The 115,343-nt window shown below is 35.9% G+C and carries 101 protein-coding genes, 10 tRNA genes, 10 rRNA genes, 1 other RNA gene and 1 riboswitch (2 of these 123 running past the window's edge); of the genes, 107 read left to right on the top strand and 15 right to left on the bottom strand.

What is annotated here, in order from left to right:
- The 8 genes from MHH94_RS14030 to MHH94_RS13995 form a co-directional block, all read left to right on the top strand.
- Positions 1-390 carry the 3' portion of a nucleobase:cation symporter-2 family protein gene (locus tag MHH94_RS14030; protein ID WP_048540250.1) on the top strand. The gene continues 879 nt to the left of window position 1, outside the view, so the window shows 390 of its 1,269 coding nt (coding positions 880-1,269); its start codon lies off the left edge, out of view; it ends in the stop codon at positions 388-390.
- A 34-nt stretch (positions 391-424) separates the two neighbouring features.
- Positions 425-1,894 (top strand): IMP dehydrogenase, encoded by a 1,470-nt coding sequence (gene guaB / locus MHH94_RS14025; RefSeq protein WP_049320817.1) that lies wholly within the window; start codon positions 425-427, stop codon positions 1,892-1,894.
- Between the two features lie 19 nt (positions 1,895-1,913).
- Positions 1,914-3,458, top strand: coding sequence for a glutamine-hydrolyzing GMP synthase (gene guaA, locus MHH94_RS14020; protein WP_037589419.1), 1,545 nt, complete (start codon positions 1,914-1,916; stop codon positions 3,456-3,458).
- A gap of 121 nt (positions 3,459-3,579) precedes the next feature.
- Positions 3,580-3,900: an antibiotic biosynthesis monooxygenase family protein gene (locus MHH94_RS14015; RefSeq protein WP_078354869.1), complete on the top strand. Its 321-nt coding sequence runs from the start codon at positions 3,580-3,582 to the stop codon at positions 3,898-3,900.
- 188 nt (positions 3,901-4,088) lie between these two features.
- Positions 4,089-4,871 carry a hypothetical protein gene (locus MHH94_RS14010; RefSeq protein ID WP_048540255.1) on the top strand — a complete coding sequence of 261 codons (783 nt, stop codon included), beginning with the start codon at positions 4,089-4,091 and terminating at the stop codon, positions 4,869-4,871.
- A gap of 207 nt (positions 4,872-5,078) precedes the next feature.
- On the top strand, positions 5,079-5,657 hold the full coding sequence (gene isaB / locus MHH94_RS14005; protein ID WP_078354870.1) for an immunodominant staphylococcal antigen IsaB family protein: 579 nt from the start codon (positions 5,079-5,081) through the stop codon (positions 5,655-5,657).
- 138 nt (positions 5,658-5,795) lie between these two features.
- Entirely contained in the window at positions 5,796-6,374 is a 579-nt protein-coding gene (locus MHH94_RS14000; RefSeq protein WP_340841500.1) for an ArsR/SmtB family transcription factor, read from the top strand.
- Entirely contained in the window at positions 6,374-7,645 is a 1,272-nt protein-coding gene (locus MHH94_RS13995) for an MFS transporter (protein WP_058590760.1), read from the top strand. The genes MHH94_RS14000 and MHH94_RS13995 overlap by 1 nt, the downstream gene beginning before the upstream one ends.
- A gap of 1 nt (position 7,646) precedes the next feature.
- Here the strand turns inward: MHH94_RS13995 and MHH94_RS13990 are convergent, their stop codons facing one another.
- A complete protein-coding gene (locus MHH94_RS13990) occupies positions 7,647-8,228 on the bottom strand; it encodes an alpha/beta hydrolase (protein ID WP_078354872.1) in 582 nt (193 codons plus the stop codon).
- 36 nt (positions 8,229-8,264) lie between these two features.
- On the opposite strand from MHH94_RS13990, the gene MHH94_RS13985 reads away from it, so the two are divergent.
- Together MHH94_RS13985 and MHH94_RS13980 are read left to right on the top strand one after the other, a co-directional pair.
- The gene (locus MHH94_RS13985; RefSeq protein ID WP_058590761.1) at positions 8,265-9,227 is read left to right on the top strand and encodes a VOC family protein; all 963 of its coding nucleotides are present in this window, start codon (positions 8,265-8,267) and stop codon (positions 9,225-9,227) included.
- A gap of 106 nt (positions 9,228-9,333) precedes the next feature.
- Positions 9,334-9,696, top strand: coding sequence for a hypothetical protein (locus MHH94_RS13980; RefSeq protein ID WP_078354873.1), 363 nt, complete (start codon positions 9,334-9,336; stop codon positions 9,694-9,696).
- A 324-nt stretch (positions 9,697-10,020) separates the two neighbouring features.
- Here the strand turns inward: MHH94_RS13980 and MHH94_RS13975 are convergent, their stop codons facing one another.
- Positions 10,021-10,365, bottom strand: a complete 345-nt coding sequence (locus MHH94_RS13975) for a nuclear transport factor 2 family protein (protein ID WP_078354874.1) — start codon at positions 10,363-10,365, stop codon at positions 10,021-10,023.
- Between the two features lie 142 nt (positions 10,366-10,507).
- Here MHH94_RS13975 and MHH94_RS13970 point away from each other — a divergent pair, with 142 nt between their 5' ends.
- A complete protein-coding gene (locus tag MHH94_RS13970; RefSeq protein ID WP_058590764.1) occupies positions 10,508-10,690 on the top strand; it encodes a hypothetical protein in 183 nt (60 codons plus the stop codon).
- Between the two features lie 183 nt (positions 10,691-10,873).
- Positions 10,874-11,446 (top strand): helix-turn-helix domain-containing protein, encoded by a 573-nt coding sequence (locus MHH94_RS13965; protein WP_048540271.1) that lies wholly within the window; start codon positions 10,874-10,876, stop codon positions 11,444-11,446.
- 53 nt (positions 11,447-11,499) lie between these two features.
- Here MHH94_RS13965 and MHH94_RS13960 read toward each other — a convergent pair whose 3' ends face one another.
- Complete coding sequence (locus MHH94_RS13960) at positions 11,500-11,976, bottom strand: SRPBCC domain-containing protein (protein WP_252572237.1); 477 nt, start codon at positions 11,974-11,976, stop codon at positions 11,500-11,502.
- Positions 11,977-12,146: 170 nt separating this feature from the next.
- Here MHH94_RS13960 and MHH94_RS13955 point away from each other — a divergent pair, with 170 nt between their 5' ends.
- Genes MHH94_RS13955 through MHH94_RS13945 form a run of 3 tightly spaced genes read left to right on the top strand, consistent with a single transcriptional unit; the run spans position 12,147 to position 13,811 of the window.
- Entirely contained in the window at positions 12,147-12,470 is a 324-nt protein-coding gene (locus MHH94_RS13955) for a PadR family transcriptional regulator (RefSeq protein ID WP_025906145.1), read from the top strand.
- On the top strand, positions 12,463-13,023 hold the full coding sequence (locus tag MHH94_RS13950; RefSeq protein ID WP_048540275.1) for a DUF1700 domain-containing protein: 561 nt from the start codon (positions 12,463-12,465) through the stop codon (positions 13,021-13,023). The genes MHH94_RS13955 and MHH94_RS13950 overlap by 8 nt, the downstream gene beginning before the upstream one ends.
- Complete coding sequence (locus MHH94_RS13945; protein ID WP_078354876.1) at positions 13,020-13,811, top strand: DUF4097 family beta strand repeat-containing protein; 792 nt, start codon at positions 13,020-13,022, stop codon at positions 13,809-13,811. Before MHH94_RS13950 ends, MHH94_RS13945 begins: the two co-directional genes overlap by 4 nt.
- Positions 13,812-13,861: 50 nt before the next feature.
- Here MHH94_RS13945 and MHH94_RS13940 read toward each other — a convergent pair whose 3' ends face one another.
- Positions 13,862-14,197: a helix-turn-helix domain-containing protein gene (locus MHH94_RS13940; protein ID WP_048540278.1), complete on the bottom strand. Its 336-nt coding sequence runs from the start codon at positions 14,195-14,197 to the stop codon at positions 13,862-13,864.
- Between the two features lie 138 nt (positions 14,198-14,335).
- A riboswitch (guanidine-I (ykkC/yxkD leader) is annotated at positions 14,336-14,435 on the top strand.
- Between the two features lie 47 nt (positions 14,436-14,482).
- Here MHH94_RS13940 and MHH94_RS13935 point away from each other — a divergent pair.
- Positions 14,483-14,806: a DMT family transporter gene (locus MHH94_RS13935; RefSeq protein WP_025906137.1), complete on the top strand. Its 324-nt coding sequence runs from the start codon at positions 14,483-14,485 to the stop codon at positions 14,804-14,806.
- Between the two features lies 1 nt (position 14,807).
- Positions 14,808-15,122, top strand: a complete 315-nt coding sequence (locus MHH94_RS13930; protein ID WP_037589390.1) for a DMT family transporter — start codon at positions 14,808-14,810, stop codon at positions 15,120-15,122.
- A 12-nt stretch (positions 15,123-15,134) separates the two neighbouring features.
- Here the strand turns inward: MHH94_RS13930 and MHH94_RS13925 are convergent, their stop codons facing one another.
- Entirely contained in the window at positions 15,135-15,587 is a 453-nt protein-coding gene (locus MHH94_RS13925) for a GNAT family N-acetyltransferase (RefSeq protein WP_058590767.1), read from the bottom strand.
- 85 nt (positions 15,588-15,672) lie between these two features.
- On the opposite strand from MHH94_RS13925, the gene MHH94_RS13920 reads away from it, so the two are divergent.
- The 3 genes from MHH94_RS13920 to MHH94_RS13910 all read left to right on the top strand — a co-directional run bounded on the left by MHH94_RS13920 (position 15,673) and on the right by MHH94_RS13910 (position 19,098).
- Positions 15,673-16,569: a TIGR01777 family oxidoreductase gene (locus MHH94_RS13920; protein ID WP_058590768.1), complete on the top strand. Its 897-nt coding sequence runs from the start codon at positions 15,673-15,675 to the stop codon at positions 16,567-16,569.
- Between the two features lie 136 nt (positions 16,570-16,705).
- On the top strand, positions 16,706-17,911 hold the full coding sequence (gene rocD / locus MHH94_RS13915; RefSeq protein ID WP_107609174.1) for an ornithine--oxo-acid transaminase: 1,206 nt from the start codon (positions 16,706-16,708) through the stop codon (positions 17,909-17,911).
- A gap of 116 nt (positions 17,912-18,027) precedes the next feature.
- The gene (locus MHH94_RS13910) at positions 18,028-19,098 is read left to right on the top strand and encodes an NAD/NADP octopine/nopaline dehydrogenase family protein (RefSeq protein WP_058590770.1); all 1,071 of its coding nucleotides are present in this window, start codon (positions 18,028-18,030) and stop codon (positions 19,096-19,098) included.
- Positions 19,099-19,142: 44 nt separating this feature from the next.
- On the opposite strand, the gene MHH94_RS13905 is transcribed toward MHH94_RS13910, so the two are convergent.
- Positions 19,143-20,303, bottom strand: coding sequence for an MFS transporter (locus MHH94_RS13905; protein ID WP_107616733.1), 1,161 nt, complete (start codon positions 20,301-20,303; stop codon positions 19,143-19,145).
- Between the two features lie 128 nt (positions 20,304-20,431).
- Here MHH94_RS13905 and MHH94_RS13900 point away from each other — a divergent pair, with 128 nt between their 5' ends.
- Both MHH94_RS13900 and MHH94_RS13895 read left to right on the top strand, forming a co-directional pair.
- A complete protein-coding gene (locus MHH94_RS13900) occupies positions 20,432-21,190 on the top strand; it encodes a nucleotidyltransferase domain-containing protein (RefSeq protein ID WP_107603258.1) in 759 nt (252 codons plus the stop codon).
- Positions 21,191-21,312: 122 nt separating this feature from the next.
- Positions 21,313-22,242 carry a VOC family protein gene (locus MHH94_RS13895; RefSeq protein ID WP_106417476.1) on the top strand — a complete coding sequence of 310 codons (930 nt, stop codon included), beginning with the start codon at positions 21,313-21,315 and terminating at the stop codon, positions 22,240-22,242.
- Positions 22,243-22,386: 144 nt separating this feature from the next.
- Here the strand turns inward: MHH94_RS13895 and MHH94_RS13890 are convergent, their stop codons facing one another.
- The 4 genes from MHH94_RS13890 to gltC form a co-directional block, all read right to left on the bottom strand.
- Positions 22,387-23,145 (bottom strand): YibE/F family protein, encoded by a 759-nt coding sequence (locus MHH94_RS13890; protein WP_084756623.1) that lies wholly within the window; start codon positions 23,143-23,145, stop codon positions 22,387-22,389.
- Positions 23,145-24,260 carry a YibE/F family protein gene (locus tag MHH94_RS13885; protein ID WP_058590778.1) on the bottom strand — a complete coding sequence of 372 codons (1,116 nt, stop codon included), beginning with the start codon at positions 24,258-24,260 and terminating at the stop codon, positions 23,145-23,147. The genes MHH94_RS13890 and MHH94_RS13885 overlap by 1 nt, the downstream gene beginning before the upstream one ends.
- A 69-nt stretch (positions 24,261-24,329) precedes the next feature.
- Positions 24,330-24,941, bottom strand: coding sequence for a DNA-3-methyladenine glycosylase (locus tag MHH94_RS13880; RefSeq protein WP_078354883.1), 612 nt, complete (start codon positions 24,939-24,941; stop codon positions 24,330-24,332).
- A 16-nt stretch (positions 24,942-24,957) separates the two neighbouring features.
- Positions 24,958-25,845, bottom strand: a complete 888-nt coding sequence (gene gltC / locus MHH94_RS13875) for a glutamate biosynthesis transcriptional regulator GltC (protein ID WP_267748907.1) — start codon at positions 25,843-25,845, stop codon at positions 24,958-24,960.
- A 142-nt stretch (positions 25,846-25,987) separates the two neighbouring features.
- Here gltC and gltB point away from each other — a divergent pair, with 142 nt between their 5' ends.
- The 6 genes from gltB (at position 25,988) to MHH94_RS13845 (ending at position 35,570) form a co-directional block, all read left to right on the top strand.
- Positions 25,988-30,481 carry a glutamate synthase large subunit gene (gltB, locus tag MHH94_RS13870; RefSeq protein WP_340841480.1) on the top strand — a complete coding sequence of 1,498 codons (4,494 nt, stop codon included), beginning with the start codon at positions 25,988-25,990 and terminating at the stop codon, positions 30,479-30,481.
- A gap of 15 nt (positions 30,482-30,496) precedes the next feature.
- Complete coding sequence (locus tag MHH94_RS13865) at positions 30,497-31,954, top strand: glutamate synthase subunit beta (protein WP_058590782.1); 1,458 nt, start codon at positions 30,497-30,499, stop codon at positions 31,952-31,954.
- A gap of 60 nt (positions 31,955-32,014) precedes the next feature.
- Positions 32,015-32,107: transfer RNA gene (locus MHH94_RS13860), tRNA-Ser, on the top strand.
- A 521-nt stretch (positions 32,108-32,628) separates the two neighbouring features.
- Positions 32,629-33,552, top strand: coding sequence for a S66 peptidase family protein (locus MHH94_RS13855; RefSeq protein WP_267749023.1), 924 nt, complete (start codon positions 32,629-32,631; stop codon positions 33,550-33,552).
- Between the two features lie 12 nt (positions 33,553-33,564).
- Positions 33,565-34,665 (top strand): dipeptide epimerase, encoded by a 1,101-nt coding sequence (locus tag MHH94_RS13850; protein ID WP_340841477.1) that lies wholly within the window; start codon positions 33,565-33,567, stop codon positions 34,663-34,665.
- Entirely contained in the window at positions 34,662-35,570 is a 909-nt protein-coding gene (locus tag MHH94_RS13845) for a C40 family peptidase (protein WP_267749142.1), read from the top strand. Before MHH94_RS13850 ends, MHH94_RS13845 begins: the two co-directional genes overlap by 4 nt.
- On the opposite strand, the gene MHH94_RS13840 is transcribed toward MHH94_RS13845, so the two are convergent.
- Positions 35,559-36,305 carry a serine hydrolase gene (locus MHH94_RS13840; protein WP_267749143.1) on the bottom strand — a complete coding sequence of 249 codons (747 nt, stop codon included), beginning with the start codon at positions 36,303-36,305 and terminating at the stop codon, positions 35,559-35,561. The two genes, MHH94_RS13845 and MHH94_RS13840, sit on opposite strands and share 12 nt — an antisense overlap.
- 119 nt (positions 36,306-36,424) lie before the next feature.
- Between MHH94_RS13840 and treP the strand changes: the two genes are divergently transcribed.
- From treP to rrf (MHH94_RS13780), 12 genes are all read left to right on the top strand, one after another.
- Positions 36,425-37,861: a PTS system trehalose-specific EIIBC component gene (gene treP, locus MHH94_RS13835; protein WP_084756631.1), complete on the top strand. Its 1,437-nt coding sequence runs from the start codon at positions 36,425-36,427 to the stop codon at positions 37,859-37,861.
- Positions 37,862-37,886: 25 nt separating this feature from the next.
- Positions 37,887-39,530, top strand: a complete 1,644-nt coding sequence (treC, locus tag MHH94_RS13830) for an alpha,alpha-phosphotrehalase (protein ID WP_058590788.1) — start codon at positions 37,887-37,889, stop codon at positions 39,528-39,530.
- 28 nt (positions 39,531-39,558) lie between these two features.
- Positions 39,559-40,287 (top strand): trehalose operon repressor, encoded by a 729-nt coding sequence (gene treR, locus MHH94_RS13825; RefSeq protein WP_107616735.1) that lies wholly within the window; start codon positions 39,559-39,561, stop codon positions 40,285-40,287.
- A gap of 54 nt (positions 40,288-40,341) precedes the next feature.
- An RNA gene (gene ffs / locus MHH94_RS13820) (signal recognition particle sRNA large type) lies at positions 40,342-40,610 on the top strand.
- 91 nt (positions 40,611-40,701) lie between these two features.
- Positions 40,702-41,238 carry a GNAT family N-acetyltransferase gene (locus MHH94_RS13815; protein ID WP_075578196.1) on the top strand — a complete coding sequence of 179 codons (537 nt, stop codon included), beginning with the start codon at positions 40,702-40,704 and terminating at the stop codon, positions 41,236-41,238.
- A 69-nt stretch (positions 41,239-41,307) separates the two neighbouring features.
- The gene (dnaX, locus tag MHH94_RS13810; RefSeq protein WP_107616736.1) at positions 41,308-42,999 is read left to right on the top strand and encodes a DNA polymerase III subunit gamma/tau; all 1,692 of its coding nucleotides are present in this window, start codon (positions 41,308-41,310) and stop codon (positions 42,997-42,999) included.
- A 91-nt stretch (positions 43,000-43,090) separates the two neighbouring features.
- Complete coding sequence (locus MHH94_RS13805; RefSeq protein ID WP_048540322.1) at positions 43,091-43,411, top strand: YbaB/EbfC family nucleoid-associated protein; 321 nt, start codon at positions 43,091-43,093, stop codon at positions 43,409-43,411.
- A 2-nt stretch (positions 43,412-43,413) separates the two neighbouring features.
- The gene (gene recR, locus MHH94_RS13800) at positions 43,414-44,010 is read left to right on the top strand and encodes a recombination mediator RecR (RefSeq protein ID WP_025906091.1); all 597 of its coding nucleotides are present in this window, start codon (positions 43,414-43,416) and stop codon (positions 44,008-44,010) included.
- Positions 44,011-44,091: 81 nt separating this feature from the next.
- On the top strand, positions 44,092-44,940 hold the full coding sequence (locus MHH94_RS13795; RefSeq protein ID WP_107616737.1) for a patatin-like phospholipase family protein: 849 nt from the start codon (positions 44,092-44,094) through the stop codon (positions 44,938-44,940).
- Positions 44,941-45,240: 300 nt separating this feature from the next.
- A 16S ribosomal RNA gene (locus tag MHH94_RS13790) occupies positions 45,241-46,793 on the top strand.
- Between the two features lie 249 nt (positions 46,794-47,042).
- Positions 47,043-49,969 (top strand): 23S ribosomal RNA (locus MHH94_RS13785).
- 84 nt (positions 49,970-50,053) lie between these two features.
- Positions 50,054-50,168 (top strand): 5S ribosomal RNA (rrf, locus tag MHH94_RS13780).
- Together the 16S, 23S and 5S rRNA genes form the textbook arrangement of a ribosomal RNA operon.
- 67 nt (positions 50,169-50,235) lie before the next feature.
- On the opposite strand, the gene MHH94_RS13775 is transcribed toward rrf (MHH94_RS13780), so the two are convergent.
- Complete coding sequence (locus tag MHH94_RS13775; RefSeq protein WP_267749358.1) at positions 50,236-50,601, bottom strand: GNAT family N-acetyltransferase; 366 nt, start codon at positions 50,599-50,601, stop codon at positions 50,236-50,238.
- A 107-nt stretch (positions 50,602-50,708) separates the two neighbouring features.
- Here MHH94_RS13775 and MHH94_RS13770 point away from each other — a divergent pair, with 107 nt between their 5' ends.
- From MHH94_RS13770 to rsmI, 9 genes are read left to right on the top strand one after another with little or no spacing between them, the layout of a single operon-like run.
- Positions 50,709-52,055: an aminotransferase class I/II-fold pyridoxal phosphate-dependent enzyme gene (locus MHH94_RS13770; protein WP_232182010.1), complete on the top strand. Its 1,347-nt coding sequence runs from the start codon at positions 50,709-50,711 to the stop codon at positions 52,053-52,055.
- Between the two features lies 1 nt (position 52,056).
- Positions 52,057-52,677: a dTMP kinase gene (gene tmk / locus MHH94_RS13765; protein WP_084756753.1), complete on the top strand. Its 621-nt coding sequence runs from the start codon at positions 52,057-52,059 to the stop codon at positions 52,675-52,677.
- 33 nt (positions 52,678-52,710) lie between these two features.
- Positions 52,711-53,040, top strand: a complete 330-nt coding sequence (locus tag MHH94_RS13760; protein ID WP_025905587.1) for a cyclic-di-AMP receptor — start codon at positions 52,711-52,713, stop codon at positions 53,038-53,040.
- Between the two features lie 52 nt (positions 53,041-53,092).
- A complete protein-coding gene (locus MHH94_RS13755) occupies positions 53,093-54,019 on the top strand; it encodes a DNA polymerase III subunit delta' (RefSeq protein WP_058592450.1) in 927 nt (308 codons plus the stop codon).
- A 4-nt stretch (positions 54,020-54,023) separates the two neighbouring features.
- A complete protein-coding gene (locus MHH94_RS13750; RefSeq protein WP_025905585.1) occupies positions 54,024-54,830 on the top strand; it encodes a PSP1 domain-containing protein in 807 nt (268 codons plus the stop codon).
- 14 nt (positions 54,831-54,844) lie between these two features.
- Entirely contained in the window at positions 54,845-55,177 is a 333-nt protein-coding gene (gene yabA / locus MHH94_RS13745; RefSeq protein ID WP_025905584.1) for a DNA replication initiation control protein YabA, read from the top strand.
- A 50-nt stretch (positions 55,178-55,227) separates the two neighbouring features.
- Positions 55,228-55,956 (top strand): tRNA1(Val) (adenine(37)-N6)-methyltransferase, encoded by a 729-nt coding sequence (locus MHH94_RS13740; RefSeq protein ID WP_075578483.1) that lies wholly within the window; start codon positions 55,228-55,230, stop codon positions 55,954-55,956.
- Positions 55,949-56,197, top strand: coding sequence for a GIY-YIG nuclease family protein (locus MHH94_RS13735; RefSeq protein WP_025905582.1), 249 nt, complete (start codon positions 55,949-55,951; stop codon positions 56,195-56,197). Before MHH94_RS13740 ends, MHH94_RS13735 begins: the two co-directional genes overlap by 8 nt.
- Before the next feature lies 1 nt (position 56,198).
- The gene (gene rsmI / locus MHH94_RS13730; RefSeq protein ID WP_048541937.1) at positions 56,199-57,041 is read left to right on the top strand and encodes a 16S rRNA (cytidine(1402)-2'-O)-methyltransferase; all 843 of its coding nucleotides are present in this window, start codon (positions 56,199-56,201) and stop codon (positions 57,039-57,041) included.
- A 65-nt stretch (positions 57,042-57,106) separates the two neighbouring features.
- Here the strand turns inward: rsmI and MHH94_RS13725 are convergent, their stop codons facing one another.
- Positions 57,107-57,382 carry an AbrB/MazE/SpoVT family DNA-binding domain-containing protein gene (locus tag MHH94_RS13725; RefSeq protein ID WP_025905580.1) on the bottom strand — a complete coding sequence of 92 codons (276 nt, stop codon included), beginning with the start codon at positions 57,380-57,382 and terminating at the stop codon, positions 57,107-57,109.
- A gap of 232 nt (positions 57,383-57,614) precedes the next feature.
- Between MHH94_RS13725 and metG the strand changes: the two genes are divergently transcribed.
- The 45 genes from metG (at position 57,615) to MHH94_RS13500 (ending at position 99,161) form a co-directional block, all read left to right on the top strand.
- Positions 57,615-59,615, top strand: coding sequence for a methionine--tRNA ligase (metG, locus tag MHH94_RS13720; RefSeq protein WP_025905579.1), 2,001 nt, complete (start codon positions 57,615-57,617; stop codon positions 59,613-59,615).
- A gap of 21 nt (positions 59,616-59,636) precedes the next feature.
- On the top strand, positions 59,637-60,401 hold the full coding sequence (locus MHH94_RS13715) for a TatD family hydrolase (RefSeq protein ID WP_025905578.1): 765 nt from the start codon (positions 59,637-59,639) through the stop codon (positions 60,399-60,401).
- 54 nt (positions 60,402-60,455) lie between these two features.
- A complete protein-coding gene (gene rnmV / locus MHH94_RS13710) occupies positions 60,456-60,998 on the top strand; it encodes a ribonuclease M5 (protein WP_037590321.1) in 543 nt (180 codons plus the stop codon).
- A gap of 4 nt (positions 60,999-61,002) precedes the next feature.
- Positions 61,003-61,893, top strand: a complete 891-nt coding sequence (gene rsmA / locus MHH94_RS13705) for a 16S rRNA (adenine(1518)-N(6)/adenine(1519)-N(6))-dimethyltransferase RsmA (RefSeq protein WP_048541943.1) — start codon at positions 61,003-61,005, stop codon at positions 61,891-61,893.
- A gap of 99 nt (positions 61,894-61,992) precedes the next feature.
- Positions 61,993-62,256: a biofilm formation stimulator Veg gene (gene veg, locus MHH94_RS13700; protein WP_025905575.1), complete on the top strand. Its 264-nt coding sequence runs from the start codon at positions 61,993-61,995 to the stop codon at positions 62,254-62,256.
- Between the two features lie 148 nt (positions 62,257-62,404).
- Complete coding sequence (ispE, locus tag MHH94_RS13695) at positions 62,405-63,253, top strand: 4-(cytidine 5'-diphospho)-2-C-methyl-D-erythritol kinase (protein WP_058592442.1); 849 nt, start codon at positions 62,405-62,407, stop codon at positions 63,251-63,253.
- 69 nt (positions 63,254-63,322) lie between these two features.
- Entirely contained in the window at positions 63,323-64,147 is an 825-nt protein-coding gene (gene purR, locus MHH94_RS13690) for a pur operon repressor (protein ID WP_025905573.1), read from the top strand.
- 16 nt (positions 64,148-64,163) lie between these two features.
- Positions 64,164-64,541: a RidA family protein gene (locus tag MHH94_RS13685; RefSeq protein ID WP_058592441.1), complete on the top strand. Its 378-nt coding sequence runs from the start codon at positions 64,164-64,166 to the stop codon at positions 64,539-64,541.
- Positions 64,542-64,597: 56 nt separating this feature from the next.
- Positions 64,598-64,930, top strand: a complete 333-nt coding sequence (gene spoVG / locus MHH94_RS13680) for a septation regulator SpoVG (RefSeq protein ID WP_037590328.1) — start codon at positions 64,598-64,600, stop codon at positions 64,928-64,930.
- Positions 64,931-65,122: 192 nt separating this feature from the next.
- Positions 65,123-66,481, top strand: coding sequence for a bifunctional UDP-N-acetylglucosamine diphosphorylase/glucosamine-1-phosphate N-acetyltransferase GlmU (gene glmU / locus MHH94_RS13675; protein WP_048541950.1), 1,359 nt, complete (start codon positions 65,123-65,125; stop codon positions 66,479-66,481).
- 46 nt (positions 66,482-66,527) lie between these two features.
- Complete coding sequence (locus MHH94_RS13670) at positions 66,528-67,490, top strand: ribose-phosphate diphosphokinase (RefSeq protein ID WP_048541971.1); 963 nt, start codon at positions 66,528-66,530, stop codon at positions 67,488-67,490.
- Between the two features lie 130 nt (positions 67,491-67,620).
- Positions 67,621-68,265, top strand: a complete 645-nt coding sequence (locus MHH94_RS13665) for a 50S ribosomal protein L25/general stress protein Ctc (protein ID WP_048541952.1) — start codon at positions 67,621-67,623, stop codon at positions 68,263-68,265.
- Between the two features lie 119 nt (positions 68,266-68,384).
- On the top strand, positions 68,385-68,957 hold the full coding sequence (gene pth, locus MHH94_RS13660) for an aminoacyl-tRNA hydrolase (protein ID WP_048541954.1): 573 nt from the start codon (positions 68,385-68,387) through the stop codon (positions 68,955-68,957).
- Positions 68,954-72,463, top strand: coding sequence for a transcription-repair coupling factor (gene mfd, locus MHH94_RS13655; protein ID WP_058592440.1), 3,510 nt, complete (start codon positions 68,954-68,956; stop codon positions 72,461-72,463). Before pth ends, mfd begins: the two co-directional genes overlap by 4 nt.
- Positions 72,450-73,958 carry a polysaccharide biosynthesis protein gene (locus MHH94_RS13650; RefSeq protein WP_107609041.1) on the top strand — a complete coding sequence of 503 codons (1,509 nt, stop codon included), beginning with the start codon at positions 72,450-72,452 and terminating at the stop codon, positions 73,956-73,958. The genes mfd and MHH94_RS13650 overlap by 14 nt, the downstream gene beginning before the upstream one ends.
- Before the next feature lie 7 nt (positions 73,959-73,965).
- A complete protein-coding gene (locus MHH94_RS13645; protein ID WP_048541959.1) occupies positions 73,966-75,132 on the top strand; it encodes a MazG nucleotide pyrophosphohydrolase domain-containing protein in 1,167 nt (388 codons plus the stop codon).
- On the top strand, positions 75,129-75,395 hold the full coding sequence (locus tag MHH94_RS13640) for an RNA-binding S4 domain-containing protein (RefSeq protein WP_037590337.1): 267 nt from the start codon (positions 75,129-75,131) through the stop codon (positions 75,393-75,395). The genes MHH94_RS13645 and MHH94_RS13640 overlap by 4 nt, the downstream gene beginning before the upstream one ends.
- Positions 75,396-75,411: 16 nt before the next feature.
- Positions 75,412-75,795, top strand: coding sequence for an FtsB family cell division protein (locus MHH94_RS13635; protein ID WP_025905562.1), 384 nt, complete (start codon positions 75,412-75,414; stop codon positions 75,793-75,795).
- An 83-nt stretch (positions 75,796-75,878) separates the two neighbouring features.
- Positions 75,879-76,262 carry a S1 domain-containing RNA-binding protein gene (locus MHH94_RS13630; RefSeq protein WP_025905561.1) on the top strand — a complete coding sequence of 128 codons (384 nt, stop codon included), beginning with the start codon at positions 75,879-75,881 and terminating at the stop codon, positions 76,260-76,262.
- Positions 76,263-76,350: 88 nt separating this feature from the next.
- Complete coding sequence (tilS, locus tag MHH94_RS13625) at positions 76,351-77,631, top strand: tRNA lysidine(34) synthetase TilS (RefSeq protein ID WP_107609042.1); 1,281 nt, start codon at positions 76,351-76,353, stop codon at positions 77,629-77,631.
- The gene (gene hpt / locus MHH94_RS13620; RefSeq protein WP_107609043.1) at positions 77,615-78,151 is read left to right on the top strand and encodes a hypoxanthine phosphoribosyltransferase; all 537 of its coding nucleotides are present in this window, start codon (positions 77,615-77,617) and stop codon (positions 78,149-78,151) included. The genes tilS and hpt overlap by 17 nt, the downstream gene beginning before the upstream one ends.
- A gap of 92 nt (positions 78,152-78,243) precedes the next feature.
- Positions 78,244-80,352, top strand: a complete 2,109-nt coding sequence (gene ftsH, locus MHH94_RS13615; RefSeq protein ID WP_058592438.1) for an ATP-dependent zinc metalloprotease FtsH — start codon at positions 78,244-78,246, stop codon at positions 80,350-80,352.
- 65 nt (positions 80,353-80,417) lie between these two features.
- The gene (hslO, locus tag MHH94_RS13610) at positions 80,418-81,296 is read left to right on the top strand and encodes an Hsp33 family molecular chaperone HslO (RefSeq protein ID WP_058592437.1); all 879 of its coding nucleotides are present in this window, start codon (positions 80,418-80,420) and stop codon (positions 81,294-81,296) included.
- A gap of 96 nt (positions 81,297-81,392) precedes the next feature.
- Positions 81,393-82,322, top strand: coding sequence for a cysteine synthase A (cysK, locus tag MHH94_RS13605; protein ID WP_058592436.1), 930 nt, complete (start codon positions 81,393-81,395; stop codon positions 82,320-82,322).
- A gap of 129 nt (positions 82,323-82,451) precedes the next feature.
- A complete protein-coding gene (gene folP, locus MHH94_RS13600) occupies positions 82,452-83,243 on the top strand; it encodes a dihydropteroate synthase (protein ID WP_103354220.1) in 792 nt (263 codons plus the stop codon).
- Positions 83,236-83,595: a dihydroneopterin aldolase gene (gene folB, locus MHH94_RS13595; RefSeq protein WP_048541967.1), complete on the top strand. Its 360-nt coding sequence runs from the start codon at positions 83,236-83,238 to the stop codon at positions 83,593-83,595. Before folP ends, folB begins: the two co-directional genes overlap by 8 nt.
- A complete protein-coding gene (gene folK, locus MHH94_RS13590; protein ID WP_078354772.1) occupies positions 83,596-84,084 on the top strand; it encodes a 2-amino-4-hydroxy-6-hydroxymethyldihydropteridine diphosphokinase in 489 nt (162 codons plus the stop codon). It abuts the gene before it with no gap.
- Between the two features lie 56 nt (positions 84,085-84,140).
- Positions 84,141-85,628, top strand: a complete 1,488-nt coding sequence (lysS, locus tag MHH94_RS13585) for a lysine--tRNA ligase (RefSeq protein ID WP_025905552.1) — start codon at positions 84,141-84,143, stop codon at positions 85,626-85,628.
- A gap of 283 nt (positions 85,629-85,911) precedes the next feature.
- Positions 85,912-86,026, top strand: a 5S ribosomal RNA gene (gene rrf / locus MHH94_RS13580).
- Positions 86,027-86,039: 13 nt separating this feature from the next.
- Positions 86,040-86,115, top strand: a tRNA-Val gene (locus MHH94_RS13575).
- A 5-nt stretch (positions 86,116-86,120) separates the two neighbouring features.
- A tRNA-Thr gene (locus MHH94_RS13570) sits at positions 86,121-86,196 on the top strand.
- 7 nt (positions 86,197-86,203) lie between these two features.
- Positions 86,204-86,279: transfer RNA gene (locus MHH94_RS13565), tRNA-Lys, on the top strand.
- 34 nt (positions 86,280-86,313) lie between these two features.
- Positions 86,314-86,388, top strand: a tRNA-Gly gene (locus MHH94_RS13560).
- Positions 86,389-86,403: 15 nt separating this feature from the next.
- A tRNA-Leu gene (locus MHH94_RS13555) sits at positions 86,404-86,492 on the top strand.
- Positions 86,493-86,503: 11 nt separating this feature from the next.
- Positions 86,504-86,580 (top strand) — tRNA-Arg (locus tag MHH94_RS13550).
- A gap of 10 nt (positions 86,581-86,590) precedes the next feature.
- Positions 86,591-86,664: transfer RNA gene (locus MHH94_RS13545), tRNA-Pro, on the top strand.
- Between the two features lie 17 nt (positions 86,665-86,681).
- Positions 86,682-86,757: transfer RNA gene (locus MHH94_RS13540), tRNA-Ala, on the top strand.
- A 134-nt stretch (positions 86,758-86,891) separates the two neighbouring features.
- Positions 86,892-88,444, top strand: a 16S ribosomal RNA gene (locus MHH94_RS13535).
- Between the two features lie 369 nt (positions 88,445-88,813).
- Positions 88,814-91,740, top strand: a 23S ribosomal RNA gene (locus MHH94_RS13530).
- An 84-nt stretch (positions 91,741-91,824) separates the two neighbouring features.
- Positions 91,825-91,939: ribosomal RNA gene (gene rrf / locus MHH94_RS13525) — 5S ribosomal RNA — on the top strand.
- 232 nt (positions 91,940-92,171) lie between these two features.
- A 16S ribosomal RNA gene (locus MHH94_RS13520) occupies positions 92,172-93,724 on the top strand.
- 91 nt (positions 93,725-93,815) lie between these two features.
- Positions 93,816-93,892: transfer RNA gene (locus MHH94_RS13515), tRNA-Ile, on the top strand.
- Positions 93,893-94,064: 172 nt separating this feature from the next.
- Positions 94,065-96,991: ribosomal RNA gene (locus MHH94_RS13510) — 23S ribosomal RNA — on the top strand.
- 84 nt (positions 96,992-97,075) lie between these two features.
- A 5S ribosomal RNA gene (gene rrf / locus MHH94_RS13505) occupies positions 97,076-97,190 on the top strand.
- Positions 97,191-97,277: 87 nt separating this feature from the next.
- The gene (locus tag MHH94_RS13500; protein ID WP_106417389.1) at positions 97,278-99,161 is read left to right on the top strand and encodes an FUSC family protein; all 1,884 of its coding nucleotides are present in this window, start codon (positions 97,278-97,280) and stop codon (positions 99,159-99,161) included.
- A gap of 26 nt (positions 99,162-99,187) precedes the next feature.
- On the opposite strand, the gene pdxR is transcribed toward MHH94_RS13500, so the two are convergent.
- Entirely contained in the window at positions 99,188-100,576 is a 1,389-nt protein-coding gene (gene pdxR / locus MHH94_RS13495) for a MocR-like pyridoxine biosynthesis transcription factor PdxR (protein WP_325958033.1), read from the bottom strand.
- Positions 100,577-100,686: 110 nt separating this feature from the next.
- Here pdxR and pdxS point away from each other — a divergent pair, with 110 nt between their 5' ends.
- Both pdxS and pdxT read left to right on the top strand, forming a co-directional pair.
- Positions 100,687-101,574, top strand: a complete 888-nt coding sequence (gene pdxS, locus MHH94_RS13490) for a pyridoxal 5'-phosphate synthase lyase subunit PdxS (RefSeq protein WP_058590885.1) — start codon at positions 100,687-100,689, stop codon at positions 101,572-101,574.
- Between the two features lies 1 nt (position 101,575).
- A complete protein-coding gene (pdxT, locus tag MHH94_RS13485; protein WP_048541331.1) occupies positions 101,576-102,151 on the top strand; it encodes a pyridoxal 5'-phosphate synthase glutaminase subunit PdxT in 576 nt (191 codons plus the stop codon).
- Between the two features lie 55 nt (positions 102,152-102,206).
- On the opposite strand, the gene MHH94_RS13480 is transcribed toward pdxT, so the two are convergent.
- Positions 102,207-103,427: a NupC/NupG family nucleoside CNT transporter gene (locus MHH94_RS13480; RefSeq protein WP_025904840.1), complete on the bottom strand. Its 1,221-nt coding sequence runs from the start codon at positions 103,425-103,427 to the stop codon at positions 102,207-102,209.
- A gap of 175 nt (positions 103,428-103,602) precedes the next feature.
- Here MHH94_RS13480 and MHH94_RS13475 point away from each other — a divergent pair, with 175 nt between their 5' ends.
- The 11 genes from MHH94_RS13475 to cysS form a co-directional block, all read left to right on the top strand.
- The gene (locus MHH94_RS13475; protein WP_025904841.1) at positions 103,603-104,064 is read left to right on the top strand and encodes a CtsR family transcriptional regulator; all 462 of its coding nucleotides are present in this window, start codon (positions 103,603-103,605) and stop codon (positions 104,062-104,064) included.
- A 14-nt stretch (positions 104,065-104,078) separates the two neighbouring features.
- The gene (locus MHH94_RS13470; RefSeq protein ID WP_058590884.1) at positions 104,079-104,615 is read left to right on the top strand and encodes a UvrB/UvrC motif-containing protein; all 537 of its coding nucleotides are present in this window, start codon (positions 104,079-104,081) and stop codon (positions 104,613-104,615) included.
- Positions 104,616-105,623, top strand: a complete 1,008-nt coding sequence (locus MHH94_RS13465; RefSeq protein ID WP_058590883.1) for a protein arginine kinase — start codon at positions 104,616-104,618, stop codon at positions 105,621-105,623. It abuts the gene before it with no gap.
- Positions 105,624-105,639: 16 nt separating this feature from the next.
- Entirely contained in the window at positions 105,640-108,102 is a 2,463-nt protein-coding gene (locus MHH94_RS13460) for an ATP-dependent Clp protease ATP-binding subunit (RefSeq protein WP_058590882.1), read from the top strand.
- Between the two features lie 155 nt (positions 108,103-108,257).
- Positions 108,258-109,628: a DNA repair protein RadA gene (gene radA, locus MHH94_RS13455; protein ID WP_025904845.1), complete on the top strand. Its 1,371-nt coding sequence runs from the start codon at positions 108,258-108,260 to the stop codon at positions 109,626-109,628.
- 22 nt (positions 109,629-109,650) lie between these two features.
- Positions 109,651-110,709 carry a PIN/TRAM domain-containing protein gene (locus MHH94_RS13450; protein WP_078355007.1) on the top strand — a complete coding sequence of 353 codons (1,059 nt, stop codon included), beginning with the start codon at positions 109,651-109,653 and terminating at the stop codon, positions 110,707-110,709.
- A gap of 1 nt (position 110,710) precedes the next feature.
- Entirely contained in the window at positions 110,711-111,397 is a 687-nt protein-coding gene (ispD, locus tag MHH94_RS13445; protein ID WP_058590881.1) for a 2-C-methyl-D-erythritol 4-phosphate cytidylyltransferase, read from the top strand.
- Positions 111,390-111,869: a 2-C-methyl-D-erythritol 2,4-cyclodiphosphate synthase gene (gene ispF, locus MHH94_RS13440; protein WP_048541339.1), complete on the top strand. Its 480-nt coding sequence runs from the start codon at positions 111,390-111,392 to the stop codon at positions 111,867-111,869. Before ispD ends, ispF begins: the two co-directional genes overlap by 8 nt.
- Positions 111,870-111,884: 15 nt before the next feature.
- A complete protein-coding gene (gltX, locus tag MHH94_RS13435) occupies positions 111,885-113,339 on the top strand; it encodes a glutamate--tRNA ligase (RefSeq protein WP_048541341.1) in 1,455 nt (484 codons plus the stop codon).
- Between the two features lie 254 nt (positions 113,340-113,593).
- Positions 113,594-114,235, top strand: coding sequence for a serine O-acetyltransferase (cysE, locus tag MHH94_RS13430; RefSeq protein ID WP_025904850.1), 642 nt, complete (start codon positions 113,594-113,596; stop codon positions 114,233-114,235).
- Positions 114,219-115,343, top strand: the 5' portion of a protein-coding gene (gene cysS, locus MHH94_RS13425; RefSeq protein ID WP_232157366.1) for a cysteine--tRNA ligase. It continues 279 nt past the right edge of the window; 1,125 of the gene's 1,404 nt are visible here — the first part of the coding sequence; it begins with the start codon at positions 114,219-114,221; its stop codon lies off the right edge, out of view. The genes cysE and cysS overlap by 17 nt, the downstream gene beginning before the upstream one ends.

Here is a 115,343-nt window from a genome sequence, read left to right as displayed (position 1 = left end):
TCTGGAGCTAAAAAGAATCAAATCATGTATATGATGGTTGCGTTATTAATCGTTTGTGGCTCCATACCTAAACTCGGTGCATTAGCAAGTATGATTCCATTTCCAGTTCTAGGTGGTGCGATGATTGCGATGTTTGGAATGGTTATGGCATACGGTGTGAAAATGCTTGGTGGCATAGATTTTAACAAACAAAACAATTTACTCGTTATTGCCGTATCGGTCGGAATTGGTGCAGGAATTACAGCAGTACCTCAAGCACTTGAAACATTTGGAGAAAATTATGCATGGTTAACACAAAATGGTATCGTATTAGGTACTTTCTCAGCTATTATATTAAATTTATGTTTTAATGGATTAAACAATCAACAAAACAGTGAAAATGTGAAATAATAAATATGAAAATAAATTAATGGAGGTTATATACATGTGGGAAAACAAATTTCAAAAAGAAGGCTTAACGTTCGATGATGTATTATTAGTACCAGCAAAATCAGAGGTATTACCAAGTGATGTCGACTTAAGTGTATCTCTTTCAAAAAATATTAAGTTAAATATTCCAATCATTTCAGCTGGTATGGATACTGTTACTGAAGCTAAAATGGCGATTGCTATGGCAAGACAAGGTGGCTTAGGTGTAATTCATAAGAACATGTCTATAGAACATCAAGCAGATGAAGTACAAAAAGTTAAACGTTCTGAAAATGGCGTTATTACGAACCCATTCTTCTTAACACCTGAAGAGCAAGTGTATGCAGCAGAAGCATTGATGAGTAAATACCGTATTTCTGGTGTTCCAATCGTTAATAACGAAGAAGATATGGAACTTATCGGTATTATTACAAACCGTGACTTAAGATTTATCGAGAACTTCTCAATTAAAATTTCTGATGTTATGACTAAAGAAGATTTAGTAACAGCGCCAGTTGGTACAACGTTAGAACAAGCAGAAGAAATTTTACAAAAATATAAAATCGAAAAACTTCCATTAATTTCTGAAGAGGGTAAACTTAAAGGATTAATTACAATTAAAGATATTGAAAAAGTAATCGAATTCCCATATGCAGCAAAAGACAGTGAAGGACGTCTACTTGTTGCAGCAGCATTAGGTATCGCTAAAGATACACCAATTCGTGCTCAAAAATTAGTAGAAGCGGGAGCAGATGCACTTGTTATTGATACTGCACATGGTCACTCTAAAGGTGTCTTAGAAGTCGTTAAACATATTAGTGAATCATATCCAGAAGTTACAATTATCGCAGGTAACGTTGCAACTGGTGAAGGTACTAAAGCATTGTTTGAAGCGGGAGCAGACGTGGTTAAAGTTGGTATTGGACCAGGTTCAATCTGTACAACACGTGTCGTTGCAGGTGTAGGTGTACCTCAAATTACAGCTATTTATGATTGTGCAACGGAAGCGCGTAACTATGGTAAAGCAATTATTGCTGACGGTGGTATTAAATTCTCAGGTGATATCGCGAAAGCTTTAGCAGCAGGCGGAAATGCAGTTATGTTAGGTAGCTTACTTGCTGGTACAGAAGAAAGCCCTGGACAAACAGAAATCTTCCAAGGTCGTCAATACAAAGTTTATCGTGGTATGGGATCACTTGGTGCGATGGAACAAGGTTCTAAAGACCGTTACTTCCAAGAAGATACTGCAGCTAAGAAATTTGTACCAGAAGGTATTGAAGGTAGAATTGACTTTAAAGGCCCATTACAAGATACAATTTATCAATTAATTGGCGGTATTAAGAGCGGTATGGGTTATACAGGATCAGCTAACCTAGAACAATTAAGAGAAGAAGCTCAGTTTATTAGAATGACTGGCGCAGGCCTTAAAGAATCACATCCACATGATGTTCAAATTACTAAAGAAGCACCAAACTACTCATTTTAATTAAAGGAGAACTACAATTATGGAAATGGCTTTTGAACAAGAGTTAATTCTTGTATTGGATTTTGGTAGTCAATATAATCAATTGATTACACGTCGTATAAGAGAAATGGGCGTATACAGTGAGTTACACGACCATGAAATCTCTATCGAAGAAATTAAAAAAATGAATCCTAAAGGTATTATACTTTCAGGTGGACCAAATTCAGTATACGAAGAAGGATCATTCACAGTTGATCCTGAAATCTTTGAACTAGGTATTCCTGTTTTAGGTATTTGTTACGGTATGCAATTAATGACTAAATTATTAGGTGGTTCTGTAGAAAGAGCTAACGAACGTGAATACGGTAAAGCAACATTAAACGTTAAATCTGATGACGAGTTATTTTTCAGCTTACCTAATAGTCAAACAGTTTGGATGAGTCACAGTGACAAAGTAATCGATATTCCTGAGAACTTTGAAATCATTGCAGACAGCCCAAGTTGTCAAAATGCAGCAATTGAAGATAAATCAAGAAAATTATACGGTGTACAATTCCATCCAGAAGTAAGACATACTGAATACGGAAATGACTTATTAAGAAACTTCATTCGTCGTGTTTGTGAATGTACAGGAAACTGGACAATGGAAAACTTTGTTGAAATCGAAGTAGAAAAAATAAGAGAACAAGTTGGCGATCGTAAAGTATTATGTGCGATGAGTGGTGGCGTTGATTCATCAGTTGTAGCAGTATTACTTCATAAAGCAATTGGCGATCAATTAACTTGTATCTTCGTAGACCATGGATTGCTTAGAAAAGGTGAAGGCGACATGGTAATGGAGAACTTTGGTGAAGGATTCAATATGAACATCATTAGAGTAGATGCCAAAGATCGTTTCATGAGTAAATTAGCTGGCGTTTCAGATCCTGAGAAAAAACGTAAAATTATCGGTAATGAATTTGTATATGTATTTGATGACGAAGCATCAAAATTAGAAGGTGTAGATTTCCTTGCACAAGGTACGCTATATACAGATATTATTGAGTCAGGTACAAAGACTGCACAAACGATTAAATCACACCATAACGTAGGTGGATTACCAGAAGACATGCAGTTCCAATTAATCGAACCAATTAATACACTATTTAAAGACGAAGTACGAGCACTAGGAATCGAATTAGGCATACCAGAACATTTAGTATGGCGCCAACCATTCCCAGGCCCAGGTTTAGGAATTCGTGTATTAGGTGAAATTACTGAAGAAAAATTAGAAATCGTAAGAGAATCAGACGCAATTTTAAGAGAAGTCGTGCGTGAAGAAGGTCTAGAAAGAGACATTTGGCAATACTTCACAGTATTACCGGATATCCGTTCAGTAGGTGTTATGGGAGACTACCGTACATATGACTACACAGTCGGCGTACGTGCAGTAACATCAATAGACGGCATGACAAGTGACTTCGCAAGAATTGACTGGGAAGTCTTACAAAAAGTATCAAGCCGTATCGTAAACGAAGTAGACCACGTAAACAGAGTTGTCTATGACATTACATCTAAGCCCCCAAGCACAATAGAGTGGGAGTAAGATAATTAACCCCCCTTTAGCCTTAACGGTTAGAGGGGGGTTATATTTTCATAAAGCGTTTCATATGTTTGTAATTTTTATTTTTGATATATTGGAATATATAGACAAGGAGGCGTTATGAATGTTCGTTGCACAAGCAATTTTTTCTACTAAAGATGAGGCATCTAAGGCTATATTAGATAATAAAGTTAGTCATGCTAAACAAGATTTTGAAGGTTTTGAGGGCTTTATTGATGCTCAAGTTTGGAAGTCTGAAACGGGAAGTAAGTTAGAATATGCAATTGTTTCTAAATGGAATGGTAAGAAAGATTTTCAAGCTTGGATTTCTAGACCTTCTCATGTTGAAGAGCATAAAAACATGAGTAAAGAAAAGAAAGAAAACGAAGAAGCGAAAGTTTCGAAAATCGAAAAGCAAATTAAAAAATACGAACTTGTAGATTAATAAGTAAGTTATTTTAAGGAGCTTATAAAATAAAAATCACGAGTGATTTTAGGTGGATATTCATCTTTAGTCACTCGTGATTTTTTGTAGAAGTCATACTTATAACTGTAAATTTTTGTATAATATAAGAGAACTTAAGTATAAAAATAAATTCCTAAGTTATGAATTGAAACGCTTATTAGGAGGGATTGGCGATTAAAAGGTTAATCGTATTATTTTGTATATTCATCGTAGTTGTGGTCAGTGTGATGTTGTTTATATCAAATGAAAGAGATAATGATCGTGATGTTCGGAATTTTACTTCTAAAAATGGAACGGAAGGTGAATATTTAATTTATCCTGTTAAGGACGCTAAGGGGATATTAGTGTGGTTACATGGTGATGGTGCTTATGAGTTTCATCATCCTGATTCAGAAGTCTATTTAGCTGGGAAAGATGGCATCCGTCAAGTTGCTAAAGAAAAAGGGTTAACTTTAGTTGTACCGAAGTCTGTTAACGATGAAGAACAATGGTGGAAGAATGGAGAAGCAAATGTGCAATATTTAGTTGAATTGATTTCTTCTTTACCAAATCATGAAAAATTATGGATAGGCAGCTTTTCAGGTGGTGCAGAAACAACAGCATATTGGATGTTAGATAAATTACCAGAACTAAATGTTCAATCTGGCGGCGCTATAATGTTTGGTGGAGGAGGCTCTCCAAAGAAAGAAGGGATTGCCACTCATATAGAAAAGTCACAACATGTTAAAGGATCATTTCCATTAACATGGATTGTTGGAGAAAATGATCACGTAGGTGGAAAAACTGAAGATGACCCATTTGATGCTTTCGCTACAAGTAAAGAAGGTGAAGCATTCTATGCTCAAGAAGGGTGGGTAACAAAGAGGGTTGTCTTAAAACATTATAGTCACATATTGGCGAATGGAGAAGTCGGACTGTATGGGAAATATTTAAGAGAATATATTGATTGAAAATTACTAATTTATATTATCATTTGAAATTATATATGTATGTTGTATCATGAAGGTGAATAATTACACTCAATAATTTTTAATATAAATTTGAAGTGGGTGATAATTAAAAAGCTAGGATTTGGAGATTGTCATAGTTGCGTTGATTGAATGTTTAAACGAGAAGTTATCGCAAGTAAGTACTCAAAATTTAAGGAGTGATTGATTATGCGTAAAGTAAGTAAAGTACTTTCAGCAACGGTCGTCTTATCAACACTTGTAGTAGGGTCTTCAGCGGTGTCTATAACAGGTAGTAGTTCAGATGTTCAAGCAGCAGAAAAATTTCAAGAATGGGGTCATGGTGAAGGTGGAAGCGGTGTTAGTACAGAAAGTACTGCAGATACACAATCGCAAATACCGTGGTATAACTATGAAGGCTATACAACATATGATCCGACATTTACATTAGATTATAATTTTGTTCGTGCAATGAAATATGATAATTTTACGCTCAATGGCTATAAAGCAAATCCAAAAGCTAACCAAAACCATGCTTATACAGTAGATTCTTATGGTTCTCAAATAGATTTTAATGAGAAAGATCAAGTTATCCAAATGGAATTCAATACAAAACCACACGCAGTCACTAAAGCACAATTTAAAAAAGCGCACGCATCAAATGATAGTACAGCAGAAGGAAAATTTGAAGATGGTGGTACATTCATACCTTATAATACAAATAACGGCGCTTATAAAGCCTACTTTGATAAAGATGGTTATTTAACACATATCCGTATTGGTCAATAGTGTATGAAGATGTGACTGATTATATATAAAGAATAGACAATCCTCTAAACTTTTGGTTTAGAGGATTGTTTTAATTAAATTGATTTATTTTTATTAATCGGTTAAAATAAATTAACCATAAATAGAAGGAGAGATTTCATGCAACCAAATCGATTTGAAATAAATACATTTGAGAAACTGAAGTGTATATCTGATCAATTACGAATGAAAATATCTATGCTATTGATAGAACGAGAAATGACTGCAACGGAAATTGGGAAACATTTGAATATTCCAAAGGCTAAGATATTTTACCATTTGAAAGAACTTGAGAGATATGGAATGGTAAAAATCAATCGTACAGAGGTTAAAGGAAGTAATGTTTACAAATATTATGTAGCAACTCATAACGGATTTAAAGTGAATCCACAGCTATTAAATGAATATCGAGATGAAGTGTCAGATTCAACAAAAGATATGGTAACTTCACAGATTAATCGAACGATTGATGTGTTAAATCAATATGGTTTAATCATGGATGATGAACAGTTAATATCAAAGACTGTACAAGCGAAGTGGTCTCAGAATCAGTTCGATACATTTAAGCAAAAACTTGATGCATTAATTGATGAAGTAGATCAACAATCCAATGATGAAGATAAATCATATTATTATTTGAATATAATTGGATTTGAAATGAGAGATAAAGTCTTTAATCGTAAGGAGAATGATGATTAATGAGAGCACTCTTAAAACATACTGACTTTATGCAACTCATTTTTGGACGAATATTAACCAATACTGCAGATAGTATTTATTTTATTACGACTATGTGGTTAATTTATGATATAACAAAAAGCTCTGCACTTACAGGGCTTTTAAGTAGTTTGATATTAGTACCGAAATGTTTACAGATGTTTTATGGGCCAATTATTGATCATTTTAGTTTGAAGAAAATTTTGATACATTCTCAAACGATACAAGCAGTCTTAGTGGGTATAATTGCTGTTCTCCTATTCTTTCACTACGAAAATGCTATACTTATTATTATTCTTGTTGTGACAGCAGCAATGGTAGGTGAAATTTCTTACCCTATTAGTAATAAATTAGTGCCAGTGTTATTACCTAAAGATAAAATTGTGTCAGGTAACGCAATGATGTCGTTTTCTAATCAAAGTATGGATTTAGTATTAAATACAGTTATTACGATATTGATTTCTTTAGTTAGTATTTATACGTTATACGTTATGAATACAATTATTTTTATAAGCGCAGCAGTTATATATGCGATGATAAAAGTTAAATCTCAAAAATCTACTGGTAGTACATTGGATTTTAAAACATATATGAATTCATTAAGTGAAGGTTTATATACAGTGAGACATTCATTATTGTGGATATTCCAGATTGGCGCATTTGCAGTTAACTTTGGAATTGGCATGGTTTATACAGCACTACCTGTTTTATCTCACTACCTTAATCAACCAATATATTATGGATTGTTTTTATCTGCTATATCATTAGGTATGGTATTATCAACGCTAGTTGTTGGATATGTTAAGAAATATCCATTTGGTAAATTGATGGTAGTAACTTTTATTTTATCCGGTGTTTTTCTATTGTTAGGTTTTGTAACACCTATTTATATCTTTATTATTTTGTTTGGCTTAAGTTGGTTATCTGTAGGATTGGCGAATATTTTATTCCTGTCAGCTAGCCAAGCAATCATTCCAGAGTACATCTTAGGAAGAATAACTTCAATTACAAGTAGTTTAGGTGTCATTGGTTTACCTTTAGGAAGTCTAATAGGTGGGTTTTTACTAGAATTAATGAACCCAATTGCTTTAATCAGTATAACAGGTTGCTTTTTTATTGTTTTGGGGATTATTTGGCTAGTGCATCCAAAACTTAATAAACTAAGACCTATTGATTTATTAACTTTGGATGATTTTGAAATAAGTGTAGATAATAAGAATATTGATATAAAAAACGATGCTCTAGGAAGTTAAATTAGAGCATCGTTTTAATATGTTCAATTTCTGGTTCTTCTAGTTCGTGGGCGCCGTCGAGTAGTTCGAATTGAACGTTTTTAAATAATGGTTTAAGTTGTTCTGATAGTGCTTTTACTTTGCCAGGTATTGTTAAATAATCATTTGAACCTGTCGTAATAATGACGGATGTTTCTTTATAAGTTTCTGTAATATGATAGTCGAGGTCTGATGGGTGCAGTAATAAGATTTGATCAACTTTAATAAGGTGTTGTTCCAGTAATCCTAATATGAAATTCGCACCGTTTGAATAACCTAAAAATATGACTTCTTCATAATCATGTTCTTCGATAAATGTATTCCAAAAATCTATAAAAGGTTTCGTTTGTTGCTCGAAGTCATGTCGGTCTAATGTGTTGTTCTGAAGCGGTGCAAAGAAACGTCTTTCTTGTCCTTCGCCAACACTACCTTGTAAGCTTAAAATGTTAGCTTCAGGGTTTAATATACTTGAAAAAGGAAGAAGTTGGTATTGATTGCCACCTGTTCCATGAAAAAGTACAATTAAAGTATTGCTATTCGGATTTTCTTGTAAGAAATATTCCATTATATCTCCTCCATTAATGTGAAAGGGCTGTTGTTTATGAATCACAATTCAATTATACATCATGTATCTATTATAAATCATGATGCAGAAGAATCATTCAATTTTTATCGTAATATATTAGGTCTCAATTTACTAATGAAGACTGTTAATCAAGAGAACTATGAAATGTATCATGTTTTCTTTGCTGATAAATATGGACGACCAGGTACAGAAGTGACGCTTTTTGAAATGAAAGAAGGTAAAGATAATCAGTTTGGTGCAAATGCATTTGATCGATTACTTTTTAAAGTGCCTTCTGTAGAATCGTTAAAATATTGGGAAGCACGGTTTGATGAATATGAAATATGCCACTATGGTATTGAAGTTTACACTGACCGTAGTCTAATTCGTTTTGAAGGACCGGATAATACGCCACTCGGTTTAATCGTCATTTCTGATCAAGAAAATGTCCATCAATTTAATACAGATGAAGAAAGTACCGTGCCAGTAGAATATCAAATACTTGGTCTAGATTCTATACATGCACGTGTCAGATATCCTAAAGCAAGTATAGAACATTTCCAACAATTATATAATTGGACATCAGTAGGTCAGCAGACATTCTTTGATACAGATTTAACTGTTGAGATTTTGCATAATCATAATCAAGATATGTATCATGAAATACATTTTATTTATGACACATTTAATCCACTTGAAGATCAAGGATTTGGCGGTATACATCACGTTGCTATTTCAGCTGAAGACGAAGGTGAATTGCAAGAAGTTGAAACAGCTTTAGATAAATTAAATATGATCCATTCCCCGATTAAAAATCGAGGATTCTTTAAATCAATTTACTATAGAGATCCAAATCAATTGCTATTTGAAGTTGCGACTTTAAAGCTTAATATGAAAGAAATTGCCTTTGAAGACAAAGCATTTCAAGACATCACGTTATACTTACCAGAACATTTAGAAGAGAAACGCGCATATATAGAAAATCAATTACAAAAATAGAATTGAGTAAAATAAGGTATTTTATATAATACAAGTATTTGAAATACGATATATATAACCATATAATATAATTAACATTGAATATTGTATTTGAGGGTTGATATTTATGAATACGATTATTAAAAATATTAAACAAAGACCTAAGCAATTTATATTATGTGTAGCGATTCCATGTTTATGGCCATTACTACTATTATGGGATAATATAAAAATAGAGTCATTTATAATAATAGGAATCGGAATGTCAATCATGGTATTTGTCAATTTCAATATGAATGCGTCTCATGAAGTATTAGGTGAAGAACTTAACCAAATCATAAAAAAGCATGGCATTTCAAAAGAACACTTGTTTGAAATAACAGGATTAACAAAGTATGAAGTAACAGAAAAAGACCATCAATTTGAATTTTATGTTTCACCAGGAAGAAAGAAAAAGTATTTAAATATGTTGAAAGAATATTATGAGTAAATAATAAAAGCAGCAAAAATTACACCTGACTTGTGAATTTTTGCTGCTTTCTTTTTTGTGGAATAAATCAAGTGCACGTTAGGTGTAAGCAAGTCCAAGCGCACGAAGACTGAGAGATATCGTGCGCAAGGGTACAAAATCAGTGAGTAACGCACGAAGACTGAGAGATATCGGGCGCTAAGGTATAAAATTAGGGCGTATCGCACGAAGACTGGGAGATATCGTGCGCTAAGGTATAAAATAAGAGTATATCGCACGAAGACTGAGAGACATCGTGCGCTAAGGTATAAAATTAGGGCGTATCGCACGAAGACTATATAATACTTACTTATTCTCTATACAATATGACTGTATTTTTATAATTTTATCTTCTCTAAATGTGTATATGTCACATGCATCTATCTTATTTATTTGGATATCTTCTTTATAAAAATAACCAGTACCTATAACGACAATTTGGTGGACACTTTTAATCGTATCGTGAATTTCAAATTGTGTTGTTACGGTTTCAAAATAATGTGAGACTTGTGTGCAATAATTTGCAACTTCTTCATAACCTTTCAATGTTGTATCGCCAACAATATGCCATTCGATATCTTGATCTAAATAAGCATTACATTTATCAAAATGTCCTGTAGAAAAACTTTCTCCAACCGATGAGTTAGACAATGAAGTTCACCTCATTTTAGATAAATTATATCAATCAGAGTGTAAAATAACAATTTGGAGGCGGAATATTGTCAAAATTGTTACAATATTTTATAATAATTACAAATATTAACATTCTTGTTATGTGAAAGGGGCGGTCAACATGCACTTTATTGTCACATTAATTGTTGCATTAGTAGTTGGCATATACACGTATAAGAAGAAAGTTCCTGTTAATGCTAAGACATTGTTGTTTACTATGGCTTTTGTAATAATGTTGCTAGCATTATCAGATTTCTTTGCAGGAATATTAGAGGGTATTCAAGACGCAAGGAATAATAGATAACGTAATATATTAAAGAAGCTTACACGGTTTTTAAAGTGTAAGCTTCTTTTTATAAACCCTTTCATATCAACGATGCAAAATATCTTTGGCAATGTTTTTTCAGGATTTTTAATGCAATGACAACGATGTTTGATACACTGTTTTTGAATCTTTTATTAAGGTGATGACAAGGAGGACATCAATATGAATTTAAGTAAGCAAATTATTCATTTGAGAAAAGAATATAACTTATCTCAAGAAGATCTAGCTGAAAAAGTCTTTGTGAGTAGGCAGTCTATTTCTAATTGGGAAAGGGGTAAGAGTTACCCCGATATTGAATCTTTATTGCTACTTAGTAATATATTTGATGTCTCCTTAGATCATTTAGTAAAAGGAGATGTAAACATGATGAAAAGAGAAATGGATAGAAAAGTATTTGATAAGTGGACTTGGTTAATGATGACCTTTATGGGACTTGCTGCTATTCTACTTATACCGAGTATGATGTTAATGGGCATGTATGGATTGGTTGTACCTTTTGTTCTTTGGTTAATCGGTATGTACTTTGCTTATAAAGTAGATAAATTTAAAGAAGTCCATAATATTAAAGCATATAGTCAAATTATGGACTATATGAATGGTAAAGATGTAAAAACAATTCGTGAAAGAACAAAGAAAGATAAATTTAAAGATAGAGTCGTTGCTATTGTAACGCCAATTATATTCGCACTTATCGCATTTATAATTGCTTATTATGGCATGAAATTAATAGACTGATCAAAAATAAGGCCAAATCACATGTCTGATCGTGTGGTTTGGCTTTTTTTACTCTAATTTAAGTTTAAAGCTTGTTTTATTTCGTCGGTCTTTGACTTAAAATCAAATGCATCTTTCGATAATGGTTGTCCTGTTTCGGCTAATTTTTTTACACTTTGTATTTGAAAATACCAGCCTGTAAAATCATTCGCAATGGTTTCGAAGGTGAATGGTAACGATTCTTTAAATGTTAACGTTACAGTGTCCCCATTTTCTTCTAATGAAAAATCTACATGACCTTGGTCCCAGTCATATCTAATATGATCATTTGGATGATAGTCTGTAATCTTCGCATATTCATATTCATTATTACCAAGGTCGAAGATTAATTGACTACCTGCTCGTTCTTCTTCAAAAGATAATTCAGGAAACCATTGTTTAATACCTTCAGTCGTTCCTAAAAGTTTGAATACATGTGACTTATGTGAATGTATGGATACATCAATCGTTTGATGAGCGTGCGTTTCGTCAGTTCTGTAATTTACGTTCATTCTAATCCCCCTTATTGTTTGTCGTACTTAATATACCAATAATTTAGCCAAATATAAAAAATTTATAGCATAGTATAATTTAGTACCTTGCAATGTATAATAGTGTGTGTTATATTTTCATCAAGAGCTATTATACATTGTATAGTACTGGGGTAAGTGGAGGAAAAAATATGAACATACAATTTAAAAAAGGCGCACTTGAATTTATTGTATTGCTTATTATTAAAGGCGAAGATCAATACGGTTATTCATTAATTCAAAAAATCACACCTAGAATCACCATTTCTGAAGGAACGGTTTATCCTTTGTTAAGACGTCTCGTAAAAGAAGCATATTTAACAACATATTATGAGCCATCTACTGAAGGACCAGCTAGAAAGTATTATAAAATCACAGATTCAGGTAATGAGCGATTAGAGCAGTTGTTAAAAGAATGGCAAAGTTTCACAGATGCGGTGAATTTGTTTTTAGAGGAGAGTGAAAGTAATGAGTAAGAAAGAATACTTAAATTTGTTAAGTAAGTATTTAAAGAATATATCTGAGGAAGATAAGCAAGATATTCTAGCTGAATATGAAACGCATTTTATAAGTGGTGTTGAAGACGGGCAAACAGAAGAGGATATTGCTAAAGAACTTGGTCATCCGAGAGATATTGCCAAGGAAATAAATGCAACTTTAGCGATAGATAGAGCAGAATCTCATCATAAAGTAGGTAACGTGTGGCAAGCGATTATATCTGTAATGGGACTAGGTTTATTGAATTTCTTTGTTATTTTAATTCCTTTTGTCATTATTATTTCGGTGCTATTTAGTTTTATGGCGACAACTCTATCTCTACTCGTTACGCCTGCGATGTTGATTGTAAAGGGTGTCTATAATGGCTTTGATGCAGTTCACCAATTAGATGTATATATTGTGTTAGCCAGCTTTGGTTTAGGGCTCGTGCTGTTTGTGGTTACTTACTTATTAACTAAATGGTCATATCAATTAACGGTTAAATATTTACGTTGGAATATTTCTATCGTGAAAGGAAGTGCTAAATCATGAAGAAATTATTATGGATTTTATTTAGTCTAGGACTTGCTATATTTATCGTATTTGGTACACTGACATTTGCTGTCGGGAAAAAAGAAGCAGATAATACGAAACGAGAAACGATCTTAAATAAGACTTATCAAGAAAAAATTAAACATATAAATGTTAATGCAAGTGATGCTGCTGTAACCATCAAAAAAGGCGATCAATTTAAAGTGACATCTGTAGGGAATAAAGATGAATTTGATATAACTTCTAAAGTAGAAGACGAAACATTAAACGTCAATTTAAAAGAACAAAATTTGATGATTAATTTTAATTTCTTTAAGAATGAATATAATGAAATCGAAATAACAGTACCTAAAAATCTTGAACAACTGGATATAAAGACAGACACAGGTAAAATTAACATGCACGATATTAAATCTGATAACACATCTTTAGTTGTAGATACGGGCATGATAAACATTGATGGTTCGGATTTAGGGAATTTTGAAGCATATTCAGATACAGGTAAGATTTTAACTAATAAGACGAACTTCAAGAATGGAAAAATTCAAAGTGATACAGGAACAGTTAGATTAAATGATGCACCAGCTGATACACCATTAGACATTGAAACAGATACAGGGTCTGTGAGATTGGTTTATAATAAAGAATTGAAAAATACGTTACTAGATATTGAACAAGATGTAGGTAATACACAAATTAATCGCAATGAATTAAAGAATAAAAAAGTAGGTTCAGGAGATAATTTAGTCAAAATTAGAAGTGATGTTGGTTCTGTTCAAATAGATTAATAACAAAACGCTAACGAGTCGACTCGTTAGCGTTTTATTTAATTTAAACGTTATGATTTTTGAGATATTTCTTGTATATATGCTAATGCTTGTCTTTTTTTCTCTTTGCTTAAACCACGTAATAATTGAATGGCATCATTAATAATTTGTGAATCTTCTTCATCTTCGTATGCTTCTGGTACGTTTACCCAGCCCATAATATATGCGGGTGTTGTAGATAGTGCGATTGATAATTTTTCAACTACTGAAGGTGTTAATTTAGATGTTTGACCAGTTTCATATCTAGAAATGGTCGACTGATTGACGTTAATCAGTTTAGCTAATTTATACGTGCTAAATCCGAGTTCTTCTCTTCTTTGTTTAATTCGATATCCTGTTTGATTCAATGCTTTCACCTCAATCACTTCAAATGATGATCTATTAATTCTATTATATCTGATTTGAGTTGTGATTTGTAATTTTCAGATACGAATGATACTTTATTGACCAATAAATATTCATTTGCTATAATTCGAACTAATCGAATAAAAGCTTTCTAGGGTTCCGTAACCGAGTGGTTAGTCTGGACCGAGAGAAAGCCGCAAGTTGATACTTGTGACACGGAGGGATAAAAGCCTGGGAGACTTATTAAATAAGTTTCCCAGGCTTTTTAATTTAAGGAGGAAATGTAAATGAACTGGATAAAAATTATCATTGGCGCAATATTTGAAGTTGGTTGGGTAGTCGGCTTAACACATGCAAATAATACATTTGAATGGATTCTGACAGTTATCGCGATTGTCGTAAGTTTCTATTTATTAATTAATGCATCTAAATATCTGCCAGTAGGTACTTCGTATGCTGTATATGTTGGGTTAGGTGCGACGGGTGTAACCATTGTGGATTTCGCATTATTTGGTGAACCTGTTGTTATCGGAAAAGTTATTTTAATCGTGACGTTAATTATAGGTGTCATTGGCTTGAAACTTGTAACACGTGAAGAGGAGGGTGCATAACATGGCATGGATTGTATTGATTTTGGCAGGTTTATTTGAAATGTTAGGCGTATTATTTATGAACATTTATGCAAAACGTAATAATATCCCATCGTTATTAGGGCTAGGATTATTCTTTGTATTAAGCTTTATTTGTTTATCCATCGCAATGAATACAATACCTATGAGCACGAGCTATGCAATATGGACTGGTATCGGTGCTGTCGGCGGTGCGTTATTAGGTATTATATTCTATGGGGAGTCTAAAGAATTTAAACGTATATTATTTATCGGCATTATTCTAGCAAGCACGATAGGTTTGAAGTTAATCAGTTAACTATTTAATAGTTTATAAATCATAATTAATTTCCATCCATTCGTTGACTTCTTTGAAACCAAGCTTTTTGTACACTGGTTTACCTAGAGTAGAAGCGGCGAGGAAGATTTTTTTGATATTTCTTGATTCGACATCTTGAATGAGTTCAGTAATGATTTTTTGGGCGATGCCTTGTCCTCTAAAATCTGGGTGTGTATAAATATTAGTAACGTATGCTCTTTCACCTGATGGGTTTGTGAACGATGGTGGAAATGGGTAATAGATAATCGCACCACTTGCGATAATTTTATCATCAACAATGGCTAATAATTGATAAAGCGATTTGTTCGTTAACATGTCCGTGAAAAATTGTTCTAGTTCAACATCTATATTAGGTGTTGGGTTAGAACCTTCATCAATTAATTGCGCTTTGCGTAATTCGACTAATTTACTTAAATCTGAAATGGTTGCTTGTCTAATAAACATATTTAACCTCCTTAATATCTATAAAAATGGGTATATACTATTATAGATGATTTTATACAACAACTTAAATTAAAGTGGGGATAAAATGGAAAAAATATTAATGACAGGTGGAACAGGTTTAGTTGGATCAGCATTAGTGGAACATTACTTAAATACAGATAGTGAAATTTATATATTAACAAGAAGTGATAGAACGTCAGAGGAACCATTTGTACATTACATTAATTGGTCTGAAGATGATTGGGAAGCGTATTTACCTCAAATCGATATCGTGATTAATCTCGCAGGCGCTAGTCTCAACAATCGTTGGACACCTGAGCATAAAGAAGCTATTATGAAGAGTCGTATTGAATCGACTAAGCGACTATATGACTATTTTGAAAAGCAAAATTATGCACCAAAAGTATTATTTAATGCGAGTGCAGTTGGATACTACCCGCCGTCTAAAGTGGTATCTTACGATGAGTATGATCAGTTTCTGTCACATGACTTTCTATCGACTGTCGTAGAAAGATGGGAACAAACCGCATGGCTATTTGATAAATTAGGAACGAGAGTCGTTATAGGTCGATTTGGTGTTATATTATCCAGTGAGGGTGGTGCGCTACCTACGATGGTTAAACCTTATCAATTCTTTGTTGGTGGTCCACTTGGTTCAGGTAAACAATGGATGAGTTGGATTCATATTGATGATTTAGTAAAAGGCATCACTACCCTCATTCAAAATGAACAATTTAAAGGAGTTTATAACTTATGTAGTCCTCATCCAGTTCAACAAAATGAGCTCGGCGAATCTATTGGGAAAGCGATTCATAGACCACATTTATTGCCAGTACCAAAATTTGCATTGCGCTTGTTATTAGGAGAGCAGTCTACTGTTATTCTAGATGTTCAAAAAGTATTCCCTAAAAAATTGCAAGAACAGAATTTTGAATTTGAGTATCCATATATAGATGATGCCATTAGTCATTTATTAAAATAAATATTAATTATAGAAGTGGCTGGGACATAATGTAGTGTCTCAGTCACTTTTTTCTTTTGACTTATATACAAAACAAATGTATGATAATGAATATTAATACGAATTATAGTATATTTATTATAAAGGTGGGTACTCAATGAATCAGTTTATCGCATTAACAGAAAAGTATAGCCCGAATAATTATAGTCCATTAGATATTGTTTTGACTGAAGGCAAAGGTGCACATGTTAAAGATTCAGATGGCAATACATATATTGATTGTGTTTCTGGATTTTCAGTTCTAAACCAAGGGCATGGTCATCCTAAAATTATTCAAGCATTTTTAGATCAAAGTCAAAAGATTACAATGACTTCTAGAGCTTTGTATAGTGATAATTTAGGCACTTGGGAAGAGAAGATTTGTAAGTTAGCCAATAAAAATAAAGTATTACCTATGAATACTGGGACTGAAGCGGTAGAGACTGCCATCAAAGTAGCAACGAAGTGGGGTCAAGATATCAAGGGTATCAATGCACTTGATGCTGAAATTATTGCGATGGAAGGTAATTTTCATGGTCGAACAATTGGTTCGCTGTCCTTATCATCAAACGATAGTTATAAAGAAGGCTTTGGTGTACTAGCAGGTAATATTAAATACAGTGAATTTGGCAATGCTGAAGAAATTGCTACTCTTATCACGCCAAATACAACAGCAATCATCTTAGAACCTATTCAAGGAGAAGGTGGCGTTCATATCCCACCTAAAAATTTCATTAAAGAAGTTAAAGCTTTGTGTGAACAACATCAGATTCTGTTGATTGCAGATGAAATTCAAGTAGGATTAGGTAGAACAGGTAAGATGTTTGCGATGGAATGGGAAGGCGTTGAACCTGATATTTATTTATTAGGAAAAGCTTTAGGTGGCGGTCTTTATCCTATTTCTGCGGTCGTAGCGAACGATGATGTCATGCAAGTATTAACGCCAGGTACACATGGTTCAACATTTGGCGGAAATCCATTAGCATGTGCTGTTTCAATTGCAGCTTTGGATGTACTTATAGATGAGTCGCTTCCTGAACGTTCGCAACAACTTGGTGAAAAATTATTAAATGGTTTGAAAAAAATAGATAGTCCAATTATAAAAGAAGTGAGAGGACGTGGGTTGTTTATCGGTATTGAACTTAATGAGCAAGCACAATCAATCGTATCAAGTATTAATGAACAAGGTGTCTTATGTAAAGAAACACAAGGCAATATTATACGTTTAGCACCACCACTCGTTATTGAAGAACAAGACATTGATACTATTGTTAATGTCATTACACAAACAATAGAAGAAAAGTCAAAACAATATCAATCATAGATTTTTTATAAAAAGTGAGTAAGGCATAAATCAATGTCTTACTCACTTTTCTTTTATGTTAAAATTTCCTGGGTATATATTTATATATACTAATTTTTATTGAAGGGAAGGATAATATGAAAATAGCAATAGTAGGTTCAGGTAATGGTGCCGTAACCGCTGCTCTAGACATGATATCTAAAGGACATGAAGTAAAATTATATTGTCGTAATCAATCTATTCATAAATTTGATAAAGCTTTTGAACGAGGTGGTTTTGATTTTATAAATGAAGGTGAAAAGACATTTGTTAAGTTTACTGACATAAGTGATGATATGTCGTATGTATTAAAAGATGCAGAAGTGATACAAATGATTATCCCTTCATCATTCATCGAACATTATGCGAAAACGATGGCGCCTCTTATTAACAATGATCAACTGATCTTATTCAATATTGCAGCAGCTATGGGATCTATTAGGTTTATCAATGTGTTAGAGAAAAAACATATTGAAACAATGCCAAAGTTTGCTGAATTGAATACATTAACGTACGGGACACGTGTAGATTATGATAAAGCAGAAGTGAATTTATCTCTTAACGTTCAGAAAGTACACTTCTCAACATATGATAAAAGCTATTTAACAGAAAGCTTTAGAACGATTAAAGAACTATATCCGTATATCGTCAAAGAAGAAAGTCTTTGGAAGACAAACTTAGAAAACGGGAATCCAGAAGTGCATCCAGGTCCAACATTATTAAACGTAGGCAGAATAGACTATGCAGATGAATTTGCCTTATATAAAGAAGGTATTACACCTCATACTGTGAAGCTATTGCATGCAGTTGAATTAGAAAGATTGTCACTAGGTAGAAAATTAGGTTTCGAACTTAATACAGCAAAAGGTGCGCGTATAGAACGAGGTTATCTATCTAATGATGATGAAGATGAACCACTCAATAAATTATTCAATACAAGTCCAGTATTTTCACAAATCAACGGACCAAACGAAGTAGAAAATAGATATTTAACAGAAGATATCGCATATGGTTTAGTACTCTGGTCAAGCTTAGGAAAAGTAATCGGCGTACCAACACCAAACATAGATGCCATAATCGTAATCGCTTCAACAATATTAGAGCGAGATTTCTATACAGAAGGTTTAACAGTAGAATCATTAGGATTAGAGAAATTAGGATTGGAATAGAAAAACGCTTAGCTCATCTGCGAGCTAAGCGTTTTTTCAATTTATTAAGCTACATTTTTAAATAATGATCTACTAATTATTGCGGCTATTACTGTTAATAAGAGTGTTAAGATGCCGATACCCATCCATGCGTATTGTACGAATACATAACCGCCTAATATTGTTAATAAACTTGATCCTACATAATAACCTAATAAATATAAAGTTGAGGCGTGTGATTTGCTTGATTCGGTTAATGTGGCGATATAACTGCTTTGAATGGAATGCGCGCCAAAGAATCCGAATGTCATTGCGGCGAGTCCTAATATATCAATTGGTAAGTATGTTATGAATGTAAGGATAATACCTACAATCATAATTGTTATGGCGATTGCATATGCTTTTTTTATTCCAAGTTTATAACTGAGTTTCCCAAAGTTAATGGAGCTATACGTACCTATTAAATATAAAATAAATATAAAGGCAATTGTAGACTCACTAAGTGAGAATGGTGGGTGTTCGAAACGTACCGTTATATAACTGTATATTGTGACAAAGGTACCCATTAATAAGAATGCTAGTGACATCGTTTTTAAAACGGCTGGGTTCTTTAACAGCTTTCCGTATTTAATGAAATGTTGTTTCGGTGATACCCATTGTGGTGTTTGAACTGTTGAAGTTGGTAATAAAATAACCATTAATATTGCGAGTATTAAATTAAGAATGCTGAGCGACGCGATCGCAACTTGCCAATTCGCGATATCTGTTAAAATACCAACAACTACACGGCCAGACATACCTCCAAAGGTCGTTCCTGCTACATATAAACCCATTACTTTACTGACTCTATCTTTATGTACTTCATCAGCTATATACGCCATAGCGATAGAAGGCACACCACTTAAAGCTAATCCCATCAGACCACGAATGACGAGAAATAAATGGAAGTTCGTTACGAATACACTGATGATAGATAATACACTTACAAGTAATACAGAAATAGACATCATACGTTTCTTCTCAATATTATTGAGCATAGGCACTAAAATTAAACCAATACCAAGCATAAAAGTAGAAACGGATAAAGTTAAACTGATATCAGATAGCGACACGTTAAAATATTGACTAAGCCCATTAAATATCGGTTGCGTAACATAAAGGCTAGAAAAAATGATGAATCCTGCTAATAATAATGAAATAGATCTCTTTTTCTGTTCACTTGTCATATTGTATCTCTCCCTACAACAATAATCATAACGCTAAAAAAAACATTTTTCGAAAAATATGCATATATTATTCAATTGTAATTGTGATATATTATAATAATCTGAATTTTTAAGTAAGGAGTGGGAATATGAGATACGAAATAGCTTTAGAGAAAATTGTACCTGCTTTGAAAAAAGTAAATGGAGTTTTATCAATATTTTTAAAAGGGTCTATTGCTAGAGCGGAGAATGATGCATATTCTGATTTAGATATTTATGTCATGTTAGAACGTGATGTACAAGTTGAAGAAGTATATGACAGTATTGTAGATGCACTAGAGCAATATCAATCGCTGTTATTTAAAGAAGTTGTCGAAATTATATGCCCTCAAATCGTTGGTGTATTTGAAGATATGTTACATATAGATTGTTATATTGTTCATGAACATGATTATCCTCAAACAGATGATATAAAAGTGATGTATGACCCTAATGATAAATTGAAGGAATATGATAAAAAAGATTTAAGTATAACTGAAGAGGTATTTATAGATTCAGCATTAGATAGTTGTTGGTTTATCTTTCAATATGATCATATAGTTGGAAGAGGACAATATTTATGGACGACTCAAATGATAGATAACGCACTTAATCATGCAATTAAAGTATTGTTATATAAATATTATCCTGAGAAGGCAGTTCTAGGTAAAAAAGCTGCTCATCATCTGCCTGCTGATATTTATTCAAAGTTAAATCATATAAATGATTGTAATAATTCTATAAAGCATAGAGAAGCGGTTGCTCAATATATGAATCTTTACCAAGACTATATTAAAGACATAGTTGAGGAATATTGGGTTGAAGGATTCGAAAAAATATACGACTATTTATATAAAAAATATGCATAACTAGACACCAGTCATAGTGACGTCACTATGACTGGTGTCTATATATTTACATGTGAGTATAATTTTTGTAATGATGAAACTGATGCGCGTATAATGTAGTTAAATTAATGGGAGGTACGATTATGATAGAAATTTTAGGGCACCACCATATTTCGATGCTTACGAAAGATGCTAAGTTAAATAAAGATTTTTATGTGGAAAAATTAGGACTACGTTTATATTTAAAAACAGTGAATCAAGATGACCCTTCTATGTATCATTTGTTCTATGGTGATGAGGTTGGTTCGCCTGGTACTTCTTTAACATTTTTCGAACTTAAACCGATGGGACAAACTTATAAAGGTACGAACTCGATTTCAAGAATTGGCTTGTTAGTACCAAGTGAAGAAAGCTTAAATTATTGGAAAGATCGTTTTGAAAAGCTTGATGTTGATCATGACGCTATTGGTATTTATAACGGTATGACGGCTTTACATTTTAGAGATCATGAAGGATTGGAAATGGTGTTATTACCTAATGGAGAACGTAAAGTGCCGCAAAGTTGGCGTCATAACAGATACACAGATGTACCAGAAGAACATCAAATTATGGGTATGGGTCCTGTAGAATTTAAAATTGATGAAGTTTCAGAAATGAAAAATTTCCTGGAAAATGATTTGCATTTTGAGTTAGTAGATTCTGAAAGTGAGTTATTATATACGATTGATTTTGAAGGATTGTATAGCGATATTATATTGAAAGAAGTAGAAGGTGAAAGAGAAAGGCCTGGTAAAGGAAGTATTCACCATCTTGCATTATCCGTAGCAGACGAAGAAGAATTAAATAAAGTAAAAGAATTATTAGATGAAAAAGGCGTTGTACATTCTGGAATAGTAGATAGAGATTTCTTTAAAAGCTTATATTATAGACATTCACATATATTAATCGAATTTGCGACAGAAGGACCAGGTGTGCCATATGATGATGTGTCACAACTTGGACAACAGCTGGACTTACCAGGATTTTTAGAATCAAGAAGAGCAGAAATTGAAAGTAATTTAGAACCTATTTAATAGAAGAATGTAGTGTTTCTAATGATCAAGACTGAAAAACAAGATCGTTATAAATTTTAACGTCCAAGAAACGCAAACAAGATCGTTAGCCCTTCATATATACAAACAAAAGCACCTTTTGACCGAGTCAAAAGGTGCTTTCTTCTATATTTTATGTTGTTGTTTCTTTATTAATCTCACTGTGATAAATGAAGTGATTGGGATGGCGATACTTACAGCGATGCCACCTAATAATATGGTTATGATTTCAGCTGCAAATATTTTGGCATTGATTATTTCACCAAAGGTGTAATTTAATTTACCAAACCAGAAAAATAACGTAATTTGTCCGCCTATATAGGCGAAATAAATTGTATTGGTTGTTGTTGATAGGATGTCTCTTCCTATTGTTAAGCCAGACTTGAAAAGTTGTTGCAATGATATTTTTGGATGTGCTTCATATAGTTCGTACATTGGAGAACTAATGGATATTGTTAAATCAATCACTGCTGCGATTACGGCTAATACGACTGTAAATACCATGAGTTCGGCATAGTGTATGCCTACATTCATTGAAAATATATACGTTTCATCTTGTTCTTCTTCAGTGAATCCTTGCAACATTGAAATATCTACAATGAAATAGATTAATCCTATTAAGATAAGCGTAGATATAATGGTCGCGAAAAAGGCAGCAACTGTCTTAGTATTATATGCATTAATATAGAACAAGTTAATACACGTAATAATTAAACAGAAGATGATTAATACGATGAATATAGGCGCTTTATAAATGATGAGTAATAGCGCAATAAACAACGTCAGCAAGTTTAAAAATAACGTTACGAACGATCTAAATCCTTTCTTTCCACCAACGATGATCATAAGAATGAGTAATATACTGGCTAAAATAAATGTCGTCATTATTTAGCCTCCTCTCGTTGCATGAACATCATTGCAACAAATATTGTGATAGGAATCGTAATCACAATGCCAATGCCACCCATGAGTGCTCTTGTAATTTCTAATGACCAATTCATGGATAAGGTGTACGTGATTGTATTGCTATTTTTAAAGTAAAGAATAATCATCGGAATGCTACCAGATAAATAAGCAAAGAATAAGATGTTCGTCATTGTGCCCATAATATCTTTACCAATGTTTGTGCCAGATTGACGCAATTGTTTCAATGAAATTTCGGGGTGTTGTGCCTTAATCTCATATAAGGAACTTGTTAACGTAATTGCAACATCCATAACGGCACCAAGCGAACCTATTAGCACAGACGCAAGAAATATTTGTGTCGGCTGAATCGTTAAGAAACTCATCGTTTCATATTTAACGCCGTCACCATTCGTAAACATCATGACGAGTTGAGCGATACCAATACTTAAAAATGTACCAAACAAAGTTGAAATTATCGCAACAAAAGTTCTCCGCTTAAAGCCACTAACGAGCAGTAAGGACACGATTGTTGAGAATATAACTGTTGCCGTCATTAATATAAAGAAGTGATGATTATTATGTTTCATGAAATAATCAATCATTAATAGTAGAACTGTGACATTAATAATGAGTGAAATAATGGAATATAGTCCTGATTTTCTACCGACGATAAGTAAAGTTAATAAGAACAAACCAGTCATTAACGTGACAGCACCATCTCGTTTTAAACCTTTTATAATAGCAGTGTCTTCTTTACCTTTATAGGATAAGAGGACTTGGTCGTTTACATGGTATTTCTCAGAGTCCGTTAAAGAATCCGTGTATTTATGAGAAACTGTAATGCGGTCTCCTTTATGCTGGCCATTCTGAATCTCTAAATGGATTTGTTCTTTATGTAACGTATCTTTATTTTTATTTTGGTCAACCGTTGTTTGTGAAGATTGGTGTGTAATATCCGTAATTTGACCAATCGGTGTTTTGTAATATTGCGCATTATGTTGGGTGAATATATAGGTTATTACAACGCATACAATAAATATGAGTATCGCAACATTAAATGGTTTCGTTAATTGTTGTTTGATTTTTGAATTCATGTTTTGCCACCATCATTTTTCTTTGATTTGAACATACTATAGTATACGTACATAAGTGGTGTACTTCAATTATTTCCATGTTTCAGCACAAGGTAGTGAATCGCGTTTTCTAGCTTTTGAGACATACGGATGTCCTGCTACTGTGAAACGTAAAGGTTTGTCTGTCCAAATACCTTTATTTGGGATGCCGATTCTTGCTGAACGCTCAATTTGTTTAGGATATCTTCTATTTGTTGTATCAATTTTTAAGCAATTAGCATTAAGTTTAGTGCCGTCTAATGTTTTAGATATTTGCATTGCTTGCGTGAATTTACCAGGTCCATTTGTTAATTCTATACCTGATTTGCCGTTACGGTTCAATGCCATTTGCTCAATGCCGTGTTCAGGTTCTATCGATCTAATTAAGACACCTTGAGGTTCACCTTCAACTTGTGTAACAAAGTTAATCAGTAATTGTTTGTGCATGGAGTGTGCATAAATCGTTCCACCCTCACAGTACAAAGATTTCACGCTTTTAGTATTTCTACCATTGAATGAATGGGCAGCTTGATCGTGTTTACCAATATAAGCTTCAGTTTCAACGATATAACCTGTATATACGATATCGTCTGTTTCATGAATGATTTTGATGCCAAGTAAGTCAGCAGCAATTTCTTCAGTCGTTCTATTGATAAAATCCATTTTGAAAATATCCTCCTTAATGATACGTTGCTTGTCTTTGTAATAATGAGCGTGTGTGTTCAATAAAAGTCTTCAATTTACTATTTTGGTTATTGTCTTGATAAACGATGTTAATGGTTCTCTTAAGTTCGGTATGTGTTAACGGGATTTTTGTAAGTTGTTCATTTTCAATACCATTACTTAAATAATCAGGCACGATGAGTACGCCTTTTTCAGATAGTAAAGTTTGTCGTAATAATGCAAAGTTTGAAATCGGGTAAGTCTTCTGTGATGCATGTTTACGTATTAAATGTGATATTTGATCAGGTAATGTGTTGAAATGGTAAATGTATTGTTGGCTCAATTGTGATAAAGGCGGTTTAGGGTTCATTGATAAATCGTTGTTGTTGTGTACGTATAAATTATATGTTTCTTCGAATAGTGTATGTTTAATAGTATGTTTATTGTTTGTTAGTTTCGGTGTGAGTTCGCATAACGCGACATCTATTTGATGAGATAATAAACCTTCTTCGATTTCTAATGGTGTCATCATCATAGGTCTAACTTCTATTTTGAAATCTCGCTCGTAAGTCTTAATAATAGCCGGTAAAGCTTGTGATACATAACTTTCTGTATAAGCGAGTTTAATAGAACGTCTATCTGAATGTTCTTGGTGTATAAATAAATCTTTCGTCTCTTCTATTAAATTTAAAATTCTATTTGTCTGTGTAAGTAACAGTTCGCCACTGTCTGTTAATTTTACATTTCTGCCTTCTCTTAAAAATAACGTCGTGTTTAATTCTTTTTCTAAATTCGCGATTTGTCTACTGACCGCAGATTGGGCGATCTCTAGTTCGAGCCCAGCCTCTGAAATATGCTCTCTCAAAGCAACTTCTCTAAAATAAATTAATTGTTTTATCTCCATATTCAACACCTCATTATTTATATTATCTAATTTTTAGATATATTTCATCTATTTTATATATTGTTAAGATAAGTCCTTGTAAAGTATGATATAGACTATCAATTATTGAAGATTCTGAAATTTATTGTTGAGGTGATGTCGAATGTCATTTAAGAAAGATAGAAGACAACTTGGCCTATATGATTCGATGGACGAGCATGATGCTTGCGGGATTGGCTTTTACGCCAATATGGACAACAAAAGGTCACATGAAATTGTACTAAAATCAATTGAAATGCTTTGTAGATTAGATCATAGAGGTGGAGTTGGAGCTGACGGAATTACTGGTGATGGCGCTGGTATTATGACAGAAGTCCCTCACCTCTATTTTAAACAAAAATTAAAATTAAATTTACCTGAAGAAGAACATTACGCAGTAGGTATGTTCTTCACTGATGGAAAAATAGCTGGCAGTGAACATGAAAAGAAGTTTAATGCGTACTTTGAAGAAGAAGGGTTAAAAGTTATTGGATACAGAGATGTTCCATTAGATACGTCAGTATTGGCAGAACATGTCGAAGCGACAATGCCTTGTATTCAACAAGTGTTTGTTGAAAATCATTCAAGTGAACACTTTGATCGTTCGTTATTCATTGCACGTAAACAAATTGAAAGATATGGCGATGAACAAGATTTAGATTTATACTTTGCAAGTTTATCTAGACGCACAATCGTATATAAAGGTTGGTTGCGTTCTGACCAAATTAAAGGTTTATATATTGATTTGTTAGATGAGGATTATGTTTCTAAATTTGGTTCTGTACATTCGAGATTTAGTACGAATACATTTCCAAGTTGGAAAAGAGCACATCCAAATAGATTATTAATGCATAATGGTGAAATTAATACGATTAAAGGTAATGTTAACTGGATGCGTGCAAGACAAGATAGATTAATTGAAACAATCTTTGGTGATGTGAAAGATAAGATTGGAACAGTGCTAGATGAATCAGGAAGTGACTCATCAATCGTTGATAATGCACTCGAGTTCTTAAGTTTAAGTATTCCTCCAGAACAAGCTGCAATGCTATTGATTCCTGAACCGTGGTTATATAACGAAACACAAGATCCTAAAATTAGAGCTTTCTATGAATATTACAGTTATTTAATGGAACCGTGGGACGGTCCGACAATGATTAGTTTCTGTGATGGAGATAAACTTGGCGCATTAACAGACCGTAATGGTTTAAGACCTGGTCGTTACACAATTACAGATTCAAATGAAATTATATTTTCTTCAGAAGTAGGCGTTATTGACGTTGAAGAAGAACATGTTGTTTATAAAGGGCAACTCAACCCAGGTAAACTTTTATTAGTGGATTTTAAAGAGAATAAAGTTATCGAAAATGATGAATTAAAACAACGTATCGCAAGTGAATATCCTTATGATGAGTGGGTAAGTCATAAACCGTTAAATGTAAATGATACAGTGGCGACACCATCACATGTTGAAGAAGAAAAAATATTCCAATTACAACGTCGTTTCGGATATACAAAAGAAGAAATTAATAAATATATGTCAGAACTCGTGAGTGAAAAGAAAGATCCAATTGGTGCAATGGGCTTTGATACGCCAGTTGCCGTGTTAAGTACGAGACCAGAATCGTTGTTTAATTACTTTAAACAACATTTTGCTCAAGTAACGAATCCACCAATTGACTCATATAGAGAGAAAATCGTTACAAGTGAATTGGTTTACTTAGGTAAAGAAGGTAACTTGTTACAACCGCATCAAGATAACACGAGAAGAATTCAGTTAAATCATCCAGTATTATCGAAAGCGCAACTTGAGCAAATTCAAGATAGTGAATTTAATGTTGCGGTGATTCCGACGACTTACACAGGTTCACTTAAAGAAGCGTTAGATGACTTAGGACAAACTGTATCGAAAACTGTTAAAAATGGTGCTGAGATTATTGTCTTAGAAGATGAGTCTGTTGAAGATTTAGAAGCGACGTTTGCAATGCCGATATTATTAGCGGTTAGTCACATTCATCAACACTTGATTAGAACGGGTCAACGTTTAGATACAAGTATTGTGGCTTATTCTGGTGAGTGTCGTGAAGTACATCATTTAGCTACATTAATAGGTTATGGTGCCAATGCTGTTGTGCCATACTTAGCACATTATACGATTGAAGATTTAACTGCTGCGGGACGTCTTGAAGGTACAGTTGAACAGAATATTGATACGTTTAGTCAAACGTTATCAGCTGGTGTGATTAAAGTAATGGCTAAAATGGGTATTTCAACTGTTCAAAGTTATCAAGGTGCACAAATCTTTGAAGCAATTGGATTAGGTAAAGATGTTATCGATCAATACTTTACAGGTACACCGTCTAAACTTTCTGGTATATCAATTGATACGATTGATAAAGAGAATAAAGCGAGACAGTCTGAACAGATTAAATATTTAAATTCAGGTAGTACTTTCCAATGGCGTCAACAAGGTGAATATCATGCATTCAATCCTAAAACAATTCATTTATTACAACATGCATGTAGAGATAATAATTTTGAAATGTTTAAAGAGTATTCTGAAGCTGCAGATAGTGAACGTATGAGTCACTTAAGAAACTTACTTGATTTTAAATCAAATCGCGCAATTGATTTAAAAGACGTAGAATCTGCTGACCAAATTGTGAAACGCTTTAAGACAGGTGCGATGAGCTTCGGTTCTATTTCTCAAGAAGCGCATCAAACTTTAGCAGAAGCGATGAATAGAATTGGTGGACGTAGTAATAGTGGTGAAGGTGGAGAAAATCCAGAACGCTTTATTATTAAGCCGGATGGCACAAATTATATGAGTGCTATTAAACAAGTCGCATCAGGTCGCTTTGGTGTAACGAGCGATTACTTACAACACGCTAAAGAAATTCAAATTAAAGTCGCACAAGGTGCTAAACCAGGTGAAGGTGGACAATTACCTGGTACAAAAGTTTATCCTTGGGTAGCTGAAGTACGTGGTTCAACACCGGGTGTCGGATTAATTTCACCACCACCTCACCATGATATATATTCTATTGAGGACTTAGCACAATTGATTCATGACTTAAAAAATGCAAATAGAAAAGCAGACATCAGTGTTAAGCTCGTTTCTAAATCTGGTGTAGGTACAATTGCAGCAGGTGTTGCTAAAGCTTTTGCCGACAAGATTGTCATCAGTGGATATGACGGCGGTACAGGTGCATCACCTAAGACGAGTATTCAACATGCTGGGTTACCGTGGGAGATTGGTTTATCTGAAACACATCAAACGCTTATGTTAAACGGTCTTCGTTCACGTGTAACGTTAGAAACAGATGGTAAATTAATGACTGGTCGTGACGTTGCACTCGCTTGTGCGTTAGGTGCAGAAGAGTTTGCATTTGCGACAGCACCTTTAGTCGTGCTTGGCTGTATTATGATGAGAGTATGCCATAAAGATACATGCCCAGTTGGTATTGCGACTCAAAATGGCGACTTACGAAAATTATATACAGGTAAAGCAGATCACATCGTAAACTTCATGTATTTTATTGCCGAGGAAATAAGAGAAATTCTAGCTTCATTAGGCTTAAAAACAATGGACGAACTTGTAGGTAGAACGGACTTGTTATCAGTATCAAACAGATATTACTCTCACCCTAAAGCGAGAGAACTTGATTTAGAGGCACTTTTATTTGTAAATGAAGGTGAAAGATACCGCTCTATGAATCAAAATCATCACCTTGATGTTGGATTCGACTTAACGAAATTATATGAAGATGCAAAAGCATCAATTGATCATGGTGAAAAATTTGTTGGTAGTTATAACGTTCGAAATACTGAAAGAGATGTTGGTGTTATTACAGGTAGTTATATTACAGAAGTGCATGGTGAACCTGGTTTACCAGAAGATACAATAAGTGTTAAGACGTTTAAACATGCTGGACAAAGTTATGGTGCATTCACGCCTAATGGTATGACGTTACATCATACTGGTGACGCTAACGATTACTTTGGTAAAGGTTTATCTGGAGGTAAATTGATCTTAAATGCACCTAACGAAGATAGAGAAGACAATATCATCGTCGGTAACGTTTGTTTCTACGGTGCGACAAGTGGAACATCTTATATTAACGGTAGAGCTGGGGAACGTTTCTGTGTAAGAAATAGTGGCGTTAACGTCGTTGTTGAAGGTGTCGGCGACCACGGTTTAGAATACATGACTGGTGGACGTGTCGTCATTTTAGGTGATGTAGGGCGTAACTTCGGTCAAGGTATGAGTGGTGGTGTATGTTACGCATTGCCAACAGATGTTGAAGCATTCAAAAAAGATAATGAACTTGACACTTTAGAGTTTGAAACATTAAAAGATCCAGATGAAATTGCGAATTTAAGACACATGTTAGAAGAACATGTTCGATATACAAATAGTAAAAAAGCAAAAGCAGTGCTAACGTCATTTGACACAATTGTCGACAAAGTGGTTAAAGTGATTCCGAAAGACTACAAACTCATGATGCAGAAGATTTCACTACACAAATTAGAAAACGAAGAAGATGCACTGTTAAATGCATTCTTTGATGATCGAAAATCTATTGGTGATGAAGAAGAACTGGCTTCGGTATATTAAGAAGGAGGGCATATTATGGGTGAATTTAAAGGTTTTATGAAGTATCCTAAGCAACAACTTGATGAGTTGCCGTTAAAAGATAGAATTAAAGGATATGACGCATTCCAACAACGTTTTACTAAAGAAGACGCAGCTACACAAGGTGCGCGTTGTATGGATTGCGGAACACCATTTTGTCAAACAGGCTCATCATTCGGTAGAGATACAATAGGTTGTCCAATAGGTAACTATATACCAGAATGGAATGACTTAGTGTATCGCAAAGATTATGAAGAAGCATATGCAAGATTATCAGAAACGAATAACTTTCCTGAATTTACAGGTCGTGTATGTCCTGCACCATGTGAATCTTCATGTGTCTTAGCGATTAATAATGATTCAGTCGCTATCAAAGGTATAGAACGTACAATTATAGATGAAGCGTATGATATGGGACTTGTGAAACCTAAGTTTCCAGAACATCGCTTAGAAGAAAAAGTAGCCATTATCGGTAGTGGTCCAGCAGGCTTAACAGCTGCAGAAGAATTAAATTTACTTGGCTATAATGTGACTGTATATGAGCGTAACCATCGTCCAGGTGGTTTGCTTATGTACGGCATACCAAGTATGAAATTAGATAAAGAAGTTATCGAACGTCGAGTGAAATTAATGGAAGAAGCGGGTATCGTCTTTAAAACAGATGTTAATGTGGGGAAAGACATCACGAAAGAGGAACTAGATGAACAGTATGATGCAATTATTGTTTGTACAGGCTCACAAAAAGGGCGTGACCTACCATTAGAAGGACGTATGAGCTTCGGTATACATTTTGCGATGGAATATTTAACAGAGCAAACGCAATTACAAATGGGAGAAATTGACGAACCAACTATAACAGCAAAAGGTAAAAATGTGATTGTAATCGGTGCGGGTGATACAGGTGCTGACTGCGTAGCAACAGCATTAAGAGATGACTGTAAATCAGTCGTTCAATTTAATAAATATGTAAGACTAACAGATAAAATGGAACAAAATACATCATGGCCATTACCAATGCCAATTTTCAAGTTAGACTATGCGCATAAAGAATATCGTGAAAAGTTCGGATTTGAACCAAGAGCATATGGTATTCAAACAATGCGTTATGATGTTGATGAAAATGGTAATATTCGCGGTTTATATACGCAAGTGTTAGAAGAAACTGAAGACGGAATGGTCATTGTAGAAGGTACAGAACGTCATTGGCCAGCAGATTTAGTCCTATTATCAATTGGTTTTGAAGGTACAGAACATTTAGTGCCACATTCATTCAACTTAAAGACAGAACGAAACAAAATCATAGCAAATGAAAAAGACTTCAGAACAAATCAAGATAAAGTATTTGTAGCTGGAGATGCAAGAAAAGGTCAAAGTTTAGTTGTTTGGGCAATAAAAGAAGGGCGTGCAGTTGCAAAAGCTGTAGATGAATCCTTAAAGAAAAAAATTACAATTTAATTTTTGTGATTTTTGTTGACATCAGTAATGGCATGTTATAAGATAAATAATGTCTTATTTGGAGGAATACCCAAGTCCGGCTGAAGGGATCGGTCTTGAAAACCGACAGGGGCTTAACGGCTCGCGGGGGTTCGAATCCCTCTTCCTCCGCCATTATTTTTAAATATCCAAGACTATATATATAAAGAGCACTGTCCACTTTTGTGGACAGTGCTTTTTGTTGTGAAAAAATATAATGGTTGGATGTATATTTGGGAGCGGAGTGGAGATTAAGTTGCAAGGTGGAATATTGCGGTGAAAATATAGTAGGTGGAAATATAGGGGGCGTTGTTAGGGACATAATTCGGAAAAGTGTCTCTAAGGGGTGACGTTAGGGACAGAATTCGGAGAAGTGTCCGTAAGAGGCGTTGTTAGGGACAGAATTCTGAGAAATGTCCGTAAATGAGCGCCTATCTAATTACCAGAATTCGAAATAATAGAAGATACAGCATTCTAATTACCAGAATTCCGAATAATGACAGTTACTCGGACCTAACTCCAACCTAACTCCAACCTAACTCGTGCATATGTCCAACCTCATATCGTCATGCGATTATGACAATTTCTTTTGTTTTCACAAAAGGATAACAACTTTGTTATAATATAAGAATATTCTGATAAAAGGTCGTGTCTTAATGAAAGCAAAGGGATTAAATAGAGGAGATGTGGTGGGTGTTGTAGCATTAGCGAGTCCGCCGAACCAAACGCATTTAAAGAACGGGTTGAAACTTTTAGAAGAGAGATATGGTATTCGGTTTAAACTAGCGAAAAATATAGACCGCGTTCATGGTCATTTAGCGGGAACGGATGATGAACGATTAGATAGTTTGCATGACATGTTAGAAGATGATGAAGTGAAAGGCATAATATGTGCTTGCGGTGGTTATGGTACACCTAGAATTGTAGAACGTATTGATTATAATCTTGTAAAAGCACATCCTAAAATTATATGGGGATATAGTGATATTACATGCTTACACAATGCTATTAGACAACAAACGGGGTTGGTAACATTTCAAGGTCCTATGATCGCATCAGATATAGGAGATACTTATAATGAGATTTCTATTGAAAGCTTTGAGCAGTTATTTAATGGTGAAGCTGTGTCTTATCCTACAGATCAATTAACGTTTAAATCGTTGGTTGGTGGCCGCGTTGAAGGAGAAGTTGTTGGTGGTTGTTTATCTTTACTTGTTTCAAGTTTAGGAACACCATATGAAATCGATACTAAGGGCAAAATTTTATTTATAGAAGATATTGGTGAAGTGCCTTATAAGGTAGACGGATTTTTACAACAACTCAAATCTGCTGGCAAGTTAAATGATGCTTCTGGATTTATTTTCGGGCCATTCACAGATAGCGAGCCTAAAAATCCAAAGAAATCTTTAACGATGAAAGAAGTGTTAGATGATTTTATAACGCCATTAAATAAACCGGCAGTATATGATTTGAATATTGGACATTGCACGCCGCATTTTGCGATACCGTTTGGAACAGAAGCTACATTAGATGTGGACAATAAAGTATTAAATATAGCGTCAGGTGTAATTATAGAATAAAGGGGAAGTTATATGTTTATAACAGATATAAAATACTATAGATATGAAACGCCTTTGAAGAAACCTTTCAAAACAGCACTGAGAACAGTAGAAGTGATTGAAAGTATATATGTATTTATTGAAACGAATTATGAAGATGTTATAGGTGTTGGTGAAGCTGTACCTACATATGTTATTACGGGTGATACAAAAGGTGGTATAGAAGCTGCGATTGAAGAAGTCTTTAAGCCACTATTAATTAACCGACCATTAACGAAAGACTTACTAGATGAAATTCATCAAGTCATCGTAGGTAATACAAGTGCTAAATCTGCTATAGATATCGCGCTTTATGACTTATTAGCTCAAGAAGCAGAATTGCCTTTATATCAATATATCAAGCATAACCCGGGAAATAAATCGTTAGAAACTTGTTATACCGTGAGTTTAAATGATGCTGACGAAATGGTAGAAGATGGTTTGCGATATGTAGAAGATGGCTTTAACCATTTGAAGATAAAAGTGGGTAAAGACGATGTCTCTACAGATTTAAATAGATTACAAGCATTACGTTCTACTTTACCGAGTGAGGTTATTTTAAGTGCGGATGCAAACCAAGCATGGGATGAAAAAGGTGCACGTCATGCATTGAAACATTTTGATGAAGCAGATTTGAATATTGAGAGTATTGAACAACCTGTTGGAAGATATGAGTATAAGGTACTAGGTGAGTTATCTCAAGAATTTCAAATACCTTTAATGGTAGATGAAGGATTATTTAGTATACATGATGCACAGAGACTTGTAGAAGTTGGTGCAACAAATATATGGAATATTAAACTGATGAAGACTGGTGGTATTCATCAAGCTTTAAAAATACATGATATTGCTAAAGGTGAAGCGATACCTTGCATGGTTGGATGTATGATGGAAACACATGTATCTGTAACGGCAGCTTTGCATTTTAGTTTAGCAGCAGAACAAGTGAACCGTGTTGATTTTGATGCGCCTTTAATGGTAGTTGAGCGACAAGTTGAAGGTGGTATTACTTATGAAGGTGCTAAAGTAACCGTTTCAGAAGGTACAGGGTTAGGAATAGATCGTGAATCTTTATATAAGAAGGTGAGCTCATGATTAAATATTGCAGAGTAAATGTCGGGACAATATGGAGAAGCTTTGATAAAGCTAGAGAAATTGATAGAGACGGTATCATGTATCCAGCAGATATTCAACGTTGGTTACTTGAACTTAGTTTAGAACAGAAATTATCTTTTACGGAAGATAGTAGAATAGATACGCAAATTCTTTATGGCGAAAAAGTAGAAGTCGTAGAAGAACAAGATGGTTGGAGTTACGTTATCTGTTTAGAACAACCGTCTAAACAGAATCCAAAGGGATATCCAGGATTTATTCCTACGAGTCAATTAGGTGAGATGAAGGCGTACGATACACATCCACGCCTTCGTGTTAATGTACCTAAGACGACATTGTTTAATTTAGATTTTACAACGAAACAAATTCTGTCATTTAATACGATTTTACCTATTATTAAGAAAGATGAGCCTTTTATTGAAGTTGACACACCTGAAGGCAAAGGGCTCATTAGTGCGAATGATGTAGAATTCAGTGATGAATCTGGCGCATTCGAAATTGGTACAATGGCAGGTGTCATTGAAAATGCGAAGCACTTTTTAGACTTACCTTATTTATGGGGAGGGATGTCTAGTTATGGCTATGATTGTTCGGGATTATGTTTCCAAATGTACAAAAGTCAAAACTTCCACATCCCCCGAGATGCTGATGAACAATATGAAGCAATGACGGATGTTTCGATAGCATCACATGACTTTTTGCCAGGTGATTTACTGTTCTTCAGTAAACCGGAAGATAAAGGCTTTCTATCACATGTTGGCATATATATGGGAGAAGACATGATGATTCATGCGCCGCATACACCGAAAAGTATCGAAATCATTAAGTTATCAGGTAGTTATTATCAAAAGATATTAGCTAAAGCTGCACGATTATCAAATATCTAATATAGATTGGATAATATATGACCCAAATTGGTGAGAGAAATCAATCGCCTTTTTGGGTTTATTTGTGTTGGATAAGAAACAATAATAATATAACGCGTCTTCATGTTGGATAATACCTACATCATTGACAACGTTGTCGTACTCACCTGTCTTAGTGTAAAAATTAAGCGTATCTTCGTAAAAAGATCGATAGATTGAAACTTTATCGTTTAAATGTTGGTCATTCATGATGTTCATCATGTCTTGATGATGTTTATGTTCTGCAATAAAGCGTAGTATATGAATCATATCTTGAGAAGATGTTGTATTCTGTTTCCCTTCACTTATAGCTTCTGCATCCATCATATAACGATTTAACTGTGTTTGTTCACATTGCAAAGTTTCTTGAATAAATAAGTTGATATGTTGAAGTCCGAAATGATCAATTAATGTATTGGTTGCCGTATTGTCTGAAACAACAATCATTAAGTAGATTAAATCTTGAACGCTCAGTTGATCGATATTCATATTTTTTAGAACGCCACTGCCGCCAACTTTATGGTTGATTTGAACGAGTGCTTTTCTATCTTCTTGAGTTGTACTTTCATAAATATAAATCATAATAGGCAATTTAATTAAACTTGCTGATTCAAATATTTTTTCGTGGTGATGGTTTGTGAAAATGATAGAATCTCCTTTTGCAAAATCGAGTGCAACGCTGTCATGATCGATATATTCATTTGTTAAAAAAGACATATGAAAAACCTCCTTTACACAATCATACTACATTATTTATATAATATTAATTGTAAGCCTTTACATACTTGTATATACAAGTTATAATTCAACTAAATAAAGTTAGGGGAGTGAGTTTAATGGCTGTGAATAGAGAAGATGTAAAACAGATTATTGATGCTATTGGTGGGCAAGACAATGTAAATGCCGCAACGCACTGTGTGACACGGTTAAGACTTGTATTAAATGATGAAAGTAAAGTAAATAAAGATGCATTAGATCAAATAGATTTAGTGAAGGGGTCCTTCTCAGCAAACAACCAATTTCAAATCGTAATTGGACCGGGAACTGTTGATGAGGCTTATAAAATTTTCCAACAAGAAACAGGTGTTGAAGAAAGTTCGAAAGATGATGTGAAGAAAGCTTCTGAACAAAAGATGAATCCGTTTCAACGTTTAATTAAATTGTTGGGTGATGTATTCATTCCAATCTTACCTGCAATCGTAACAGCAGGTTTACTATTAGGTTTAAACAATGTATTAACAGCAAAAGATTTATTTGGCGCTAAGCCACTTGTTGAACAATATGCATGGCTTGCAGACTTTGCAAACATTATTAACGTTATCGCAAGTACAGCATTTATCTTCTTGCCGGCTTTAATTGGTTGGTCAGCTATGCGTGTATTTGGTGGTAGCCCAATTCTAGGTTTAGTATTAGGTTTAATTTTGTTACATCCGCAACTTGCTTCTCAATATGATTTAGGTGGCGGTAAATCGAGTGAAATTCCTGTATGGCACATGTTTGGTTTAGAAATTAAGCAATTAAACTATCAAGGTCAAGTATTACCGATTTTATTCGCAACTTGGATATTATCTATTATTGAGAAATTCTTAGCTAAACGTGTACATGATTCTATCAAAATGCTTGTAGTAGGTCCTGTCGCGTTATTAATTACTGGATTTTTAGCGTTTATCGTTATCGGTCCATTGGCGTTAGAGTTAGGTACGTTAATTACGAACGGTATTAAAGCAATTTTCGAAACTGCTGGCTGGTTAGGTGGCGCAGTGTATGGATTATTCTATGCACCTCTTGTTATTACAGGATTACACCATATGTTCTTAGCGGTAGATTTCCAACTCATGGGAAGTCCTTTAGGCGGCACGTACTTATGGCCAATTGTGGCAATATCTAATATTTGTCAAGGTTCGGCAGCATTCGGCGCTTGGGTAGTATACAAACAACGTAAAATGGTTAAAGAACAAGGTTTAGCCGCTACATCTGGTATTTCAGCATTCTTAGGTGTAACTGAGCCAGCAATGTTCGGTGTCAACTTACCATTGAAATATCCGTTCTTTGCAGCGATTATTTCGTCTAGTTTACTAGGTGCATTTATTGGTGCTAATAAAGTGTTAGGTAGCGTAGGTGTAGGTGGTGTACCTGCAATTATCTCTATTCAAAGAGAATATTGGGGTGTGTTCGGTATTGCGACATTGATTGCGGTAGTGTTACCAGCTATACTAACGATTGTGCTTTCAAACTTTGCTAATGAAAAAGCTAAAGAAATGGTTCAAGAATAATATATAAATAAAGGAGTATACCTATATGGCAGTTTCAGATTGGAAGAAGTCCGTTGTTTATCAAATTTATCCAAAGTCATTCAATGATACGACTGGAAATGGACAAGGTGATATACCAGGTATTATAGAAAAATTACCTTATTTACAAACGTTAGGTGTAGATTACATTTGGTTAACGCCTATTTATCAATCACCAATGAACGATAATGGATACGATATTAGTGATTATTATCAAATTAATCCTGATTTTGGTACAAAGGAAGACGTCAAAACATTACTAGATGAAGCGCACAGTTTAGGTATTAAAGTGATGCTCGATATTGTGATCAATCACACTTCGACATCACATCACTGGTTTGTAGAATCTCGCAAGTCTAAAGATAATCATTATCGTGATTATTATATTTGGAAAGAAGGCACTAAAGAAGAGCCACCAACGAACTGGGAGTCTAAGTTCGGTGGTAATGCTTGGACTTATGATGAACAAACAGAAAGTTATTATTTAAGATTGTTTGATGTTTCTCAAGCTGATTTAAATTGGGAGAATGACAATTTAAAGGCTGAAATATATGAAATGATTAATTATTGGATTGATTTTGGCGTAGATGGTTTCAGATTTGATGTCATTAACTTAATTTCCAAAGGTGCTTTCGAAAATTCAACAGCAATCGGTAAAGAATTTTATACAGATGGACCAAAAGTCCATGAGTATTTACAAGAACTGAATAAACAAACATTTGGCAATAAAGACATTATGACGGTTGGAGAAATGTCATCAACAACAATTGATAATTGTATTAAATATACAAATCCAGAACGTCATGAGTTAAGTAGTGTATTTAATTTTCATCATTTAAAAGTAGATTACAAAGATGGTGAAAAGTGGTCAGATATGAAATTTGATTTTCTTGAACTGAAACGTATCTTAATGGATTGGCAAGTGAACATCGCAAAAGGTAACGGATGGAATGCTATTTTCTGGTGTAACCATGATCAACCTAGAGTCGTAACGAGATTCGGTAAAGATGATACAGAAGCGGAAAGAGTTAAATCTGCTAAGATGCTTGGGATATCATTACACATGCTTCAAGGTACGCCGTATATTTATCAAGGTGAAGAAATTGGCATGACAGATCCAGGTTTCACGGATATTGATCAATATAAAGATGTAGAATCACTTAATGCATACAAATTATTAAAAGAACGCGGTATGGATGAACAAATGATTATGAAAGTAATAGGTCAGAAATCTAGAGATAACTCTAGAACGCCTATTCAATGGAATGCACATGCTGAGGCAGGCTTTACAACTGGAGAACCATGGATTGGTATCCCAGAAAATTATAAGCATATTAATGTTGAAGCGGCATTGGAAGATAAAGATTCTATTTTCTATACGTATCAAAAGTTAATACAATTACGTCATGAACACGATGTTATAACGTATGGAGAAGTTGAACCACTTCATATGGAACATCCAGAGCTGTTCGTTTACAAGAGACATTTAAATAATGAAACTTGGTTAGTTGTTGCAAACTACTCTGATCAAATCGTTGATATCCCAGAAGATATCGATTTAGAGGGTGAAATAATGATTGCAAATAATGATTTAAATGGTAACGCTTTGCAACCATTTGATGCTTTTGTCGTAAAAGTAAGTGGTGACTAATTGATGTTGAAGGTATAGAGGTGAACGCATGAACAAGTATATGAAAATCTACCAATCTATTTGTGAAAAAATTTTAAATGGTGAATATGCTCATTTACAGCAACTACCTTCAGAAAATGAATTAACAAAGATATATTCAACTTCGAGAGAGACTGTAAGGAAAGCTTTAAATTTATTGCAAGAAAAAGGTTATATTCAAAAGTTAAGAGGCAAAGGGTCTGTCGTTATTTATGAAGATGTTATTCAATTTCCAATATCGGAAATGGTGAGTTTCCAAGAAATTAATAAACGATTAGGACTTGATTATGAAACTAAAGTTGAATTACTTGAGGTTATAGATGCTAAAGACGTTCCTGTCGTTCAACATGCGCTTGAGTTAAGAGACCAAGATAAGTTGTGGCATGTTGTCAGAACGAGAACAAAAGATGACGTCGTGCGTATTATGGATGAGGATTACTTTATATGTCAGATTATTCCTAAGCTGACTGAAGAAGTTGCAGCTGAATCTATCTATAAATTTATTGAACAAGAAATGAATGTAGAAATCAGTTACTCGAATAAGTCTATTACATTTGAAGAGATGACGAAGAATGAAATATTATATTTCGGAAAATTAAATCCGCCTTATACAGCAACGGTTAGAGGCATTGTATATCTTAATAACGCAGAAAAATTTCAATATAATATTTCAAGACATATCGCGACGGAATTCAAGTTTGTAGATTTTTCTCGCAGGGTGATTCATAAAACACTTTGATTGAAGTAGTTTTTTCTTGCCAAATCGTAACATTTTGTTGTAGTATATATATTGCCGTGCTAAGTGGGGAGGTAGCGGTTCCCTGTACTTGAAATCCGCTTATGCAAGACTGAATTCCTTTGCCGCGGACATATTATTGTGAGGTCTGCCCTCAGCACGTGGTGTCTGAAGACGTCGGTCCTATGCAATACAAACCCATGAATCATGTCAGGTCCGGAAGGAAGCAGCATTAAGTGGATCATTGTATGTGCCGTAGGGTAGCCGAAGTTTAGCTAACGACTGAGGTAACGCTTGTGATGTTTGTTCAAAGCAAAGGTGCACGGTTTTAAATTTTATAAACTTATCAAATTATATATAAATTCAAAAGGGTGACCGCGGTCACCCTTTTTCTTATATCAGGAGGATATTTTAAACATGACCCAATTACTAATTGGAACGATCATAGAATCGGAATATGAATTAGCTAAAGAAGTCGTTAAAGAAGCATTCAAAAATGAACGTTATTCTGATGGAACAGAACACGAATTAATCGGTAAAATACGAAAATCAATGAATTATAATGCAGAACTTGAAGTTGTAGCGAAGACAGAATCAGGCAAAATTCTGGGGCATGCAATGATGTCAGAAGTCACCGTTAGTTCTGATGAAGAAACACATACAGTATTAGCGCTTGCGCCTGTTTCTGTTTTGCCAGAGTATCAAAATAAAGGAATAGGGAAAGCATTAATAGAAGCTTTAGAATATAGAGCTTATGAAAATGGCTATGTCGGTGTAGTCGTACTAGGTCATGCAGCTTATTATCATAAATTAGGTTATCATGCAGCGTCAGAGTTTAATATATACCCACCATTTGAAGTGCCAGATGAAAATTTCATGTTTAAATATTTATGGGATCATCCAACAAAAGAAATTAAAGGCACAGTTCATTATCCAGAAGCTTTTGATAATTAATAATAGGGTGTACCTAATGATTCATGATATAATATAGCCAATATCTTATTAAATTTTGGAGGTGCCACTTTGAACTACCAGGCTTTGTATCGAATGTATAGACCGCAATCATTTGCAGATGTTGTCGGTCAAAAACATGTCACAAAAACATTAAGAAACGCCATCCAAAAAGAAAAGCAATCACATGCTTACTTGTTTAATGGCCCACGTGGAACTGGTAAGACAAGTATTGCTAAAATCTTCGCTAAAGCAATTAACTGTACAGTGAATACGAATGGTGAACCTTGTAATGAATGCGCAATTTGTAAAGGCATTACACAAGGAACAAATTCAGATGTCATTGAAATTGATGCTGCTAGTAATAACGGTGTAGATGAAATTCGTAATATTAGAGATAAAGTAAAATATGCACCAAGTGAATCTAAATTTAAAGTCTATATTATAGATGAAGTGCACATGCTTACAACAGGTGCTTTCAATGCACTTTTAAAGACACTTGAAGAACCGCCAAGTCATGCTATTTTTATACTCGCAACTACTGAACCTCACAAGATACCACCTACTATTATATCTAGATGTCAGAGATTTGATTTTAAAGCCATCCATTCTGGTGAAATAGAAAGCAGACTCGCGTTTGTCGCAGATGAGCAGAATATTACCTACGAAGAAGAAGCTTTGGCATTTATCGCTCAGGTTTCAGAAGGTGGTATGCGAGATGCATTAAGTATCATGGACCAAGCAATAGCTTTTGGAGATGGGCACTTATCACTCGAACATGCTTTAAATGTAACAGGTAGTGTAGATAAAGCGGCTTTAAATGCTTTGTTTAATGACATGGTTGCTAAAGATATTAAACAAGCTTTTACTAGGTATCATGAATTTATTTCTGCGGGTAAAGAAGTTAATAGACTTGTAAATGATATGATTTATTTCATAAGAGATTCAATTGTCGCTAAGACAACTGAAAAAGTTGAAGACGACCACGCACTGAATCAAGTAGACTTAAATACAATGTACAAAATGATTGATTGTATTAACGACACATTAGTTTCAATGAGATTTGCAATTAACCAAAATGTTCATATAGAAATACTAATCGTTAAGTTAACGGAATTAATTGATCAGAACAATAACGGACAAACGGTTTCTGTTAGTTCAAATCAAAACGCTGGCTCTAGTGAAGTGATGGATAAAATCCAACAACTTGAAGCGACGATTCAGCAACTAGCTCAAAATGGTGTAAGTCAAAAAGCTAAACCAGTTGAAAATAAACAAAATATCCCTCGTAAACAATCTAAGCATGTCTTCTCTATTCGACAAATCGAACGTGTGCTTGACCATGCTAATCGTGATGATTTGAATTTACTTAAAGAAAAATGGCAAGCAGTGATAGAATCGGTTAAAGAGAAAGAGCAAAGAGCGCTAGTCAGTCTTCTCTTAAACTCGGAACCTGTTGCAGCAAGTGAAGACCATGTGCTCGTGAAATTTGATGAAGATATTCATTGTGAAATCGTGAATAAGAATGATGAAAAAAGAAATCATATCGAAGCGATTGTATGCGAGATAGTTAACAAGAATGTAAAAGTTGTTGGCGTACCAAATTCGCAATGGTTACAAGTCCGTCAACAGTATATTCAATCTAAAAAAGCGAATACGGCTCAAGGTGAAGCTGAGCAAGAAGAAAAGCCAGAAGAAGCGGATGTTGTAAAGAAGGCTCAAGAGTTGTTTGGTGAAGATACCGTACATGTTACGGATGAGTAATACATGACATCACCTCTAAAGGCATGTATAATAAATATGACAAAAATTAATAATCTTAAATGTATAAATTAGAAATTAGGAGGACGAAATTATGCGCGGTGGCGGAAATATGCAACAAATGATGAAACAAATGCAAAAAATGCAAAAGAAAATGGCTGAGGAACAAGAAAAGCTAAAAGAAGAAAAAATCGAAGGAACAGCTGGTGGCGGTATGGTTACAGTCGTTGTTTCTGGTCATAAAGAAGTGTTAGACGTTATCATTAAAGAAGATGTAGTAGACCCTGAAGATATTGAAATGTTACAAGATTTAGTATTAGCAGCAACAAATGACGCTTTATCTAAAGCAGATGATGTAACAGCAGATCGTTTAGGTAAACATACAAAAGGTCTAAACATTCCTGGAATGATGTAATGATGTTCTACCCAGAACCAATATCTAAACTCATTGATAGCTTTATGAAATTGCCGGGAATAGGTCCGAAGACTGCACAACGTTTAGCTTTCCACGTATTAGATATGAAGGAAGACGACGTTGTACTTTTTGCCAAATCTCTCGTAGATGTTAAGAGAGAACTGACTTATTGTGAAACTTGCGGACACATTACGGATGTTTCCCCTTGTCATATATGTCAAGATAAACAAAGAGACCGTTCAGTTGTGTGTGTTGTTCAAGATTCTAAAGATGTCATAGCTATGGAAAAAATGCGTGAATATAAAGGGTTATACCATGTATTGCATGGTGCGATATCTCCAATGGAAGGTATTGGACCTGAAGATATTAATATTCCTTCGTTATTAGAACGATTGAAGAATGATGAAATCGAAGAAATTATATTGGCGACTAATCCTAATATAGAAGGTGAATCAACAGCGATGTATATATCTAGACTTGTTAAACCGATTGGTATCAAGACAACTAGACTAGCACATGGTCTACCAGTAGGTGGAGATTTAGAATACGCTGATGAAGTAACACTTTCGAAAGCTATAACTGGAAGAACAGAAATTTAATAACGATATTTGAGGCTGGGACAATGAATAATGTCTCAGCCTCGCTTTCATTCAACTAATAGTATAGAAAGAAGTGTAACTATGATAAAAGATACAGCATTAATATTAGAAGGTGGCGGAATGAGAAGTATGTACACAGCTGGTGTGCTAGATTTCTTCATTAAGAAAGATTTATATTTTAAATATAATATTGGCGTTTCAGCAGGCGCATCTATGGCTGCAAGCTATATATCTCGACAATTTAGACGCAATCATCGTGTCACAACAAAATACATTAAAGATAAGCGTTATATTTCGTTATCAAATTATGTAAAAAATAAAGAGATATTTGGTATGGACTTTGTGTATCATCATATACCGACTTACTTGGAACCTTTTGACTTTGAAAAGTTTGATCAAGCAGAGGAAGAGTTTGTTGTTGTAACGACAGATTGTGACACAGGAGAAGCGGTTTACTTCAATAAGAAAGAAACAGAAGGTTCTATATTGACTGCCTTAGAGGCAACAAGTTCTTTACCAATGATGGCCAACCCAGTTCAATATAAAGGTCATACATTATTAGATGGTGGTATCGTCAATCCTATTCCGATTGATAAAGCAATTGAAGAAGGCTATAAGAAAAATGTTTTGATTTTGACAAGACCGAAAGGCTATCGTAAAAAACAAAGTAAATTTTCAAAAGTATTCAGATTGAAAGCATATCCTAAAATCAATCATTTAATGGCGATAAGATATAAACATTATAATCAGACTTTAGAACGGATAGAAGCGGAAGAAGAGAAAGGTAATTTGTTTGTTATCAGACCTTCTGATTCATTATCTGTAGATAGAATCGAGAAAAATCCTAGAAAATTAGATGCTTTATACAAACAAGGATATAAAGATGCTGAAAAAATATACGAAAAACTAAAAGAATATGTTGAGAATTAAGTATATTTGAGAGTATTGAGTGTTTTGGTGTAATTTTTATGCTTGAGTAAAGGGTATTTAGCGTGTATAGTTATATCTTGTGAGCGAGAGATAAATAAAACATCAAAACACTTTGAAAATTAATTTTAAAAAGTTGTTGACTTCGAATTAAGAAGTGTGTATAATAGTTTCTTGTGAGACAAAATGAACATTGAAAACTGAATGACAATATGTCAACGTTAATTCCAATAATTGAGTACTAAAAGTACTTCAGAGTGATTGGCTTAACCAATCAAAAATGAGCTTATCAAGCTTACTTCTTTTATGGAGAGTTTGATCCTGGCTCAGGATGAACGCTGGCGGCGTGCCTAATACATGCAAGTCGAGCGAACAGATGAGAAGCTTGCTTCTCTGATGTTAGCGGCGGACGGGTGAGTAACACGTGGGTAACCTACCTATAAGACTGGGATAACTCCGGGAAACCGGGGCTAATACCGGATAATATTTTGAACCGCATGGTTCAATAGTGAAAGACGGTTTCGGCTGTCACTTATAGATGGACCCGCGCCGTATTAGCTAGTTGGTAAGGTAATGGCTTACCAAGGCGACGATACGTAGCCGACCTGAGAGGGTGATCGGCCACACTGGAACTGAGACACGGTCCAGACTCCTACGGGAGGCAGCAGTAGGGAATCTTCCGCAATGGGCGAAAGCCTGACGGAGCAACGCCGCGTGAGTGATGAAGGTCTTCGGATCGTAAAACTCTGTTGTTAGGGAAGAACAAATTTGTTAGTAACTGAACAAGTCTTGACGGTACCTAACCAGAAAGCCACGGCTAACTACGTGCCAGCAGCCGCGGTAATACGTAGGTGGCAAGCGTTATCCGGAATTATTGGGCGTAAAGCGCGCGTAGGCGGTTTCTTAAGTCTGATGTGAAAGCCCACGGCTCAACCGTGGAGGGTCATTGGAAACTGGGAAACTTGAGTGCAGAAGAGGAGAGTGGAATTCCATGTGTAGCGGTGAAATGCGCAGAGATATGGAGGAACACCAGTGGCGAAGGCGGCTCTCTGGTCTGTAACTGACGCTGATGTGCGAAAGCGTGGGGATCAAACAGGATTAGATACCCTGGTAGTCCACGCCGTAAACGATGAGTGCTAAGTGTTAGGGGGTTTCCGCCCCTTAGTGCTGCAGCTAACGCATTAAGCACTCCGCCTGGGGAGTACGACCGCAAGGTTGAAACTCAAAGGAATTGACGGGGACCCGCACAAGCGGTGGAGCATGTGGTTTAATTCGAAGCAACGCGAAGAACCTTACCAAATCTTGACATCCTTTGACCGCTCTAGAGATAGAGTCTTCCCCTTCGGGGGACAAAGTGACAGGTGGTGCATGGTTGTCGTCAGCTCGTGTCGTGAGATGTTGGGTTAAGTCCCGCAACGAGCGCAACCCTTAAGCTTAGTTGCCATCATTAAGTTGGGCACTCTAGGTTGACTGCCGGTGACAAACCGGAGGAAGGTGGGGATGACGTCAAATCATCATGCCCCTTATGATTTGGGCTACACACGTGCTACAATGGATAATACAAAGGGCAGCGAATCCGCGAGGCCAAGCAAATCCCATAAAATTATTCTCAGTTCGGATTGTAGTCTGCAACTCGACTACATGAAGCTGGAATCGCTAGTAATCGTAGATCAGCATGCTACGGTGAATACGTTCCCGGGTCTTGTACACACCGCCCGTCACACCACGAGAGTTTGTAACACCCGAAGCCGGTGGAGTAACCTTTTAGGAGCTAGCCGTCGAAGGTGGGACAAATGATTGGGGTGAAGTCGTAACAAGGTAGCCGTATCGGAAGGTGCGGCTGGATCACCTCCTTTCTAAGGATATTACGGAATGACCATTAGGTCATGGAATAACGAAGACATATTGTATTCAGTTTTGAATGTTTATAGCATTCAACATTGCACATTGAAAACTAGATAAGTAAGCAATAGATTTTACCAAGCAAAAAACCGAGTGAATTTCTAACGAAATTCAACAAGCTTAATAATCGCGCGTCGTCTTTATAGACGACATCACAGATTAATAACAGTTATTTTCTTAAACGTTATGTATAAGGAAATATAGATTAAGTTATTAAGGGCGCACGGTGGATGCCTTGGCACTAGAAGCCGAAGAAGGACGTTACTAACGACGATATGCTTTGGGGAGCTGTAAGTACGCTTTGATCCAGAGATTTCCGAATGGGGAAACCCAGCATGAGTTATGTCATGTTATCCGCATATGAATACATAGTATGTGAGAAGGCACACCCGGAGAACTGAAACATCTTAGTACCCGGAGGAAGAGAAAGAAAACTCGATTCCCTGAGTAGCGGCGAGCGAAACGGGAAGAGCCCAAACCAATAGGCTTGCCTATTGGGGTTGTAGGACACTCAATACGGAGTTACAAAGGAAATGATTAGACGAATGGTTTTGGAAAAGCCAACCATAGAAGGTAAAGGTCCTGTAGTCGAAAGTCATTTCTCTCCTGAGTGAATCCTGAGTACGGCGGAACACGTGAAATTCCGTCGGAATCTGGGAGGACCATCTCCCAAGGCTAAATACTCTCTAGTGACCGATAGTGAACCAGTACCGTGAGGGAAAGGTGAAAAGCACCCCGGAAGGGGAGTGAAATAGAACCTGAAACCGTGTGCTTACAAATAGTCAGAGCCCGTTAATGGGTGATGGCGTGCCTTTTGTAGAATGAACCGGCGAGTTACGATTTGATGCAAGGTTAAGCAGTAAATGTGGAGCCGTAGCGAAAGCGAGTCTGAATAGGGCGAATGAGTATCTGGTCGTAGACCCGAAACCAAGTGATCTACCCATGTCCAGGTTGAAGTTCAGGTAACACTGAATGGAGGACCGAACCGACTTACGTTGAAAAGTGAGCGGATGAGGTGTGGGTAGCGGAGAAATTCCAATCGAACTTGGAGATAGCTGGTTCTCTCCGAAATAGCTTTAGGGCTAGCCTCAAGTGATGATTATTGGAGGTAGAGCACTGTTTGGACGAGGGGCCCCTCTCGGGTTACCGAATTCAGACAAACTCCGAATGCCAAATAATTTAACTTGGGAGTCAGACTATGGGTGATAAGGTCCGTAGTCGAAAGGGAAACAGCCCAGACCACCAGCTAAGGTCCCAAAATATATGTTAAGTGGAAAAGGATGTGGCGTTGCCCAGACAACTAGGATGTTGGCTTAGAAGCAGCCATCATTTAAAGAGTGCGTAATAGCTCACTAGTCGAGTGACACTGCGCCGAAAATGTACCGGGGCTAAACATATTACCGAAGCTGTGGATTATCCGTAAGGATAATGGTAGGAGAGCGTTCTAAACGTGTCGAAGCATGATCGTAAGGACATGTGGAATGTTTAGAAGTGAGAATGCCGGTGTGAGTAGCGAAAGATGGGTGAGAATCCCATCCACCGATTGACTAAGGTTTCCAGAGGAAGGCTCGTCCGCTCTGGGTTAGTCGGGACCTAAGCCGAGGCCGATAGGCGTAGGCGATGGATAACAGGTAGATATTCCTGTACCACCTATGATTGTTTGAACGATGGGGGGACGCAGTAGGATAGGCGAAGCGTGCTGTTGGAGTGCACGTCCAAGCAATAAGACTGAGTGTTAGGCAAATCCGGCACTCGTAAGGTTGAGTTGTGATGGGGAGTTGGATCATGTATCCGACGAGTCGTTGATTTCACACTGCCAAGAAAAGCCTCTAGTTAGAAAATAGGTGCCCGTACCGCAAACCGACACAGGTAGTCAAGATGAGAATTCTAAGGTGAGCGAGCGAACTCTCGTTAAGGAACTCGGCAAAATGACCCCGTAACTTCGGGAGAAGGGGTGCTTTTTAGGGTGCAAGCCTTGAAGAGCCGCAGTGAATAGGCCCAAGCGACTGTTTATCAAAAACACAGGTCTCTGCTAAACCGTAAGGTGATGTATAGGGGCTGACGCCTGCCCGGTGCTGGAAGGTTAAGAGGAGTGGTTAGCTTCTGCGAAGCTACGAATCGAAGCCCCAGTAAACGGCGGCCGTAACTATAACGGTCCTAAGGTAGCGAAATTCCTTGTCGGGTAAGTTCCGACCCGCACGAAAGGCGTAACGATTTGGGCACTGTCTCAACGAGAGACTCGGTGAAATCATAGTACCTGTGAAGATGCAGGTTACCCGCGACAGGACGGAAAGACCCCGTGGAGCTTTACTGTAGCCTGATATTGAAATTTGGCACAGCTTGTACAGGATAGGTAGGAGCCTTTGAAACGTGAGCGCTAGCTTACGTGGAGGCGCTGGTGGGATACTACCCTGGCTGTGTTGACTTTCTAACCCGCACCATTTGATCATGGTGGGAGACAGTGTCAGGCGGGCAGTTTGACTGGGGCGGTCGCCTCCTAAAGAGTAACGGAGGCGCTCAAAGGTTCCCTCAGAATGGTTGGAAATCATTCGCAGAGTGTAAAGGCACAAGGGAGCTTGACTGCGAGACCTACAAGTCGAGCAGGGTCGAAAGACGGACTTAGTGATCCGGTGGTTCCGCATGGAAGGGCCATCGCTCAACGGATAAAAGCTACCCCGGGGATAACAGGCTTATCTCCCCCAAGAGTTCACATCGACGGGGAGGTTTGGCACCTCGATGTCGGCTCATCGCATCCTGGGGCTGTAGTCGGTCCCAAGGGTTGGGCTGTTCGCCCATTAAAGCGGTACGCGAGCTGGGTTCAGAACGTCGTGAGACAGTTCGGTCCCTATCCGTCGTGGGCGTAGGAAATTTGAGAGGAGCTGTCCTTAGTACGAGAGGACCGGGATGGACATACCTCTGGTGTACCAGTTGTCGCGCCAGCGGCATAGCTGGGTAGCTATGTATGGACGGGATAAGTGCTGAAAGCATCTAAGCATGAAGCCCCCCTCAAGATGAGATTTCCCAACTTCGGTTATAAGATCCCTCAAAGATGATGAGGTTAATAGGTTCGGGGTGTAAGCGCAGTAATGTGTGTAGCTGACGAATACTAATCGATCGAAGACTTAATCAAATTTTAAATCGGTTTTAGCCGTAAAATCTGCTTACTATCTAGTTTTGAATGTACAATACATTCATCATAAGTTATTACTATTTGTCTGGTGACGATAGCAAAGAGGTCACACCTGTTCCCATGCCGAACACAGAAGTTAAGCTCTTTAGCGCCGATGGTAGTTGGGCTTACGTTCCGCGAGAGTAGGACGTTGCCGGGCAAATGTTTATAAATGGATGCGATGAGCCGTACTCGAGACCTGTTAGGTCTCTTTTTTTTGTACTTTTTTAAGGTAGTCTATAACCAGTTCCAATATTTCTAAAATGTAATTTCTCGTAAAACGAATTGTTCTCTGATAATAATTCTATTCGAACAGAAGGATATTGTGCTAATAAATAGTCTATAAGTGCTTTAGCATATCCTTTCTTTCTATGAGTTTTTGAAACGACGAGTTCTGTAATATATAATGTGACAGCTTCATCTGTTAAGAATCTAGTATAGCCAACAACCTCATTATTTACTTCTATTACAATAATACGAGAAGTAATAAGCAATTGTTGGATTTTTTCAATATTGAATGTTTTCCAACCTTCTTGTTGAGCAATCTCATAAATAGATTGTATATCTGTGTCAATTGCATTTCTAATAAACATTTTACTCACTCCTTTTATTAAGTATATCTTATTTTAATTATTACAGGAATGACGTTGGTCTTTATCATTGATATAATGATAAAGACTAAAAATTAAGAGGTAGCCTTATGAATATTAATGAAAAATTAAAATCTCTAAATAATCATGATGCCATTTCACTACATGTTCCAGGACATCATAATCATACAATTGGTTATTTAGATGAGATAAATCTTGCTATGGATATGACTGAAATAACTGGGCTTGATGATTTACATCAACCAGAATCTTGTATAAAGATGAGTATGTCTGAATTGAATAGGTATCCTGGCTATTATGGGCAGTATCTCGTTAATGGTACAACGGTTGGTATACTATCAGCAATTTATGCAGTGGCATATTTAGAGGGGGAAGTATTAATTCCTAGAAATGCGCATAAATCAGTATTCAATGCTTTGAATTTAACGAAGCAAGATGCTAAGTTTATGCCTATGACAATATCAAATAAGACAAACCAGTATAACGGTGCTTCATTAAAGGATTTAGATTTGAATAATATTAAATTAGCTATTTTTACTTATCCTAATTACTATGGTGAAACATTTGATATTGAAGAAAGTATTAAAATTTTAAAAGAACATAAAATTCCTGTATTGGTAGATGAAGCGCATGGCGCACATTTTGATATTAGTTCAAACTTCCCTAAATCATCTATGACATATGGTGCTGATATAGTCGTGCAGTCTTACCACAAGACATTACCAGCCTTAACAATGGGTTCTGTTATATATATGAAAGAGGATTTAGAAATAAAAGCAGATATTCAACAGTACTTGAAGATGTTACAAACATCTAGCCCTTCATATCTCATTATGGCTAGTTTAGAAAGTGCGGAAAAATTTTATAAGCAGTTTGATGATCAAAAATTTAAGTTCAAGAGACAAACATTCATTGAAACGATGAAGAATGTTGGATTTGAAGTGGGTAGTCTAGAGGACCCTCTTAAATTAATTGTTTCTTATAAGGGATTAAGTGGATTTGAAATTCAAAAGTTATTTGAAGGTGTGCATATCTATGTAGAGTTATGTGATTATAAATTTGTGTTATTGGTCTTACCGTTATGGCATGAATCAGATAAGTTCCCATTTGAAGATATGATTGATCGTGTTAGAAATATTAAACTGAATGTTGAGCATCAACTCAAAGAGGAAGTACAATTTAAATTACCATATCAAACAGATAGTACAATGTATAAATACAGCGATATTGAAAAAACAAAAATGATGAACTTAAATACATCATATGGCTACATTGCTGCTGAAGATATTGTGCCTTATCCACCAGGTATACCTGTCATTTTAAAAGGAGAAAATATTCGTAAAGAAATAATGGATTCTCTTTTACAATGGATTGATAGAGGTGGTAGAGTGGAAGGTATATTAAACAAGCAAATCAAGGTAAAGGATGAACAATAAAATGGGACGATTTATTACGTTTGAGGGTCCAGAAGGCTCTGGCAAAACGACGGTTATACATAGAGTTTATGAAAAGTTAAATCAAGATTATGATATTTTACTGACTAGAGAGCCAGGTGGTATCAAAATAAGTGAAGCGATTAGAAATTTGTTGTTAGATAGTAATGATGACATGGATGAGCGAACAGAAGCACTGCTCTTTGCTGCTGCTAGAAGACAACATTTAGTGGAGAAAATTTTACCTCAACTTAATAAAGGTGGAACGGTATTATGTGACCGATTTGTTGATAGTTCTTTAAGTTATCAAGGTTACGCACGTGAAATTGGGGTAGAAGAAGTTAAGGCAATTAATGAATTTGCGATTGATAACCTTTATCCTGATTTAACATTATATTTTGATGTACCTGCTGAAGTTGGTTTAAATCGAATTAAAGATAATCAACGTAATGCGAATCGTTTGGATAATGAAAAAATAGAATTTCATCACAAAGTTACAGAAGGTTACAAAAAATTAATTGCTGAGTATCCAGATAGAATTAAAGTAATTGATGCCACGCAACCATTAGAAAAGGTTGTAGAAGATGCATATTCTACGATAGTAAAATATCTGAAACAAGATTAAAATATGATATAATAAATAAAGAGGTGTTTAGATATGAAAATGGTAATAGCGATTGTCCAAGATCAAGATAGTCAAAACTTGTCAGAAGCACTTATAGAAAAGAATTTTAGAGCCACTAAACTTGCAACAACTGGTGGATTTCTAAGAGCTGGAAATACAACATTCTTATGCGGTGTCAAAGATGAACGTGTAGATGAATTATTACGTGTTATCGATGGAACTTGTGGTAATCGTGAACAACTTGTTTCACCTATCACACCAATGGGCGGTAGTGCGGATTCTTATATACCTTACCCTGTAGAAGTTGAAGTAGGTGGCGCAACTGTATTCGTTATGCCAATTGAACAATTCCATCAATTTTAAGAACTGATGAGCTGCCGTTTGAGCAGCTTTTTTATTGCAAGGAGCGTAAAATATGCAATTAACCAAAGAGATTGATCATTTATTAAGTGCACAACAATTATCTCATGCTTATTTATTTGAGGGAGATAATATGTTTGAAATGAAATCTACAGCTTTATATTTTGCTGAACAAATATTATGTGAATCAGAACAAAGTTGTGTGGTTAAAGTTCAAAATTTTAATCATCCTGATTTTGTATATATTCAATCAGATGAAACGACGATAAAGAAACAACAAATAGAAGAATTACTAAGAAAAATGAATCAAAAACCAATCGAAAGTCAATATAAAGTTTACATTATTGAAGCTTTTGATAAACTAACAGTACAGGGTGAAAATAGTATACTTAAATTTTTGGAAGAACCACCTCCAAATACAATTGCCCTGTTACTGACAACAAAGAAAGATCAAATATTGCCAACTATACATTCAAGATGCCAACTTGTTCATTTTAAACCTGCATCTAAAGAAAATTATATAGAAGAATTAAAACTGTCTGGTATTTCTTCTGCAATTGCGCATACATTGAGTTTTGTTACTTCTGATAAAGAAGAAGCACTTGCTCTTACAGAAGAACAATTTTTTGTACAGCTTAGAAAAACTGTAACGAAACTTGCTGAATTGATGGTAAAAGATACACAGATGGCAATGATATATTTGATCGATTGCATAAAAGTTGTTAATACACGCCCGTTACAGCAATTATTTTTAAATAGCTTGAATGCTTATTTTCAAGATTTATTACATGCCAAAATCCAAATAGATACGATAATGGCATATCCAGATTTAGAAGTGGAAATTAAAGAGATCAGTCAATATTTATCTTTAAATGACATTTCGAATTATATACAAGTTATAACGGAAGCAAACCGTAAATTAGCTCAAAACGTTAATGCAACGTTAGTATTAGAACAAATGGTTATAAATGGGAAGAGGTGATTAAATGTATGAAATAATTGGTGTTCAATTCCAAAAAGCTGGTAAGAAAGAATATTTCTCACCAAATGGGGAACGTTTCAAAGAAAATGACTTAGTTGTCGTTGAATCTAAACGTGGTATTGAACTTGGTAAAGTAAAATTAACAAATCGCCATGTAGGTAAAGATGATGTTGTCTTACCATTGAAAGAAGTTATCCGTCATGCAACAGAAGCTGATATTCAAAAATATCAAGATAACTTAAAAGATGCAGACGATGCTTTGGCATTATGTAAAGAGTTGGTAGCAACTCACGAGCTTAATATGCGACTTGTTAATTGTGAATATACATTAGATAAAAGTAAAGTCATCTTTAATTTTACAGCTGATGATAGAATAGATTTCCGAACTTTAGTAAAATCTTTAGCATATGAATTAAAAACACGAATTGAGTTACGACAAATTGGTGTGAGAGACGAAGCGAAATTACTTGGCGGTATTGGTCCATGTGGTCGCTCATTATGTTGTTCAACATTTTTAGGTGATTTTGAACCTGTTTCAATTAAAATGGCTAAAGATCAAAACTTATCATTAAATCCAACTAAAATATCAGGTGCTTGTGGTCGTTTAATGTGTTGTTTAAAATACGAAAATGATTATTATGAAGAGGTTAGAAATGAATTGCCTGATATTGGTACAACTGTTGTGACGCCAGAGGGTGATGGCAAAGTTGTTGGATTAAATATTTTAGATATAACAATGCAAGTTAAAGTGAAAGGTTTCGAACAACTCTTTGATTATAAACTTGATGAATTACTTGAAGTCCATTCATAAGGGAGGATTATATTGTGAATAGGGACGAGTTGTTTGAAACGATTATGACATTAGAGAATGAACTTAAGCAAATTAATGAACATATGGAAAAGTTGAAAAACCAGGCAGTTGAATTAGTCGAAGACAATGTTGCCCTTCAAATGGAGAATGAAAGTTTGAAGCGTGTAATGGAAACAAGTGAAGACAATCAACAAAAAAAGCCAAACAAGAAATTAAAGCCACTTCAAAGTAAAGATAACTTAGCAATGTTATATCATGAAGGTTTTCATATTTGTCGAGGAGAATTGTTTGGTAAACACAGACAAGGACAAGATTGTTTATTTTGTTTAGAAGTATTGAATAGATAATAAGAAAATCAGGCATGTTATATGCCTGATTTTTTAAGTGAGGTGTTTAAATGCTGAATTCGGGAGAAAGACTCGACCAATTATTAAGAGAAGAATTTGAAATTATTCAAAATGATGATGTGTTTTCATTTTCAACAGATGCATTGTTATTAGGGGATTTTACAAAGGTACGAAATAAAGATAAAGTAATGGATTTATGTTCTGGTAATGGCATTATTCCTTTATTATTGGCTCACAAATCTCAAGCTAGTATTGAAGCGATAGAAATTCAAGAGGCTTTAGTGGATATGGCTAAACGAACGATATCTCATAATCAATTAGAAGATCAAATATCTATCAATCAAATGGATTTAAAGAATGTATCAACCTCATATCCTCCTTCAACATTTGATGTTGTAACCGTAAACCCACCTTACTTTAAAGAAAATCAACAAATACAGCATCAAAAGGAAGCACATAAAATTGCGAGACATGAAATATATTGCACATTAGATGATGTTTTAAAAGCAAGTAAGCATTTGTTAAAGCAAGGTGGTAAACTTGCAATGGTCCATAGAGCGGAAAGACTGATGGATGTCTTAAGCGCATTTCGACAATATAAAATCGAACCTAAAAGATTAAGAATGGTATATAGTACACCTAATAAAAAAGAAGCGGTTACGATTTTAGTTGAAGGTAGAAGTGGTGGTCAAGCAGGATTGAAAGTTGAACAACCATTTTATATTTATGATGAAAATGGAGATTATTCAAAAGAAATGAAGGTTGTATATTATGGTTAACCATTATACATATATATTAGAGTGTAAGGATCAAACATTATATACTGGTTATACAACAGATTTAGACAGAAGGTTAAAAGTCCATAATGAAGGTAAAGGTGCTAAATATACTAAAGTGAGACGCCCTGTTAAACTTGTATATCATGAGACATTCGATAATAAATCCGAAGCTTTAAAACGAGAATATGCTTTAAAACAGTTAAGTAGGAAACAAAAATTAGCGCTTATTAAGGAGGGGTAATATGTCTATATTATATTTAGTAGGAACCCCAATCGGAAATTTAGAAGATATCACTTATCGTGCGGTTAGAATGTTAACAGAAGTCGATTATATTTTTTGTGAAGATACACGTGTTACAGGTAAGCTTTGTCAGCATTATGAGATACAAACGCCTCTTAAGTCTTACCATGAACATAATAAAGATAAGTCATCTGAGCAAATATTGAGGTTATTAGAAGAGGGAAAAGATATTGCGCTCGTTTCTGATGCAGGCTGTCCTTGTATAAGTGATCCTGGTTATGAACTTGTGAATCAAGTTAGGGATACTGGTTATCGTGTTGAAACAATACCAGGACCTAATGCTGCTATTACAGCATTAATGACAAGTGGATTACCATCATATAAATTTGTGTTTCTAGGATTTTTACCTAGACATGCGAAAGAAAAACATGATGTATTGGAAAAATGGATGACGAGAGAATCAACTTCTATGATTTATGAATCACCCTATAGAATTAAACAAACGGTACAAGCAATAGCTGAGATAGATCCTGAAAGAAAAGTAGCAATTGGAAGAGAACTTACTAAAAAATTCGAACAAGTGGAAACGAATCAAATAAAGGTCATTGAAGAAATGTTATCAAATGAGGTCATACCTCAAAAAGGTGAGTTCGTCATCTTGATTGAAGGTATCGATGAATCGACACAAGTGGATAATTGGTGGGAAGACTTAGATCTCGTTCAACATGTCGAAATTTATATAAATGAACATCAAATGAGATCAAAAGATGCTATCAAACAAGTAGCAGTAGATAGAAAAATGAAAAAAAGAGATGTATACGAAGCGTATCATATTGACGAATAAACAAAAAAAGGAAATTTAAAGTAAATGATGTACTTTAAATTTCCTTTTTTTATATGCAGCTTTTATTATTTTGATTTTTTCTCAATCTCATTAATTAGTTGCTGAGCGCCTTCTTTACTTAAGACAATTTTACCATCAGCTAAAACAAAATTGTCTTCAGAAACATCTCCAGTAACTTGACAAGTCATGTTAGGTGAGTATTTCTTTAAGATAATTTTATCGTCATCTGTATAAATTTCTAAAGCATCTTTCTCAGCAATGTCTAATATGCGTCGTAATTCGATTGGAATTACTACACGGCCTAGTTCATCTACTTTACGCACGATTCCAGTTGATTTCATCTTTTTACCTCCGTTTAATAAAACCATAATTATCTAATTCGACATTCATTCGACAATTATATAAATAGTATACTAATATGAATTCAAGAAAATGTCAATATAACAATATATTGCATACGTTTAATTTTTGAAATATAAAACAATTGTTATCTCTATACCATAATCAGGTAATATTGAAAAAATGCTTAATTTTCGGTATATTATATAGATAAGATATTAGGAGGAAACGCTGATGACGAAAGAGACTTTTTACATTACGACACCGATTTATTATCCGAGCGGGAATTTACACATAGGTCATGCGTATACTACGGTTGCTGGTGATGTAATTGCTAGATATAAACGGTTACAAGGCTATGATGTTCATTATTTAACTGGTACAGATGAACATGGTCAAAAAATACAAGAAAAAGCTAAAGAAGCGGGCTTATCTGAAATAGAATATTTAGATGGCATTATTAAAAGTATCCAATCTTTATGGAAGAAATTAGATATCTCTAATGATGATTTTATTCGGACTACTGAAGAAAGACATAAACAAGTTGTCGAAAAAGTCTTCGAAAAGTTATTAGCACAAGGTGACATATACTTAGGTGAGTATGAAGGTTGGTACTCAATACCAGATGAAACATATTATACTGAAACACAACTTGTCGATCCAGTTTATGAAGATGGCAAAATCGTCGGTGGTAAGAGTCCTGATTCAGGTCATGAAGTAGAACTTGTGAAAGAAGAAAGTTATTTCTTTAAATTAGATAACTATGCTGATCGTTTACTCAAATTCTTCGATGAAAATCCGGAATTCATTTTACCTATTTCTCGTAAGAATGAAATGATCAATAACTTTATTAAACCAGGTCTAGAAGATTTAGCGATTTCTAGAACGACTTTTGATTGGGGTATTAAAGTACCTTCTAATCCTAAACACGTTGTGTATGTTTGGATTGACGCACTTGTGAACTATATTTCTGCGTTAGGTTATTTATCAGATGACGATACGCTATTTAAAAAATATTGGCCAGCAGATGTGCATTTAATGGCTAAAGAAATCGTTCGATTCCATTCAATTATTTGGCCAATCTTATTGATGGCTTTAGACTTACCTTTACCTAAACGTGAATTTGCTCACGGTTGGATCTTGATGAAAGACGGTAAAATGAGTAAATCTAAAGGTAATGTTGTAGATCCGAACGTCTTAATTGATAAATACGGCTTAGATGCAACAAGATACTACCTCATGAGAGAATTACCATTTGGCGCAGATGGTGTATTTACGCCTGAAGCGTTCGTTGAAAGAACAAATTACGATTTAGCTAATGACTTAGGTAACTTAGTGAATCGAACAATAGCAATGGTTAATAAATACTTTAATGGCGTACTTCCTAAATATAAAGGCAAATTACATCCATTAGATGAAGAAATGGAACAAATGGCTTTAGATACTAAAGATAAATTCTATTCATCAATGGAAAACATGCAATTCTCAGTTGCTTTAGCAGAAGTTTGGAAGTTGATTAGTCGTACAAACAAATATATTGATGAAACAACACCATGGGTATTAGCTAAAGATGAAAATGAACGTGAAATGCTAGAAAATGTCATGATTCACTTAGTTGAAAACATTAGATTTGCAGCAGTATTATTACGTCCATTCTTAACACATGCACCATATGAGATTTTCCGTCAATTAAACTTGGAAAAAGGTAAACTTGATACATTTGAAAGTATTGAACAATATGGCGCTATTGATCAAGATATCAAAGTAATCGAAAAGCCTGAGCCTATTTTCCCTAGATTAGATGTAGAGCAAGAAGTGGCATTCATCAAAGATTCTATGCAAGGTGGAACGACTGCAGAACCATCTGAAGAAGAAGCTGAAACTGCTGAGGAAGAAGTAGTGCCATCTAAACCAGAAATCACAATTGATCAATTTGATAAAGTAGAAATCAAAGCTGCTACTGTTACAGGTGCTGACTATGTGAAAAAATCAGATAAACTTTTAAAAATAAAAGTAGATTTAGGTAACGAAAAGAGACAAATTGTTTCAGGTATAGCTGAATTTTATAAACCTGAAGATATTGTAGGTAAAAAAGTAGCGGTCGTTACGAACTTAAAACCAGTAAAATTACGTGGTGAATTATCAGAGGGTATGATTTTATCAGCTGAGAAAGACGGCACACTTACTTTAGTAGGTTTACCAAATGCAATACAAAACGGATCTATCATTAAGTAAAGTAATGAAAGGGAGATTCGAATGTTAATAGATACACACGTCCATTTAAATGCGGATCAATACGATGAAGATTTACAAGAAGTAATCGATCGAGCTTTGGAAGAAGGTATCGATAGAATGTTCGTTGTTGGTTTCGACACGAACACGATTGAAAGAACGATGAAATTAATAGACCAGTATGATTTTATATATGGCATTATAGGTTGGCATCCTGTTGATGCAATTGATTGTACGGAAGAACGCCTACAATGGATTGAAGAATTGTCTAAACACCCAAAAATCATCGGTATAGGTGAGATGGGGTTAGATTACCACTGGGATAAGTCGCCTAAAGATATCCAAAAAGAAGTGTTTAGAAAGCAAATCGCATTAGCGAAACGTGTCCAACTACCGATCATTATTCATAATAGAGAAGCAACTCAAGATTGCGTTGATATCTTAAAAGAAGAAAATGCAAGTGAAGTTGGCGGAATTATGCATAGTTTCAGTGGCTCAAACGAAATAGCTGATGAAATACTCAAAATGAATTTCTATATTTCATTGGGTGGACCTGTCACGTTCAAAAATGCGAAACAACCAAAAGAAGTAGCTCAACATGTACCTTTAGATAGGTTACTCGTTGAAACAGATGCACCATACTTATCACCTCACCCTTATAGAGGGAAAAGAAACGAACCTGCACGTGTAAAACTTGTTGCAGAACAAATTGCAGAATTGCGTGGAATTTCATACGAGGAAGTATGTAAAGCTACTACAGAAAATGCTGAAAGATTATTTAAATTATAAAATATGATGCCCCAAAACGGTTGTTTTGGGGCATCTTTAAAGAAGGAAATGAATATGAAGATAAATGAATTTGTTGTTGTTGAGGGACGCGATGATACAGTTAATGTTAAAAGAGCAGTAGATTGCGATACGATAGAAACAAATGGCTCAGCAATATCAAAAGAAACTCTAGAAGTTATAAGACAAGCGCATGAAAAACGTGGTGTCATTGTATTAACTGACCCAGATTTCCCAGGTGATAAAATTAGAAATACAATCAAGCAGTATATCCCTAGTGTGAAACATGCATTTATACCAAGAGATAAAGCTAAAAATAAAAGAGGAAAAATAGGCGTAGAGCATGCCTCAATTGAAACAATTAAAGATGCACTTACAAATGTGAGTTCTCCATTAGAAGCGGACATTGAAACAATTGATAAAGCAGTCTTAATTGACCTTGGTTTAATTATAGGACCAGACGCTAGAAGAAAACGCGAAATACTATGCAGTAAATTAAATATAGGCCATTCAAATGGCAAACAATTGCTAAACAAATTAAATGCCTTCGGTTATACTGAGAAAGATGTAAAAGAAGCACTGGGATATAAAGAGGAGTGACACGATGAACGATAAAGATATAGCAACACCTAAACGTACAAAAGCGTTATTAGATCAATATGGATTTAAATTCAAAAAGAGTTTAGGTCAGAACTTTTTAATCGATACAAATATTATTCAAAAAATTATTTCTGCTAGTGATATAGATGAGAATACAGGTGTTATTGAAGTTGGACCAGGAATGGGTTCACTTACTGAACAATTAGCGAGAGCATCAAAGAAAGTATTGGCTTTTGAAATTGATCAAAGGTTAATACCTGTATTAGAAGATACGTTAAGTCCATATGACAATGTAACAGTTGTAAATGAAGATATATTGAAAGCCAACGTCAAAAAAGAAATTGAAACGCACTTAAAAGACTGCGATAAAATTATGTTGGTTGCCAATTTACCTTATTACATTACGACACCTATATTGATGAATTTACTAGAAAATGATTTGCCAATAGATGGCTATGTTGTCATGATGCAAAAAGAAGTAGGAGAACGTTTAAACGCTGAAGTAGGTAGTAAGAGTTATGGTTCGTTATCAATAGCTTGTCAGTATTACACTGAAACTGAACGTGTTTTAATCGTCCCGAAGACTGTCTTTATGCCACCACCAAATGTTGATTCTATTGTTATTAAATTAACGAAACGCATTGAACCGATCGTCCAAGTAGATGATGAGAAACTACTATTCAAGCTTTCAAAAGGTGCTTTTGGACAAAGGCGAAAAACAATTTTGAACAATTATATTAATACAATTAAAGAGGGTAAACTGCATAAAGATGAAATCGTCGAATGGCTAAATGCTTCAAACATAGACCCTAAGCGACGTGGTGAAACGCTAACAATACAAGAATATGCACATCTTTGTAACAATTTGAAAAAATACCCGAATTTATCTGTGTAAATATATTGACATTACTTTATCAACTTGATAAAATTTAAATTTTATTTGACAAAAATCTGCTTTCGTAGTATAATTTTATCTATAGCGAGGTGGGTCAATATGCCGAAGACTTTAGTAGACATCAAAAAAATATTGGAATGTCAATTAGGAAATCGTATTGTACTTAAAGCTAATGGAGGACGTAAGAAGTTAATTGAGCGAAGTGGCGTGCTTAAGGAAACGTATCCATCAGTTTTCGTGGTCGAATTAGATCAAGAGAAACATAATTTTGAGCGTGTATCTTATACATACACTGATGTATTAACTGAGAATGTCCAAGTAACTTTTATGAATGAACATAAAGAAGAATTTATCGTTCAATAATTAAAAGTATTTAATAAAAAACTCTACGCGATATGACTGTGATATGGCGTAGGGTTTTTTATTATGCCAAAAAATAGAATAAAGCTAATACTTTCTAACTTTTATTTATGGTAAAATCATAATAATAAGTTTTAGAGAGGGCAAGTATATGATTTATGAAACTGCACCAGCAAAAATTAATTTAACATTAGATACGTTATATAAACGTGAAGATGGGTATCATGAAGTGGAAATGATTATGACGACCATCGACTTAAATGACCGATTAACATTTGAGTGTAGAGACGATGGTGAAATCATTATTGATGTAGAACATAATTTTGTACCAAGTGATCATAGAAATTTAGCATATAAAGCAGCAAAATTGATGCAAGATAGATACAATATTAAAAAAGGTGTGAAGATTTCATTAGAAAAAAGCATTCCAATTTCAGCAGGTTTAGCTGGTGGATCAAGTGATGCAGCCGCTACTTTTAGAGGTTTGAATGAATTATGGGGAATTAATGAATCTTTAGAAACATTAAGTCAGCTGGCTTCAGAAATTGGATCTGATATTTCGTTTTGTATTTATGGAAAAACAGCTTTATGCCAAGGTAGAGGTGAGAAAATTACGCACTTACCTAAACCACCTTCAGCATGGGTCGTTATCGCGAAACCAGATATAGGTGTTTCAACGCCTGAAATATACGGTGCGTTAGATTTAGAAAACAAGGATGAAGTACAAACACAAGCATGTCTTAAGGCAATTGAAAATAACGATTATGCCTCAATGTGTCAGTCGCTCGGTAATAGCCTCGAAAAAGTCACGATGCAACTATATCCAGAGGTTGAGAAATTGAAGAATACTATGAGTAATACTGGTGTAGATGCTGCTTTGATGAGTGGCAGTGGCCCGACTATATATGGCTTTGTTCAAAAAGAAAGACAAGCTAAGCAAGTATATAATGCTTTGATGGGATGTTGTAACGATGTATACATCGCGAGACTGCTCGGATAGCTTTGAGGAATGCGAACGATTATAGTATAATTAAGCTTAAAATACGGAATAGAGATTGGAGTTTTATAAATGAGGTTTAAACGAAGTGAAAGAATCGTTTATATGACACAATATTTATTGAAACATCCGAACGAGTTAGTGCCGTTGACTTATTTTGTGAATCATTTTGGTCAGGCAAAGTCGTCTATTAGTGAAGACATACAAATTATTAAAGAAACGTTTACTGCTGAGAGACTTGGTATTATAGAAACGACTGCCGGTGCAAGTGGCGGTGTAACTTACCGACCTAAAATGTACGTCGAAGAAGCACGTGAATTGATTGAAAAATTGTGTGAATTACTAAAAGAAAAAGAAAGACTGTTGCCAGGTGGCTATTTATTTATGTCGGATTTAGTAGGTAATCCTAAACTATTAAATCAAGTAGGAGAGTTAATCGCTACAATGTACATGGATGAAGAACTTGATGCGGTAGTTACAATAGCAACAAAAGGTATATCTTTAGCAAATGCCGTGGCGAAAGTGCTTAATTTGCCAGTTGTAGTTATAAGAAAAGACAATAAAGTAACAGAAGGATCTACAGTATCGATAAACTATGTGTCTGGGTCTTCTAGAAAGATTGAGACAATGGTTTTATCAAAAAGAACATTGCCTGAATATTCGAATGTATTGATTGTTGATGACTTTATGAGAGCAGGCGGATCTATTAATGGTGTAATCAATTTGATGAATGAGTTTAAAGCTACAGTAAAAGGGGTATCAGTACTTGTAGAATCAAAAGAAGTTAAACATCGATTGATTGAAGATTATACATCTTTAGTTAGGCTATCTGACGTAGACGAGTACAATCAGCAATTTTCAGTAGAAGAAGGCAACTGTTTAAAAAGATTTAATTAAAAGGAGAGTAATCAACATGAAAAGTATTAACGCAACAAATGCTCCAGAAGCTTTAGGACCATATTGCCATGCAGTAGTAGTAGATAATTTAGTATTTACTTCTGGTCAAATACCGTTAAATCAACAAGGTGAAGTCGTTTCTGAAGATGTCAAAGAACAAACTAAGCAAGTACTAGAAAATTTAAAAGTAGTACTTCAAGAAAGTGGCACATCTTTAGAAAGTGTCGTTAAATCTTTAATTTTTATAAAAGATATGAACGACTTTCAAGACATCAATGCCGTATACGGCGAATATTTTAATGAACATTTGCCTGCTAGAAGTTGTGTAGAAGTTGCACGTTTACCGAAAGATGTTAAAGTTGAAATCGAAATGATTGCAAAAATAAATAACTAACTTCAATTAATATGATGCTGCTACTTTAAATAGACAAAACAGGGGGCACACAAATCATGAAGGTAACAGATGTGAGATTAAGAAAAATTCAAACGGATGGAAGAATGAAAGCATTAGTTTCTATAACATTAGATGACGCTTTTGTTATTCACGACTTAAGAGTAATCGAGGGAAATTCAGGACTGTTTGTGGCTATGCCTAGTAAGCGTACGCCAGATGGGGAATTTAGAGATATTGCGCATCCCATTAATTCTGAAATGAGACAAGAAATTCAAGAAGCGGTTATGAAAGTATATGATGAAACAGATGAAGTCATTATTCCAAAATCAGCTCAAGAAGCCTCAAATTCAGAGGATAGCGATGAAGCATCAGACAGTGAAGAAGAATAACGATATTTAAAGTACTCAGCTCACGTATATTGGTAAACAGCAGTTAAAATCTTGTGATTTTAACTGCTGTTTTTTTATGTTTCATTATAATGGATTTGTTAATAAGGAAACGTTTACTTGAAGTCTTTCTTGATACTATGCGGTCAATTAAATTATAATAGACTAAAGTGTGTATAAATGGAGGTATTTGCAATGCAAAAATATGCAGTTGTATTAGCTGCTGGTAAAGGTACAAGAATGAAATCTAAACTTTACAAAGTACTACATACAGTAGCTGGAGAAGCAATGGTTCAACATGTTATAGATAGCGTGAAAAATGCAGGTGTTGATAAAGTCGTAACAGTTGTTGGACATGGTGCTGAAAATGTCAAAGAAGCAATCGGTCATGCATCTCAGTTTGTACATCAAGAAGAACAATTAGGAACAGCACATGCAGTAAAGACTGCTAAAGATATATTAGGTACTGAAAAAGGCACAACAATTGTTGTATGTGGAGACACACCATTAATCAGTGACGAAACGATTAAAAACTTATTAGATTTTCATGAGTCTGAAAGTGCAGTAGCAACTGTCTTGTCTGCAAAAGTCGACAACCCGTTTGGCTACGGTAGAATCATTCGCGATGAAAATGGTTTGGTTTCTGGAATTGTCGAACAAAAAGATGCTTCTTCTGCTGAAGCTGAAGTTAATGAAATCAGTTCTGGTATATTTGCTTTCGATAATGAAAAGTTATTTGAAACACTTGAAAAAGTAAACAATGATAACGCACAAGGTGAATATTATTTACCAGATGTGATTCGCATCCTAAAAGAAGAAAATGAAAAAGTTTCTGCTTTTATTACGAACGATGTTGACGGCATTATGGGTGTGAACGATAGAGTGCAACTTGCGAAAGCAGAACAGAAAATGAAAGAACGTATCAATCATCAACATATGCTAAATGGCGTAACAATTATTGATCCAGCTACAACTTATATCGGGAAACAAGTCGTAATTGGTGAAGACACAGTTGTAGAACCAGGCGTAAGACTTTCTGGCACAACAATTATAGGAAAAAATGTTACGATAGGAATGAATTCTGACATCAAAAATAGTACAATTAAAGATGATGCTACAATTAAACAATCTGTTATTACAGATTCAGTTGTAGGCGAAAACGCTACAGTAGGACCATTTGCACAATTAAGACCAGGTTCTGAACTAGGCAAAGATACGAAAATTGGTAACTTTGTTGAAACTAAAAAGGCTGTCTTGAAAGATGGTGCTAAAGTTTCACACTTAAGTTATATCGGAGATGCAGAAGTAGGTGCAAGAACAAATATTGGTTGTGGTTCTATCACTGTAAATTATGATGGCGTGAATAAATTCCGTACGGTTATAGGAGATGATGCGTTTATTGGATGTAATTCAAATCTAGTTGCACCAGTAGAAATTGGAGATGGATCATTCATAGCAGCAGGGTCAACAATTACAGATGATGTACCAAATGAAAGCTTGGCGCTAGGTCGCGCTAGACAAACGACAAAAGAAGGATATTATAAAACGAAATAAAAGGAGCCGTCAAAACATGAGTCAAAATGATATCGGAGGAACAGAAATGTTGAACACTGAATATAAGAACTCTTCATTAAAAATATTTTCGCTTGAAGGTAACCAACCATTAGCGCAAGAAGTTGCCAATTTAGTAGGGATCCCATTAGGTAAATCTACAGTTAAGAGATTTGCTGATGGTGAAGTTCAAATTAATATTGAAGAAAGTATCCGTGGTTGTGATGTGTTTATTATTCAACCAACATCAAACCCAGTGAATGAACACTTGATGGAATTATTAATTATGATTGATGCTTGTAAACGTGCATCAGCAGCAAATATTAATATTGTAATGCCTTATTATGGTTATGCAAGACAAGACCGTAAAGCTAGAAGCCGTGAACCAATCACTGCTAAACTTGTGGCAAATATTATTGAAAAAGCTGGCGCAAGCAGAATGATAGCACTTGATTTACATGCACCTCAAATTCAAGGGTTCTTTGACATACCGATTGATCATTTAATGGGCGTACCAATTTTATCAAATTACTTCTTAGAAAAAGGTTTAGATCCTGAATCAACAGTAGTTGTTTCACCTGACCATGGTGGCGTAACAAGAGCGCGTAAAATGGCTGACCGTCTAAAAACACCTATCGCTATTATTGATAAACGTCGTCCGAAACCGAACGTAGCAGAAGTTATGAATATTGTTGGAGATATTAATGGTAAGACTGCCATCATTATCGACGATATTATTGATACAGCTGGAACAATTACATTAGCAGCAGATGCACTTGTTAAAAAAGGTGCAAAAGAAGTTTATGCTTGTTGTACACACCCTGTATTATCAGGGCCAGCAAAAGAACGTATCGAAAATTCTCAAATTAAAGAATTAGTTGTTACAAATTCTATTCAATTACCAGAAGATAGAAAACCTGCAAACGTTAAAGAATTGTCTGTAGCAGAATTATTAGCACAAGCAATTGTTAGAGTATATGAACAAGAATCTGTTAGTGTGCTATTTGATTAATTTATAATATTCGTGTATAATAACAAACGGTTCATTTTTATGGACTAAATAACCACTTACAAGCAGCGATTATTGTTGATGGGTAAGTGTAGGAGCGCATATCGCGCATAAATGAAAGGTGGAAAAGATAATGACTTCATTAAAGTCAGTTATCCGTCAAGGTAAACAAACTCGTTCTAGTTTACGTAAATTAAGAGCTTCAGGTGTTATTCCAGCGGTCGTATACGGTTACGGTGCTAAAAATACATCTGTTAAAGTTGATGAAGTTGAATTCATCAAAACAATTCGTGAAGTTGGACGTAACGGCGTTATCGAATTAGGTGTTGGTTCAAAAACAATCAAAGTTATGGTTTCAGATTATCAATACGATTCTCTTAAAAATCAAATCACTCACGTTGACTTCTTAGCTATCAACATGAAAGAAGAATTAACTGTAGACGTACCTGTAGTATTAGTAGGTGAATCAGTTGGTGCTTCTGAAGGTGGCGTAGTTCAACAACCATTATTCGACTTACAAGTTACAACTACTCCAGATGCAATTCCTGAAAATATCGAAGTTGATATTACAGAATTAGCTATTGGTGATAGCTACTTAGTAGGCGACTTAGATGCAACTGGTAAATACACTATCGAAAACGATAAAGAAGAAGCAGTTGTAACAGTAGTTCCTCCAACAGAAGAACCTGCTGAAGATGCTGAAGAAACTGCAGCTGAAGAAGCTGATGCAGTAGCAGAAGAAGAAGCTGAAAAAGAAGAATCAGAAGAAGAAAAATAATATTTTTTAAATCTTCAACCCAACACATTTGTGTTGGGTTTTTTATTTAAGTATAGATAGATGAAATAAATTACAAAAATGCTATAATATATACTTAGAATTAATATGGAGGTTACAACATGAAATGTATTGTTGGACTTGGAAATATCGGAAAGAAATATGACTTAACACGTCATAATATTGGCTTTGAAGTAGTTGATAAATTACTTGATCGTCATCAACTAGATTTAGATAAACAAAAATTTAAAGGCGCATATACAATAGGTCTTATAAATGGTGAGAAAGTAATGCTCATTGAGCCTATGACCTTCATGAATTTATCAGGTGAAGCTGTAAGACCACTAATGGATTATTATAATATAGATATAGAGGATCTAGTTGTACTCTATGATGACATGGACCAGTCTCAAGGTCATTTGAGACTACGTCAGAAAGGAAGTGCTGGTGGCCATAACGGTATGAAGTCTTTAATTCAACATTTAGGGACAGACCGTTTTAACCGTATTAGAATCGGAATTGATCGTCCTACAAATGGCATGAGTGTACCGAGTTATGTGCTTCAAAAGTTCTCTGATGATGAAATGATTACAATGGAAAAAGTGATCGATCGCGCAGCAGATGCTTGTGAAGCTTTAATTAAAGGCGAAACTTTTCAGAATGTGATGAACCAGTATAATGGTGAAGTTATATGAAACACGTTATCCATGAAATCATACAAGCAGACGAACGATTTCAAGAATTAACGCAAATATTTGGAGAAAAGAACATACTCATAACAGGACTTAATCAGTCAAGTAAAGCGCTACTCATATTAGAACAATATCTTAAAAACGATAAACAACTCGTTATCGTAACAAATAACTTGTATCAGGCGGATAAAATAGAAGCGGATATTCTTCAATTATTACCACCTGAAGAAGTATTTAAGTTTCCTGTACAAGATATTATGATAGAGGCGTTCTCGACTCAAAGTCCTGATTTAATGAGTGAACGTATCAGAACACTAACCCAACTTGCTCAAGGCAAGAAGGGCTTATTTATCGTGCCTATAAACGGTTTAAAAAAACAACTAACACCGAAGCATATTTGGAATGAACATTATAAATCGATTCAAATAGGTGATGATATTGATTTGGATGAATGGGCTAATCAATTGATTGATATGGGCTATAAGAGGCAATCGTTAGTATCAGCAGTTGGCGAGTTTTCAATTCGTGGTGGGTTGATTGATATCTATCCAGTAACTGGAGATCCTGTTCGTATCGAATTGTTTGATACTGAAGTAGACGGTATGAGGTTGTTTGACGTTGAAACACAACGCTCTTTAGGTAATGTTGAACAAGTTGAAATTACAACGGCTAGTGATTATATTTTTACAAGTGAACAAATTAGCCAACTTCCAGAACGTATGGAAGAAGCATACGAAAAGACAAGACAACAATTAGCTACAGAAATGCGTCCCGACTTAAAAGATACGTATCAAACGATATTGATGCAAAGTGATGAATTGAAAGATCATCAAATTTTAAGACGTGTGATTTCATTTATGTATGATGAAGTCACAACTTTAACAGATTATTTTGCGGATGATGCACTTATTGTTGTAGACGAATATAATCGAATTAAAGAAACTGAACATTCATTAGACGTCGAAATCGAAGAATTTACGCAATCGCTAATAGAATCAGGACAAGGATTTATTGGCCAACGCTTTATTTCTGAACATGCTTTTACTGAACTGTTGCATCAGCATAAAATTGCCTATTTCACTTTATTTACTGCAAGTATGCCAGTTGAAATTGAAGAGATGGTGAAATTCTCATGTAAACCTGTTCAAAGGTTCTATGGACAATACGACATTATGCAATCAGAGTTTGATCGCTTTATGAAACAAGGATTCACGGTCGTATTATTAGCAGAATCTGAAACGAGAAAGTCTCGTATTCAAAGTATGTTAAACGACATGAAAATTCCAACTGTTATAGATAGGGTAGAACAAGTCGGTGACCGAGGACAAGCTATCGTAACGGATGGCGCGCTGTCAGAAGGGTTTGAATTACCTTATATGAAGCTTGTCGTCGTGACAGAAAAAGAACTTTTCAAAGCGCGTGAAAGAAAACAGTCTAAAAGAAGACAAAAGTTATCAAATGCTGAAAAAATAAAGTCTTATCAAGAATTGAATGTGGGGGATTATGTTGTACACGTACATCATGGTGTTGGTAAATATTTAGGTGTTGAAACATTAGAAGTATCCGGCATTCATAAAGATTATATTAAAATTCAATATAAAGGTACTGATCAATTATTTGTACCTGTTGATCAAATGAATGATGTTCAGAAGTTTGTTGGTTCCGATGATAAGGAGCCAAAGGTAAATAAACTTGGCGGTACAGAATGGAAAAAAACGAAAGCTAAAGTTCAAAAAAATGTGGAAGACATTGCGGATGAACTGTTGAAGCTTTATCAAGAGAGAGAACAAGTTGAAGGCTATCAATACGGGCCAGATACTGAAGAACAAATGACATTTGAAATGGACTTCCCATATGAACCTACGCCTGACCAAGTCACTTCTTTAGAAGAAATTAAAGCAGATATGGAAAAAAGAAGACCGATGGATAGACTGCTTTGTGGTGATGTTGGGTATGGTAAGACTGAGGTAGCGATAAGAGCTGCATTTAAAGCAGTCTTGGAAGGTAAGCAAGTAGCCGTGCTCGTACCAACAACGATTCTTGCCCAACAACATTTTGAAACATTCAGAGAACGTATGCAAGAATATCCAGTAGAAATTCAAATGATGAGTAGATTTAGAACACCTAAACAAGTTAAAGAGACGAAAGCAGGTATCAAATCTGGATTTGTAGACATTGTTGTAGGTACACATAAATTACTAAGTAAAGATGTTGAATATAAAGATTTAGGCTTATTAATCGTCGATGAAGAACAAAGATTTGGTGTGAAACATAAAGAAAGAATTAAAGCATTAAAGACAAATGTAGATGTTCTTACTTTAACAGCTACACCAATTCCGAGAACACTTCATATGAGTTTATTAGGTGTTAGAGATTTATCTGTTATTGAAACACCACCTGAAAACAGATTCCCTGTTCAAACGTATGTATTAGAACAAAATATGAGTTTTGTTAAAGAAGCACTAGAACGTGAACTTTCACGTGGTGGACAAGCATTCTATTTATATAACCGCGTGCAGTCTATATATCAAAAGAGTGAACAGTTATCTATGCTCATGCCTAATGCGAGAATTGGAGTTGCTCATGGACAAATGACAGAACGAGAATTAGAAGAAACGATGTTGAATTTTGTGGATGGAGAATATGATATTTTAGTGACAACGACGATTATTGAAACGGGTGTCGATGTTCCGAATGCCAATACATTGATTATTGAAGATGCTAATAGATTTGGATTGAGTCAATTGTATCAGTTGCGTGGACGAGTAGGTCGTTCAAGTCGAATTGGTTATGCATATTTCTTACATGAACAAAATAAAGTACTAACTGAAGTTGCAGAGCAAAGACTACAAGCTATCAAAGAATTTACAGAACTAGGTTCAGGATTTAAAATTGCCATGCGTGATTTGAATATACGTGGTGCAGGAAATCTATTAGGTAGTCAGCAACATGGCTTCATAGATTCTGTAGGTTATGACTTATATTCTCAAATGTTAGAAGAAGCGGTTAATGTGAAACGAGGTATTGAACCAGAATCAGAAGTACCACAACTTGAAGTGGACATTAAGATAGATGCATATATTCCTGCAGAATACATTAAGAATGAACAAGCCAAAATTGAAATGTACAAAAAATTGAGATCGATTACGACTCAAACTCAATTGGAAGATATTCAAGATGAATTGATCGATCGTTTTGGTGAGTACCCTGTTGAAGTACAACGTTTATTAGATGTTGTGGGAGTAAGATTGAATGGTATTCATTTCGGTATTACAGAAATTAAAGAAGTCGCTAAAGTGATACAATTGACAGCTTCGGAATATACGACAAATCATTTAAAAGGTGATGTGTTGTTTAAAGTTACTGAACCACTCGGTAGAAAACTAAAAATAGCCGTTTCGAACAATCAAATGGTGTTTAAATTACAAAAATCAAAACAATGGTTAGACGATTTGAAATTTTTAACTAATGTGATCAATGAAAGTTTGGTAGACGATGACACAATCTAAACCAATTTTTAATAGTGTATTGTTGTTAACAGGCACGATGGTCATTGTTAAAATTTTAAGCGCAATTTATAGAGTACCTTACCAAAATGTTTTAGGTGATGAAGGTTTATATGCATACCAACAAGTATATCCGCTCGTTGCGATTGTGAGTGTTGTAAGTTTAAACGCGCTTCCTAGTGTCATGAGTAGCTGGATGATTCAACGTAAACAATCAGAAATAGTAGGCATGTTCTGGTTCTTACAAATGACTTGTTTGTTGATAAGTATTGCTATATTTTTAAGTGCACATTTGATAAGTGGGCTAATGGGTGATGTAAACTTAACGCCTATGATTCGTATGGCGAGTATAGCGCTAATACCACTTGTATTTATCTCAATGGCACGAGGGTATTATCAAATGAAATATCAGATGAACTTTATTGCCGTTTCACAGGTTATTGATCAAGTGGTTAGAGTCGGTGTGATTTTAACCGCAATTTTGCTGTTTATTGGCTTGAATATTTCGATTTATCAAGCTGGCACAATCGCAATCAGTGGATCTGTATTGGGATTAAGTTGTATTGCAATTTACTTCTGGTTTAAAAGAAAGCCTATATTGAGGTTTTCCTGGGAAATAAAATTAAAAGACACTAAAAATATCGTGACGATGACAATCTTGTATGCCATTTCTTATTTGATATTGATCTTATGGCAAATTGTAGATTCATTTACGCTTATACATTTATTGCAAGAGAATGGATATAGCTTTCATGAAAGTATAAAAGTAAAAGGCGTGTTTGATAGAGGTGCTTCATTAATTCAGATGGGTCTTATCATCACAACTACATTTAGTTTTGTGCTTATTCCATTGTTAACAGAACAACTGCAAAAGAAAAATCATCAACTCGTGAATGAATATGCTAATACATCGTTGAAAATAACAGTGTTATTTAGTATGGCTGCCGCATTTGGCTTAATGAACTTACTGCCGTTATTAAATACTGTATTCTTTAAGACGAATGAATTGATTGGTACACTGAGCGTCTTTATGCTCGCAGTAGTATTTGTGACATTTATCATCATGTATACAGCGTTATTGCAAGTGAAATTAAATAGAAATATATTATTTATTGCGCTCATTATTGGTATGGTAACGAAATTGATCGGGAATTACTGGTTTGTACTGCAGTTTGGTATATTTGGTGCAAGTTTGTCGACAGTCTTGTCGCTCGCTATATATACATTGATTTTGCATGTACGTGTGATGAAACTTTATCAATTTCAACGTATGGGTTTATTTATGATTAAAGTGATTACTTTACTTGCAATCATGTCTGTATTTGTACAAGTTGTATTGCTTATTCCAACGCACACGAGAATGACCAGTCTATTAATTATGTTACTGGCAGGTATTGTTGGCGTAATGGTTGTCATAATAGGTATAATGAAAATGAAAATATTAATAAAAGATGAATGGAAACATTTGCCTTTAATGGATAAAATAATAAAGGAGTAATTAACATATGGCACAACAAATTTTAGTTGTTGGCTTAGGTAATTATAGTTTAGAAGAATTGCCAATGGGCGTTTATCGTAAACTACAATCAGCTGATGTAATATATGCGCGTACGCTAGACCATCCAGTCGTTAAAGAATTAGAAGACTTAAATTGGCAAGGTTTTGATTATATTTATGAAAAGCACAATGATTTTCTTAATGTATATTCTGAAATTGTCGATACGTTGATTGAAAAGGCTGAACATGAAAATATCATTTATGCGGTACCTGGTGATCCAATGGTAGCTGAAACAACGACGCAGCTCCTATTAGAAAAATCCTCTGATGTTCACGTGTTAGGTGGGAAAAGCTTTCTAGATGATATGTTCAATGCTGTTAATATTGACCCAAATGACGGATTTACATTATTAGACGGAACGTGTTTATCTGAAACTTTATTAAATATAAGAACGAATACGATTATTACACAAGTGTATGATCAATTAGTTGCATCGGATATTAAAGTCACATTGATGGAAAGATATCCAGATAATCACCCTGTGAAACTTGTTTCTAATGCAAGACTAGGTGAAGCAGATGTGATTTCATGTCCATTGTATGAAATGGACCATCATGCTGAGTTATCAAATTTAACAAGTTTATTCATTCCGAAAATAACTAAAGAAGAACAACTATATGGTGATTTTCAATATTTAGAACAAACTATCGATACATTAGTGTCTGAAGAAGGCTGTCCTTGGGATAAAGTACAAACCCATGAAACATTGAAACGTTATGTGCTTGAAGAAGCATTTGAATTAATTGAAGCAATTGATGAAGATGATATTGATCATATGATAGAAGAACTTGGAGACATATTGTTACAAGTGATGCTACATGCTGCGATTGGAAAGAAAGAAGCTTACTTTGATGTAAGAGAAGTGATACAAACATTAACTTCTAAGATGATACGTAGACATCCACATGTGTTTGGTGACCAAGAGGCGGACGATATTAAAGACCTCAAGAAAATTTGGAACAATGAAAAACAAAAAGAAGGCAAAGTTGAACGTGAGAAACTAGAAAAAATATTTGCTGATTACTTTTTGAAGTTGTATGATAAAACCAAATTAGAGGGATACGGTGAACAATCATTAAAAGAATTTATAAATAAAGGAGGTTTAACAATTTGAGATTAGATAAATATTTAAAAGTATCTAGACTGATTAAGCGTCGTACACTTGCTAAAGAAGTGAGTGACCAAGGTAGAGTTAAAGTAAATGGTCAAGTTGCTAAAGCAGGAACGACTGTAAGTGTTGAAGATGAATTGGAAATTAGATTAGGTAATAGAATAATTGTTGTTAAAGTGACAGGGTTGTCTGAACATGCTAATAAAGAAAATGCTAAGACAATGTTTGAAGTTATCAAAGAAGAAAAAATTCAAGATTCTATATAAATAAGGAGGTACACCTATGGCGCAAAAAATTAAAAATCTAGATAATGAATATACACAGTCCCAAAATAAACAAAAAAAGACTGTCAATAAAACGCGCCAAGTGATACGCAAGCGACTTACCTTATTTGGTGGAGTATTATTGTTAATAATCGTTATTATGATCATCATGCTGTTTCTACAAAAAAATCGCAATGATGAATTAGTACAAGAGCGTAAAGAAAAAGCTGTAACATATGAAAAATTGCAAGATAAAGAGATAGAACTTAAAGAACAAATTAAACGACTGAACGATAAAGAATATATAGAAAAACTTGCGAGAAGCGAATACTTTTTAAGCAATGATGGTGAAATTATTTTTAAATTACCAGAAGATAAAAAAGACGCGGAAAATGATAAATAATCTGTTTATGGCGTTGTATAATTTTGTATAGAAGCATATAATAAGGTTAAAGTGAATTTATATCAGGAGGATACAGTAATAATATGTCAATTGAAGTAGGCAATAAAGTCAAAGGGAAAGTTACAGGTATTAAGAATTTTGGTGCATTTGTTGAATTACCTGAAGGGAAAAGTGGCCTTGTGCATATCAGTGAAGTTGCTGATAACTACGTCGAGAACGTGAATGACCATTTAACTGTAGGCGATGAAGTAGAAGTTAAAGTATTAACAGTAGCTGATGATGGAAAGATTAGTTTATCTATTAAAAAAGCTAAAGAACGTCCAAAGCGCCAAGCGCCTAAGAAAGAAGCTAAGCCTGAAGACTTTGAGAAGAAATTATCAAACTTTTTAAAAGATAGTGAGGATAAGTTAACATCTATTAAGAGACAAACTGAATCACGTCGTGGCGGTAAAGGTGCAAGACGATAATGGATTATAATAAAAAGAGGCTAATTAGTTGAGCCTCTTTTTATTTTGACAAGATCAAATGAATTTTTGAAAATTGAGGTGTGTAATCATGCTAAATGTAACTTGGCAACAAGATGATGATTTAGCTTTAGCTGTTTCGACAGGGATAGATAGCATGTCACTTTTACACATGTTAAATACAACTTATAAAGACACATATCGTAAGTTGATTTGTTTACATGTCAACCATGGTTTAAGAGAAGGCTCGCGAGAAGAAGCAGAATTTATTAAACGATTTTGCGAAAAACACCATATTGAAATATATATCAAGACATTAGATTTGAGCGAAACGGTTAGTCACAATAAGAGCATACAAGATATTTCTAGACAAATGAGATATGAATGGTTTGATGAAATGATGAAACAAACTAGTAGCGATGTATTGTTGACGGCACACCATATGGATGACCAAAAAGAGACCATTGCTTATCGATTATTTACTGGGAGAATTGGCCGTGCACCTTTAGGTATTCAACAAATTCAAAAAAGAAATGATTATATGATTTGCAGACCATTATTAAATGTATCCAAATCATTTATTAAGCAATACCAACAAGAAAATGCTTTTAAGTACTACGAAGATGATTCAAATAAAGATAGCAAATATACACGCAACTATTTACGAAATCAATTGTTGCCTGTTATTGAAGAAAGACAAGAATTTTCAACAGATCATTTACTGGATTTAAATCAATGGATGAATGACGCAAGAGAATTAATTGTGGCTGAAGCAGATGCTTTTATTGCTAAAGAAATAAAACTGTCTGATCAAGTTGAAGTTAATCGAGATGCATTTAATCGGCTGAACGATTTAGTTAAGGTTCAAGTATTAGATCAATTAATGGCTCAATATGTTAAACGAAGATATAGTGAGAAGTCATATAAAGAATGGATGCGTGTATTTAATAATTTTTCAAAACAATCCGTCATTCCTATATCTGATGATTGGCAGTTTATTGTAGCATATGATAAATTATTACTATGTGAAGATATTGAGTTCAATGTAAATTCTAAATTTATAAATCGTAATGAACAATATGTATTTGGGAATTGGTTAATTGAAACGAAAGACATAGCATCGCCTTTATTCGTAAGAACGAGAATGTCTGGAGATCGTGTTCAGTATTATAACCGGGGAAATAAACATCGCAAAAAAGTTAATAGAATCATGATTGACAACAAGATTGACATACATAAAAGAAACAATTGTCCAATTATTTTAGATGGTGATGATATTATTGCAATTGGTGATTTTTGGATAGATTCTAACTTTAAAAACGCACTAACTATTACTTATATTGGAGATGACTTTAATGAAAGACTCGATTAAGTCTGTTGTATTATCAGAAGAACAGATTCAAGAAAGATGCAAAACATTAGGCAAGCAAATCACAGAGGATTATAATGGGAAGACACCAATCTGTGTAGGTATTTTAAAAGGCTCTATCATGTTTATGGCTGATTTAATTAAATACATTGATACACATGTAGAAATAGACTTCATGGATGTTTCTAGTTATCACGGTGGTACAGAATCAACTGGAGAAGTTAAAATTTTAAAAGACTTAAGTACTTCTGTTGAAAATAGAGATGTCATTATAATTGAAGATATTTTAGAAACAGGTACAACTTTAAATTCTATCGTTGATTTATTGAAATACAGAAATGTTAACTCTATTGAAATCGTAACATTGTTAGATAAACCAATGAAACGTAAAGTAGACATTGAAGCAAAATATGTCGGAGAAAAAATTCCTGATGAATTTGTAGTAGGATATGGACTAGATTATGCTGAGAAATATCGTAATTTACCATACATTGGTACACTTAAACCAAAAATATATCAATGATGCGTATAAGCAAGTTTAATTACTAGCGTAAGAAATTACAAATATGGTAAAATTTTTGTTAGTTTTATTAATTGAGTAGGAGGACAAATTGAATGCAAAAAGCTTTTCGTAATATATTAATGATCGCGCTTTTAGCTATCGTCCTATTTGGTGTATTCCAGTTCATTAATGGCAATGGACAATCACCAAAACAGCTTACATATAATGAGTTTATGACGAAGCTAGAAAAAGGCGATTTAAAAACGTTAACTATTCAACCAGAACAGAATGTTTATATGGTTAGCGGTGAATTGAAAAAAGGTAAAGATGAAACATATACATCTTCTATTTTATTTAATAACCAAGATGACTTGAAAAAAATAACAGCAACTGCTGAGAAACAAGATGATTTGAAATTTAATGTTAAAGAAGAAGAAAAACAAAGTGTGTTTGTTAGTGTATTAACAACACTTATCCCAGTTTTAATTATTGCATTTTTATTCATCTTCTTCTTAAGCCAAATGCAAGGCGGCGGCGGTGGCGGCGGCCGAGTAATGAACTTTGGTAAGTCAAAAGCCAAGCTATATGATAATCAGAAGAAACGTGTTAGATTCTCTGATGTAGCAGGTGCCGATGAAGAGAAACAAGAATTAGTTGAAATAGTTGATTTCCTTAAAGATAATCGTAAATTCAAGAAAATGGGTGCGCGTATTCCAAAAGGTGTCTTACTAGTTGGTCCTCCAGGTACAGGTAAAACATTACTTGCTAGAGCTGTAGCAGGTGAAGCGGGTACACCATTCTTCTCAATCAGTGGTTCAGACTTTGTTGAGATGTTCGTTGGTGTCGGTGCAAGTCGTGTGCGTGACTTATTCGAGAACGCTAAGAAGAATGCACCATGTATTATCTTTATAGATGAGATTGATGCTGTTGGTCGTCAACGTGGCGCTGGTGTTGGTGGCGGTCACGATGAACGTGAACAAACATTAAACCAATTATTAGTAGAAATGGATGGATTCGGTGAAAATGAAGGTATCATTATGATAGCTGCTACTAACCGTCCTGATATTCTAGACCCTGCGTTATTACGTCCAGGACGTTTCGATAGACAAATCCAAGTTGGACGCCCGGATGTAAGAGGACGTGAAGCAGTACTTAAAGTACATGCTCGTAATAAACCGTTAGACGAAACTGTTGACTTAAAAGCAATTTCTCAAAGAACACCTGGTTTCTCTGGTGCAGACTTAGAGAACTTGTTAAATGAAGCATCATTAGTAGCAGCACGTTCTAACAAAACGAAAATTGATATGAGAGATATCGAAGAAGCGACTGATAGAGTTATTGCAGGTCCAGCTAAGAAAACAAGAATGATTTCTGAGAAAGAGAAAAATATTGTTGCTTATCACGAAGCAGGTCATACCATTATCGGTTGTGTATTAGATGAAGCAGAAATGGTTCATAAAGTTACGATCGTTCCACGTGGTCAAGCTGGTGGATATGCAATGATGCTTCCTAAAGAAGATCGTTACTTTATGACTGAACCAGAATTATTAGATAAGATAGTAGGTTTACTTGGTGGTCGTGTATCTGAAGAAATAAACTTTGGAGAAGCATCAACAGGTGCTCATAATGACTTCCAACGTGCAACAAACATTGCGCGTAAGATGGTTACTGAATATGGTATGAGTAAAAAATTAGGTCCATTACAATTCGGTAGTACGGATAGTGGACAAGTATTTTTAGGTAAAGATATGCAATCTGAACCAAATTATTCAGACCAAATTGCTTATGAAATTGATTCAGAAGTACAACGTATCATTAAAGAACAATACGAACGTTGTAAACAAATTCTAACTGAACATAAATCACAATTAGAATTAATTGCTAAGACACTTCTAGTTGAAGAAACATTAGTAGCTGAACAAATTCAATCATTATTCCATGAAGGTAAGTTACCAGAAGTTAAATATGATGATTCTCATCTTAACCAAAATGAAGACTCAGATGAAGATAAATATGAAGGTGACTTAACGCAACAAGAAGGTACATTAGATATTGACGATGATGAAGTTGGTAAATCATACGAAGAAGTAAAAGAAGAAGTGTCACATGAAAAACATAATGAAGACACAGATTCAGATAGTGATTCAGACGAACCAGCTCATGAACAAGAGCCAAATATCGATGACCTAGGTGACAATAAACCGACAGATCGTAAAGAATAATTTCACAAAAGTCCCTTTCAACAATTTGATTGAGAGGGGCTTTTTTTAAAGAAGGAGTATAAAACATGACAAAAGATTATTTAGTAAGAGGATTAGCTTTCAATGATGAAGTGAGGGCTTTTGCTGTTCAAACAACAAATACAGTACAAGAAGCACAAACACGCCATTACACATGGCCAACTGCATCAGCAGCATTAGGTAGATCAATGACAGCTGGTGTTATGATGGGATCAATGCTGAAAAATGAAGAAAAATTAACGGTAACAATTGATGGCGGAGGACCAATTGGTAAAATTATGGTCGATGCTAATGCGAAAGGTGAAGTAAGAGGATATGTTCAAAATCCACAAACACATTTCCCATTAAATGATCAAGGTAAATTAGATGTTAGACGTGCTGTTGGAACAGATGGTATGTTAAGTGTCGTTAAAGATATCGGATTGAAAGATTACTTCACAGGTTCTACACCAATTGTTTCAGGAGAACTTGGAGAAGATTTCACTTATTATTTTGTAACAAGTGAACAAGTACCTTCGGCTGTTGGTTTAGGTGTATTAGTAAATCCTGATAATACGATTAAAGCAGCAGGAGGTTTCATCATTCAACTTATGCCTGGTGCATCTGAAAAAACAATTTCAGCAATTGAAGAAAAGATTAATCAAATGGAACCTGTATCTAAATTGATCGATAGAGGATTAACGCCAGAAGAAATAATTGAAACAGTATTAGGAAAAGAAAATACTAGAATTATCGACCATATGGATGTTGAATTTAAATGTAATTGTTCTAGAGAAAAATTCTTAAATGCAATTAAAGGTCTTGGGGAAGCAGAAATTGATGCAATGATTAAAGAAGATCATGGTGCTGAAGCAGAATGTCATTTCTGTAGAACGAAGTATCAATATAGCGAAGAAGAATTAATCGAACTTAAGAATGCACTTTAATTTAGTAAATACTTTCACTTTATATGAAGTTTTGTTATAATCATTATATCCGATAAATAAACTAGGGTATAAAAACTGTTTAGGAGTGAAGCGTAAATGGCTAAGAGAGTAAATAATATTGTAGAATTAATTGGAGACACACCTGTAGTTAAATTAAACAAAGTAGTTGAAGAAGGTTCAGCAGACGTTTATGTAAAATTAGAATATCAAAACCCAGGTAGCTCAGTTAAAGATAGAATTGGTTTAGCGATGATTGAAGCAGCTGAAAAAGAAGGCAAAATCAAACCAGGAGATACAATTATTGAACCAACATCTGGTAACACAGGTATCGGTTTAGCAATGGTTGCAGCAGCTAAAGGTTATAAAGCTGTATTTGTAATGCCAGATACAATGAGTAGCGAACGTCGTGCTTTATTGAAAGCTTATGGCGCTGAATTAGTATTAACACCTGGTGCAGAAGGTATGAAAGGTGCTATCAAAAAAGCTAAAGAATTAAAAGAAGAAAAAGGCTATTTTGAACCACAACAATTCGAAAACCCAGCGAACCCTAAAGTCCATGAATTAACAACTGGTCCTGAACTTGTTGAACAATTTGAAGGTCTTCAAATCGATGCTTTCTTAGCTGGTGTAGGTACTGGTGGTACTTTATCTGGAGCAGGTAAAGTTCTTAAAGAAAAATATCCTAATATTCAAGTAGTTGCTATTGAACCAGAAGCTTCTCCTATTTTAAGCGGTGGTTCACCAGGTCCTCATAAATTGCAAGGTTTAGGTGCAGGTTTCGTACCAGACACTTTAAACACAGATGTTTATGACGATGTTATTAAAGTAGGTAATGAAGAAGCGATGGAAATGTCTAGAAAAGTTGCTAAAGAAGAAGGTATCCTAGGTGGTATTTCATCTGGTGCTGCAATTGTAGCTGCATTGAAAAAAGCTAAAGAACTAGGTGCAGGCAAAACAGTAGTAACAGTTCTTCCAAGTAATGGTGAACGTTACCTATCTACACCACTTTACGCTTTTGAAGACTAATTGATAAATAAATGATTATAAATTAAGTATCACGTCTATAATAAGTAACTTTTGAAGTTATTTCATTTAGGCGTGATTTTTTAAATTTGTTATAATAAATTTATCTATGAAAAAGGAAGGAAGACTATCTTGGTGAATACGAAAATTATGGGTATATTAAATGTTACGCCAGATTCATTTTCTGACGGTGGTTCATATAATAGCGTAGATAAAGCAAGACAACACGCTGAGAAACTGATCTCAGAAGGTGCGGATATTATTGATATCGGTGGTGTATCTACTCGCCCAGGTTATACAGAAGTGAGTTTAGAAGAGGAATTGGACAGAGTCATTCCAGTTGTAGAAGCGCTCAGTGATTTAGATGTACAACTTTCAGTGGATACATACAGAAGTAAAGTTGCTGAAGAATCTTTAAAAAGAGGCGTAACGATGATTAACGACCAGTGGGCTGGCTTATATGATCCGAATATATTGAAAGTCGTTGCAGAATATAATGCAGAAATTGTGTTAATGCATAACGGCGACGGTAAGAGAGATGTACCAGTAATGGAAGAATTGCTACTTACTTTATTGAAACAAGCAAACCAAGCAGAAATTTGCGGCATACCCGAAAAAAATATTTGGCTAGATCCTGGTATAGGTTTTGCAAAGTCTAGAGAAGAAGAGCGTATTGTCATGTCACGATTGGATGAATTGGTCGCTACAGGATACAATGTGTTGCTTGCGACAAGTCGTAAGCGATTAATTAATGACTTATTAGGTGGCGAAAGTAATGTTGATGAACGTGATGAAGGTACAGCAGCAACAACAGCTTATGGAATTGAAAAAGGTGTACGTGCTGTGAGAGTCCACAATGTACAAATGAACAAAAGAGTAGCTAAAACGATAGATGCTCTGAAGGAGATTCGATTAAATGGATAGAATAATATTAGAAGGCATGTCTTTTTATGGATATCATGGTGCAATTGAAGCCGAAAACGAATTAGGACAAATCTTTTTAGTAGATTTAGAATTATATTTAGATCTTTCTGAAGCGGGCGAAACAGATGACTTAGAAAAGACTGTTCACTACGGTGAAGTATTTGAAGTTGTCAAAGAAATTATGGAAGGTAAACCAGTAAAATTAATCGAGCATCTTGCTGAACGTATTGCAAAAGAGCTATTTTCACACTATAATCGAGTATTGGAAACCAAAGTTAAGATTACTAAAAATAATCCACCGATACCTGGACATTATAAAGGTGTGGGTATTGAGATAGTGAGGAAGAGATAAATGCATACTGCATATTTAGGTTTAGGAAGTAATATGGGAGATAGGCAACATCAACTGCAAGAAGCTGTTAAATTGCTGAATGAAATTGATGGTATTCACGTTGTTCAAGAATCTCCAATATATGAAACGAAACCAGTAGGATACACAGATCAACCGGATTTTTTGAATATGTGTATTGAGATCTCAACTGAATTAGAATCATCAGAATTATTAAAAGTTTGTATGATGATAGAACAACAACTTCATCGTGTTCGAGTTGAAAGATGGGGACCACGTACAATTGATATAGATATTTTAATATATGATCAATCTGTTATTCAATCACCAGAACTAGAAGTGCCTCACCCAAGAATGACTGAAAGAGCATTTGTGATGATACCTTTGAATGACATTGCTTCAAATGTTGTGGAACCTATATCGAAGAAATATATTTGGGAGCTATTGCCAAACGATGAACATGTAGTAAAGTATAATGGTGAAAGTAAATAATCTACGTGTGGTTTAAATAAAATAACAAGTGTAATTTAAATAAGGAGTGGAAAATCATGTCAGAAGAAATGAATGACCAAATGTTGGTTCGTAGAGAGAAATTACAAGAATTAAGAGATTTAGGTATCGATCCTTTCGGTAAGAAATTTGTCCGTAGTGGGGACTCTAAATCATTACACCAAGAATGGGACGAATTCAGTAAAGAAGAATTACATGATAAAGAAGACGAATCAGCTGTTGCTATCGCAGGTCGTTTAATGACTAAAAGAGGTAAAGGTAAAGCTGGATTTGCACATGTTAAAGATATTACTGGTCAAATTCAAATCTATGTTCGTAAAGACCAAGTAGGTGACGAACAATTTGAAATATGGAAGCATGCAGATTTAGGTGATATCGTAGGCGTAAAAGGTGTTATGTTTAAAACTAATACTGGAGAATTATCTGTTAAAGCGAAAGAATTTACTGTTTTAACAAAATCTTTACGTCCATTACCTGATAAATATCATGGTTTACAAGATATAGAACAACGTTACCGTCAACGTTACTTAGATTTAATTACAAGTGAAGAATCAACTAAAACATTCATTACAAGAAGTCAAATCATTCAAGAAATGAGAACTTACTTAAATAATAAAGGTTTCTTAGAAGTAGAAACACCAATGATGCACCAAATCGCAGGTGGCGCTTCAGCTCGTCCTTTTGTAACGCATCACAATGCGCTGGATGCTACTTTATACATGAGAATTGCAATTGAATTACACTTGAAACGATTAATCGTAGGTGGATTAGAGAAAGTATATGAAATTGGAAGAGTATTCCGTAATGAAGGTGTATCTACAAGACATAATCCTGAATTTACAATGATTGAATTATATGAAGCGTATGCTGATTACAATGACATTATGGATTTGACTGAATCTATGGTTGCAGCAATCGCTGAAAAAGTATTAGGTTCTACAACTGTACAATATGGCGAAGAATCTATAGATTTAGCTCCTAACTGGAGAAGATGGCATATGGTTGATGCTGTTAAAGAATATACTGGTGTAGATTTCTATGAAGTTAAAACTGATGAAGAAGCACATGCTTTAGCAAAAGAACATAATATAGAAGTAGAAGATCGTATGACATATGGTCATATTCTGAATGAATTCTTTGAACAAAGAGTCGAAGAGAAACTTATTCAACCTACATTTATTTATGGACATCCAATCGAAATATCACCATTAGCTAAGAAAAATCCTGAAGATCCAAGATTCACTGATAGATTCGAATTATTTATTGTTGGTAGAGAGCATGCAAATGCATTTACTGAATTAAATGATCCAATTGATCAACGTGAAAGATTTGAAGCACAAATGAAAGAAAAAGATCAAGGTAACGATGAAGCGCATGAAATGGATGATGACTTTATTGAAGCACTTGAATATGGTATGCCTCCAACAGGTGGTTTAGGAATAGGTATTGATAGATTAGTTATGCTATTAACAAACTCTGCTTCTATTAGAGATGTATTACTATTCCCTTATATGAGACAAAAATAAATGTAACTAAAAGCCGTACACAATTCCATATTGTGTGCGGTTTTCTACTTTTTGAAGGCTCCAAAATACGAATGATGAAGTTTTTAAAAGAAATGTAAACTTTTTTGTCTTAAAGTGTTGACGAGTGTTTCTAAATTGTGTATTATATAAAGGTCGCTGAAAACAAGCGCATATCAATTCGAGATGTTTGTAAAGAAAGTTAATAAGGTGTAAAATTTACTATTGAAAAGCCTTGATGAATTCTTTATAATATATAAGGTAAGACAAAAACGAAACAACATTGTCTGGTGGCGATAGCAAAGAGGTCACACCTGTTCCCATGCCGAACACAGAAGTTAAGCTCTTTAGCGCCGATGGTAGTTGGGCTTACGTTCCGCGAGAGTAGGACGTTGCCGGGCGATATTGTTAATTGGAGAATTAGCTCAGCTGGGAGAGCATCTGCCTTACAAGCAGAGGGTCGGCGGTTCGAACCCGTCATTCTCCACCATTTTTGCCGGCCTAGCTCAACTGGTAGAGCAACTGACTTGTAATCAGTAGGTTGGGGGTTCAAGTCCTCTGGCCGGCACCATGTTTTAGAGCCATTAGCTCAGTTGGTAGAGCATCTGACTTTTAATCAGAGGGTCAGAGGTTCGAATCCTCTATGGCTCACCATTTTAAATATACTATATATAAAAATAATTATTTAGCGGAAGTAGTTCAGCGGTAGAATACAACCTTGCCAAGGTTGGGGTCGCGGGTTCGAATCCCGTCTTCCGCTCCATTTTTATTTTTTCTTGCCGGGGTGGCGGAACTGGCAGACGCACAGGACTTAAAATCCTGCGGTAAGTGATTACCGTACCGGTTCGATTCCGGTCCTCGGCACCATTTTTGTTTTTGCGCCCGTAGCTCAATTGGATAGAGCGTTTGACTACGGATCAAGAGGCTAGGGGTTCGACTCCTCTCGGGCGCGCCATTTTAAATAACGGGAAGTAGCTCAGCTTGGTAGAGCACTTGGTTTGGGACCAAGGGGTCGCAGGTTCGAATCCTGTCTTCCCGACTTCTATTAATACTTATGGGGGCTTAGCTCAGATGGGAGAGCGCCTGCTTTGCACGCAGGAGGTCAGCGGTTCGATCCCGCTAGTCTCCACCATTTAAAAATAGATTATGAACATTGAAAACTGAATGACAATATGTCAACGTTAATTCCAATAATTGAGTACTAAAAGTACTTCAGATTGATTGGCTTAACCAATCAAAAATGAGCTTATCAAGCTTACTTCTTCTTTTATGGAGAGTTTGATCCTGGCTCAGGATGAACGCTGGCGGCGTGCCTAATACATGCAAGTCGAGCGAACAGATGAGAAGCTTGCTTCTCTGATGTTAGCGGCGGACGGGTGAGTAACACGTGGGTAACCTACCTATAAGACTGGGATAACTCCGGGAAACCGGGGCTAATACCGGATAATATTTTGAACCGCATGGTTCAATAGTGAAAGACGGTTTCGGCTGTCACTTATAGATGGACCCGCGCCGTATTAGCTAGTTGGTAAGGTAATGGCTTACCAAGGCGACGATACGTAGCCGACCTGAGAGGGTGATCGGCCACACTGGAACTGAGACACGGTCCAGACTCCTACGGGAGGCAGCAGTAGGGAATCTTCCGCAATGGGCGAAAGCCTGACGGAGCAACGCCGCGTGAGTGATGAAGGTCTTCGGATCGTAAAACTCTGTTGTTAGGGAAGAACAAATTTGTTAGTAACTGAACAAGTCTTGACGGTACCTAACCAGAAAGCCACGGCTAACTACGTGCCAGCAGCCGCGGTAATACGTAGGTGGCAAGCGTTATCCGGAATTATTGGGCGTAAAGCGCGCGTAGGCGGTTTCTTAAGTCTGATGTGAAAGCCCACGGCTCAACCGTGGAGGGTCATTGGAAACTGGGAAACTTGAGTGCAGAAGAGGAGAGTGGAATTCCATGTGTAGCGGTGAAATGCGCAGAGATATGGAGGAACACCAGTGGCGAAGGCGGCTCTCTGGTCTGTAACTGACGCTGATGTGCGAAAGCGTGGGGATCAAACAGGATTAGATACCCTGGTAGTCCACGCCGTAAACGATGAGTGCTAAGTGTTAGGGGGTTTCCGCCCCTTAGTGCTGCAGCTAACGCATTAAGCACTCCGCCTGGGGAGTACGACCGCAAGGTTGAAACTCAAAGGAATTGACGGGGACCCGCACAAGCGGTGGAGCATGTGGTTTAATTCGAAGCAACGCGAAGAACCTTACCAAATCTTGACATCCTTTGACCGCTCTAGAGATAGAGTCTTCCCCTTCGGGGGACAAAGTGACAGGTGGTGCATGGTTGTCGTCAGCTCGTGTCGTGAGATGTTGGGTTAAGTCCCGCAACGAGCGCAACCCTTAAGCTTAGTTGCCATCATTAAGTTGGGCACTCTAGGTTGACTGCCGGTGACAAACCGGAGGAAGGTGGGGATGACGTCAAATCATCATGCCCCTTATGATTTGGGCTACACACGTGCTACAATGGATAATACAAAGGGCAGCGAATCCGCGAGGCCAAGCAAATCCCATAAAATTATTCTCAGTTCGGATTGTAGTCTGCAACTCGACTACATGAAGCTGGAATCGCTAGTAATCGTAGATCAGCATGCTACGGTGAATACGTTCCCGGGTCTTGTACACACCGCCCGTCACACCACGAGAGTTTGTAACACCCGAAGCCGGTGGAGTAACCTTTTAGGAGCTAGCCGTCGAAGGTGGGACAAATGATTGGGGTGAAGTCGTAACAAGGTAGCCGTATCGGAAGGTGCGGCTGGATCACCTCCTTTCTAAGGATATTACGGAATGACCATTAGGTCATGGAATAACGGAGACATATTGTATTCAGTTTTGAATGTTTATAACATTCAACATTGCACATTGAAAACTAGATAAGTAAGCAATAGATTTTACCAAGCAAAAAACCGAGTGAATTTCTAACGAAATTCAACAAGCTTAATAATCGCGCGTCGTCTTTATAGACGACATCACAGATTAATAACTCGTAAAACTGGTAAACAAGCATCTCACTTAAAAGCGCCTGAAAGCGTTTGAAGGTGATGAGATGAAATGAATCACGAAGTGATGTTTACTTTTGTAAATGAACAAGAGATTCATGAATCAAGGAAAGATGCGAACGTTTGACCAAGCTTTTACACGATTAAGTTATTAAGGGCGCACGGTGGATGCCTTGGCACTAGAAGCCGAAGAAGGACGTTACTAACGACGATATGCTTTGGGGAGCTGTAAGTACGCTTTGATCCAGAGATTTCCGAATGGGGAAACCCAGCATGAGTTATGTCATGTTATCCGCATATGAATACATAGTATGTGAGAAGGCACACCCGGAGAACTGAAACATCTTAGTACCCGGAGGAAGAGAAAGAAAACTCGATTCCCTGAGTAGCGGCGAGCGAAACGGGAAGAGCCCAAACCAATAGGCTTGCCTATTGGGGTTGTAGGACACTCAATACGGAGTTACAAAGGAAATGATTAGACGAATGGTTTTGGAAAAGCCAACCATAGAAGGTAAAGGTCCTGTAGTCGAAAGTCATTTCTCTCCTGAGTGGATCCTGAGTACGGCGGAACACGTGAAATTCCGTCGGAATCTGGGAGGACCATCTCCCAAGGCTAAATACTCTCTAGTGACCGATAGTGAACCAGTACCGTGAGGGAAAGGTGAAAAGCACCCCGGAAGGGGAGTGAAATAGAACCTGAAACCGTGTGCTTACAAATAGTCAGAGCCCGTTAATGGGTGATGGCGTGCCTTTTGTAGAATGAACCGGCGAGTTACGATTTGATGCAAGGTTAAGCAGTAAATGTGGAGCCGTAGCGAAAGCGAGTCTGAATAGGGCGAATGAGTATCTGGTCGTAGACCCGAAACCAAGTGATCTACCCATGTCCAGGTTGAAGTTCAGGTAACACTGAATGGAGGACCGAACCGACTTACGTTGAAAAGTGAGCGGATGAGGTGTGGGTAGCGGAGAAATTCCAATCGAACTTGGAGATAGCTGGTTCTCTCCGAAATAGCTTTAGGGCTAGCCTCAAGTGATGATTATTGGAGGTAGAGCACTGTTTGGACGAGGGGCCCCTCTCGGGTTACCGAATTCAGACAAACTCCGAATGCCAAATAATTTAACTTGGGAGTCAGACTATGGGTGATAAGGTCCGTAGTCGAAAGGGAAACAGCCCAGACCACCAGCTAAGGTCCCAAAATATATGTTAAGTGGAAAAGGATGTGGCGTTGCCCAGACAACTAGGATGTTGGCTTAGAAGCAGCCATCATTTAAAGAGTGCGTAATAGCTCACTAGTCGAGTGACACTGCGCCGAAAATGTACCGGGGCTAAACATATTACCGAAGCTGTGGATTATCCGTAAGGATAATGGTAGGAGAGCGTTCTAAACGTGTCGAAGCATGATCGTAAGGACATGTGGAATGTTTAGAAGTGAGAATGCCGGTGTGAGTAGCGAAAGATGGGTGAGAATCCCATCCACCGATTGACTAAGGTTTCCAGAGGAAGGCTCGTCCGCTCTGGGTTAGTCGGGACCTAAGCCGAGGCCGATAGGCGTAGGCGATGGATAACAGGTAGATATTCCTGTACCACCTATGATTGTTTGAACGATGGGGGGACGCAGTAGGATAGGCGAAGCGTGCTGTTGGAGTGCACGTCCAAGCAATAAGACTGAGTGTTAGGCAAATCCGGCACTCGTAAGGTTGAGTTGTGATGGGGAGTTGGATCATGTATCCGACGAGTCGTTGATTTCACACTGCCAAGAAAAGCCTCTAGTTAGAAAATAGGTGCCCGTACCGCAAACCGACACAGGTAGTCAAGATGAGAATTCTAAGGTGAGCGAGCGAACTCTCGTTAAGGAACTCGGCAAAATGACCCCGTAACTTCGGGAGAAGGGGTGCTTTTTAGGGTGCAAGCCTTGAAGAGCCGCAGTGAATAGGCCCAAGCGACTGTTTATCAAAAACACAGGTCTCTGCTAAACCGTAAGGTGATGTATAGGGGCTGACGCCTGCCCGGTGCTGGAAGGTTAAGAGGAGTGGTTAGCTTCTGCGAAGCTACGAATCGAAGCCCCAGTAAACGGCGGCCGTAACTATAACGGTCCTAAGGTAGCGAAATTCCTTGTCGGGTAAGTTCCGACCCGCACGAAAGGCGTAACGATTTGGGCACTGTCTCAACGAGAGACTCGGTGAAATCATAGTACCTGTGAAGATGCAGGTTACCCGCGACAGGACGGAAAGACCCCGTGGAGCTTTACTGTAGCCTGATATTGAAATTTGGCACAGCTTGTACAGGATAGGTAGGAGCCTTTGAAACGTGAGCGCTAGCTTACGTGGAGGCGCTGGTGGGATACTACCCTGGCTGTGTTGACTTTCTAACCCGCACCATTTGATCATGGTGGGAGACAGTGTCAGGCGGGCAGTTTGACTGGGGCGGTCGCCTCCTAAAGAGTAACGGAGGCGCTCAAAGGTTCCCTCAGAATGGTTGGAAATCATTCGCAGAGTGTAAAGGCACAAGGGAGCTTGACTGCGAGACCTACAAGTCGAGCAGGGTCGAAAGACGGACTTAGTGATCCGGTGGTTCCGCATGGAAGGGCCATCGCTCAACGGATAAAAGCTACCCCGGGGATAACAGGCTTATCTCCCCCAAGAGTTCACATCGACGGGGAGGTTTGGCACCTCGATGTCGGCTCATCGCATCCTGGGGCTGTAGTCGGTCCCAAGGGTTGGGCTGTTCGCCCATTAAAGCGGTACGCGAGCTGGGTTCAGAACGTCGTGAGACAGTTCGGTCCCTATCCGTCGTGGGCGTAGGAAATTTGAGAGGAGCTGTCCTTAGTACGAGAGGACCGGGATGGACATACCTCTGGTGTACCAGTTGTCGCGCCAGCGGCATAGCTGGGTAGCTATGTATGGACGGGATAAGTGCTGAAAGCATCTAAGCATGAAGCCCCCCTCAAGATGAGATTTCCCAACTTCGGTTATAAGATCCCTCAAAGATGATGAGGTTAATAGGTTCGGGGTGTAAGCGCAGTAATGTGTGTAGCTGACGAATACTAATCGATCGAAGACTTAATCAAATTTTAAATCGGTTTTAGCCGTAAAATCTGCTTACTATCTAGTTTTGAATGTACAATACATTCATCATAAGTTATTACTATTTGTCTGGTGACGATAGCAAAGAGGTCACACCTGTTCCCATGCCGAACACAGAAGTTAAGCTCTTTAGCGCCGATGGTAGTTGGGCTTACGTTCCGCGAGAGTAGGACGTTGCCGGGCAAAATTCGATTTTGACCCTTGGGTCTTTTTTTCTTGAAATTTTCTTGAAAAATAAATTGAATTAAATGTTGACACAAGAATATAACAAGTGTATAATAGTTTCTTGTGAGACAAAATGAACATTGAAAACTGAATGACAATATGTCAACGTTAATTCCAATAATTGAGTACTGAAAGTACTTCAGAGTGATTGGCTTAACCAATCAAAAATGAGCTTATCAAGCTTACTTCTTTTATGGAGAGTTTGATCCTGGCTCAGGATGAACGCTGGCGGCGTGCCTAATACATGCAAGTCGAGCGAACAGATGAGAAGCTTGCTTCTCTGATGTTAGCGGCGGACGGGTGAGTAACACGTGGGTAACCTACCTATAAGACTGGGATAACTCCGGGAAACCGGGGCTAATACCGGATAATATTTTGAACCGCATGGTTCAATAGTGAAAGACGGTTTCGGCTGTCACTTATAGATGGACCCGCGCCGTATTAGCTAGTTGGTAAGGTAACGGCTTACCAAGGCGACGATACGTAGCCGACCTGAGAGGGTGATCGGCCACACTGGAACTGAGACACGGTCCAGACTCCTACGGGAGGCAGCAGTAGGGAATCTTCCGCAATGGGCGAAAGCCTGACGGAGCAACGCCGCGTGAGTGATGAAGGTCTTCGGATCGTAAAACTCTGTTGTTAGGGAAGAACAAATTTGTTAGTAACTGAACAAGTCTTGACGGTACCTAACCAGAAAGCCACGGCTAACTACGTGCCAGCAGCCGCGGTAATACGTAGGTGGCAAGCGTTATCCGGAATTATTGGGCGTAAAGCGCGCGTAGGCGGTTTCTTAAGTCTGATGTGAAAGCCCACGGCTCAACCGTGGAGGGTCATTGGAAACTGGGAAACTTGAGTGCAGAAGAGGAGAGTGGAATTCCATGTGTAGCGGTGAAATGCGCAGAGATATGGAGGAACACCAGTGGCGAAGGCGGCTCTCTGGTCTGTAACTGACGCTGATGTGCGAAAGCGTGGGGATCAAACAGGATTAGATACCCTGGTAGTCCACGCCGTAAACGATGAGTGCTAAGTGTTAGGGGGTTTCCGCCCCTTAGTGCTGCAGCTAACGCATTAAGCACTCCGCCTGGGGAGTACGACCGCAAGGTTGAAACTCAAAGGAATTGACGGGGACCCGCACAAGCGGTGGAGCATGTGGTTTAATTCGAAGCAACGCGAAGAACCTTACCAAATCTTGACATCCTTTGACCGCTCTAGAGATAGAGTCTTCCCCTTCGGGGGACAAAGTGACAGGTGGTGCATGGTTGTCGTCAGCTCGTGTCGTGAGATGTTGGGTTAAGTCCCGCAACGAGCGCAACCCTTAAGCTTAGTTGCCATCATTAAGTTGGGCACTCTAGGTTGACTGCCGGTGACAAACCGGAGGAAGGTGGGGATGACGTCAAATCATCATGCCCCTTATGATTTGGGCTACACACGTGCTACAATGGATAATACAAAGGGCAGCGAATCCGCGAGGCCAAGCAAATCCCATAAAATTATTCTCAGTTCGGATTGTAGTCTGCAACTCGACTACATGAAGCTGGAATCGCTAGTAATCGTAGATCAGCATGCTACGGTGAATACGTTCCCGGGTCTTGTACACACCGCCCGTCACACCACGAGAGTTTGTAACACCCGAAGCCGGTGGAGTAACCTTTTAGGAGCTAGCCGTCGAAGGTGGGACAAATGATTGGGGTGAAGTCGTAACAAGGTAGCCGTATCGGAAGGTGCGGCTGGATCACCTCCTTTCTAAGGATATTACGGAATGACCATTAGGTCATGGAATAACGGAGACATATTGTATTCAGTTTTGAATGTTTATAACATTCAACTTAAGAATGGGCCTATAGCTCAGCTGGTTAGAGCGCACGCCTGATAAGCGTGAGGTCGATGGTTCGAGTCCATTTAGGCCCACCATTTTTAATTGCACATTGAAAACTAGATAAGTAAGCAATAGATTTTACCAAGCAAAAAACCGAGTGAATTTCTAACGAAATTCAACAAGCTTAATAATCGCGCGTCGTCTTTATAGACGACATCACAGATTAATAACAGTTATTTTCTTAAACGTTATGTATAAGGAAATATAGATTAAGTTATTAAGGGCGCACGGTGGATGCCTTGGCACTAGAAGCCGAAGAAGGACGTTACTAACGACGATATGCTTTGGGGAGCTGTAAGTACGCTTTGATCCAGAGATTTCCGAATGGGGAAACCCAGCATGAGTTATGTCATGTTATCCGCATATGAATACATAGTATGTGAGAAGGCACACCCGGAGAACTGAAACATCTTAGTACCCGGAGGAAGAGAAAGAAAACTCGATTCCCTGAGTAGCGGCGAGCGAAACGGGAAGAGCCCAAACCAATAGGCTTGCCTATTGGGGTTGTAGGACACTCAATACGGAGTTACAAAGGAAATGATTAGACGAATGGTTTTGGAAAAGCCAACCATAGAAGGTAAAGGTCCTGTAGTCGAAAGTCATTTCTCTCCTGAGTGGATCCTGAGTACGGCGGAACACGTGAAATTCCGTCGGAATCTGGGAGGACCATCTCCCAAGGCTAAATACTCTCTAGTGACCGATAGTGAACCAGTACCGTGAGGGAAAGGTGAAAAGCACCCCGGAAGGGGAGTGAAATAGAACCTGAAACCGTGTGCTTACAAATAGTCAGAGCCCGTTAATGGGTGATGGCGTGCCTTTTGTAGAATGAACCGGCGAGTTACGATTTGATGCAAGGTTAAGCAGTAAATGTGGAGCCGTAGCGAAAGCGAGTCTGAATAGGGCGAATGAGTATCTGGTCGTAGACCCGAAACCAAGTGATCTACCCATGTCCAGGTTGAAGTTCAGGTAACACTGAATGGAGGACCGAACCGACTTACGTTGAAAAGTGAGCGGATGAGGTGTGGGTAGCGGAGAAATTCCAATCGAACTTGGAGATAGCTGGTTCTCTCCGAAATAGCTTTAGGGCTAGCCTCAAGTGATGATTATTGGAGGTAGAGCACTGTTTGGACGAGGGGCCCCTCTCGGGTTACCGAATTCAGACAAACTCCGAATGCCAAATAATTTAACTTGGGAGTCAGACTATGGGTGATAAGGTCCGTAGTCGAAAGGGAAACAGCCCAGACCACCAGCTAAGGTCCCAAAATATATGTTAAGTGGAAAAGGATGTGGCGTTGCCCAGACAACTAGGATGTTGGCTTAGAAGCAGCCATCATTTAAAGAGTGCGTAATAGCTCACTAGTCGAGTGACACTGCGCCGAAAATGTACCGGGGCTAAACATATTACCGAAGCTGTGGATTATCCGTAAGGATAATGGTAGGAGAGCGTTCTAAACGTGTCGAAGCATGATCGTAAGGACATGTGGAATGTTTAGAAGTGAGAATGCCGGTGTGAGTAGCGAAAGATGGGTGAGAATCCCATCCACCGATTGACTAAGGTTTCCAGAGGAAGGCTCGTCCGCTCTGGGTTAGTCGGGACCTAAGCCGAGGCCGATAGGCGTAGGCGATGGATAACAGGTAGATATTCCTGTACCACCTATGATTGTTTGAACGATGGGGGGACGCAGTAGGATAGGCGAAGCGTGCTGTTGGAGTGCACGTCCAAGCAATAAGACTGAGTGTTAGGCAAATCCGGCACTCGTAAGGTTGAGTTGTGATGGGGAGTTGGATCATGTATCCGACGAGTCGTTGATTTCACACTGCCAAGAAAAGCCTCTAGTTAGAAAATAGGTGCCCGTACCGCAAACCGACACAGGTAGTCAAGATGAGAATTCTAAGGTGAGCGAGCGAACTCTCGTTAAGGAACTCGGCAAAATGACCCCGTAACTTCGGGAGAAGGGGTGCTTTTTAGGGTGCAAGCCTTGAAGAGCCGCAGTGAATAGGCCCAAGCGACTGTTTATCAAAAACACAGGTCTCTGCTAAACCGTAAGGTGATGTATAGGGGCTGACGCCTGCCCGGTGCTGGAAGGTTAAGAGGAGTGGTTAGCTTCTGCGAAGCTACGAATCGAAGCCCCAGTAAACGGCGGCCGTAACTATAACGGTCCTAAGGTAGCGAAATTCCTTGTCGGGTAAGTTCCGACCCGCACGAAAGGCGTAACGATTTGGGCACTGTCTCAACGAGAGACTCGGTGAAATCATAGTACCTGTGAAGATGCAGGTTACCCGCGACAGGACGGAAAGACCCCGTGGAGCTTTACTGTAGCCTGATATTGAAATTTGGCACAGCTTGTACAGGATAGGTAGGAGCCTTTGAAACGTGAGCGCTAGCTTACGTGGAGGCGCTGGTGGGATACTACCCTGGCTGTGTTGACTTTCTAACCCGCACCATTTGATCATGGTGGGAGACAGTGTCAGGCGGGCAGTTTGACTGGGGCGGTCGCCTCCTAAAGAGTAACGGAGGCGCTCAAAGGTTCCCTCAGAATGGTTGGAAATCATTCGCAGAGTGTAAAGGCACAAGGGAGCTTGACTGCGAGACCTACAAGTCGAGCAGGGTCGAAAGACGGACTTAGTGATCCGGTGGTTCCGCATGGAAGGGCCATCGCTCAACGGATAAAAGCTACCCCGGGGATAACAGGCTTATCTCCCCCAAGAGTTCACATCGACGGGGAGGTTTGGCACCTCGATGTCGGCTCATCGCATCCTGGGGCTGTAGTCGGTCCCAAGGGTTGGGCTGTTCGCCCATTAAAGCGGTACGCGAGCTGGGTTCAGAACGTCGTGAGACAGTTCGGTCCCTATCCGTCGTGGGCGTAGGAAATTTGAGAGGAGCTGTCCTTAGTACGAGAGGACCGGGATGGACATACCTCTGGTGTACCAGTTGTCGCGCCAGCGGCATAGCTGGGTAGCTATGTATGGACGGGATAAGTGCTGAAAGCATCTAAGCATGAAGCCCCCCTCAAGATGAGATTTCCCAACTTCGGTTATAAGATCCCTCAAAGATGATGAGGTTAATAGGTTCGGGGTGTAAGCGCAGTAATGTGTGTAGCTGACGAATACTAATCGATCGAAGACTTAATCAAATTTTAAATCGGTTTTAGCCGTAAAATCTGCTTACTATCTAGTTTTGAATGTACAATACATTCATCATAAGTTATTACTATTTGTCTGGTGACGATAGCAAAGAGGTCACACCTGTTCCCATGCCGAACACAGAAGTTAAGCTCTTTAGCGCCGATGGTAGTTGGGCTTACGTTCCGCGAGAGTAGGACGTTGCCGGGCAAATATTTATAAATGGATGCGATGAGCCGCACTCGAGACCTGTTAGGTCTCTTTTTTTTGCTTGAAAATTGTGAAAGGAGATATAACATGAAAAAATATTTTGATGTGATGTTTAAAGTGAATAAAAATAATCTTGCAACTAAAAAAGCATTTATGCAAGCTATTATTGTTTTTATCATTTTAGCTGGAAGTGTATTATTTGGAAGATTCGATCTAGGACTAACTGCTTTATTAGGATCATTTAGTAATATCTATATTATTAATGGATCATATCCTTCACGAATTAGAAAAGTTATAACTGTGTCTATAGTATTAAGTATTTGTATCATGTTAGGAACGATTACAATCACCATTCCATTTTTATATGCATTAGTTTTAGGGCTCATAGGGATGGTAGGTCATTTTGTTTTAAAAGCTTTTCAGATACCTGGACCTTCTTCTCTATTTTTTGTACTTACATATAGTGTAGCTTCTATTATGCCAATTATGCCTGAGGATTTCCTGAATAGAGGATTACTTGTTTTATGTGGTGGTATTGTTAGTACAATTGTTGTAATAGTTGATGCAATGTTTAATCATAAAAAGCCGGAAGCTGAAAGTGTATCAAATATTTATAAAAATTTAGCATTTTTAACTGAGAATTTTAGTGGGAAAAAATTTGATGATGCACGTAGTAATACTTTAAATGCGATACATCATGCAACAAATACTTTGACGACAGCTAATGCTTTTTGGAATAAAACGCATGGTTATAATAGAATGTTGCAGTTAAAAGGACGTGCTGAAGCTATATGGTCTGCTTGTTTAGAATTATCTTCACAAGGTTATGAAGTGTTACCAAAAGAAATAAGTGAAGCACTGACTTATATTCAGCTTAGAATTGCAGAAAATGAATCGACTCATTATGTACCGATTGAATATGATGGAGAGAGCTCTTACATAAATTCATTAGCAGAATTAATTAATGATACAGTCATGATACTTAACGATAAGAATTTACAATTTGATAAACAAATTATTTATAGAAAACCGATGTACTCCAGAATTATTAAAGAAAATTTATCAAGAGATTCTTTAGTTTTAATGTCTTCTATGCAATATGGAATTATATTATTTACTTCAGTTATCATTGCATTTGGTATGGGGTTTGAAAGAGCTTATTGGATACCAATATCTTGTTGTTCTGTATTATTAGGTTCATCATCACTAACTACAATACAAAGAGCACTGCAAAGAACAGTAGGTACAATTACTGGTATGTTAGTCGCAATTTTAATTTTAGCATTCGAGCCTAATACTTGGACTATTGTCATATTAATGGCGATTTTGATGGGAACAGCTGAGTTATTAATCGCATTTAATTATACAATTGCAGTCACATTTATCACGCCTAATGTTCTTTTAATGTCAGCAGCAATCACACAACATTTCGATACATATTTAGTGATGCCAAGAATTGTTGATGTAGTAATAGGTTCAGTAATAGGTTTAATTGGTGTACTGATAGTAGGAAGAAATCAAGCGTCTAAAAAATTACCTAAGACGATTAATAATACGTTAAAACTACAAGCAAGTTTGTTTCATGCAATATTTTCTTCTAATAAGTATCATCATAATATTGCAAAATCAAAAGTTATCACAGATTTACACACTGAGATCATGAATACAAAAGCAATGTACCAAGCTGCATTGAATGAAATGGATAACAAAGTTAAAAAGATTGAATATGTTTATCCGATTATATTTACAGTTGAACAATTAGCATTTACGTTAGAAAGAGCTTATGCACAAGGTAAGATTACGACGCTATCAGATCATAACTTAGGACTTTATTTAACGACATATGAGAATATTTGTAAAAAAGTGGTCTTTAATGCAGACTATGAAAAAATTGATTTACCAGAATTAAAAGAATATACAAGCATTAGAAATGAATTAATGAAATTACAAAGTTTAAGTCATACCAAATAAAAAAGACTTCGCAATGAAGTCTTTTTTTATTTGGTTAAACATTCTATTAAACTATTAATATGTGCTTCAGCATCTTCAATATTAATTCCACCAAATCCAAGAACAAAGTGGGGTTTCTCGTCAGTTTGTTTAAAGCGATAATGAGAGAGGGGATTAATATCGATATTGCATGCTTCAATTCTTCTTATACATTCTTCTAAAGATAGACCATTATGAACATTTAATATAAAATGCATTCCCGTTAATTCCCCTGAAATAGAAAAGGTTTCAGGATATTTTTTGAGTTGTTCGAGTATAATATCTCTTTTAGTTCGATAAATTTTTCTCATGCGATTCAAATGTCTTTCGAAATGTCCTTCATTCATAAATCTAGCTAACATATATTGTGTATGTCTTGGAACGGTGCCACCTTCTATGTTTGTCTTTTTGTGATATAAAGCAATTAAATTTTTTGGAAGTACAGCATATGCTACACGCAACGAAGGCGAAATAGATTTAGAGAAAGTACTGACATAGATGACGCTACCTGAATGATCTAAACTTTGTAGTGCTGGTATCGGTCTTCCACTATATCTAAACTCTGAATCATAGTCATCTTCAATAATAAAACGATTGTCTTGTTCTGAAGCCCATTTAATGAGTTGTGTTCGTCGTTTTAAGTCCATAATGACACCAGTTGGAAATTGATGACTAGGTGTAATATACACAACATCACTATCCGTCTTGATAATTTGTTCTATATCAATCCCATTTTGCATAACTGGAATAAAGTCAAATGGGATATGTTTTCTTTTTAATAAATCTCTTACTTGTTTATATAGAGGGTCTTCTATCATATATTTAGACTCTGAAATGATATCCGTAATAATGGATAATAGCTGCTCTGTTGACGACCCAACGACAATTTGATCTGGAGAACAATTTACGCCACGACTATGAAAGACATAATAGCTGATTTCTTTTCTTAAATTAAAATCACCTTGCTTATGGCCACTATCTAATAAATCTATTTGTTGTTCATCAAATGCTTCTTTAGCGTATTTTCTAAAAAGGTCATTTGGGAAATGCGTTTTGTCTATTGCACCTAGTTTAAAGCTATATTGATACTTTTGTTCTTCTATGTAGTGGGATTCAGGGATTTTTGTTTTATAGGTTACCGGTAGATTAACGATGTCATTAATATAAAAGCCAGAACGATTTTTACTATAGATGTAACCTTCATCGCAAAGTAGTTGATAAGCGTGTTCTATCGTTGTTTGACTAACCGATAAATAATGACTTAATTGCCTTTTTGAAGGTAATTTCTCGTTATATCTCATAACGTCGTTAATAATATTCTTTTTAATATTTTCATATAATTGTATGTATATAGGCGTATTAATCTTTCTATTGATATCGAACATGAGCATTTCCATTTTATTCACCTCAAAACTGACCACTAATTATTTGATAAATCTGACTCTTTTACCAGTTCAGAATTTAGTATAACCTACTAGTAAGCGATTTAAAAGGAGGAAGTTTTTCGATGTCAAAAATTACTGGTTCAGATAAAGTTAAAAGAGGTATGGCAGAAATGCAAAAAGGTGGCGTAATCATGGATGTGGTTAATGCCGAACAAGCTAAATTAGCTGAAGAAGCAGGTGCTGTTGCTGTAATGGCATTAGAACGCGTACCATCTGATATTAGAGCAGCAGGTGGGGTAGCAAGAATGGCTGACCCACGTATTGTAGAAGAAGTTATGAATGCTGTATCTATTCCTGTTATGGCTAAAGGTAGAATTGGTCATATCACAGAAGCACGCGTATTGGAATCAATGGGCGTAGATTATATTGATGAGTCAGAAGTGCTAACACCAGCTGATGAAGAATATCATTTGAAAAAAGATGAATTTACAGTGCCATTTGTTTGTGGTTGCCGTAATTTAGGTGAGGCTGCACGTAGAATTGGTGAAGGTGCTGCAATGTTACGTACGAAAGGTGAACCAGGAACTGGTAATATAGTAGAAGCAGTTCGTCATATGAGACAAGTGAATGCAGAAGTGCGTAAATTAGTTGTGATGAGTGACGACGAAATTATGACTGAAGCTAAAAATATTGGTGCACCATATGAAATATTGAAAGAAATTAAAGATTTAGGTCGTTTACCAGTTGTAAACTTTGCAGCAGGTGGGGTTGCAACGCCAGCTGATGCTGCATTAATGATGGAATTAGGCGCTGATGGTGTATTCGTTGGATCTGGTATCTTTAAATCTGAAGCACCAGAAAAATTTGCTAAAGCAATTGTTCAAGCAACTACACATTATCAAGATTATAAATTAATTGCTGAATTGTCTAAAGAATTAGGGCCAGCTATGAAAGGTTTAGACATCAATCAATTATCATTAGAAGAACGTATGCAAGAGCGTGGATGGTAATATGAAGATAGGTGTCCTAGGTTTACAAGGTGCTGTAAGAGAACATATTAAGCATATTGAAAAAGCTGGCCATGAAGGTATTACAATTAAGCATGTAGAGCAATTAGATGAAATTGATGGTTTAGTCTTACCTGGTGGAGAATCAACGACTATGCGTCGTTTAATGGATTTATACGGCTTTACTGAAGCACTTAGAAATAGTTCATTACCTATGTATGGAACTTGTGCTGGGTTGATACTTTTAGCAAAAGAAGTAGTAGGTCAAGAAAGTCATTTAAATAAATTGAATGTTGTTGTTGAGAGAAATTCATTTGGTAGACAAGTAGATAGCTTTGAACAAGATTTAAATGTTAAAGGTATTGAAGAAGCGGTTAATGCAGTATTTATACGTGCACCTCATATACAATCAGCTCATGAAGGTGTTGAGGTATTATCTAAGGTTGAAGATAGAATTGTAGCTGTAAGACAAAATCAATACTTAGGTATTTCATTCCATCCGGAACTTACTGAAGACTACAAAATTATGGCGTATTTCATTGAAGAAATCGTAAAACAATATCAAACAGAACAAGTATAACAAACAAAAAAGCAGTCTACAGAACGATTATTGTTCTGTAGACTGCTTCTATTTATTATAAGAAAAATCCTGCGATTGTAGCTGATAAGAATGATACTAATGTTGCACCGTATAATAATTTAATACCGAAGCGTGCGACATTATCCCCTTGTTTATCATTTAATGATTTAACAGCACCCGCGATGATACCAATAGAACCAAAGTTTGCGAATGAAACTAAGAATACTGAAATGATACCATTTGCTCTTTCTGAAATATCTGCATCAGGTAAAATACCCATCGCAACAAATTCATTTGAAAGAACTTTAGTAGCCATAATACTACCTGATTGTACTGCATCTGCCCAAGGAACCCCTGTTAAGAAGGCAAATGGTGCAAATACAAAACCGATTAATGTTTGGAAGTCCCATGATACTGAACCGCCAGAAACGAAACTTAAAATGTTAGACGTAACACCATTTAATAGTCCGATTAATGCAACATAACCGATTAACATTGCTGCTACGATAACGGCAACTTTGAAACCATCTAAAATATATTCACCTAACATTTCGAAGAATGATTGTTTTTCTTCCGATTCTTGAATCATGATGTCGTCTTCTTTTGGATCTACTGTATATGGATTAATAATTGATGCCATAATAAATCCACCAAATAAGTTTAATACGATAGCTGTTACAACGTATCTCGGTTCAACCATCGTAAAATATGCACCAACGATTGATGCAGATATTGTAGACATAGCTGAAGCTGTTAATGTATACATACGATGTTTAGGAATTAATGGAAGTTGTTTTTTGATAGAAATAAACACTTCTGATTGACCTAAAATTGCAGATGCGACCGCATTATATGATTCTAATTTACCCATACCATTAACTTTAGAAATGACTAAACCTAAATATTTAATGATAAGAGGTAAGATTTTAAGATATTGTAAAATACCGATAAGTGCTGATACAAACACAATTGGCATTAATACGTTAAGGAAATAAACTGAAACAGGCTTATCTGTCTTAGGATCGATATTTGCAATACCCGCAAACACGAAGTTTATCCCTTCCATAGCTTTTGCTATGATGTAGCCAAAACCACTTGAAATACCACCTATGATAGTTAATCCACCTGTTGTTTTTAATAATAAGAAAGCAAATATAAACTGGATTACGATCATTAATCCTATATACTGCCATCTAACACGCATTTTATCAGAGCTTACTAACCATGCTAGAAATAGGAATAATAAGATACCGATAATCCCGATAATATAATGCATAATTGACACACCTTTCCCTTCGTTTATACTCAATCATAACCTACTTTATATGATAACTTATTTCTTTTGAAAGCGGTATAAAATTTTTAAAATTTTTAAAGAAACAAATTAATTGAAATAATAAACAACAGAACATATAATATAGTCAAAGAAGGTCAAAAGAGGTGATGAATTAATGCACAACATGTCGGATATCATTGAGCAATACTTAAAGCAATTGCTAGAGGAGGCTCAAGGAGATGTCGTTGAAATTAAACGTGCACATATTGCTGAAAAGTTTGATTGTGTACCTTCCCAATTAAACTATGTTATAAAAACAAGATTTACAAATGAGCACGGATACGCTATTGAAAGTAAAAGAGGCGGTGGTGGTTACATTCGTATTTCAAAAGTTGAAACGAATAGTCAATCAGCATTCATTAGACATCTAATTGAATTGACAGGTGATCAAATCTCACAAGCAAATGCATTTAGAATTGTGGATGGTTTGTATGAAAATGACTTAATTACAGATAGAGAGAAAAAAATGATTGTTCAAACGCTTCATAGAGATACATTGCAAATAGAAATACCATATAGAGATATTATTCGAGCAAATATATTGAAACGTATACTTGCCGTCATACATTATAGTTAAAAAGGAGTGACAGTATGCTTTGTGAAATTTGTGGTAAAGAAGAAGCAACAATTCAATTAACATCAACAGGTAAGAAACATAAAACAGAACAATGGATATGTAAAAACTGTGCTTCAGAACATTTTTATTTCCAAGATGATCATATGAGTGATCAAAATTTGGACCAAGAATTTGTTGTGAACCAATTTCTACAATATTTAGTAGGTAAACATGGTATTAACTTTAAACAAGTTCAACCACAAGAAGAAAAGCACTGTCCTACTTGTGGCATGACTTTAACAGATATTGCTAAAGTTGGTAAGTTTGGTTGTCATGACTGCTATGAAACTTTTAAAGATGATGTACCGCAAATTATTAGAAGAGTTCAAGCGGGCAGTGGGGCGCATACAGGTAAAATACCTGTATCTTCAAGAAGTAAAATACAACTCAAACAACAAATTGCTGAAAAAGAAAAAATACTACAAGGCTTAATTGAAGAGCAAGCCTTTGAAGATGCAGCTGTTCTAAGAGATGAAATTAAAGCATTGAAAGCAGAAGGTGAGGTCGAGTAAATGGAAGAGCATATGAATGAACATATTAGCGATTGGATGAAAGAAACAGAAGATACGCCAATTGTCATGAGTTCTAGAATAAGACTTGCACGTAACCTTCAAGACGAAGTTCATCCGCTCAAATATGAAGAAGATGACGAAACAGGGAATAAAGTAATAGAAAAAGTGAGTAAAGCATTATCAGAATTGAAATTGACGAAGTTATCAGATTTAAGTGAACTTGATCAGAATAAACTCGTATTCAAGCATCTCATTAGCCCAGCACTGACAAAACAGAAATTTGGTGCAGTATTATTAAATGATGATGAATCAACAAGCGTTATGATCAACGAAGAAGATCACGTTAGAATACAAGTTATGGGTCACAACCTCGTGCTAAACGAGTTGTATGAAACGGCATCTAAATTAGATGATGAGCTTGATAAACATCTAACAATTTCATATGATGAACAACACGGATTTTTAACGACTTGTCCAACAAACATTGGAACAGGATTAAGAGCGAGTGTTATGTTGCACTTACCAGGATTAAGCATTATGAAACGTATGAAGAGAATAGGACAAGCTATTAATAGATTTGGATATACTATTCGAGGTATTTATGGTGAAGGTACAGGCGCACTTGGTCATGTTTATCAAATATCCAATCAATTAACACTTGGTAAGACTGAAGAAGAAATCATTGAAGATTTAACGCAAATTGTTGAACAAATCATTAGTGAAGAAGAACAAATTAGACATCGACTTGATCGTTTTAATCATATGGAAACAAAAGACAGGGTTCATCGTGCGAAAGGTATATTGAAATCTGCACAATTAATATCTGTTGAAGAAGCTTCATTAAGGTTAAGTGAAATGAAACTAGGGATAGATTTAGGACATATCGAGAGTAATAACTTTAATTTTGATAATTTAATGGTTACAATACAAACACCATTCTTTGAAGGTAATGACTCGGAACAATCTGTAGATGAACAAAGAGCAACCTTTTTAAGAGAACATATATAAAATAGGAGGTTAGTTTATGCTATTTGGTAGATTAACAGAACGTGCGCAACGCGTATTAGCGCATGCACAAGAAGAAGCAATGAGATTGAATCATTCAAATATAGGTACGGAACATTTATTATTAGGTTTAATGAAAGAACCTGAAGGCATAGCAGCTAAAGTGCTAGATGCTTTTGGTATTACTGAAGAAAAAGTAACAAAAGAAGTTGAAAATTTAATTGGCCAAGGTCAAGAACAAGTTGGTGCGATTCATTACACACCAAGAGCTAAAAAAGTGATTGAACTTTCAATGGATGAAGCGAGAAAGTTAAACCATACATTTGTTGGAACAGAACATCTATTATTAGGATTAATTCGTGAGAACGAAGGTGTGGCAGCACGTGTATTTGCCAATTTAGATTTGAATATCACTAAAGCAAGAGCACAAGTCGTTAAATCATTAGGCAGTCCAGAGCAAGGTTCAAAAAATGCTCAAACGACTAAAAATCAAGCAACACCAACTTTAGATGGATTAGCAAGAGACTTAACAGTCATTGCGCAAGATGGTACGTTAGATCCAGTAGTTGGTCGTTCAGATGAAATTACACGTGTCATTGAAGTGTTAAGTAGAAGAACTAAAAACAATCCAGTATTAATCGGTGAACCAGGTGTTGGTAAAACGGCTATCGTTGAAGGATTAGCACAAGCAATCGTACAAAACGAAGTACCAGAAACATTAAAAGGTAAACGCGTTATGTCATTAGACATGGGTACTGTTGTAGCAGGTACTAAATATCGTGGTGAATTTGAAGAAAGACTTAAAAAAGTAATGGAAGAAATTCATCAAGCAGGCAATATCGTGTTATTCATCGATGAGTTACACACACTTATTGGTGCGGGTGGAGCAGAAGGTGCTATCGATGCATCAAACATCTTGAAACCAGCATTGGCTCGTGGTGAACTACAATGTATCGGTGCAACTACATTAGATGAATACCGTAAATATATTGAAAAAGATGCAGCATTAGAACGTCGTTTCCAACCTGTAACAGTTGATGAACCAAATACTGAAGATTCAATTTCAATTTTAAAAGGTTTGAGAGATCGTTACGAAGCGCATCACCGTATTAATATTTCAGATGAAGCGATTGAAGCGGCAGTTAATATGAGTGACCGTTACATTTCAGATAGATTCCTACCTGATAAAGCAATCGACTTAATCGATGAAGCAAGTTCTAAAGTAAGACTTAGAAACTATACAACACCTCCAAGTCTTAAAGAACTTGAATCAGAATTAGAAACAGTTAAGAAAGAAAAAGATGCTGCCGTACATTCTCAAGAGTTTGAAAATGCAGCTAATTTAAGAGATAAACAAACTAAACTTGAAAAACAATTAGAAGATACTAAAAACGAATGGAAAAAAGCTCAAGGTGAGAAAAACACATGTGTAACTGCTGAAGATATCGCAGTCGTTGTCGCAAATTGGACAGGTATTCCAATTACGAAATTAAACGAAACTGAGTCAGAAAGATTACTAAACTTAGAAACTATCTTACATGAACGTGTAATCGGTCAAAACGATGCAGTTAAATCTATTTCTAAAGCGGTAAGACGTGCTCGTGCTGGTCTTAAAGATCCTAAGAGACCAATTGGTAGCTTTATATTCTTAGGACCAACAGGTGTTGGTAAAACTGAACTTGCACGTACATTAGCTGATGCGATGTTCGGTGAAGAAGATGCAATGATAAGAGTGGACATGAGTGAGTTTATGGAGAAACACTCTGTCAGTCGTTTAGTAGGTTCTCCTCCAGGTTATGTAGGTCATGATGATGGTGGACAATTAACTGAAAATGTAAGACGTAAACCATATTCAGTTATCCTATTTGACGAAATTGAAAAAGCACATCCAGATGTATTTAATATCTTGTTACAAGTGTTAGATGATGGTCACTTAACAGATTCTAAAGGTCGTAAAGTAGACTTTAGAAACACTGTTATTATCATGACATCAAACGTTGGTGCACAAGAATTACAAAATGCTAAATTTGTTGGATTCGGTGCTAAAGAAAGTGGACCGGATTATGAAACTATCAGAAAAACAATGATGGATGAATTAAAACAACAATTTAGACCTGAATTCTTAAACCGTGTAGATGATATTATCGTCTTCCACAAACTTGAAAAAACACATCTTAAAGAAATTGTGAATAAAATGGCTGGTAACTTAACGAAACGATTATCAGAACAAGGTATTCACATTACGCTTTCAGATTCAGCACAAGAAAAAATTGCTGATGAAGGATTCGATCCAGAATATGGTGCAAGACCATTAACACGTGCTATTCAAAAACACGTCGAAGATAATTTAAGTGAATTAATCTTATCTGGACAAGATTTAGTAGGTAAAGATGTCATTGTAGATTATAGAGATGATGAATTTAAATTTGATTTATCAGATCATAAAGAAGATAAAGAAGCAGAAGAAACTTCAAAAGCTTAAAAATCAACAATGTTAATTTAATATTATAATAAGTCCGCAAGCTATTTATCATAATAGTTTGCGGGCTTTTATATTGATTTTAAAGTATATTAATTTGTTTTTAATGTCAGTCAAGTTTAAAATATAACTATTCAATTAATACGGAGGTAACATGAATGGCCAAAAAGAAAGTAATATTTGAGTGTTTAGCCTGCGGATATCAATCTCCAAAATGGATGGGGAAATGCCCTAATTGTGGTGCATGGAACCAAATGGAAGAATCAATAGAACATAAAGAAACTAAAGGTCCTAAAAATACATTCAAGTCAGATGTACCCGCACAAAAAATAGAAAAATTAAAAGACGTTAAAGAAGAAGATACACCTAGAATTAAGACTAAAATCAATGAATTTAATCGTGTATTAGGTGGCGGTGTTGTAGAAGGTTCGCTTGTACTTATTGGTGGTGACCCTGGTATTGGTAAATCTACATTATTATTACAAATTTGTGCGGCTTTATCTCAACAAAAAAATGTCTTATATGTTTCAGGTGAAGAATCTGTAAGACAAACGAAATTAAGAGCTGAAAGATTAGTTGAAGATTCAGGAGAATTAAATGTTTATGCTGAAACGAATTTAGAGATTATACATAGTATGGTTCAAAAAGAAAAACCAGATGTATTAGTTATAGATTCCATTCAAACTGTCTTCCACCCTGAAGTTACTTCTGCTCCAGGTTCTGTTTCTCAAGTTAGAGAATGTACACAAAATTTAATGCATATCGCAAAACAAATGAACATTGCTACATTTATTGTAGGACATGTAACGAAAGATGGACAAATTGCTGGGCCACGTTTGTTAGAACATATGGTTGATACAGTATTATATTTTGAAGGCGATACACATCATGCATACAGAATATTAAGAGCAGTTAAAAACCGTTTTGGTTCGACAAATGAAATGGGTATTTTTGAAATGAAGCAAACGGGTCTTAATGAAGTTAAAAATCCGTCTGAAATGTTCTTAGAAGAAAGAACGAAACATGTATCGGGTTCAACTATTGTGGCAACTATGGAAGGTACGAGACCTATTTTAGTTGAAGTACAAGCTTTAGTGACGCCAACGACTTTTCATAATCCACGAAGAATGGCAACAGGTATTGATCACAATAGATTAAGCTTATTGATGGCTGTATTAGAGAAGAAAGAGAATTTCTTATTACAACAACAAGACGCATATATCAAAATTGCCGGTGGTGTAAAATTAAGTGAACCCGCAGTAGATTTAAGTATTGTTATCGCGATAGCTTCAAGTTTCCAAGATAAACCTACTAAAGGTGATGATTGTTTCGTAGGTGAGGTTGGCTTAACAGGTGAAGTAAGAAGGGTTGCTAGAATTGATCAACGTGTACAAGAAGCGGCTAAATTAGGATTTAAACGTATTATCATACCTAAAAATAATATTAAAGGTTTAGAATTCCCGGAAGGTACAGAAGTTATTGGCGTATCAACAACAAGAGAAGCATTGAAAATTGCTTTTAATGCATAATTAACCATTAGGAGGTTAACGTATGAAAATTTTAAAAGGACTAATCATACTGTGTTATTTAGTCATAGGTTCCTCACTAGGCATTATGGTGATTCCAGAACTGATTAATGCGTTTAGTATCCAACCCGAACAAGTACTCACAAATCCATATATCGATGGTCTTATAGGTTCGGTTGTTATTTTCCTATTGTTTGGGTTTTTGATTGATAAAATTGTAGACATGGCTGATCAAGGAGAAAAATACTTATTAAAAAGGAGTATTCTTGAAATATTCTTCGCTACTATTGGTGTTATGATAGGCTTGATGATCGCGGTTATGGTTTCGTTTATATTAGAAATGATCGGTGCACCAGTTCTGAAACATATTTTACCTATTATTATTGCTGCTTTTTTATGTTATTTAGGCTTTCAGATTGGTTTGCAAAAACGAGAAGAAATATTACGATTATTTCCAGAAAGTATATCAAATTCTTTAACGAGACAAACAACTTCGAAATACGCCAAAATTTTAGATACAAGTGCCATTATTGATGGGAGAATATTAGACGTCGTGAAGTGTCATTTTATAGATGGAGAAATCCTTGTACCTCAAGGTGTTATTGAAGAGTTACAAGTCATTGCGGATGCTAAAGACAGTGTTAAACGTGATAAAGGACAACGTGGGTTAGATATATTAAATGAATTGAAGAAAACAGATTTCTCGATTTCAATCATTGAACCAACGTCTACACATAAAGATGTAGATGCGCTTTTAATCAAATTGGCTAAACGATATCAAGCAAGTATCATTACAACAGATTATAATTTGAATAAAGTATGTGCAGTACAAGGCATAAAAGTTCTAAATGTAAATGATTTATCTGAAGCGATTAAACCAGTACTACACCAAGGGGATATTTTCGATTTATTAATTACGAAAATAGGTAAAGAAGATGATCAAGGTGTTGGTTATCTTGATGATGGTACAATGGTTGTCATTGAAAAAGGACGAGAATATATAGGAAAGACAATTCCTGTTGAAGTGATGAGTTTGCTACAAACTTCATCTGGTAGAATTATATTTGCGAAGAAGGTGTCATAAATTGGGGTTTACGACAATCATTCCTGCAGCTGGACAAGGTAAAAGGATGGGAACTAAAATTAACAAATTATTTCTAGAAATTAATGGTGAAACAATTATTCGTCAAACTGTTGCTGTGTTTCAAGAAATAGATTCATGTGAACAGATTTTTATTGCTGCGCATCCAGACGAAGTTGAATTAATGGAAGAACATTTAAAAGATTTTAGTAAAGTTGCTGGTATCATTCCAGGTGGTCAAGAAAGACAACATAGCATTAATGAAGTCTTGAAAGTATTGATTGATACTGAAGTTGTGATGGTTCATGATGGTGCGAGACCATTTATTACACAAGAAAAAATCGACCAATTATATCAAGATGCCTTAACAAAAGATGCTGTGATTTTAGCAGTTCAAGCTAAGGATACAATAAAGCAAGTTATAAATGGTGTTGTTGAACACACTTACGATCGCTCAACGATGTGGCAAGTTCAAACACCTCAAGCGTTTAAAAGAGACATTATCTTAAAAGCTTATGAACAAGCAGAAGCACAAAATTACTTAGGTACGGATGATGCTTCGTTAGTAGAGAGAGCAGGGTGTAAAGTACACATATCAAATGGTGATTACGACAATATCAAAATTACAACCCACGAAGATTTAATAATTGCACATTCTATACTAGAGAAGCGAGGTATTTGCGATGTTTAGAATAGGTTACGGTTATGATGTGCATGAATTTGATCCGACAAGACCATTGATCATTGGTGGTCTTGAGATTGAACATACACATGGTTTAAAAGGTCACAGTGATGCAGATGTGTTGCTCCATGCAATTACGGATGCTATTCTAGGTGCTGCAAGTCTAGGAGATATAGGGAAACTATTCCCAGATACAGACCCAGCTTTTAAAGATGAAGATTCAAAGTTATTGCTTAAAGAAGCTTATGAACAAGTTTTGAAAAAAGGATATAAACTTGGGAATGTAGATGCTACAATTGTAGCGGAACAACCTAAATTCAGACCTTATATAGATCAAATGAGAAGTCTAATTGCTTCAGTATTAGAAGTGTCTATCGAAGATATAAACGTAAAAGCAACAACGAATGAAAAATTAGGATTTCTAGGAAGAGAAGAAGGCATACAAGCACAAGCTGTGGTATTATTAACAAGTAAAGAATAAAACAGGAGTGAGACGATGAGTAACAAAGTAAGAGTAAGATACGCGCCAAGTCCGACTGGTTACTTACACATCGGTAACGCAAGAACCGCATTATTTAACTATTTATTTGCGAAACATTATAATGGGGACTTTGTTATACGTATTGAAGATACAGATATAGCCAGAAATTTAGAAGATGGAGAAGCATCGCAATTTTCTAACCTTGAATGGTTAGGTTTAGATTGGGATGAGTCTGTTAATAAAGACGGAGGATACGGTCCATATCGTCAATCTGAACGTGGCGACATTTATAAGCCATTAATTGAAAAATTATTAGCTGAAGATAAAGCATATAAATGTTATATGACTTCAGAAGAATTAGAAGCAGAACGCGAAGAGCAAATTGCAAGAGGTGAAATGCCTCGTTATGGTGGTAAACACGCACACTTAACAAAAGAAGAACAAGAAGCATTTGAAGCAGAAGGTAGACAACCAAGTATTCGCTTTAGAGTGCCACAAAATAAAGAATATAAATTCGATGACATCGTAAAAGGTGAAGTATCATTTGATTCGAATGGTATCGGTGACTGGGTAATCGTTAAAAAAGATGGCATCCCAACTTATAACTTTGCAGTTGCGATTGATGATTACTACATGGAAATTTCACACGTTATTCGTGGTGATGATCATATTTCAAACACACCTAAGCAACTTATGATTTATGAAGCATTTGGATTTGAGCCTCCACAGTTTGCGCATATGACATTAATCGTTAATGAAGAGCGTAAAAAATTAAGTAAACGTGATGGTCAAATTCTACAGTTTATAGAACAATATAAAGATTTAGGTTACTTACCTGAAGCAATCTTTAACTTTATTGGTTTATTAGGCTGGTCTCCTGAAGGCGAAGAAGAAATCTTCTCTAAAGAAGAATTTATTAAAATCTTCGATGAAAAACGTCTTTCTAAATCACCAGCATTCTTTGATAAGAAAAAATTAGAATGGATTAATAACCAATATATGAAAGAAAAAGATTCTGAAACAGTCTTTGAAATGACAATTCCACATATGGTTAAAGCAGGTCTATTACCTGAAAGTCCATCTGAAGCTGAATTATCTTGGGCAAGAGACTTAGTAGGTTTATATCAACAACAAATGAGTTATGCAGGAGAAATTGTTCCTTTATCTGAGTTATTCTTCAGAGAACATCTTGATTTCAGTGATGAAGCACAAGAAGTCTTAGATGGCGAACAAGTTCCAACTGTTATGGCTGAACTTGTTAAACAACTTGAAACTTTAGAGCCATTTGAACCAGCTGAAATTAAAAAATCAATTAAAGCTGTACAAAAAGAAACAGGCATCAAAGGTAAACAATTATTTATGCCTATACGTGTTGCTGTTTCAGGTCAAACTCATGGCCCTGAATTACCTAATACAATTGCGTTATTAGGTCGAGATAAAGTACTTAACAGATTAAAACGTTTTGTTTGATTTTTTTAGAACGAGAAATTATTATATAAATGACTTGAAGGACAAGTAGATGAGTTAATGTGAAATTAGAGAGTACATGGTTGCTGAAAATGTGCCACATTACTTAAACGAATGCACCTTTATTACAAATATGATGATGTTAATATTTAAAAGAGTGAGCATTTTTAAATGCTAAAAAGAGTGGAACCGTGCAAAAAGGCACCTCTAGCAATTATTGTTAGGGGCGCCTTTTTGTTATCTGAGGGGGGATTTAAATGTTTAAACGAGTCAAAGATGATATTCAAATGGTATTCGATCAAGACCCTGCAGCAAGATCTTCATTTGAAGTCGTTATGACTTACTCAGGACTACATGCTATATGGAGTTATTTGATTGCTAATTGGTTCTTTAAGAAAAAAATGTACTTTATAGCAAGATCTATATCCCAAATTGCACGATTTTTCACAGGAGTTGAAATTCATCCAGGTGCTACAATCGGCAAGAGGCTATTCATCGACCATGGCATGGGTATTGTAATAGGTGAAACATGTCGCATCGGCAATAATGTAACGATCTACCAAGGTGTAACACTTGGTGGGACAGGTAAAGAACGAGGCAAAAGACATCCAGACATAGGTGATAATGTACTGATAGCTGCTGGTGCTAAAGTATTAGGTAATATTGAAGTCGGCAACAATGTAAATATTGGCGCGAACTCAGTCGTACTCAAAGATGTACCGGATTATTCTACAGTAGTTGGTATTCCAGGTAGAATTGTTAAACAAGATGGCTTGAAAATTGGTAAGAACTTTAATCATACAAATTTACCAGACCCAATATATGAACAATTAAAAGAATTAGAACGTCAACTTGAAAAGACGAAGAATGGAGAGATTGTTGATGATTACGTTATATAATACGTTAACAAGACAAAAAGAAGAATTTATTCCTATCGAAGAAGGAAAAGTAAAAATGTATGTATGTGGACCGACAGTGTACAACTACATTCATATTGGTAATGCAAGAGCAACAGTAGCATTTGATGTCGTAAGAAGATATTTAGAATACCGTGGCTACGATGTACAATATGTATCTAACTTTACAGATGTTGATGACAAATTGATCAAAGCTGCAAATGAATTAGGTGAAACAGTTCCGGAAATTGCGGATCGTTTTATTGAAGCATTCTATGAAGATACAGGTGCTTTAAATTGTAAACGTGGAACAGCGAACCCAAGAGTAATGGATCACATGGATGATATTATTGCTTTTATAGCTGTATTAGTCGAAAAAGGCTATGCGTATGAAAGTGGTGGTGACGTTTATTATCGTACAAGACGTTTTGATGATTACGGTAAGTTGAGCCACCAATCATTAGATGACTTAAAAGTTGGCGCTAGAATAGAATCAGGTGAACAAAAAGAAGATGCACTAGACTTCACTTTATGGAAAAAAGCTAAACCAGGTGAAATTAAGTGGGATAGCCCATGGGGAGAAGGTAGACCAGGTTGGCACATCGAGTGTTCTGTAATGGCACAAGTACATTTAGGCGATACGATTGATATCCATGCTGGTGGAACAGATTTACAATTCCCTCACCACGAAAATGAAATTGCTCAATCAGAAGCACACAATGATAAGACATTCGCGAATTATTGGATGCACAACGGTTTTGTAAATATTAACAATGAAAAAATGAGTAAATCATTAGGTAACTTTATTTTAGTTCATGACATCATAAAAGAAATTGACCCTGATGTATTAAGATTCTTTATGGTAGGTGCGCACTATAGAAATCCAATAAACTATGATTTAGAACTTGTACAAGCTGCTAATAGAGGTTTAGAAAGAATTAGAAACAGTTATCAATCATTAGTTGATAGATCACAACATGCTGTATTAGAAGAAGATGAAACAGAACAACATATCGCACGTATTAATGAAATATTAAATGACTTTGAAACATCTATGGATGATGATTTCAATACAGCTAATGCAATGACTGCATGGTATGACTTGAATAAA

Origin of the sequence: Mammaliicoccus sp. FSL K6-3158, from assembly GCF_038005105.1 — a bacterium.
In the GTDB taxonomy this organism is placed as follows: domain Bacteria; phylum Bacillota; class Bacilli; order Staphylococcales; family Staphylococcaceae; genus Mammaliicoccus; species Mammaliicoccus sciuri.
This window is presented reverse-complemented; position numbering and strand designations above follow the sequence as displayed.

Excerpts from the sequence above, each read along its gene's own strand:
- MHH94_RS13735 (WP_025905582.1), top strand. The coding sequence starts at position 55,949 with ATGGTTAACCATTATACATATATATTAGAGTGTAAGGATCAAACATTA.
- MHH94_RS13815 (WP_075578196.1), top strand. The coding sequence starts at position 40,702 with ATGACCCAATTACTAATTGGAACGATCATAGAATCGGAATATGAATTA.
- MHH94_RS14015 (WP_078354869.1), top strand. The coding sequence starts at position 3,580 with ATGTTCGTTGCACAAGCAATTTTTTCTACTAAAGATGAGGCATCTAAG.
- MHH94_RS13890 (WP_084756623.1), bottom strand. The coding sequence starts at position 23,145 with ATGACGACATTTATTTTAGCCAGTATATTACTCATTCTTATGATCATC.
- MHH94_RS13950 (WP_048540275.1), top strand. The coding sequence starts at position 12,463 with ATGAGTAAGAAAGAATACTTAAATTTGTTAAGTAAGTATTTAAAGAAT.
- spoVG (WP_037590328.1), top strand. The coding sequence starts at position 64,598 with ATGAAGGTAACAGATGTGAGATTAAGAAAAATTCAAACGGATGGAAGA.
- MHH94_RS13650 (WP_107609041.1), top strand. The coding sequence starts at position 72,450 with ATGACACAATCTAAACCAATTTTTAATAGTGTATTGTTGTTAACAGGC.
- rnmV (WP_037590321.1), top strand. The coding sequence starts at position 60,456 with ATGAAGATAAATGAATTTGTTGTTGTTGAGGGACGCGATGATACAGTT.
- guaA (WP_037589419.1), top strand. The coding sequence starts at position 1,914 with ATGGAAATGGCTTTTGAACAAGAGTTAATTCTTGTATTGGATTTTGGT.
- MHH94_RS13960 (WP_252572237.1), bottom strand. The coding sequence starts at position 11,976 with ATGAACGTAAATTACAGAACTGACGAAACGCACGCTCATCAAACGATT.
- MHH94_RS13930 (WP_037589390.1), top strand. The coding sequence starts at position 14,808 with ATGGCATGGATTGTATTGATTTTGGCAGGTTTATTTGAAATGTTAGGC.
- mfd (WP_058592440.1), top strand. The coding sequence starts at position 68,954 with ATGAAACACGTTATCCATGAAATCATACAAGCAGACGAACGATTTCAA.
- MHH94_RS13980 (WP_078354873.1), top strand. The coding sequence starts at position 9,334 with ATGAATACGATTATTAAAAATATTAAACAAAGACCTAAGCAATTTATA.
- purR (WP_025905573.1), top strand. The coding sequence starts at position 63,323 with ATGAGGTTTAAACGAAGTGAAAGAATCGTTTATATGACACAATATTTA.
- MHH94_RS13665 (WP_048541952.1), top strand. The coding sequence starts at position 67,621 with ATGACTTCATTAAAGTCAGTTATCCGTCAAGGTAAACAAACTCGTTCT.
- MHH94_RS13630 (WP_025905561.1), top strand. The coding sequence starts at position 75,879 with ATGTCAATTGAAGTAGGCAATAAAGTCAAAGGGAAAGTTACAGGTATT.
- isaB (WP_078354870.1), top strand. The coding sequence starts at position 5,079 with ATGCGTAAAGTAAGTAAAGTACTTTCAGCAACGGTCGTCTTATCAACA.
- radA (WP_025904845.1), top strand. The coding sequence starts at position 108,258 with ATGGCCAAAAAGAAAGTAATATTTGAGTGTTTAGCCTGCGGATATCAA.
- MHH94_RS13480 (WP_025904840.1), bottom strand. The coding sequence starts at position 103,427 with ATGCATTATATTATCGGGATTATCGGTATCTTATTATTCCTATTTCTA.
- MHH94_RS13995 (WP_058590760.1), top strand. The coding sequence starts at position 6,374 with ATGAGAGCACTCTTAAAACATACTGACTTTATGCAACTCATTTTTGGA.
- rsmI (WP_048541937.1), top strand. The coding sequence starts at position 56,199 with ATGTCTATATTATATTTAGTAGGAACCCCAATCGGAAATTTAGAAGAT.
- pdxS (WP_058590885.1), top strand. The coding sequence starts at position 100,687 with ATGTCAAAAATTACTGGTTCAGATAAAGTTAAAAGAGGTATGGCAGAA.
- MHH94_RS13965 (WP_048540271.1), top strand. The coding sequence starts at position 10,874 with ATGAATTTAAGTAAGCAAATTATTCATTTGAGAAAAGAATATAACTTA.
- ispF (WP_048541339.1), top strand. The coding sequence starts at position 111,390 with ATGTTTAGAATAGGTTACGGTTATGATGTGCATGAATTTGATCCGACA.
- MHH94_RS13945 (WP_078354876.1), top strand. The coding sequence starts at position 13,020 with ATGAAGAAATTATTATGGATTTTATTTAGTCTAGGACTTGCTATATTT.
- MHH94_RS13770 (WP_232182010.1), top strand. The coding sequence starts at position 50,709 with ATGAATATTAATGAAAAATTAAAATCTCTAAATAATCATGATGCCATT.
- ispE (WP_058592442.1), top strand. The coding sequence starts at position 62,405 with ATGATTTATGAAACTGCACCAGCAAAAATTAATTTAACATTAGATACG.
- folB (WP_048541967.1), top strand. The coding sequence starts at position 83,236 with ATGGATAGAATAATATTAGAAGGCATGTCTTTTTATGGATATCATGGT.
- MHH94_RS13850 (WP_340841477.1), top strand. The coding sequence starts at position 33,565 with ATGTTTATAACAGATATAAAATACTATAGATATGAAACGCCTTTGAAG.
- MHH94_RS13500 (WP_106417389.1), top strand. The coding sequence starts at position 97,278 with ATGAAAAAATATTTTGATGTGATGTTTAAAGTGAATAAAAATAATCTT.
- MHH94_RS13900 (WP_107603258.1), top strand. The coding sequence starts at position 20,432 with ATGAGATACGAAATAGCTTTAGAGAAAATTGTACCTGCTTTGAAAAAA.
- folK (WP_078354772.1), top strand. The coding sequence starts at position 83,596 with ATGCATACTGCATATTTAGGTTTAGGAAGTAATATGGGAGATAGGCAA.
- gltB (WP_340841480.1), top strand. The coding sequence starts at position 25,988 with ATGTCATTTAAGAAAGATAGAAGACAACTTGGCCTATATGATTCGATG.
- MHH94_RS13750 (WP_025905585.1), top strand. The coding sequence starts at position 54,024 with ATGTATGAAATAATTGGTGTTCAATTCCAAAAAGCTGGTAAGAAAGAA.
- recR (WP_025906091.1), top strand. The coding sequence starts at position 43,414 with ATGTTCTACCCAGAACCAATATCTAAACTCATTGATAGCTTTATGAAA.
- hpt (WP_107609043.1), top strand. The coding sequence starts at position 77,615 with ATGAAAGACTCGATTAAGTCTGTTGTATTATCAGAAGAACAGATTCAA.
- MHH94_RS13475 (WP_025904841.1), top strand. The coding sequence starts at position 103,603 with ATGCACAACATGTCGGATATCATTGAGCAATACTTAAAGCAATTGCTA.
- MHH94_RS13740 (WP_075578483.1), top strand. The coding sequence starts at position 55,228 with ATGCTGAATTCGGGAGAAAGACTCGACCAATTATTAAGAGAAGAATTT.
- MHH94_RS13725 (WP_025905580.1), bottom strand. The coding sequence starts at position 57,382 with ATGAAATCAACTGGAATCGTGCGTAAAGTAGATGAACTAGGCCGTGTA.
- MHH94_RS13465 (WP_058590883.1), top strand. The coding sequence starts at position 104,616 with ATGGAAGAGCATATGAATGAACATATTAGCGATTGGATGAAAGAAACA.
- MHH94_RS13460 (WP_058590882.1), top strand. The coding sequence starts at position 105,640 with ATGCTATTTGGTAGATTAACAGAACGTGCGCAACGCGTATTAGCGCAT.
- rocD (WP_107609174.1), top strand. The coding sequence starts at position 16,706 with ATGAATCAGTTTATCGCATTAACAGAAAAGTATAGCCCGAATAATTAT.
- MHH94_RS13635 (WP_025905562.1), top strand. The coding sequence starts at position 75,412 with ATGGCGCAAAAAATTAAAAATCTAGATAATGAATATACACAGTCCCAA.
- MHH94_RS13885 (WP_058590778.1), bottom strand. The coding sequence starts at position 24,260 with ATGAATTCAAAAATCAAACAACAATTAACGAAACCATTTAATGTTGCG.
- tilS (WP_107609042.1), top strand. The coding sequence starts at position 76,351 with ATGCTAAATGTAACTTGGCAACAAGATGATGATTTAGCTTTAGCTGTT.
- gltC (WP_267748907.1), bottom strand. The coding sequence starts at position 25,845 with ATGGAGATAAAACAATTAATTTATTTTAGAGAAGTTGCTTTGAGAGAG.
- gltX (WP_048541341.1), top strand. The coding sequence starts at position 111,885 with ATGAGTAACAAAGTAAGAGTAAGATACGCGCCAAGTCCGACTGGTTAC.
- MHH94_RS13775 (WP_267749358.1), bottom strand. The coding sequence starts at position 50,601 with ATGTTTATTAGAAATGCAATTGACACAGATATACAATCTATTTATGAG.
- MHH94_RS13880 (WP_078354883.1), bottom strand. The coding sequence starts at position 24,941 with ATGGATTTTATCAATAGAACGACTGAAGAAATTGCTGCTGACTTACTT.
- MHH94_RS13955 (WP_025906145.1), top strand. The coding sequence starts at position 12,147 with ATGAACATACAATTTAAAAAAGGCGCACTTGAATTTATTGTATTGCTT.
- guaB (WP_049320817.1), top strand. The coding sequence starts at position 425 with ATGTGGGAAAACAAATTTCAAAAAGAAGGCTTAACGTTCGATGATGTA.
- tmk (WP_084756753.1), top strand. The coding sequence starts at position 52,057 with ATGGGACGATTTATTACGTTTGAGGGTCCAGAAGGCTCTGGCAAAACG.
- cysE (WP_025904850.1), top strand. The coding sequence starts at position 113,594 with ATGTTTAAACGAGTCAAAGATGATATTCAAATGGTATTCGATCAAGAC.
- MHH94_RS13715 (WP_025905578.1), top strand. The coding sequence starts at position 59,637 with ATGTTAATAGATACACACGTCCATTTAAATGCGGATCAATACGATGAA.
- MHH94_RS13840 (WP_267749143.1), bottom strand. The coding sequence starts at position 36,305 with ATGTCTTTTTTAACAAATGAATATATCGATCATGACAGCGTTGCACTC.
- MHH94_RS13910 (WP_058590770.1), top strand. The coding sequence starts at position 18,028 with ATGAAAATAGCAATAGTAGGTTCAGGTAATGGTGCCGTAACCGCTGCT.
- MHH94_RS13760 (WP_025905587.1), top strand. The coding sequence starts at position 52,711 with ATGAAAATGGTAATAGCGATTGTCCAAGATCAAGATAGTCAAAACTTG.
- MHH94_RS13925 (WP_058590767.1), bottom strand. The coding sequence starts at position 15,587 with ATGTTTATTAGACAAGCAACCATTTCAGATTTAAGTAAATTAGTCGAA.
- MHH94_RS13450 (WP_078355007.1), top strand. The coding sequence starts at position 109,651 with ATGAAAATTTTAAAAGGACTAATCATACTGTGTTATTTAGTCATAGGT.
- MHH94_RS13865 (WP_058590782.1), top strand. The coding sequence starts at position 30,497 with ATGGGTGAATTTAAAGGTTTTATGAAGTATCCTAAGCAACAACTTGAT.
- MHH94_RS13895 (WP_106417476.1), top strand. The coding sequence starts at position 21,313 with ATGATAGAAATTTTAGGGCACCACCATATTTCGATGCTTACGAAAGAT.
- MHH94_RS13970 (WP_058590764.1), top strand. The coding sequence starts at position 10,508 with ATGCACTTTATTGTCACATTAATTGTTGCATTAGTAGTTGGCATATAC.
- rsmA (WP_048541943.1), top strand. The coding sequence starts at position 61,003 with ATGAACGATAAAGATATAGCAACACCTAAACGTACAAAAGCGTTATTA.
- lysS (WP_025905552.1), top strand. The coding sequence starts at position 84,141 with ATGTCAGAAGAAATGAATGACCAAATGTTGGTTCGTAGAGAGAAATTA.
- hslO (WP_058592437.1), top strand. The coding sequence starts at position 80,418 with ATGACAAAAGATTATTTAGTAAGAGGATTAGCTTTCAATGATGAAGTG.
- MHH94_RS13795 (WP_107616737.1), top strand. The coding sequence starts at position 44,092 with ATGATAAAAGATACAGCATTAATATTAGAAGGTGGCGGAATGAGAAGT.
- MHH94_RS13755 (WP_058592450.1), top strand. The coding sequence starts at position 53,093 with ATGCAATTAACCAAAGAGATTGATCATTTATTAAGTGCACAACAATTA.
- pdxT (WP_048541331.1), top strand. The coding sequence starts at position 101,576 with ATGAAGATAGGTGTCCTAGGTTTACAAGGTGCTGTAAGAGAACATATT.
- MHH94_RS13935 (WP_025906137.1), top strand. The coding sequence starts at position 14,483 with ATGAACTGGATAAAAATTATCATTGGCGCAATATTTGAAGTTGGTTGG.
- MHH94_RS13905 (WP_107616733.1), bottom strand. The coding sequence starts at position 20,303 with ATGACAAGTGAACAGAAAAAGAGATCTATTTCATTATTATTAGCAGGA.
- MHH94_RS13670 (WP_048541971.1), top strand. The coding sequence starts at position 66,528 with ATGTTGAACACTGAATATAAGAACTCTTCATTAAAAATATTTTCGCTT.
- veg (WP_025905575.1), top strand. The coding sequence starts at position 61,993 with ATGCCGAAGACTTTAGTAGACATCAAAAAAATATTGGAATGTCAATTA.
- MHH94_RS13685 (WP_058592441.1), top strand. The coding sequence starts at position 64,164 with ATGAAAAGTATTAACGCAACAAATGCTCCAGAAGCTTTAGGACCATAT.
- treC (WP_058590788.1), top strand. The coding sequence starts at position 37,887 with ATGGCAGTTTCAGATTGGAAGAAGTCCGTTGTTTATCAAATTTATCCA.
- cysK (WP_058592436.1), top strand. The coding sequence starts at position 81,393 with ATGGCTAAGAGAGTAAATAATATTGTAGAATTAATTGGAGACACACCT.
- MHH94_RS13990 (WP_078354872.1), bottom strand. The coding sequence starts at position 8,228 with ATGGAATATTTCTTACAAGAAAATCCGAATAGCAATACTTTAATTGTA.
- MHH94_RS13470 (WP_058590884.1), top strand. The coding sequence starts at position 104,079 with ATGCTTTGTGAAATTTGTGGTAAAGAAGAAGCAACAATTCAATTAACA.
- treP (WP_084756631.1), top strand. The coding sequence starts at position 36,425 with ATGGCTGTGAATAGAGAAGATGTAAAACAGATTATTGATGCTATTGGT.
- ftsH (WP_058592438.1), top strand. The coding sequence starts at position 78,244 with ATGCAAAAAGCTTTTCGTAATATATTAATGATCGCGCTTTTAGCTATC.
- MHH94_RS13845 (WP_267749142.1), top strand. The coding sequence starts at position 34,662 with ATGATTAAATATTGCAGAGTAAATGTCGGGACAATATGGAGAAGCTTT.
- glmU (WP_048541950.1), top strand. The coding sequence starts at position 65,123 with ATGCAAAAATATGCAGTTGTATTAGCTGCTGGTAAAGGTACAAGAATG.
- pth (WP_048541954.1), top strand. The coding sequence starts at position 68,385 with ATGAAATGTATTGTTGGACTTGGAAATATCGGAAAGAAATATGACTTA.
- MHH94_RS13920 (WP_058590768.1), top strand. The coding sequence starts at position 15,673 with ATGGAAAAAATATTAATGACAGGTGGAACAGGTTTAGTTGGATCAGCA.
- MHH94_RS14000 (WP_340841500.1), top strand. The coding sequence starts at position 5,796 with ATGCAACCAAATCGATTTGAAATAAATACATTTGAGAAACTGAAGTGT.
- metG (WP_025905579.1), top strand. The coding sequence starts at position 57,615 with ATGACGAAAGAGACTTTTTACATTACGACACCGATTTATTATCCGAGC.
- MHH94_RS13805 (WP_048540322.1), top strand. The coding sequence starts at position 43,091 with ATGCGCGGTGGCGGAAATATGCAACAAATGATGAAACAAATGCAAAAA.
- pdxR (WP_325958033.1), bottom strand. The coding sequence starts at position 100,576 with ATGGAAATGCTCATGTTCGATATCAATAGAAAGATTAATACGCCTATA.
- MHH94_RS13645 (WP_048541959.1), top strand. The coding sequence starts at position 73,966 with ATGGCACAACAAATTTTAGTTGTTGGCTTAGGTAATTATAGTTTAGAA.
- MHH94_RS13855 (WP_267749023.1), top strand. The coding sequence starts at position 32,629 with ATGAAAGCAAAGGGATTAAATAGAGGAGATGTGGTGGGTGTTGTAGCA.
- MHH94_RS13985 (WP_058590761.1), top strand. The coding sequence starts at position 8,265 with ATGAATCACAATTCAATTATACATCATGTATCTATTATAAATCATGAT.
- treR (WP_107616735.1), top strand. The coding sequence starts at position 39,559 with ATGAACAAGTATATGAAAATCTACCAATCTATTTGTGAAAAAATTTTA.